Source organism: Amphibacillus sediminis NBRC 103570 (assembly GCF_001552275.1).
Classification (GTDB): domain Bacteria; phylum Bacillota; class Bacilli; order Bacillales; family Amphibacillaceae; genus Amphibacillus_B; species Amphibacillus_B sediminis.
In genome coordinates, this window is record NZ_BCQW01000008.1 from 1 (window position 1) to 115,343 (window position 115,343).

General features: G+C 38.6%; 95 protein-coding genes, 1 tRNA gene, 1 other RNA gene, 1 pseudogene and 2 other annotated features (1 of these 100 running past the window's edge). Of the genes and pseudogenes, 56 read left to right on the forward strand and 42 right to left on the reverse strand.

Translation table 11 applies throughout. From position 1 onward, the window contains the following. Positions 1-416: 416 nt before the first annotated feature. From ASE01S_RS06910 to tadA, 7 genes are all read right to left on the reverse strand, one after another. Positions 417-668 (reverse strand): pro-sigmaK processing inhibitor BofA family protein, encoded by a 252-nt coding sequence (locus tag ASE01S_RS06910; protein WP_067840327.1) that lies wholly within the window; start codon positions 666-668, stop codon positions 417-419. A 107-nt stretch (positions 669-775) separates the two neighbouring features. Further along, a complete protein-coding gene (locus ASE01S_RS06915; RefSeq protein ID WP_067840329.1) occupies positions 776-985 on the reverse strand; it encodes a YaaL family protein in 210 nt (69 codons plus the stop codon). Positions 986-998: 13 nt separating this feature from the next. After that, positions 999-1,595, reverse strand: coding sequence for a recombination mediator RecR (gene recR / locus ASE01S_RS06920; RefSeq protein ID WP_067840331.1), 597 nt, complete (start codon positions 1,593-1,595; stop codon positions 999-1,001). A gap of 11 nt (positions 1,596-1,606) precedes the next feature. Beyond that, positions 1,607-1,933 carry a YbaB/EbfC family nucleoid-associated protein gene (locus tag ASE01S_RS06925; RefSeq protein WP_067840333.1) on the reverse strand — a complete coding sequence of 109 codons (327 nt, stop codon included), beginning with the start codon at positions 1,931-1,933 and terminating at the stop codon, positions 1,607-1,609. Between the two features lie 33 nt (positions 1,934-1,966). Beyond that, on the reverse strand, positions 1,967-3,673 hold the full coding sequence (gene dnaX / locus ASE01S_RS06930; protein WP_067840335.1) for a DNA polymerase III subunit gamma/tau: 1,707 nt from the start codon (positions 3,671-3,673) through the stop codon (positions 1,967-1,969). 214 nt (positions 3,674-3,887) lie between these two features. Next, positions 3,888-4,153: signal recognition particle sRNA large type (gene ffs / locus ASE01S_RS06935), an RNA gene on the reverse strand. An 80-nt stretch (positions 4,154-4,233) separates the two neighbouring features. Further along, complete coding sequence (gene tadA, locus ASE01S_RS06940; protein WP_067840337.1) at positions 4,234-4,743, reverse strand: tRNA adenosine(34) deaminase TadA; 510 nt, start codon at positions 4,741-4,743, stop codon at positions 4,234-4,236. 255 nt (positions 4,744-4,998) lie between these two features. Here tadA and ASE01S_RS06945 point away from each other — a divergent pair, with 255 nt between their 5' ends. After that, positions 4,999-6,285, forward strand: a complete 1,287-nt coding sequence (locus tag ASE01S_RS06945) for a glycoside hydrolase family 18 protein (protein ID WP_067840339.1) — start codon at positions 4,999-5,001, stop codon at positions 6,283-6,285. A 76-nt stretch (positions 6,286-6,361) separates the two neighbouring features. Here the strand turns inward: ASE01S_RS06945 and ASE01S_RS06950 are convergent, their stop codons facing one another. After that, positions 6,362-6,877 carry a type 1 glutamine amidotransferase domain-containing protein gene (locus ASE01S_RS06950; protein ID WP_067840341.1) on the reverse strand — a complete coding sequence of 172 codons (516 nt, stop codon included), beginning with the start codon at positions 6,875-6,877 and terminating at the stop codon, positions 6,362-6,364. A 321-nt stretch (positions 6,878-7,198) separates the two neighbouring features. Between ASE01S_RS06950 and ASE01S_RS06955 the strand changes: the two genes are divergently transcribed. From ASE01S_RS06955 to ASE01S_RS06975, 5 genes are all read left to right on the forward strand, one after another. Beyond that, positions 7,199-8,689: a spore germination protein gene (locus ASE01S_RS06955; protein WP_067840344.1), complete on the forward strand. Its 1,491-nt coding sequence runs from the start codon at positions 7,199-7,201 to the stop codon at positions 8,687-8,689. 15 nt (positions 8,690-8,704) lie between these two features. After that, on the forward strand, positions 8,705-9,796 hold the full coding sequence (locus ASE01S_RS06960; protein WP_067840345.1) for a GerAB/ArcD/ProY family transporter: 1,092 nt from the start codon (positions 8,705-8,707) through the stop codon (positions 9,794-9,796). A 50-nt stretch (positions 9,797-9,846) separates the two neighbouring features. After that, positions 9,847-11,031 (forward strand): Ger(x)C family spore germination protein, encoded by a 1,185-nt coding sequence (locus tag ASE01S_RS06965; RefSeq protein ID WP_245630334.1) that lies wholly within the window; start codon positions 9,847-9,849, stop codon positions 11,029-11,031. Positions 11,032-11,648: 617 nt separating this feature from the next. Then, complete coding sequence (locus ASE01S_RS06970) at positions 11,649-12,284, forward strand: deoxynucleoside kinase (RefSeq protein ID WP_067840348.1); 636 nt, start codon at positions 11,649-11,651, stop codon at positions 12,282-12,284. Between the two features lie 3 nt (positions 12,285-12,287). Beyond that, positions 12,288-12,947 carry a deoxynucleoside kinase gene (locus ASE01S_RS06975; RefSeq protein WP_067840350.1) on the forward strand — a complete coding sequence of 220 codons (660 nt, stop codon included), beginning with the start codon at positions 12,288-12,290 and terminating at the stop codon, positions 12,945-12,947. Between the two features lie 266 nt (positions 12,948-13,213). On the opposite strand, the gene proC is transcribed toward ASE01S_RS06975, so the two are convergent. The 13 genes from proC to dnaA form a co-directional block, all read right to left on the reverse strand. Next, positions 13,214-14,023, reverse strand: a complete 810-nt coding sequence (proC, locus tag ASE01S_RS06980; RefSeq protein WP_067840353.1) for a pyrroline-5-carboxylate reductase — start codon at positions 14,021-14,023, stop codon at positions 13,214-13,216. A 335-nt stretch (positions 14,024-14,358) separates the two neighbouring features. Then, positions 14,359-14,451: transfer RNA gene (locus tag ASE01S_RS06985), tRNA-Ser, on the reverse strand. A gap of 66 nt (positions 14,452-14,517) precedes the next feature. Further along, entirely contained in the window at positions 14,518-15,792 is a 1,275-nt protein-coding gene (serS, locus tag ASE01S_RS06990; RefSeq protein WP_067840356.1) for a serine--tRNA ligase, read from the reverse strand. A gap of 322 nt (positions 15,793-16,114) precedes the next feature. Continuing rightward, positions 16,115-16,322, reverse strand: a binding site (T-box leader). 251 nt (positions 16,323-16,573) lie between these two features. Further along, entirely contained in the window at positions 16,574-17,905 is a 1,332-nt protein-coding gene (locus ASE01S_RS06995) for a D-alanyl-D-alanine carboxypeptidase family protein (protein ID WP_067840359.1), read from the reverse strand. 262 nt (positions 17,906-18,167) lie between these two features. Further along, positions 18,168-19,640 carry an IMP dehydrogenase gene (gene guaB / locus ASE01S_RS07000; protein WP_067840361.1) on the reverse strand — a complete coding sequence of 491 codons (1,473 nt, stop codon included), beginning with the start codon at positions 19,638-19,640 and terminating at the stop codon, positions 18,168-18,170. 497 nt (positions 19,641-20,137) lie between these two features. Then, a complete protein-coding gene (locus ASE01S_RS07005) occupies positions 20,138-21,232 on the reverse strand; it encodes an HD-GYP domain-containing protein (protein WP_067840364.1) in 1,095 nt (364 codons plus the stop codon). A 164-nt stretch (positions 21,233-21,396) separates the two neighbouring features. Continuing rightward, positions 21,397-23,886 (reverse strand): DNA gyrase subunit A, encoded by a 2,490-nt coding sequence (gene gyrA / locus ASE01S_RS07010; protein ID WP_067840367.1) that lies wholly within the window; start codon positions 23,884-23,886, stop codon positions 21,397-21,399. Positions 23,887-23,935: 49 nt separating this feature from the next. Further along, positions 23,936-25,843: a DNA topoisomerase (ATP-hydrolyzing) subunit B gene (gene gyrB, locus ASE01S_RS07015; RefSeq protein WP_373277939.1), complete on the reverse strand. Its 1,908-nt coding sequence runs from the start codon at positions 25,841-25,843 to the stop codon at positions 23,936-23,938. Positions 25,844-25,974: 131 nt separating this feature from the next. Further along, complete coding sequence (remB, locus tag ASE01S_RS07020) at positions 25,975-26,268, reverse strand: extracellular matrix regulator RemB (protein WP_067840371.1); 294 nt, start codon at positions 26,266-26,268, stop codon at positions 25,975-25,977. Positions 26,269-26,271: 3 nt separating this feature from the next. Continuing rightward, positions 26,272-27,396, reverse strand: coding sequence for a DNA replication/repair protein RecF (recF, locus tag ASE01S_RS07025; protein WP_067840373.1), 1,125 nt, complete (start codon positions 27,394-27,396; stop codon positions 26,272-26,274). Between the two features lie 27 nt (positions 27,397-27,423). Further along, on the reverse strand, positions 27,424-27,648 hold the full coding sequence (gene yaaA / locus ASE01S_RS07030; RefSeq protein ID WP_067840376.1) for a S4 domain-containing protein YaaA: 225 nt from the start codon (positions 27,646-27,648) through the stop codon (positions 27,424-27,426). Positions 27,649-28,034: 386 nt separating this feature from the next. Further along, the gene (gene dnaN / locus ASE01S_RS07035) at positions 28,035-29,174 is read right to left on the reverse strand and encodes a DNA polymerase III subunit beta (protein ID WP_067840378.1); all 1,140 of its coding nucleotides are present in this window, start codon (positions 29,172-29,174) and stop codon (positions 28,035-28,037) included. Between the two features lie 196 nt (positions 29,175-29,370). After that, positions 29,371-30,723 carry a chromosomal replication initiator protein DnaA gene (gene dnaA / locus ASE01S_RS07040; RefSeq protein WP_067840380.1) on the reverse strand — a complete coding sequence of 451 codons (1,353 nt, stop codon included), beginning with the start codon at positions 30,721-30,723 and terminating at the stop codon, positions 29,371-29,373. A gap of 819 nt (positions 30,724-31,542) precedes the next feature. Here dnaA and rpmH point away from each other — a divergent pair. The 11 genes from rpmH to ASE01S_RS07095 all read left to right on the forward strand — a co-directional run bounded on the left by rpmH (position 31,543) and on the right by ASE01S_RS07095 (position 42,267). Further along, positions 31,543-31,677 (forward strand): 50S ribosomal protein L34, encoded by a 135-nt coding sequence (rpmH, locus tag ASE01S_RS07045; protein WP_017471599.1) that lies wholly within the window; start codon positions 31,543-31,545, stop codon positions 31,675-31,677. A gap of 262 nt (positions 31,678-31,939) precedes the next feature. Further along, entirely contained in the window at positions 31,940-32,317 is a 378-nt protein-coding gene (gene rnpA / locus ASE01S_RS07050) for a ribonuclease P protein component (protein WP_067840382.1), read from the forward strand. Positions 32,318-32,450: 133 nt separating this feature from the next. After that, complete coding sequence (gene spoIIIJ / locus ASE01S_RS07055; protein WP_067840385.1) at positions 32,451-33,224, forward strand: YidC family membrane integrase SpoIIIJ; 774 nt, start codon at positions 32,451-32,453, stop codon at positions 33,222-33,224. A 2-nt stretch (positions 33,225-33,226) separates the two neighbouring features. After that, positions 33,227-33,847, forward strand: a complete 621-nt coding sequence (gene jag, locus ASE01S_RS07060; RefSeq protein ID WP_067840387.1) for an RNA-binding cell elongation regulator Jag/EloR — start codon at positions 33,227-33,229, stop codon at positions 33,845-33,847. A gap of 500 nt (positions 33,848-34,347) precedes the next feature. Continuing rightward, complete coding sequence (mnmE, locus tag ASE01S_RS07065) at positions 34,348-35,724, forward strand: tRNA uridine-5-carboxymethylaminomethyl(34) synthesis GTPase MnmE (RefSeq protein WP_067840389.1); 1,377 nt, start codon at positions 34,348-34,350, stop codon at positions 35,722-35,724. 22 nt (positions 35,725-35,746) lie between these two features. Next, complete coding sequence (gene mnmG / locus ASE01S_RS07070) at positions 35,747-37,639, forward strand: tRNA uridine-5-carboxymethylaminomethyl(34) synthesis enzyme MnmG (protein ID WP_067840391.1); 1,893 nt, start codon at positions 35,747-35,749, stop codon at positions 37,637-37,639. A gap of 33 nt (positions 37,640-37,672) precedes the next feature. Beyond that, positions 37,673-38,389, forward strand: a complete 717-nt coding sequence (gene rsmG, locus ASE01S_RS07075; RefSeq protein ID WP_067840393.1) for a 16S rRNA (guanine(527)-N(7))-methyltransferase RsmG — start codon at positions 37,673-37,675, stop codon at positions 38,387-38,389. Between the two features lie 177 nt (positions 38,390-38,566). Further along, positions 38,567-39,424, forward strand: coding sequence for a nucleoid occlusion protein (noc, locus tag ASE01S_RS07080; protein ID WP_067840395.1), 858 nt, complete (start codon positions 38,567-38,569; stop codon positions 39,422-39,424). A gap of 427 nt (positions 39,425-39,851) precedes the next feature. After that, on the forward strand, positions 39,852-40,625 hold the full coding sequence (locus ASE01S_RS07085) for a ParA family protein (protein ID WP_067840397.1): 774 nt from the start codon (positions 39,852-39,854) through the stop codon (positions 40,623-40,625). Continuing rightward, positions 40,606-41,451, forward strand: coding sequence for a ParB/RepB/Spo0J family partition protein (locus tag ASE01S_RS07090; RefSeq protein ID WP_067840400.1), 846 nt, complete (start codon positions 40,606-40,608; stop codon positions 41,449-41,451). Before ASE01S_RS07085 ends, ASE01S_RS07090 begins: the two co-directional genes overlap by 20 nt. Positions 41,452-41,559: 108 nt before the next feature. After that, complete coding sequence (locus ASE01S_RS07095) at positions 41,560-42,267, forward strand: DUF554 domain-containing protein (RefSeq protein WP_067840402.1); 708 nt, start codon at positions 41,560-41,562, stop codon at positions 42,265-42,267. Here the strand turns inward: ASE01S_RS07095 and yyaC are convergent. Then, positions 42,260-42,853, reverse strand: a complete 594-nt coding sequence (gene yyaC, locus ASE01S_RS07100; RefSeq protein ID WP_067840404.1) for a spore protease YyaC — start codon at positions 42,851-42,853, stop codon at positions 42,260-42,262. The two genes, ASE01S_RS07095 and yyaC, sit on opposite strands and share 8 nt — an antisense overlap. Before the next feature lie 81 nt (positions 42,854-42,934). Between yyaC and ASE01S_RS07105 the strand changes: the two genes are divergently transcribed. The 9 genes from ASE01S_RS07105 to serA all read left to right on the forward strand — a co-directional run bounded on the left by ASE01S_RS07105 (position 42,935) and on the right by serA (position 52,192). Continuing rightward, positions 42,935-43,954 carry a YkvI family membrane protein gene (locus tag ASE01S_RS07105; RefSeq protein WP_067840406.1) on the forward strand — a complete coding sequence of 340 codons (1,020 nt, stop codon included), beginning with the start codon at positions 42,935-42,937 and terminating at the stop codon, positions 43,952-43,954. 30 nt (positions 43,955-43,984) lie between these two features. Next, positions 43,985-44,176 carry a DUF951 domain-containing protein gene (locus ASE01S_RS07110; RefSeq protein WP_067840409.1) on the forward strand — a complete coding sequence of 64 codons (192 nt, stop codon included), beginning with the start codon at positions 43,985-43,987 and terminating at the stop codon, positions 44,174-44,176. A gap of 232 nt (positions 44,177-44,408) precedes the next feature. After that, entirely contained in the window at positions 44,409-45,509 is a 1,101-nt protein-coding gene (gene ychF / locus ASE01S_RS07115) for a redox-regulated ATPase YchF (RefSeq protein ID WP_067840412.1), read from the forward strand. A gap of 162 nt (positions 45,510-45,671) precedes the next feature. Further along, positions 45,672-45,962, forward strand: coding sequence for a 30S ribosomal protein S6 (gene rpsF, locus ASE01S_RS07120; protein ID WP_067840414.1), 291 nt, complete (start codon positions 45,672-45,674; stop codon positions 45,960-45,962). 12 nt (positions 45,963-45,974) lie between these two features. After that, the gene (gene ssb, locus ASE01S_RS07125; RefSeq protein ID WP_067840416.1) at positions 45,975-46,463 is read left to right on the forward strand and encodes a single-stranded DNA-binding protein; all 489 of its coding nucleotides are present in this window, start codon (positions 45,975-45,977) and stop codon (positions 46,461-46,463) included. Positions 46,464-46,480: 17 nt separating this feature from the next. Continuing rightward, on the forward strand, positions 46,481-46,717 hold the full coding sequence (gene rpsR, locus ASE01S_RS07130) for a 30S ribosomal protein S18 (protein ID WP_169793095.1): 237 nt from the start codon (positions 46,481-46,483) through the stop codon (positions 46,715-46,717). A gap of 610 nt (positions 46,718-47,327) precedes the next feature. Further along, positions 47,328-48,650 (forward strand): electron transport complex subunit RsxC, encoded by a 1,323-nt coding sequence (rsxC, locus tag ASE01S_RS07135; RefSeq protein ID WP_067840420.1) that lies wholly within the window; start codon positions 47,328-47,330, stop codon positions 48,648-48,650. 3 nt (positions 48,651-48,653) lie between these two features. Further along, positions 48,654-49,652 carry an RnfABCDGE type electron transport complex subunit D gene (locus ASE01S_RS07140; protein WP_067840422.1) on the forward strand — a complete coding sequence of 333 codons (999 nt, stop codon included), beginning with the start codon at positions 48,654-48,656 and terminating at the stop codon, positions 49,650-49,652. Between the two features lie 333 nt (positions 49,653-49,985). Further along, positions 49,986-50,214, forward strand: a binding site (T-box leader). Between the two features lie 391 nt (positions 50,215-50,605). After that, the gene (gene serA, locus ASE01S_RS07145; RefSeq protein WP_067840424.1) at positions 50,606-52,192 is read left to right on the forward strand and encodes a phosphoglycerate dehydrogenase; all 1,587 of its coding nucleotides are present in this window, start codon (positions 50,606-50,608) and stop codon (positions 52,190-52,192) included. Positions 52,193-52,367: 175 nt separating this feature from the next. Here serA and ASE01S_RS07150 read toward each other — a convergent pair whose 3' ends face one another. The 3 genes from ASE01S_RS07150 to ASE01S_RS07160 all read right to left on the reverse strand — a co-directional run bounded on the left by ASE01S_RS07150 (position 52,368) and on the right by ASE01S_RS07160 (position 55,406). Continuing rightward, positions 52,368-53,729 carry an MATE family efflux transporter gene (locus tag ASE01S_RS07150; RefSeq protein WP_067840426.1) on the reverse strand — a complete coding sequence of 454 codons (1,362 nt, stop codon included), beginning with the start codon at positions 53,727-53,729 and terminating at the stop codon, positions 52,368-52,370. A 13-nt stretch (positions 53,730-53,742) separates the two neighbouring features. Next, positions 53,743-54,330: a TetR/AcrR family transcriptional regulator gene (locus tag ASE01S_RS16325; protein WP_067840428.1), complete on the reverse strand. Its 588-nt coding sequence runs from the start codon at positions 54,328-54,330 to the stop codon at positions 53,743-53,745. A 305-nt stretch (positions 54,331-54,635) separates the two neighbouring features. Then, positions 54,636-55,406, reverse strand: coding sequence for an HAD family hydrolase (locus ASE01S_RS07160; RefSeq protein WP_067840430.1), 771 nt, complete (start codon positions 55,404-55,406; stop codon positions 54,636-54,638). Positions 55,407-55,645: 239 nt separating this feature from the next. Here ASE01S_RS07160 and ASE01S_RS07165 point away from each other — a divergent pair, with 239 nt between their 5' ends. From ASE01S_RS07165 to ASE01S_RS07185, 5 genes are all read left to right on the forward strand, one after another. Beyond that, the gene (locus ASE01S_RS07165; RefSeq protein WP_067840432.1) at positions 55,646-56,590 is read left to right on the forward strand and encodes a YybS family protein; all 945 of its coding nucleotides are present in this window, start codon (positions 55,646-55,648) and stop codon (positions 56,588-56,590) included. Positions 56,591-56,627: 37 nt separating this feature from the next. Beyond that, entirely contained in the window at positions 56,628-58,601 is a 1,974-nt protein-coding gene (locus tag ASE01S_RS07170) for a DHH family phosphoesterase (protein WP_067840435.1), read from the forward strand. Next, entirely contained in the window at positions 58,598-59,044 is a 447-nt protein-coding gene (gene rplI, locus ASE01S_RS07175; RefSeq protein ID WP_067840437.1) for a 50S ribosomal protein L9, read from the forward strand. The genes ASE01S_RS07170 and rplI overlap by 4 nt, the downstream gene beginning before the upstream one ends. Positions 59,045-59,456: 412 nt before the next feature. Next, positions 59,457-60,824 carry a replicative DNA helicase gene (dnaB, locus tag ASE01S_RS07180; RefSeq protein WP_067840439.1) on the forward strand — a complete coding sequence of 456 codons (1,368 nt, stop codon included), beginning with the start codon at positions 59,457-59,459 and terminating at the stop codon, positions 60,822-60,824. A gap of 506 nt (positions 60,825-61,330) precedes the next feature. After that, positions 61,331-62,623 carry an adenylosuccinate synthase gene (locus ASE01S_RS07185; RefSeq protein WP_067840441.1) on the forward strand — a complete coding sequence of 431 codons (1,293 nt, stop codon included), beginning with the start codon at positions 61,331-61,333 and terminating at the stop codon, positions 62,621-62,623. Between the two features lie 402 nt (positions 62,624-63,025). Here the strand turns inward: ASE01S_RS07185 and ASE01S_RS07190 are convergent, their stop codons facing one another. Then, positions 63,026-63,871 carry an MBL fold metallo-hydrolase gene (locus tag ASE01S_RS07190; protein WP_067840443.1) on the reverse strand — a complete coding sequence of 282 codons (846 nt, stop codon included), beginning with the start codon at positions 63,869-63,871 and terminating at the stop codon, positions 63,026-63,028. A gap of 397 nt (positions 63,872-64,268) precedes the next feature. Between ASE01S_RS07190 and ASE01S_RS07195 the strand changes: the two genes are divergently transcribed. The 8 genes from ASE01S_RS07195 (at position 64,269) to ASE01S_RS07230 (ending at position 73,821) form a co-directional block, all read left to right on the forward strand. Then, entirely contained in the window at positions 64,269-64,949 is a 681-nt protein-coding gene (locus ASE01S_RS07195) for a class I SAM-dependent methyltransferase (protein WP_245630336.1), read from the forward strand. Positions 64,950-65,304: 355 nt separating this feature from the next. Further along, positions 65,305-66,735: a LysM peptidoglycan-binding domain-containing M23 family metallopeptidase gene (locus tag ASE01S_RS07200; RefSeq protein ID WP_067840445.1), complete on the forward strand. Its 1,431-nt coding sequence runs from the start codon at positions 65,305-65,307 to the stop codon at positions 66,733-66,735. A gap of 160 nt (positions 66,736-66,895) precedes the next feature. Next, a complete protein-coding gene (gene yycF / locus ASE01S_RS07205; protein ID WP_067840448.1) occupies positions 66,896-67,597 on the forward strand; it encodes a response regulator YycF in 702 nt (233 codons plus the stop codon). Between the two features lie 4 nt (positions 67,598-67,601). Next, a complete protein-coding gene (gene walK / locus ASE01S_RS07210) occupies positions 67,602-69,428 on the forward strand; it encodes a cell wall metabolism sensor histidine kinase WalK (RefSeq protein WP_067840450.1) in 1,827 nt (608 codons plus the stop codon). A 3-nt stretch (positions 69,429-69,431) separates the two neighbouring features. Then, positions 69,432-70,802 carry a YycH family regulatory protein gene (locus ASE01S_RS07215; protein ID WP_067840452.1) on the forward strand — a complete coding sequence of 457 codons (1,371 nt, stop codon included), beginning with the start codon at positions 69,432-69,434 and terminating at the stop codon, positions 70,800-70,802. Next, positions 70,783-71,733 carry a two-component system regulatory protein YycI gene (locus ASE01S_RS07220; RefSeq protein ID WP_067840454.1) on the forward strand — a complete coding sequence of 317 codons (951 nt, stop codon included), beginning with the start codon at positions 70,783-70,785 and terminating at the stop codon, positions 71,731-71,733. Before ASE01S_RS07215 ends, ASE01S_RS07220 begins: the two co-directional genes overlap by 20 nt. Next, on the forward strand, positions 71,730-72,527 hold the full coding sequence (locus tag ASE01S_RS07225) for an MBL fold metallo-hydrolase (protein WP_067840457.1): 798 nt from the start codon (positions 71,730-71,732) through the stop codon (positions 72,525-72,527). The genes ASE01S_RS07220 and ASE01S_RS07225 overlap by 4 nt, the downstream gene beginning before the upstream one ends. 52 nt (positions 72,528-72,579) lie before the next feature. Beyond that, complete coding sequence (locus tag ASE01S_RS07230; RefSeq protein WP_067840459.1) at positions 72,580-73,821, forward strand: S1C family serine protease; 1,242 nt, start codon at positions 72,580-72,582, stop codon at positions 73,819-73,821. A gap of 466 nt (positions 73,822-74,287) precedes the next feature. Here the strand turns inward: ASE01S_RS07230 and ASE01S_RS07235 are convergent, their stop codons facing one another. The 4 genes from ASE01S_RS07235 to ASE01S_RS07250 all read right to left on the reverse strand — a co-directional run bounded on the left by ASE01S_RS07235 (position 74,288) and on the right by ASE01S_RS07250 (position 79,894). Continuing rightward, a complete protein-coding gene (locus tag ASE01S_RS07235; protein ID WP_067840461.1) occupies positions 74,288-74,647 on the reverse strand; it encodes a Lin0512 family protein in 360 nt (119 codons plus the stop codon). Positions 74,648-74,948: 301 nt separating this feature from the next. Beyond that, positions 74,949-76,745: an ABC transporter substrate-binding protein gene (locus ASE01S_RS07240; RefSeq protein ID WP_067840463.1), complete on the reverse strand. Its 1,797-nt coding sequence runs from the start codon at positions 76,743-76,745 to the stop codon at positions 74,949-74,951. A 225-nt stretch (positions 76,746-76,970) separates the two neighbouring features. After that, positions 76,971-78,467 carry an ABC transporter permease gene (locus ASE01S_RS07245; RefSeq protein WP_067840465.1) on the reverse strand — a complete coding sequence of 499 codons (1,497 nt, stop codon included), beginning with the start codon at positions 78,465-78,467 and terminating at the stop codon, positions 76,971-76,973. Between the two features lie 14 nt (positions 78,468-78,481). Then, positions 78,482-79,894, reverse strand: coding sequence for an ABC transporter permease (locus ASE01S_RS07250; RefSeq protein ID WP_245630335.1), 1,413 nt, complete (start codon positions 79,892-79,894; stop codon positions 78,482-78,484). Positions 79,895-80,015: 121 nt separating this feature from the next. On the opposite strand from ASE01S_RS07250, the gene ASE01S_RS07255 reads away from it, so the two are divergent. The 4 genes from ASE01S_RS07255 to ASE01S_RS07270 all read left to right on the forward strand — a co-directional run bounded on the left by ASE01S_RS07255 (position 80,016) and on the right by ASE01S_RS07270 (position 84,268). Further along, entirely contained in the window at positions 80,016-81,722 is a 1,707-nt protein-coding gene (locus tag ASE01S_RS07255) for an ABC transporter ATP-binding protein (RefSeq protein WP_067840469.1), read from the forward strand. Between the two features lie 303 nt (positions 81,723-82,025). Further along, entirely contained in the window at positions 82,026-82,367 is a 342-nt protein-coding gene (locus ASE01S_RS07260) for a PadR family transcriptional regulator (protein WP_067840471.1), read from the forward strand. Then, entirely contained in the window at positions 82,351-83,193 is an 843-nt protein-coding gene (locus ASE01S_RS07265) for a DUF1129 domain-containing protein (protein WP_067840474.1), read from the forward strand. The genes ASE01S_RS07260 and ASE01S_RS07265 overlap by 17 nt, the downstream gene beginning before the upstream one ends. A gap of 289 nt (positions 83,194-83,482) precedes the next feature. Next, entirely contained in the window at positions 83,483-84,268 is a 786-nt protein-coding gene (locus ASE01S_RS07270; RefSeq protein ID WP_067840476.1) for a GNAT family N-acetyltransferase, read from the forward strand. Positions 84,269-84,577: 309 nt separating this feature from the next. Here ASE01S_RS07270 and ASE01S_RS15745 read toward each other — a convergent pair whose 3' ends face one another. Then, on the reverse strand, positions 84,578-84,727 hold the full coding sequence (locus ASE01S_RS15745) for a hypothetical protein (protein ID WP_157065159.1): 150 nt from the start codon (positions 84,725-84,727) through the stop codon (positions 84,578-84,580). A gap of 221 nt (positions 84,728-84,948) precedes the next feature. On the opposite strand from ASE01S_RS15745, the gene ASE01S_RS07275 reads away from it, so the two are divergent. Then, entirely contained in the window at positions 84,949-86,184 is a 1,236-nt protein-coding gene (locus tag ASE01S_RS07275) for a M20 family metallo-hydrolase (RefSeq protein WP_067840479.1), read from the forward strand. 197 nt (positions 86,185-86,381) lie between these two features. Here the strand turns inward: ASE01S_RS07275 and ASE01S_RS07280 are convergent, their stop codons facing one another. Next, positions 86,382-88,082, reverse strand: a complete 1,701-nt coding sequence (locus tag ASE01S_RS07280; RefSeq protein ID WP_067840481.1) for a methyl-accepting chemotaxis protein — start codon at positions 88,080-88,082, stop codon at positions 86,382-86,384. 366 nt (positions 88,083-88,448) lie between these two features. Here ASE01S_RS07280 and ASE01S_RS07285 point away from each other — a divergent pair, with 366 nt between their 5' ends. From ASE01S_RS07285 to ileS, 9 genes are all read left to right on the forward strand, one after another. Beyond that, a complete protein-coding gene (locus ASE01S_RS07285; RefSeq protein ID WP_067840483.1) occupies positions 88,449-88,907 on the forward strand; it encodes a PTS sugar transporter subunit IIA in 459 nt (152 codons plus the stop codon). A 1-nt stretch (position 88,908) separates the two neighbouring features. Beyond that, positions 88,909-90,318: a PTS fructose transporter subunit IIC gene (locus tag ASE01S_RS07290; RefSeq protein ID WP_067840485.1), complete on the forward strand. Its 1,410-nt coding sequence runs from the start codon at positions 88,909-88,911 to the stop codon at positions 90,316-90,318. A gap of 1 nt (position 90,319) precedes the next feature. Continuing rightward, entirely contained in the window at positions 90,320-91,183 is an 864-nt protein-coding gene (locus ASE01S_RS07295) for a ketose-bisphosphate aldolase (protein ID WP_067840487.1), read from the forward strand. Positions 91,184-91,236: 53 nt separating this feature from the next. Beyond that, a complete protein-coding gene (locus ASE01S_RS07300) occupies positions 91,237-92,010 on the forward strand; it encodes a DeoR/GlpR family DNA-binding transcription regulator (RefSeq protein WP_067840489.1) in 774 nt (257 codons plus the stop codon). Between the two features lie 294 nt (positions 92,011-92,304). After that, a complete protein-coding gene (locus tag ASE01S_RS07305) occupies positions 92,305-94,182 on the forward strand; it encodes a beta-glucoside-specific PTS transporter subunit IIABC (RefSeq protein ID WP_067840491.1) in 1,878 nt (625 codons plus the stop codon). Between the two features lie 27 nt (positions 94,183-94,209). Further along, positions 94,210-95,622: a glycoside hydrolase family 1 protein gene (locus tag ASE01S_RS07310; protein ID WP_067840494.1), complete on the forward strand. Its 1,413-nt coding sequence runs from the start codon at positions 94,210-94,212 to the stop codon at positions 95,620-95,622. Between the two features lie 31 nt (positions 95,623-95,653). Next, the gene (locus ASE01S_RS07315; RefSeq protein ID WP_067840496.1) at positions 95,654-96,541 is read left to right on the forward strand and encodes a PRD domain-containing protein; all 888 of its coding nucleotides are present in this window, start codon (positions 95,654-95,656) and stop codon (positions 96,539-96,541) included. Continuing rightward, complete coding sequence (locus ASE01S_RS07320; RefSeq protein WP_217995645.1) at positions 96,538-97,737, forward strand: MFS transporter; 1,200 nt, start codon at positions 96,538-96,540, stop codon at positions 97,735-97,737. The genes ASE01S_RS07315 and ASE01S_RS07320 overlap by 4 nt, the downstream gene beginning before the upstream one ends. Positions 97,738-98,310: 573 nt before the next feature. Next, positions 98,311-101,391: an isoleucine--tRNA ligase gene (gene ileS, locus ASE01S_RS07325; protein WP_067840498.1), complete on the forward strand. Its 3,081-nt coding sequence runs from the start codon at positions 98,311-98,313 to the stop codon at positions 101,389-101,391. 523 nt (positions 101,392-101,914) lie between these two features. On the opposite strand, the gene ASE01S_RS07330 is transcribed toward ileS, so the two are convergent. Next, entirely contained in the window at positions 101,915-103,093 is a 1,179-nt protein-coding gene (locus tag ASE01S_RS07330; protein ID WP_067840500.1) for a glycosyltransferase family 4 protein, read from the reverse strand. Between the two features lie 772 nt (positions 103,094-103,865). Here ASE01S_RS07330 and ASE01S_RS07335 point away from each other — a divergent pair. Beyond that, complete coding sequence (locus ASE01S_RS07335; protein ID WP_067840502.1) at positions 103,866-104,309, forward strand: VOC family protein; 444 nt, start codon at positions 103,866-103,868, stop codon at positions 104,307-104,309. Between the two features lie 465 nt (positions 104,310-104,774). Here ASE01S_RS07335 and ASE01S_RS07340 read toward each other — a convergent pair whose 3' ends face one another. The 8 genes from ASE01S_RS07340 to ASE01S_RS07375 all read right to left on the reverse strand — a co-directional run bounded on the left by ASE01S_RS07340 (position 104,775) and on the right by ASE01S_RS07375 (position 113,104). Continuing rightward, positions 104,775-106,049: a glycoside hydrolase family 140 protein gene (locus ASE01S_RS07340; RefSeq protein WP_067840504.1), complete on the reverse strand. Its 1,275-nt coding sequence runs from the start codon at positions 106,047-106,049 to the stop codon at positions 104,775-104,777. Positions 106,050-106,123: 74 nt separating this feature from the next. After that, the gene (locus ASE01S_RS07345) at positions 106,124-107,395 is read right to left on the reverse strand and encodes a PTS sugar transporter subunit IIC (RefSeq protein ID WP_067840506.1); all 1,272 of its coding nucleotides are present in this window, start codon (positions 107,393-107,395) and stop codon (positions 106,124-106,126) included. A gap of 239 nt (positions 107,396-107,634) precedes the next feature. Next, entirely contained in the window at positions 107,635-107,931 is a 297-nt protein-coding gene (locus tag ASE01S_RS07350) for a PTS sugar transporter subunit IIB (RefSeq protein WP_067840509.1), read from the reverse strand. Between the two features lie 13 nt (positions 107,932-107,944). After that, positions 107,945-108,253, reverse strand: coding sequence for a PTS lactose/cellobiose transporter subunit IIA (locus tag ASE01S_RS07355; RefSeq protein WP_067840511.1), 309 nt, complete (start codon positions 108,251-108,253; stop codon positions 107,945-107,947). A gap of 233 nt (positions 108,254-108,486) precedes the next feature. Next, entirely contained in the window at positions 108,487-109,905 is a 1,419-nt protein-coding gene (locus ASE01S_RS07360; RefSeq protein ID WP_083512045.1) for an FGGY-family carbohydrate kinase, read from the reverse strand. 12 nt (positions 109,906-109,917) lie between these two features. Next, complete coding sequence (locus tag ASE01S_RS07365; protein WP_067840513.1) at positions 109,918-110,853, reverse strand: transketolase family protein; 936 nt, start codon at positions 110,851-110,853, stop codon at positions 109,918-109,920. Beyond that, entirely contained in the window at positions 110,846-111,670 is an 825-nt protein-coding gene (locus tag ASE01S_RS07370; protein ID WP_157065160.1) for a transketolase, read from the reverse strand. Before ASE01S_RS07370 ends, ASE01S_RS07365 begins: the two co-directional genes overlap by 8 nt. A gap of 21 nt (positions 111,671-111,691) precedes the next feature. Next, positions 111,692-113,104: an L-fucose/L-arabinose isomerase family protein gene (locus tag ASE01S_RS07375; protein WP_067840519.1), complete on the reverse strand. Its 1,413-nt coding sequence runs from the start codon at positions 113,102-113,104 to the stop codon at positions 111,692-111,694. Positions 113,105-113,384: 280 nt separating this feature from the next. Here ASE01S_RS07375 and ASE01S_RS07380 point away from each other — a divergent pair, with 280 nt between their 5' ends. Further along, positions 113,385-114,422 carry a LacI family DNA-binding transcriptional regulator gene (locus tag ASE01S_RS07380; RefSeq protein WP_067840521.1) on the forward strand — a complete coding sequence of 346 codons (1,038 nt, stop codon included), beginning with the start codon at positions 113,385-113,387 and terminating at the stop codon, positions 114,420-114,422. A gap of 306 nt (positions 114,423-114,728) precedes the next feature. On the opposite strand, the gene ASE01S_RS16390 is transcribed toward ASE01S_RS07380, so the two are convergent. Then, positions 114,729-114,872, reverse strand: a complete 144-nt coding sequence (locus ASE01S_RS16390) for an OsmC family protein (protein WP_306303214.1) — start codon at positions 114,870-114,872, stop codon at positions 114,729-114,731. Positions 114,873-115,255: 383 nt separating this feature from the next. Between ASE01S_RS16390 and ASE01S_RS07390 the strand changes: the two are divergent. Next, positions 115,256-115,343, forward strand: a pseudogene (locus ASE01S_RS07390) (MarR family winged helix-turn-helix transcriptional regulator); it runs 304 nt beyond the window's last position.

Below are 115,343 nucleotides of genomic sequence, written 5' to 3' on the forward strand. Positions count from 1 at the left end.
GCACTTACGTGCGCATCGATCAGAATCGATGATCTTTTTATTGCTCGGTTTCAAGCACTAGCTTTTCTTACTTTTTTGTACTGGTTGGTTGATTCAGTTTTCAAAGATCAATCAAGTTATCGAAATCGATAACCATTTAATTATACTAAAACACAATAGTAAAGTCAAGTTTTTTTAAATTCAACTTTGCTTTGCATATTTAGTTAAAAATGACGCCTAAATAATATAGCATGATAAATATTAAAAAACAAGTCTTTTTAAAAAAATATTATTATTTTACCCAATAGCTTACGATATAATCCTCCCTAGAGAAACTACAGAAGATATATAGTTTAGATTTTTTTGGGTGCTTTTTTTGCAAAAAAAAAAAGGGGTACTCCTTTTTGATCCTTTTGTTCTCATCTCTTTTTCAATAACTAAAGTATAAATAAGTGTAAAGAACTAAGGGCGATAACTCCTGGAATACCTAAAAATCCAGCCAGAGATGCTGTGAATAGATTAATGGGTACATGCAAGCCGAACGAGCCACTAAATAGATTTAAAAAGAAGATACATAATGCTCCAATCGTCACCTTTACTAATGTTTTAGACAGTAATTTAAACGTTTTCCTATGAAACAAGCTAATGAGAATGAGACAGATTATACCTATAATAACCATTGTCTGCATGTGATCACTCCTTATTGACTTTCTCTTTTCCTTCAATCTTCCCTAGTACACCTCTACCTTTAAGTTATGAGAGAAGGGCAAAAAAAAGAACGCCCATCATATTTTAGCTAATGACGGGCATTAATGTTTCGATAGCGAGCTTCTCTAAGTAAATAAAAATACTTAGCTTCAGCAATCATTAAATCAAATTGACCAATTTCGCTCGGTTCCACACTTCGTTCGATAATTCCTTTTAACTTAACCCATTCGGATTGTAAACGGAGTATCTCTTCAAGCAAAGCATCTTCTACTACTTTCCGTTTCTTTCTAAACCCCATTCAGCCACTTCCTTTATAGTTCACGTCTTCCTTCTAAAGCTTTTGATAGTGTGACTTCATCAGCGTATTCTAAATCTCCACCCATCGGCAAACCATGAGCAATTCGGGTTATTCGAATCCCTGTTGGCTTGACTAATCGAGATATATACATGGCTGTCGCCTCTCCTTCAATATTAGGATTTGTCGCTAAAATTAACTCTTTCACTTGTTCATCCTTGAGACGGTTTAATAAAGAAGGAACATTAATATCTTCCGGTCCTATTCCATCCATTGGTGATATAGCACCATTTAACACATGGTATTTCCCGTTGTATTCTCGCATTTTCTCCATTGCAATCACATCTTTAGGATCCTGAACAACACAAATGACAGATTCATCTCTTGATTGATCCTGACAAATAACACAAGGATCTTGGTCAGTTATATGACCACAAATATTGCAATGGGTTAGCTCTCTTTTTGCGTTAACTAGTGCTTTAGCAAAGTCTAATACATCGTCTTCCTTCATATTTAGTACAAAAAAAGCCAGTCGGACCGCTGTTTTCGGTCCAATGCCTGGCAGCTTAGTAAAGCTATCTACTAGCTTTGAAATTGGTTCTGGATAATACACAATTACCCCTCCTAGAACATTCCTCCGGGTAAATTCATCCCTTGGGTAAACTTGCCCATTGTTTCATTTGATTGATCATCTACTTTTGTAAGAACTTCATTAGTTGCGGCAATAATAAGATCTTGAAGCATCTCAACATCATCCGGATCAACAACCTCTTCTTTTATCTCTACTTCAAGAATTTCTTTCTTTCCGTTAGCTACAACTTTTACCATGCCACCGCCGGCTGTTGCTTCAAAGGTCATTGCTTGAAGTTCTTCTTGAGCCTTTAGCATATCTTTTTGCATTTTTTGCATTTGCTTCATCATTTTATTCATGTTTCCCATATTTCCTCGCATTTGGAAATTCCTCCTTAGGTTTATTAAATTTAATTACTCGTCATGTATTTCTAATAAATCATCGCCGACAAGCTTTCGAGCCTCAGTCACTAAAGGTTCATCTAAATCTGATCTTGACTCTTCTGTGTCTTTCTGCTCTGGTGATTGTTGGCGTTGTTTCTCAATAAATTCCTGACGTACCTCCAACCAATTGGCTTCAGGAATCGGTATAATGGTTGTTGACTGGCCCAATAAATCATACAATAAACCTTCTATTGTCTCTTGGTGATCAAGTGCAAGCGAGCAATGGATCTCATATTTAAATGCAATGATCACTGAATCCTCTGACGCAGCACTCGGCTTAGCATCTTGTAAAGTAGCATGAGCAGGGGCATTTTGCTGCTTTAGCATCTGCATAAAGCTTGCCCATTTGCTTTGGACACGTTTTAAGTAAGTTTTTTCTGCTTGCTCTAAAACTTGACGTACACGCTCCAAAGGAATTCTGTAACCATTTTTTGAAAAGGTTGGACTCTTTTTTGGCTTAGTATGCTGTTCTTCTATCTGCTTGAGTTGATTGCCTTTTTGCTTTAAACCTGTTAGTTCTTTTTCTAGTTTAGCAAGCTTTTCTGTTAACTGCAAAATTTGCTGATCATCTATTTGATGACCTTGGGATTCATTTTTTTGCTCAGTTACTTTCAGGATAGCAATTTCTAAAAAAACTTTAGGACTATTCGTCCACTTCATATTCTGTTGACACTGATTGAATTCATTAATGGCTTGTTGTATCCAATTAACAGTAATGGTTTCAGCAAGCTCCTTAAATGCATCGTCTACAATAGCCCTTTCCATGATATCTTCTAAATTAGGCGCACTCTTCGCTAATAGTAAATCACGCAAAAAATAGATTAAGTCATGAACAAGTCTACCCGTATCCTTACCATCTCGGATAAAGCTGTCGATGAGCTTTAATGCTTTTGGCGTATCATGGTGGTACAATCGTTGAATAAATTGAATTAGCTTATCTTGCGAAACAGACCCAGTTACAGCAAGCACGTCTTCTAATTCCACCTGCCCATCACTGTAAGAAATGGCTTGATCTAATATACTTAATGCATCTCGCATACCACCTTCGGCAGCAAGGGCCACAGCATGATAAGCAGGTTCAGTCACAGTCGTACCCTCACGACTCATTATGTCCTGCATTCTTCCAATGATATCATGGTTAGATATACGCTTAAAATCAAACCGTTGACAGCGTGAAATAATGGTTAGTGGGATCTTATGTGGCTCAGTTGTAGCTAAAATAAAAACGACATGTTTCGGTGGTTCCTCTAAAGTCTTTAATAGCGCATTAAAAGCCCCTATAGAAAGCATATGTACCTCATCAATAATATACACCTTATAGGTTACAGAACTTGGTGCGTATTTGACTTTATCTCTTATATCACGAATTTGCTCTACTCCATTGTTAGAGGCAGCATCGATTTCCATCACATCACTAATGGCTCCTGTCTGTATACCGATGCATGCATCACATTTACCGCATGGATCCTTTACAGGTGCTTCACGACAATTTATGGCTTTGGCAAAAATTTTGGCTGCGGTTGTTTTACCGGTACCACGAGGCCCTGAAAATAAATAGGCATGTGAAAACTTATCCTTAGCAATAGCATTTTGTAATGTTCGAGTAATATGGGATTGTCCAACAACATCAGCAAAGCTTTGTGGTCGCCATACGCGATAAAGGGCTTGGTAGCTCATTTTTTGCCTAATCCTCTCTAATTGGATTTCCTTTCTTATTATAACTGAAATTGAATGCGAATGTGAATAGTTATCCTAAACAACTGATAGCTCTTTTTATTCGTAACGATCACTCTCAGACACACAAATGGTTGCAAACGTCTTTATGTAGTTACTTTTATATAGACAAAAACCCTTACCACGAATGGCAAGGGATTGACTAACAATTATAACGCCGTGCACCCATCCTTGATAACAACACTCCAAGCGTTACACAAGTTCATGGCTCAGCCTAGGCTTCCCTGCGGCACACGAGAAAAAACCGCTTACTGCTGCTTCCTTCCGGACCTGACAGGATTCACGGGCTCCCGTTGCGCAGGACCCAAGCGTCAACACCAATTCGTTATGGCAGACCTTAAAATGTTGTACCTCAAATGGGAATTCAGTCTCGCTACAGCGGATTGCGAGTAAAGGGCACCGCTACCTCCCCACCTAGCACGGCAAGATTGCTAACAAAAATTAATATGCGTCTTTTCCGACGCATGTATTAGTATAAATCGTTTAGTACAAAAATGCAAATCTTAACCGTTGTTATTTTTTTCCTCATCAACTGTCATTGCAGCAGCTTTGGCTACTTGCTTTTGCTGACGTAGCTTTTTAAAAAAATCCGTTAATATTTGACTGCATGCCTCTTCAAGTACACCACCTTGTATTTCAACTTGGTGATTAAAGCGATCATCTTGTAATAGATTGACTATTGATCCTGCACAGCCAGCCTTCGGATCATATGCACCAAAAATGACGCGAGGAATTCTTGCTTGTAAGATCGTTCCAGCACACATTGGACAAGGCTCTAAAGTAACATATAATGTGCAATTTTCTAATCTCCAGCTTTTGGACCAATCATTTGCTTGGTTAATGACAAGCATTTCAGCATGAGAAGCTGTCGTTTGAAGTGATTCTCTTAAATTGAAGGCGCGAGCCACCACCTTTCCCTCATGTACAAGTACTGCTCCAATTGGTACCTCGCCTAATTGTTCAGCTTTAATAGCTTCGGCAATAGCCAATTGCATGTAATCCTCATCAGTCATGTTAAATATCCTTTCATCCATTTAGTTTTAAGGTTAGTCTGTGCCACAGAGCTAAGTTGAGATTGGAGCATGTGCCCCTTTCAACAGATATTTAGTAGAACACAAACTCACGATCAGATGCTTCGCCCTATCATTGTGAGTTTTTTGAACAAGCCTTTATGGCTTAGTTTAACAAATTTCATTTAAAAAAAGTACTTCAATGAGCGAATCACGCATAGGCTTAGAAAAGAATGAACGATGTGAGGAGGAAAGCGTGTGCAAATTTATTCTGTTGAGCAAGGGGATACGGTTTACAGTATTGCTAATCAATTTGGTTCAACTGTAGCAGCTATTGTTGACGCCAATGAATTGGAAGCCCCAAATCAGCTTGTTGTTGGTCAAGCATTAGTGATCCCTGTTGTTGGACAGTTTTATTTTGTCCAACCAGGTGATAGCTTGTTTAGTATTGGTCAACGATTTGGTATTAGTCCGACTGAGCTAGCCAATATTAATGCCATTGATCCTAATCAACCACTTCCGGTTGGCCTAAGATTATATATACCAGAACAAGTAAAACAATTAATTGAAACGAATGCCTATGTTGAACCAATTGGTGATACTGTCTCAGAAACATTGATTAATGCAACTAGAAAGCATGCCGAGCTACTCACCTACCTATCTCTCTTTAGTTACCAAGTTAACCGTGATGGAACTTTACGTCCACCACTTCTTGATAACTTTAGACAGATCGCTGAGGAGAACCAAGCTGCTTTATCACTCGTTGTAACGAATTTGGAAGAAGGGGCTTTTAGTGATGAGCTGGGAAGCTTAATTGTTAATGATAGAGCCATCCAAGAAACTTTACTGAATAACATTATTGAAACAGCAAGGGCCGGCGGCTATCGTGATGTCCATTTTGACTTAGAGTTTTTACCGCCTGCAGATCGTGAAGCCTATAATAATTTCTTGCGTTATGCTAAATCACGTTTAAGTGAGGAAGGTTTATTAATGTCAACCGCACTTGCACCAAAGGTAAGTGCGACTCAAGAAGGTCCTTGGTATGAAGCACATGATTACAGGGCACATGGAGAAATAGCGGACTTTGTCATTCTGATGACCTATGAATGGGGTTACAGTGGTGGTCCCCCAATGGCTGTTTCACCTATTGACCAAGTAGAGCGAGTTGTAGATTATGCCTTAACAGAGATGCCAGCCAATAAAATTATGTTAGGTCAAAATTTATACGGCTATGATTGGACATTACCTTATCAGCCAGGTGGAGAATACGCTCGAGCGATAAGTCCTCAGCAAGGCATTGCACTAGCTCGTGATCATAATCAAGCTATTTCATTTGATCCAGTTGCTCAAGCCCCTTATTTTCACTATGTCGACACAGAGGGAAATGAGCATGAGGTTTGGTTTGAAGACGCAAGATCGATTCAGGCTAAATTTGATTTAATCAGAGAAAAAGGTTTACGAGGGATTAGTTATTGGAAATTAGGTTTAGCTTTTCCCCAAAATTGGCTCTTGCTTGAAGACCAATTTAACATTAATAAATATTAACTAACCCCGCCTATCACTGATAAAGCGGGGTTGCTTTTTCAGAGGGAATGGAATGCCTAGTCAGTAAGGTCTGTGATTACGAATTAAGCAGTCGTAATGATTCACGGTTAAATGCTTCGAGGTCGTCAGGTGTACGACTGGTAACAAGTTGCTCTCGATCGACAACAACCTCTTGATCAAGGAAATCGGCCTTAGCATACTCCATATCAACTTTTATAGAGTTAAATCCCGTTGCTTTTCTTCCCTCAAGTGTCTTAGCAGTAATGAGCAACTGAGGGCCATGACAAATAGCAAAAACGGGCTTTTGAGCCTCCATAAATCCTTTGGCAAATTGTACAAATCGGTGATCTCCCCGTAATATATCAGGTGAGAATCCTCCCGGAATGAATAAGGCATCAAATTCCTCTATCTTAACCTGATCAATCCCCCGTTCTACCTTAAGTTGAACTTTTTGATTTTTTCCCGTTACAGTAACACCTTCTTCCTTACCAATCGTTACCACTTGATGTCCCGCCTCTTGAAATGACTCAACTGGTGAGGTGTATTCAATATCTTCAAATAAATCAGCAATAACAACAGCAATCTGCTTCATATTCGATCCGCTCCTTTATCTTGTGATCTATTTGTTTAAGGTATACCCATGTATAGATAGGTTAAAACTATCCAGACTAATTTTATAAAAAGTGAAACTTCATTCAGTGGGGGTTTCAACGCATAGGATGTGCTCGTGCAGACGTTGCGACACGACGTCGCGAACTTACCTCTCTCCTCCACTGAACGTTAGTTGAACCAATCGGGCCGTTACGGGCTGTTGGATCTCCCACATAGAAATGACGTGTTCCCTTATTTCTTGAACTCGGAGTCTTACAAAAGCCCCAGACAGTTACACGGCGATAAAAGGGGGTGAATCGGATTGCAAAATCGTAGAAAAAAGGCAAAAGGTAATGAATTTGGAGTAGAAAATAAACTGAGTTCAGACTTAGTGGCAAATATAGACTTGCTCAAGCATTGCTTTTCTTACGGTAAAAATAATGATTTTTCAATGAGAGTTTTCCAAGCAAAATATAATCAAAAGGATGTGTTGCTATGTTATTATGCCTCTCTAGTTAACAGCGACAAAATTGAGCAAACAATTATTCGGCCATTGTTAGAGCAGTCTGGATCATCACTCTATCATGTTATTATTCCCGAAAGTGTTAAAGTCACATCAAATTTAAATGAAATTCAAGATCATATGACTAGTGGAAAGGCCATAATGCTTATGGAAGATGACCCGATTGCTTATTCAATCGATGTCTCTAATTTCGAGCATAGAGGGATTAGTCAGTCAGAAAATGAAAGTGTTGTACGTGGTCCTAAGGAGGCTTTTACTGAATCACTTCGTGTCAATATTTCACTTGTACGTAAGCGAGTACGTAATCACAACTTGATGACCGAAGTGAAAAAAGTTGGTGACCGTTCAACGCAAGATGTTCAACTACTTTATATTGATAACTTGGTCAATGATAAATTACTTGAGGAGGTTAAGGAAAAGTTAGATGCGATTAAAGTCGGTAATGTTCAAAATTTAGAATTATTAGAGCAATATATTGAGGATCGTCCCTATTCCATATTTCCCAGTATTTATTATACAGAACGGCCAGATAATGCCGCTATTTACTTAGAGCGTGGGCATATTATTCTTTTAATGGAGAGTTCTGCTGCTTGCTTGATTGTACCCATTACATTTTGGTCTTTTATCCATAACCCCGAGGATCGCTATATGCGGGTTATTTTTGGTAATTTCACGAGAGGCGTTCGTTTTTTAGCCTTATTTTTGACGACAATGATCTCAGCCATCTATGTTGCCTTAGCTAATTTTCATAGTCAAATGATCCCGCCTGATCTATTACTTGCCATTACAGTAACTCGAGAGCGTGTTCCCTTTCCGCTTATTTTAGAAGTGCTGATTATGGAGGTCGCTTTTGAGCTGATTAGAGAAGCAGGTATACGCATTCCAAATCCATTGGGTCCCACGATCGGGATTGTTGGAGCGCTTATCTTAGGACAAGCTGCAGTAGAAGCCAATATTATTAGCCCAATTATTGTGATCGTTTCAGCCTTATCTGGGTTAACATCATTCGCCATCAGTGATCCGAGCTTTAATTATACGGTTCGAATCACGCGTTTTATTTTTATTTTATCAGCAGGCTTTTTCGGTATGTACAGCTTGGTTATGGCCTTTACAATTTGGTTTATGTACGCTGTCTCATTGAAATCCTTTGGTATCCCTTACTTTGCTCCCTTAGCACCGATCTATCTATCAAATCAAGATACTTATTTTAGAAAAGCCATGCGTAAAGAAAAATGGCGACCGGGTTATTTGTTGCCCAAAGATCTCCAGTCAGCTCGGAAAGATAAATAAAGGAAGAGGATGACAATGAAAGTAGATAAGAAATTAGCAGCTTTTGAAATGTTTTCTCTAACGATGATCTTAATTGCACTAAAGCTAACCGACACAACACCATCCTTATTCGCACAAAAAGCTCAAAATGCCTTTTGGTATATTCCGCTGCTTGCCTTTATTGTCATACTCCCAAGCCTTCTAATCCTGCTCTATTTACTAAAGCACTATCAAGCTAAGCACCTCATTAATTTATTGGAAATTTTGCTAGGCAATAAGTTAGGTAAAGCTATTGGCTTTATTTTTTTACTTTTGAACATAACATTTATATCCTTAGATAGTCGCAATTATGTTGAACAAATAAGAAATTTATACTTTTTGAACTCTTCGACCCTTATTATTTTTGTACTCTTTACGATAATTTGTATTTTCGGGGCGATTCGAGGTATTGAAGTGATCGGATATACGGCGAAGATCTTTTTTCCGTTTATCTTTATTAGCTTTTTTTTGTTGGCTTTTCTAATATATGAAGAATTGGTCTGGGACCGTATTTTTCCTATCTTCGGGTCAGGACTCCCATTAATTGTCGAAGAGAGTCTGTTAAAAGGATCGATATATAGTGATTTTATCCTTCTAACTATGGGCTATTCAGCCTTTCGAAAGTCACATGACTTCAATACCGGGGGCTTAGTTGGATTACTATTCGCTATTGGCGTTATTACTTTTTTCTTTTTGATCTATGCTGTTGTCTTTGACTATAATTCGATTGAAAAAATTTCATTTCCTTTTCATGAAATTACGCAATACGTTAATTTAGGGGATTTCTTTACAAATATTGAAACGTTTTTTATGGTTTTTTGGTTATTAGCTACTTTTATTCGATTTATTCTACTTCTTTACTTGCTGACATGGCTTTTTGGGGCGATCTTCAATATCAAGCACTTTGAGCTATTAATACTGCCAATGGGCTATTTAGTTATGGTGGTCGGTTTAGTCCCTGATAACTCTGTCGTGAACGAGCTCATTTACCGTAACCAATTATTAAATTTAATGACCCCGATTATAATGGGGTTTCCATTGGTATTACTGCTCATTCATTTATTTAAGCGAAAGAAGGTGGAAAATTGAAACTCTTATGGCTAGTTTTATTATCCTTTTTTATTATGGGATGCGAGGATATGATTGAGTTGGAAAAGCAATCCTATGTTATTGCTGTTGGTATTGATGAAACTGAACAAGAGGGAATCTTTTTATTTACCTTTCAAATTGCCAATCCTGAAGTTGGCTCTATCGCCTCATCAGTAGGATCAGAGCAAGAAGCAAGCGAAACGGTAACCATTAGAGGGACCGATATTATGACAGCAACAACAACAGCAAATGCTTTTGTCACCAAACAAATTGCGCTTGATCAAACACGTGTCATTATTGCCTCTGAATCATTAGCTCGATCTGATCAATTTATTCGCATTATTCAATCAGCGGGAAGGACACCACAAATTCGAAGAAGTGTACAACTGATTATTTCACAAGAAGATGCAGCCACCTTTATAAAAAATAATCAACCAACACTAGAGCAAAGACCACATAAATATTATCAATATATGTTGACTAGGGCAAAAGAAACGGGAATCATTCCAGATGCTGATCTCCATCGTTTTTTTCAAATTACTGAGGGAGATGCCGATTTATTCTTGGCTATGTATGCCACTACAAATACGGATCCCAAAATAGATCGTGGTAGTGAAGATAATTTTTATGCTGGCCAAATTCCTAAAAGTGGTGGTAACCCTACTCAGTTTATGGGCTCAGCTGTTTTTAAAGAAGGGATCATGATTGATCGCTTAACAGGTGAAGAAACGAGAATTGCCAATATCCTTGATAAAACAATGGAAATGTCTGAGTTACTCACCACCTATCCAGATCCATTAGCTCCAAAGTATCGTGTCGCAGCTGACTATATTCAAAGTCAAGAACCTATAATAGATATACAATATGATGCTGAAAGAAACCATGCAACCATTAATGTGCTAGTCCAGTTTGAAATAGAAATACTAGCTATCCCAAGCTTAGTCAACTACTCACAAAGTGAAGCAGATAAAGCGACCTTAGAAAAATCCATTGAAGACTATAACGAAGCAATCACAAAAGAGCTAATTAAAAAAACACAAGAAAGCTACAGGGCTCAGCCATTTTATTGGTCACTTTATGCAAGAAAGCATTTCAAGGATATTCCAGCCTTCGAACAAGCAGATTGGAATAAAAATATCTATCCCAACGCTGATATTCATGTGTCTTATCAGCTAAAAAAAATGCAGTTCGGTAATTTATTAGATGACACGAACCTAAATGAGGTACGAGATTAATGCAAAAACTTCTATTTGTGCTTGTTTGCCTATATTTGTCGTATTATTGCCTAACATTCAGTCGTAAGCTGTTACGTGAAGCAAACAGAATCGGTGGTATTGCGGTAATAGGCCTCAACTTACTGTTTATTATTGTCACATTCTTAATCCAAATTCTATAAGCAGAATCAAATGCGCCTTGGTGTATTTACGCCCAGATTTTATCGACTTCGCTTGATAAATTTCTGCTAAAAACCTGTGGGTCCCGCCGGAGGCTTTAACTTTATTCAGCAAGGGTTGATCTCCATTGTATTAAGCATTTCATCTTACCACTTATAAATGTGGGAGAATTCTGCTGAATGAAGTTAAATATCTGCGACTTTTGAGACTAGGTTAAAAGAGGCGCTTAACTTTATATGTTTTATCCCAGCCCTGGTAAGGGGAATCGATCGACCTTTCATAGTCCACTCCGATTCTCCTACTGAAAAAAATAAACCTGATCCGCTCCTCAAATATATAACACTAATTTTATTTTTTATATTGATATATTTATGAACTTTTACCGATTCGATTCTAAATATGATAGAATAGTTTTTGTCTTTATTATTGAAAGGTTGTAAGTTTAGGGAGGAAATAGTATGCAGCAGGTTCCTTTTATTGCAGTTGAAGGACCAATTGGTGTCGGCAAAACATCTTTATCTAGAAAAATAGCTAAACACTTTAATTTTCACCTTTTGAAAGAGATTGTTGAAGAAAATCCTTTCCTAGGTAAGTTTTATGACGATATTAAAGCATGGAGCTTTCAAACGGAAATGTTTTTCCTATGTAATCGCTATAAACAGATTGAGGATATTGATAAGCTTTATTTGAGTAAAAATAAGCCTGTGATAGCCGATTATCATATTATGAAAAATATGATCTTTGCGAAACGCACTTTATCAGGATACCAACTGGAGAAATACGAGAAAATCTATCATATTCTGATGGACGACATGCCTAAACCTAATGTGTTAATTTATTTGGATGCAAGTCTAGATACTTTATTACATCGTATCGATCAACGTGGAAGAACAATTGAAGAAAATATTCAACCGGCTTATCTAGAGCAATTAAAATATGATTACCAGTCATATATGGATAATTTTGAGCAGACCCATCCGAATATCCCTGTTATTCGTATTGACGGAGATAGCTTAGATTTTATCAAATATCAAGCTGACCTTGAAGCGATTTTTACTAAAGTTAAGCCACATATTGCTGAAGGAGTTTTATAAAAAATGAATTTAAGAGAAAAATATAATATCCCTCATGATAGTGTGATAACCATTGCTGGAACTGTCGGAGTAGGGAAATCTACCATGACCCATGCTTTAGCTAATGCATTAAACTTTCGTACTTCATTAGAAAAAGTTGATACAAATCCTTATCTAGATAAGTTTTATGCAGATTTTGAACGTTGGAGCTTCCATCTGCAAATCTATTTTCTAGCAGAACGTTTTAAAGAGCAGAAACGTATTTTTGAATATGGTGGTGGCTTTATTCAAGATCGCTCAATCTATGAAGACACCGGCATTTTTGCTAAAATGCACTATGAGAAAGGTACCATGAACCCAACTGATTATCAAACCTATCGTAATTTATTTGATGCCATGGTAATGACGCCATACTTCCCACATCCACACTTGCTTATTTACTTAGAAGGAACACTAGCAGAGATTCTTGAACGTATTAAAGAACGTGGACGACCAATGGAGCAGCAAACCCCTGTTTCATATTGGGAAGAAATGCATAAGCGTTATGAGGATTGGATTAATAGCTTTAATGCTTGTCCAATTTTACGGATAAATATTTCAGACTACGATTTAATGCACGATGAAACTTCAATTGAGCCAATTTTGGAAAAGATAGGACACTTTATTAATCAATCACGTTACTAATAATCTACCTTATAAAAACAGGTGTCATCAGTAGAATTCTGATGACACCTGTTTTTTAGAGGTTCAAACATTTATAAACTATTAGTTAATATAATGGAGTTTGTGAAACCAAATAAGCCTTTAACTTTATTCAGCAGGGGTTTGTACCCCCACTGAATGGAATACAAAGCTACCTTCACCTCACCACTTATAAAAGTAGAAGACTTCTGCTGAATGAAGTTAAAATGACCCTTTGAGCAAGCAGATAACGTATAGATTTGATTAGCTTAACGATTATTCCCTAATTCAATTGACCTTTGGTAAGCTGCTTGGATTGCTTTTTTTACAATTTGATCAGTCTGATCTGTTTCAAGGCTAGCGATACCAGCTTCTGTTGTACCGTTTGGGCTAGTTATTTTTTTGCGTAGCTCAGCAGGAGAAGCAGTTGATTGGTTAAGCATTTGGGCAGCACCTAAAAGTGTTTGATTAATCAGTGCTTTTGCGCTAGCTTCTGATAACCCTAATGCTATGGCCGCTTCTTCCATTGCCTCTACGATATAATAAAAGTAAGCTGGACCACTTCCAGCAATGGCAGTTGCGATGTGAATGTCTTCCTCTGAAACTTGTTCAACAATCCCAACTGTTTCAAACATTTGTCTGGCCATTTTTACATGCTCATCATTGGCAAAGGTTCCTTTTGCTATCGCTGTTGCACTTAACCCCACCATGGATGAGGTATTGGGCATTGCTCGGATGACAGCCATATCTCGATTTAAAAACTGTTCAATATATGTTGTGGGTATACCAGCCATAATTGAAATAATAAGCATCTCTTTATTTATAAATGATTTTATATGTTCTAAAGCAGTTTGGGCATCCTTTGGTTTAACCGCAAGCACAAGGATATCTGCTTCTGAAACAGCTTCGCTAAGCTTTTGTTCAACTTGAATATGATACTTATTATTTAATTCAGCTAGACGACGAGTGTTTGACTTATTGGTTACAACAATGGATTTGGGTGAAAATTCGGCTGTGACCATACCAGCAATTAAAGCTTCCGCCATGGATCCCGCACCAATAAACGTGATTTTATTCATTGATTAAAAACCTCCATATCTGATTGTATCCTACCAAAATATGATATTCCTGTACAGTTTAAAACCCTGAATATTCTAACTATTAGATCAAATACCTCTTATCAGATTAGCGCCCAGATTTTATCGAGCTCCGCTCAAAAATTGCTGTTAAAACTATGGCAGCTTTCGGAGGCTTTAACCTTATTCAGCCGCAGTTGTGCCCCCACTGAATCAATACAAATAGGCATTCATCTCACCACTTATAGAAATTAAGGACTTCTACTGAATATAGTTAAATAATTAAAAAGATCTTATCACCTAAATGATAAGATCTGATATCGTCCATAAGTATAATATGGCGGAGGAAGAGGGATTCGAACCCCCGCGGGCCGTGAAGCCCCTGTCGGTTTTCAAGACCGATCCCTTCAGCCGGACTTGGGTATTCCTCCGTGAACTGACGACAAGATTTATATTATCAGTTCTCATTATACCTGTCAATATTTTTCTAAATTTTTTTACTGAATAATTGTTTTCCCGCCCATATAAGGCTGTAAAACCGTTGGGACTGTCACACTGCCATCTTCATTTTGATAATTTTCTAAAATGGCAGCTACCGTCCGTCCAATGGCAAGTCCTGAGCCATTTAAAGTATGGACGAATTCAGGCTTTGCTTTATCAGCACGGCGAAAACGAATACCAGCACGACGAGCTTGAAAATCTTCAAAGTTGGAGCAAGACGAGATCTCTCGATAAGTATCATTGCTTGGCATCCAAACTTCAATGTCATACTTTTTAGCTGCTGTAAAACCTAAATCCGCTGTACACATACTCATGACTCGGTATGGTAATTCTAAAAGCTGTAACACTTTCTCGGCATGTCCTGTTAATTCCTCTAACGTTTGGTAGGAATCTTCAGGCTTAACAAAATGGACTAGCTCCACCTTATTAAACTGGTGCTGGCGAATAAGACCTCTTGTATCACGGCCAGCAGACCCAGCCTCTGAACGGAATGAAGCACTATAGGCTACAAATTTTTGTGGTAATTGTTCAATTGATAAAATATCATCACGATAAAAATTGGTAACAGGGACCTCTGCAGTTGGGACTAAAAAGTAGTCCCAATCTTGTATTTTAAACGCATCTTCCTCAAATTTAGGTAATTGGCCCGTTCCTGTTAAGCTTGTTCGGTTCACCATGTAAGGTGGTAGCATCTCACAATAACCATGCTGATCTGCATGTAAATCCATCATAAAGCTAATTAATGCACGCTCTAACCTTGCCCCTAAACCAGTATAAAAAACAAACCGACTACCCGTAACTTTTGCAGCCCGTTCAAAATCTAATAATCCTAGATCGGCTGCTATATCCCAATGCGGTTTTAATTCATAGTCTGTCGTCTTTACTTCTCCCCATTTACGTACTTCTACATTGTCTTCTTCAGAATTACCGACTGGTGTTGATTCGTGTGGGATATTTGGGATTGACAGTAATAATTGCTCAAACTTTGCTTCAACTTGATTTAACTCACGATCTATTTCTTTAATTTGGTCACTAACTGCACGCATTTCTTGAATTAAATGGTCGGCATTCTTCTTATCCTTTTTTAGGCTGGCAATTTCCTTACTAACATCATTTCGCTTTGCTTTTAATTCCTCTGTTTTGGCAATTAATTCTCGACGTGATTGATCAAGTATTGGAAATTGATTGAGATCTGTTAGGTCCTCACCTCGATGCTTTAACTTAGCTTGGACCTCTGCAAAATTTTGTCTTAATACTTTTACATCTAACATCATTCATTCCTCCAAATTAATTAAAGTTAACGCTAATCTTACTAAAATAAAGTGAAAGTGCGTGTTTCGACCGAGAGGATGTGCTCGTGCAGGCGTTGCGGCACGACGTCGCGAACCTAGTCAGCTTCCTCTCCCCCCCACTGAACGTGAGTTGAACCAATCGGGCCGTTATTGGCTGCTGGATCTCCCATTTAGACATGACGTGTTCCCTTATTTCTTGAACTGGGAGTCTTACAAAAACCCTTCGATGGGGTGAGTAATTGCAGCCCCAGCCAGTTACACTGCGATAAAAAACACAAAAAACTCCCATCCCTAATTAAATATTAGGGACGAGAGCTATTCCCGCGATGCCACCCTGATTGAAGACACTATGTCTTCCAACTTCATTTCAAGATAACGGTTTAAACCGGATATGTTTTTGACCACATATCACTCAAGGATGGATTCACCATATTTTCACACTAGTTCACACCAACCACTAGCTCTCTTAAGAAAAAAGATTGGTTACTAATTCCTATCAACGTATTATAAATTTCAATGATTTTAATATATCATAGCGAAAAGATCCTTAAGATGCAAGGCCTTTTATCGATTTATTTAAATGGTAGAGATATGACGTGTTCCCTTATTTCTTGAACTGGGAGTCTTACAAAAGACCTTCGATGGGGCGAGTAATCGTAGCCCTAGCCAGTTACACTGCGATAAAAATGTTTATTCATCTTAATTAAAGATCTGCCTTCATCATAGCTTAACCAGTATATTCCGCTATATTCAAAACCCACTAAAACCAGCCTTTGACCGTTTCAACGACTGTGGTAAAGATATTAGCAAAAAAGTCACCAATTGCATTCAGGGTTAGCATAAACCAATTGGCTTGTTCAACTTCAGTTACTGTAATTAAATCGACAGTTTGTCCATTACGATCAGATTTAATATTGCCATAATCTCCATTACCATCATAAACTAATCGTGCTTCTCCAACTTTCTCTCCACGTTCCAAAGGAGCGATTAACTGTCCATCTTCATTTAATTTATTTTCATCAATAATATACTCAATTGAATAGCCTTCTTCTTCACCGACACGAACCATTGATGAAAGACTATCAGCTAGTTCAATTTCAACTTCTTTTTCTTTACCTTTACTTACTTCCAACAATGATTGATTTTCTAGCTGATACCCTGCAGGATATAGCTCAGTATGATTAAATTCATTAAAGCCATAGTTTAAAAGCTTTTGTGTTTCCATAAAGCGTGAGCCATAGCTATCCGTCCGCATGACGACCGTAATTAAACGTTGTCCATCTCTTACTGCTGTTCCAGTAAAACAATAACCCGCCTCTGTGGTGTAACCTGTTTTTAAACCATCAACACCTTCATAGAAATATTGAGCAAAGTTTGTATTATTCCAAGGTAGCATCCAATTTAAATTTTCTAAAGGCTCACCATCTAACTCAGAATGGATCGTACTAGAAAAATCTAAAACCTCTGGATAATCATTCACAAGATGGTAAGCTAAAGTAGCAGCCGAACGTGCTGAAATTAGATTATCAGCATCTGGATCCGTACCTTCTGGATAATTATCACCTAGACTTGCGTTGGTTAGCCCGCTTGAATTGACAAATTCAAAGTCGGTTAAACCGAGCTCTGTTCCCTTTTGATTCATTAACTTGACAAATTCACCTTCACTACCTGCTACTAATTCAGCTAAAGCAATGGTAGCAGCATTGTCTGAAATGATAGCCATTGCTTCATATAATTCCCGCACCGTATAGTCCTTATTCTGTCTTAAACCTATGCCAGAAAAAGACGTATTGGCTGCAATACTATAGGCATAATCACTAATTTGAACGGTTGTCTCCCAGCTTATTTGATCTTGATTAATCGCTTCTAAGACTAAATATTCAGTCATCATCTTGGTCATACTTGCTGGAGGTAACTTAATATCTGCATTTTTAGCAAATAAGATATCACCTGTATTTGCATCTACTAAAATGGCAGACTCTGCTGCAATATCTAAAGCTTGTGCTTCTAAAGTTAAAGGTTTGCCGTTAAATAATATCATTGTACATATGATTAGAAAGCCTATTAAGGTCTTATTCAGTATTTTTTTCAACTTCATTTACCCCCAAAATAATTTGTTCCACAACCGTTATTCTACCATATTCCTTTTCTTTACGATATCTACTTTTGAACTGTATTTTTTTCCAGACTAAAGACGATCACATTTTTGCCTTTATCTAAGTTGAACGAGCAATGTTTAATGATATGAAAATCAGGAAAAAATACCCTAATCCTATTAAACCATCGTACTCATTGCGAGGTTGCTAGCAAAATAAAAAGGCTTATCCCAATGGGACTCGCCTTTTTAGTAATTCTTATTGAACAGAGTAGTTAGGAGCTTCTTTCGTTATTTGTACATCATGAGGGTGAGACTCTCGTAAGCCTGCACCAGACATTCGAATGAATTGAGCATCTTGTCTAAAGGCTTCAATGTCTTTAGCACCACAGTACCCCATACCGGCTCGTAAACCTCCAAGCAACTGATGTACGGTATCAGATAGAGGACCTTTATAGGCAACACGGCCTTCGATACCTTCAGGTACAAGTTTCTTAGCATCATTCGTATCTTGAAAATAACGGTCTTTCGAGCCTGACTTCATCGCTCCAACAGAACCCATACCTCGATATACTTTGTAGCGTCGACCTTGGTAAATTTCAGTCTCTCCAGGACTTTCACTTACTCCTGCAAATAGGCTTCCTAGCATAACTGCTTTCGCCCCTGCTGCAATTGCTTTGGCAATATCACCAGAATATTTAATCCCGCCATCAGCAATAACTGGAATACCGTATTTATCTGCCTCTGCAGCACAATCATTGATCGCTGTAATTTGTGGAACACCCACCCCTGCAACTACTCGGGTTGTACAAATTGATCCAGGTCCAATACCAACTTTAACGATCGAAGCACCTGCCTCAATCAATGCCTTCGTTGCTTCTGCTGTAGCCACATTTCCAGCAATGATATCTAAATGAGGGTATTTTTCTCTGACACGTTTTACTTGATCGATGACTCCTTTAGAATGGCCATGGGCTGTATCTATAACAATGACATCAACACCTGCTTCAACTAGCTTGTCTACACGTGTCATCGCATCAATGGTAATCCCAACGGCAGCACCGACAAGAAGCCGTCCCTGGCTATCTTTGGCTGAGTTCGGAAATTCAATAACTTTCTCTATATCTTTAATGGTTATTAAACCTTTTAAAACTCCATTATTATCAATAAGTGGTAACTTTTCAATCCGATGCTTTTGTAGTATTTTGCTTGCTTCTTCCAATGTAGTCCCTACAGGAGCAGTAACAAGATTTTCACTCGTCATGACTTCTGATATTTTTATTGAATAATCTTCAATAAAACGTAAATCACGATTGGTTAAAATACCTACAAGCACTTGATCTTCCTTATTATTGACAATTGGAACACCTGAAATTCTGAATTTACCCATTAAATGCTCAGCATCAAAAACTTGATTATCGGGCATTAAGAAAAATGGATTTGTAATAACACCACTCTCTGAGCGTTTAACACGATCAACGTGCTCGGCTTGGTCTTCAATAGACATATTCTTATGGATGATACCAATTCCGCCTTGGCGGGCCATCGAAATCGCCATTTCTGCTTCGGTAACAGTGTCCATACCAGCACTAATTAAAGGCATGTTCAACTTTAAGCCATCGCTCAATGTCGTTTTAATCGATACATCTCGAGGTAATACCTCTGACTGTGCAGGAATTAACAAAACATCATCAAACGTTAGGCCTTCTTTGGTAAACTTGTCCTCCCTCATTATTACTCCTCCTTTTAGTTTCTTTTTCTCTTTAATCTAGTCATGCTCTTTTTCTTATTGTTATTTACAATACGATAACCATTCAGCTTTTTCAACCTTTTTTCGCAACTGTTCAGTCTCATTAATTAAATTCAGTTTAATCAGAAAAGTCGAAAGATTGTAACATATTAAAATATTAACAGATTAGCTAATTTTATCTAACTGTAATAAAAAAGACTTGGAGCAGCCATACATAGTTTCGTCCGGGCATCACTTCAAGACATTTCGAGGTGATATAGCGTCCGTTCTTTAAATGAATGCTGCTCCAAGTTATCAAATTATTGTTATTCTCTATCTATTTGCCAACATCAGTGGCAAAGCTTAGACTTGGTTAGTTTTCTCCACTAACCAAGCTATCTAATCGGATACGTTGCACCGCCCAGACTCGCTTAGCTCAAAGATGAAAACTCGATAGGCAGCCTTTCGTATCAAGAAAATTAGTTAAACCAAAGGTCAATTCATTCATTAATAAAATGTTGAATCCTTAGATCATCCTTCGCTCCAATCGCGATAACTTCGTAAGTACGGTGGATTTGTAGTAATAATTCAGGGAGTGCATTAAACTCTAAGGCAACTAAAGTGGCTGTTCTCCCATCTGATAAATAAACGTTTCGTCCTAATAGAGCATCCTCTAGACATGTAAAAAAAACATTTAAGTAATGCTGGTCAAAATGCTGCTGAGCTAGTCCGTTCATTTCTTTCATAACAGCAAAGAAGGCACGCTGATTTTGATAAAAGCGGTTTGATGTCATGGCGTGAAAGGCATCTGCTATAGCAATTATTTTGGCATAGGGATGGATTTGACCTCCCTTAACTCCTAATGGGTAACCTTTCCCGTTGACCTTCTCATGATGCTGGAGAATCGCTAATTTAGCTTCCTTTGTTAAATTGGTGATTCTTTCAACTAAATGATAGGAAAAGGTAGGATGCTTTTCTAATTGTTCACGCTCTGCTGACGAAAGCCTGCCTCTTTTTTGATACAATCCTTCAGGAAGCTTAGCCATACCACTATCAGAAATAAAAGCAGCTAAGCTAATTTGAAGCCAATCTCGATCAAAGCCTGAGCGTTTTGCTGTGATGGCAGATAGTAAACTTACAGCTACATGATGGTGATAGAGATAGTCTTTTTCCGTTGATTGATTAGCTAATAAAAACACTTCTGCTTGATAAGCGTCAGCTTGGTTAAGCAAAGGCAGCAACAAATTTTGAATGGCCTGAATATCTAAAGCAGCACCACTTTGCCACTGGCTAAACATACGTTTGTATTGGTCAACAACACGATGATAATCAGCTAGAAAAGGAGACAAACTTGAATCTATCTTTGGTCCTTCCGTCTCTGTACTTCGCTTATCCTGCTGTGGAACAGGAGAAAAGGCATGTCCATTCGCAAGCTTTTCTGATACCTCTACCTTCGTAATCAAAAAGCGTTTTAATACGTCAATGTGCTGATCATCAAGTACGGTATCGCGTTTAACAATTGGATTACGTGTCTTACTATATACATCTGACTCGATAACACATTGCGGAATAAGCTGATCTGGATGTACCTCCACTAGTTCCACCTGCCTTTGCTATATCGTTCAAAAAAGTTATCAGCTTTTAGCATAGCTTTTTTGCTGCTTTTCTATAGCTGATCCTAATTTGCTAAAAACCGGTTAGCTCGACATACGATCATGGCTAACTATTTGAACACACGATCATACATTTTGCTTGAGGTTTAATTCTCTTCTGCTAAGGTTTGAGTTTCTGTTTCGTCTGTTTCATCTGCTTCATCTTCTTGTGGCTCTATTCGTGCCACAGTTGCAACCTTCTCATTATCTTGCAATCGGATTAAACGAACCCCTTGTGTGTTTCGACCTGTTTTGGAAATGCTGTTGACTGGCATACGAATTAAGACACCAGTTTCGGTAATAATCATCAGGTCTTCTTCACCATTAACTGCTTTAACCGCTACGACCTTACCTGTTTTTTCTGTAATGTTACAGGTCGCCACACCTTTACCACCACGATTAATCATTCGGTATTCCTCAATAGGCGTTTGCTTACCGTATCCATTCTCTGTCACATTAAGCACATAATAACCTGCTTCTACAATCTCCATTGAGACTACTTCATCATCATCACGTAATGAAATTCCCTTCACACCTGCTGCTGTCCGACCCATAGCTCGAATCTGTGTTTCTTCAAAACGAATCAAGGATCCATTTCGCGTCGCAATCATAATATCTTTCTTGCCATCTGTTAAGCGAACAGAAATCAGTTCATCTTCTTCACGGAGATTTAAAGCAATTAAGCCACCCTTACGAATATTAGCAAACTGACTTAATTGTGTCCGCTTGGATATTCCATGCTTAGTTGTAAAGAATAAATACCAATCATCCTCAAATTCATGGACGGTAATCACAGCATTAATCCATTCACCTTTATCTATTTCTAATAAATTGATAATCGGTAAACCTTTAGCCGTGCGGCCATACTCAGGTATTTCATAACCTTTTAGACGATATACTTTACCTTTGTTAGTAAAAAACAGCACTGTATCATGTGTAGAGGTAGAGACGAGGTGCTCTACAAAATCATCCTCATTAGTATCCATACCTTGGACACCTCTTCCACCTCGACGCTGAGTACGATAGGTCGATGACGGTAAACGTTTAATGTAGCCTTTATGTGTTAAGGTAATGACAATATTCTCTTCTGGGATTAAATCCTCATCTTCAAAGAAGTCAAAACCTCCGGCCGCAATTTCTGTACGACGCTGATCATTATAACGTGTTTTAATATCTTCTAGTTCTTCCCGAATAATCTCTAATACTCTTTCCTCATTTGCTAAAATTTCTTTTAGCTCACGAATTAATGATATTAATTCGCGATACTCTTCTTCAATTTTTTCTCGTTCCAAACCTGTTAAACGCTGCAGACGCATATCAAGAATAGCCTGTGCTTGTTTCTCACTTAAATTATAGTTGGTCATCAACGCCGTCCGCGCCTCATCTGCAGTTTTAGACTGACGAATCAAGGCAATAATAGCATCAATATGATCAAGTGCAATTCTAAGTCCTTCTAAAACATGGGCCCGAGCTTCTGCCTTTTTCAATTCGTACGCTGTACGTCGACGGATGATTTCCTTTTGGTGTTCTAGATAATGAGATAGGGCTTGTTTTAAATTTAGCACCTTTGGCTGTCCATCAACGAGTGCCAGCATGTTAATACCAAACGAAGTTTGTAAGGCTGTTTGCTTATATAAATTATTTAATAAAACATTAGGATTGGCATCACGGCGAAGCTCAATTACGATTCTCATTCCATTTCGGTCTGATTCATCGCGTAGATCAGTAATCCCTTCAATTTTTTTATCACGAGCTAACTCAGCAATCTTTTCTATAAGCTTGGCCTTATTTACTTGATAAGGTAATTCTGTCACTAAAATTCTTGCTTTACCGTTTGCTTGCTCTTCAATTTCGACTTTGGCCCGAACGGTAATTGATCCTTTTCCGGTTTGATAGGCTTTTCGAATCCCGGAACGCCCTAAAATAATACCACCGGTAGGAAAGTCAGGTCCATATAGATGGTTTTCTAACAATTCTTCAATCGTGATGTCAGGGTTTTCACTAATAGCTAATACGGCGTCAATAGTCTCTCCTAATTGATGTGGCGGAATATTGGTCGCCATCCCTACTGCAATACCAGAAGCTCCGTTAACTAATAAATTTGGGAAACGGGCAGGTAAAACTTTCGGTTCACGCTCTGAGCCATCATAGTTATCCATGTAATCAATGGTATCCTTGTTGATATCACGCATAATTTCCATCGATATCTTAGACATTCTTGCTTCGGTATATCGCATCGCTGCTGCTGGATCACCATCTACAGATCCAAAATTTCCATGTCCATCTACAAGCATATAACGATAGCTAAAATCTTGTGCCATTCTGACCATTGCTTCATACACCGATGAATCACCATGAGGGTGATACTTCCCGATCACGTCACCGACGATCCGAGCAGATTTCTTATAGGCCTTATCAGAATGCATACCTAAGTCATTCATCGCATATAAAATTCGACGATGCACAGGCTTTAATCCATCTCGAACATCTGGAAGGGCTCGAGAGACAATTACGCTCATGGCATAATCTAAGAAAGATGTACGCATTTCATTACCAATATTTACTTCTTGTACTTGAGGACGTTGATTATCCACCATCCAAAAACCTCCTATTCAACTAAGGAAACTCGTTCAACTGACTGTTTATTTAAATATCTAAATTTTTCACATAAACAGCATTATCTTGAATAAAGTTCCGTCGCGGTTCGACCTTATCTCCCATTAACATATCGAAGATCAGATCCGCTTCTATTGCATCTTCTAAATTCACTTGTAGCAGTGTTCGATTGTCAGGATCCATAGTCGTTTCCCAAAGTTGGGTGGAATTCATTTCTCCTAGACCTTTATAACGTTGTAACCCAGGCTTTGGTTGTTTAGGTAGCTCTCTAATGATTCGTTCCATTTCATTCTCATTATAAGCATAATAAATAGCTTTTCCTTGCTGTACCTTATACAAAGGTGGTTGAGCAATGTAAACATAACCGTGATCAATTAACGGGCGCATATAACGATAAAAGAATGTTAATAATAATGTCCGGATGTGTGCACCATCAACGTCAGCATCAGTCATAATGACAATTTTATGATAACGTGCTTTGGTAATATCAAAGTCTTCACCAATTCCGGTACCTAAAGCTGTGATAATTGAGCGAATCTCATTATTTGATAAAATTTTGTCCAAACGTGCTTTCTCAACATTGATAATTTTCCCACGTAATGGCAAAATAGCCTGAAAATGACGATCTCGACCTTGCTTAGCAGATCCACCTGCTGAATCTCCCTCAACAATATAAAGCTCACTTATGGTCGCATCACGTGAAGAGCAATCAGCTAGTTTACCCGGTAAATTAGATATTTCTAAGGCACCTTTTCGTCGGGTAAGCTCACGTGCCTTTTTGGCCGCTAGCCGGGCACGGGAAGCCATTAAACCTTTTTCTACAATGATTTTAGCTGTGTCTGGGTTCTCAAAGAGAAATTTAGAGAACAGCTCACTAAATGTCGCATCCGTAATCGTCCTAGTTTCGCTATTACCAAGCTTTGTCTTGGTCTGTCCTTCAAACTGTGGATCGGGGTGTTTAATCGAAATAATTGCTGTTAACCCCTCACGCACATCATCACCTGTTAAGTTAGGGTCTGCTTCCTTAAACAAGTTATTTTTACGGGCATAGTCATTAATCACACGTGTCAAGCCTGTTTTGAATCCTGATTCATGCATACCACCCTCATAGGTATGAATGTTGTTAGCAAAAGAGTAAATTTGACTAGCGAAGCCATCATTATATTGAATAGCTACCTCTACTGTAATCCCTTGCTCTTCTTTCTCTGCATAAAATGGCTCATGCAAAACTTCCTTCGATTGATTTAAATGTTCAACATAAGACTTAATTCCGCCCTCATAATAGAAATCTTCTCGCTTAACCTGTTCTTGGCGTTTATCTTCAATACTAATTCGCAAGCCTTTGTTTAAAAAAGCCAGTTCTCGTAATCGATAAGCGAGAGTATCATAGTTATATACAGTTGTTTCTTCAAATATTTCTGGATCTGGAGTGAAATGTGTACGTGTACCCGTAACATCCGTTTCTCCAATGACTTCAAGTTCATTTTTAGGTACACCTTTTTCAAAACCAAGAAAATAAATGTTATTATCACGGTGGACATAAACCTCTAAAGAAGTAGACAATGCATTAACAACCGATGCACCTACCCCGTGTAAACCACCAGACACTTTATACCCACCGCCACCGAACTTTCCTCCAGCATGTAAAACAGTCATGATAACTTCAACAGCTGGTCGGCCTGTCTTTTCGTGAATACCAACAGGGATTCCTCGCCCATTATCGGTAACGGTAATACTGTTATCTGCCTCGATTATCACTTGAATATGATCACAGTAGCCTGCTAAAGCTTCATCAATACTATTGTCAACAATCTCCCAGACAAGGTGATGTAAACCTTTTTCACTTGTTGAGCCAATATACATTCCTGGTCGCTTTCGTACTGCTTCAAGTCCTTCTAAAACCTGGATCTGATTCTCATCATATTGTTCTTCATTTATGTTGTTGTTTTCTTCAATCGTCACTTGAATTCACCTACACTTCTCATTTCGACTAAACAATAGTCGTCATTTTATCTATATAAAAAAATCAGAATCGATTTATTATTTTTCTAGCTTTCTGTTAGTCTTCCTTAATCGATCTCTAATGTTTCGCTGTCTGTATAATCATCTAAATGACTTAAAGTGGAAAGCATGCTCGCTCGTTTTTTTAATGTTGCAATCGAGAGTGGACTATAGTAAACACAATCTTTCGTAATAATAATCGACTTTGTGACTTCACTATCTAGCTCTTCAGCTTCTTCTTGCTCTTCATGATTTTCAATCAGTTCCTCATTAATGGTAGAGGAAGCGATATATTGTTGATCAATCATTGCAATAATATCGTCTGAGCGAATAACTTGGTCATCTCCGATATGAATAAACATTTGTCACCCTCTTTTCTGCTGAGTTATCGTACCATTCTCCACAAAAAATAATTCAGCCTGTTGGATTGTTTCATGCTGAATATCACTTATACTTGTTGTCGAAACAAATGTTTGCACTTTTCCTTGGATTGTGTGCAGTAAATGTGACTGTCTATATTGATCCAGCTCACTTAATACATCATCTAATAACAGGATTGGATATTCTCCTACCTCAGCCTTTATTAACTCGATTTCTGCTAACTTCAAAGCTAAAGCTGTAGTCCGTTGCTGACCTTGCGAGCCATAGGTTTGAACATCTCGTCCATTAACGTAAAAAATTAAGTCATCCCGATGAGGTCCGACTAATGTTGTCCCACGTTCAATTTCCTTTTCTCGGTTTTTTTGAAATAGATCTAAATAGGCTATCTTTATTTTTTCCTTATCATCGCTTTCTAATACCTCGACAGTCGCGTGATAACCGATTGTGAGCTCTTCCCTTTGCTGACTAATGCTATGGTGAATCGCTTCTGCCCATTCTCGCAATAGCTTTAAGAAGATAAATCGCTTTTCAATGATGATACTCGCATGCTCGATTAATTGCTCGGTTAATACTTCTAGCATCGTTAAATCTGGACTCTTCTCACGTTGTAATGATTTTAATAGATAATTGCGTTGTTTCAAGACTTTTTGATATTGCGTAAGATGATAGATATAAATTGGCTGTATTTGGCCTATTTCCATATCAATAAAACGTCTTCTAACTTGGGGGATACCCTTTACTAAATATAAATCTTCAGGTGCAAACATTACGACATTAAGGGCGCCAATATAGTCACTCAGTCGCTGTTGTTCGATATGGTTTAGTTTTGCTTTTTTCCCCTTTGTCGAAAATTGCATTTCTAACGGGAATTGCTGTTGTCTTTTAAATACGGTACCTTCTATTTTAGCATAGTTTTGATCCCATTGAATAAGTTCTTTATCTTTAGCAGCTCGATAGGATTTAGTAAAAGCCAAAACATAGATAGCTTCCATTAGATTTGTTTTGCCTTGTGCATTTTGCCCAATAATAACATTTACACGATCATCAAAGGTGACAGATAGATCTTGATAATTACGGTAATAGGTCAAGTTTAAATTGTTAATATACATGAGTTAGCCTACCTTTTGGTTAATAAATCAGGTAGCCCTGACAATACGAAAAACGCCGATATCTTCTATTTCAATTAAATCGTTAGGATAAAGCTTCCGACCTCTTCTTTGATCAGGCTGATTGTTAATAATGACTGGGTATTCAGCGAGAAAGATTTTAACCATACCACCTGATTCAACAATATTGGCTAGTTTTAAAAATTGCCCTAGCTGAATATATTCAGAATTTATAGTAATATCGTTTATTTCCATAAGTGTATCCCCCTATTATCATGTAAAGGTTATTCCGTACATCTCATCGCCTTCCTTTTATTTTACTAAAGTTTAAGCAAATAGCAAAGTACCTGAGTGATAATATCAAGTAATCTAAACCAGACGATCGAGGTCAGAGGACTTATGTCCATCCAATCGATTAGAATGATTTAACTGGAAACAATAGAAGACTACCACTGCTACAAGTGGCGAGAGGAATGCAAATATTGAAAAAAAAGTTAAAGTCTCCAGTGGATGACGCAAATGTGCCAAGGTGCATTCGATATAAATACTGACCACGCTTAAGCAAATCAGTCGCCAATTGATCGTTTTGGCTATGTGTAGCTAAAAGAAGATAGAGCGAAAAAATCGCTCTATCTTGTTGATTAATAAGTTCTAACAGGTAGTATTAACTGTAAAATTTGATCATTCTCATTTGGTTGAATAATAAATGGTCGCATCGCCCCAGTAAACTTGATCGTCACATACTCTTCTTGTATGATTTTAAGAGCATCCATCATATATTTAGCACTAAATGAAATCTTTAATTCATCTCCGGTAATTTCTTCTGTTGTTACTTCTTCTATAACCTGCCCAACTTCAGGTGTATTACTGCTAATCACTAATTGGTGATTGGCTCTGGTCTCTAGTTTAACCACATTATTACGATTTTCTTTAGCTAGCAAAGAGGCTCGATCAATGGCTTGGAGCAGTTCTTTTGTCTTAGTTAAGACTGTTGTTTTACTTTGATCTGGTATTAAGCGAGAAGTTTCAGGATAATTCCCATCTAATAGTCGAGATAGAAAATACAAATGCTTTGTTTGAAATAAGATTTGGTTCTCCGTTACACTTATCGTTATATTCTCTTCATTATCATCAATAATTTTACTTAGTTCTGCTAAACTTCTTCCCGGGATAACAATATTTTTAAAACTTAGATCGTGGTTCGTCGTTAATGGCAGTTCTCTTGAGGCAAGGCGGTGACTATCCGTTGCGACAAATTTTATTTGCCCATTATCTAAATTCATATTAACCCCTGTAAGAATAGGACGTGTTTCTACTGTGGATACTGCAAAGACTGTTTGTCTAATAACCTCTTTCAATAAATCATTTTTTAATTCAAAGCTATTATCCGTATGTAGAACAGGAAGCTGTGGATATTCTGCAGCATCTTGACCATTCAAATGAAATTCAGCCCCACCTGAAATAATATTGACTTGAAATTGATCATCTGTATTTATTTCTACGGTTTTCAATGGAAGCTTACGAATAATATCAGGAAAATATTTAGCTTGCACAACAATACTTCCAGCTTCTATTTCTTCAATGTTAACAATACCGTCTTCTTCTCTCGGAATAAAGGATTCAATCGAAATATCAGCGTCACTTCCTGTTAATTTTATCCCATCTTGATTGGCTTCAATCTTTATCCCTGACAAAATCGGAATCGTCACACGAGAAGAGATGGCTTTCATGACGTGTTGAATACTTTCAATTAATAAATCACGTTTAATTACAAATTTCATAAACAAAATCCTCCTAATGGAAGTATAGTATATATTAATTATTAATAAAAATATAGTAGTAATAGTAATAGGCGCTGTGAGTATGTGGATAACTTATGTTGACGTGAATAAATCATTGGTTATCCACTTGTGGATAAAGTGTGAATAGCAGTTAATTTTTTTCCACATCATTCACAGATAACCTAATAGACATTAACTATAGGCTTTTCAGTTGCTCTTTAATTTCTTCTATTTCACGATTAAGCAGTTGATCCTCACTTATTAATTTTGAGATTTTTTCATGGGCATGGATAACAGTTGTATGATCACGTCCGCCAAATTCTTCACCGATTTTAGGCAACGAGAAGTCAGTCAATTCTCTTGAAAGATACATAGCGATCTGACGTGGAAATGCAACGGACTTGGTTCTTTTCTTAGCTGCAAATTCTTCTAGTTTCAGATTATATTTTTCAGCAATTAGTTCTTGAATGGCAGCTATGGTAATTACTTTTGGTCGATTATTAGGAATAATATCTTTTAAGGCTTCAGCAGCAAGTGCTGCATCAATATCTTGATTAATTAATGAGGAGTATGCAACGACCCTAATTAATGCACCTTCAAGCTCACGTATATTTGTATCAATTTGATTGGCGATATAAAGCATAACCTCATTAGGGATTTCAAGTCCTTCAGCTTTGGCTTTTTTTCGCAAAATGGCAATCCGTGTTTCTAAATCAGGTGGCGTAATATCGGTAATAAGTCCCCATTCAAAACGTGATCTAAGCCGGTCCTCTAATGTAGGAATTTCTTTAGGTGGTCGATCACTAGAAATAATAATTTGCTTACTTTCTTCGTGTAAGGTATTAAAGGTATGGAAAAACTCCTCTTGTGTTTGTTCCTTGCCAGCTAAAAATTGAATATCATCAATGAGCAGGACATCAACATTGCGATACTTACTGCGGAAATTCTCAGCTTTATTATCCCGAATCGAGTTAATAAATTCATTGGTGAATTTTTCTGAAGATAAATAAACAACCTTAGCATTCGGGTTATGGTCCAATACGTAGTGACCAATAGCGTGCATTAAATGGGTTTTTCCTAGCCCCACGCCTCCATAGATAAATAAAGGATTATAGGCTTTTGCAGGGGCTTCCGCAACTGCAAGTGAAGCGGCATGCGCAAATCGATTCCCAGAACCGATAACAAATGTGTTAAATGTATATTTATCATTTAACATGGTCTTGGAATGATCTTGTTGATCTTGATCTTTAATCGTTGGAAGTTTCATTGCCTGCTGGGCGTTAGCCTCAATATTTTGCTCTGACTCCGGTATGATAAACTTTGTTTGAAGCTTTGCTCCTGTAACTTCAAAGATAGCATCAGAAATTAATTTGGTATAACGACTTTCTAACCAATCACGGGCAAATTCATTAGGAGCAGAGACGATTAATGTGTCTTCCGTAATACTATCGGCTTTCGTATTTTTTAGCCATGTATCAAAGCTAGGCTTACTGACCTTCTCTTTTATTGCCGACAGTGTGCTGTCCCATAGTTCTTCAATATTCTCCATTGCTGGCGAACTCCTTTCTCCTACACTTTAGGCCACAGATCTTAAGATAAGAAATAAAAAACCTCTCGCAATCTTATTTTTTGCAAACAAGATCGAAAGGTTACTATTCATCTATGTGGATAAATTATCTAATAGTTAACTAAGAACAAGTCAATTTATACAACTTATACACAAACCTGTGCATAAGTAAATAAACAAGTATGTTAATAAATGTCCACAGGTTATCCACTGGATGTGGATATTTTCTCCGAAGTCCCCACGAAATTTATGTATTAACCACAAATATGATACCAAAAAAAAGCTGAAAACGCAAGGCAACTCGACAGTTATCCACAAAAAACTTATGATGTTAACAAATTTCGTCCACAATATGTGAAACTGTTATTATTTTGTCGATAAATTGTGTGGATATTTATAAAAAATCTAGTACTATTCACAGTAGTTGTGGATGACTATTTGTCTTAATTAAAATGTAGCTTTTTCGTCATTGAATAGAAATAGGGAACTTTAGTCAGAAGTCTGTTGCCCAAAAGGTGCTAGAGTCGAGGGGGGAGTCTATTGAGAGTAGATAGTTTATTCCGATCAAACTAAGGAAAGTGATCATGTTGTTTCTGAGAACAAGATGCGAACGATTTTGTTTGGCGAAATCTTTTACTGGTTCAGTTGAGAGCCACATTCAAATTTGATAAGGTAGTTGAGGGAGAATTCAAAAAACGTTTCTTGGAATAGTGGTTGACAGATAAATGCTATATTACGTATAATGTATTGGACTGTCTAATTATAGTTGATTTTTAATTCCTCAGGGAGGTGTAATATATAATGAAACGCACATTTCAACCAAATAATCGTAAACGAAAAAAAGTTCATGGATTTCGTTCTCGTATGAGTACTAAAAACGGACGTAATGTTTTAGCTCGCCGTCGTAAAAAAGGAAGAAAAGTCTTATCAGCATAGGCCACTGAAAATATGTCAGTGGTCTTTTCTACTTATAAAGTGAAAATTCGTTCAGTGTTTTTTTCATCTCCCACTTAGAGATGACGTGTTCCCTTATTTCTTAAAGTGGGAGTCTTACAAAAGCACTTCGATGGGGCGAGTAATCACAGCCCCAGCCAGTTACACTGCGATAAAATGGTACTTTATCAGCTAATAAATTAAAATTGAGTAGCCATATTAGTTAATATCGTTAGCTATGAAAAATTGGGGGTAGCAAGAAAAGATGAAGAAAAGTTATCGATTAAAAACCAATGATGAGTTCCAGAAGGTTTTTAAGCAGGGCAAATCATTTGCTAATCGTCAGCTTGTCTTATATTATCTCCCTAAAGAGGCTCAACCACATTTTAGAGTTGGTTTATCCGTTTCTAAAAAAGTAGGCAATGCTGTAGTGAGAAATCGAATAAAGCGCTATCTAAGACAAGCCTTTTTAGAATTAGAATTGGATATTAAGCCAACTTATGATTTTGTTGTGATAGCTAGAGTACCAGCAAATAATTTGGACTTCCATCAAACGAAAAAAAGTTTAATTCATGTGTTATTTAAATCAAAACTATTGGTAAAAGATATACGTAAAGTGCGTGTTCAAAAGACACCGAATTAGAATCAAGCAGATCTTAACCTCTTATTAAAAAAATATATTTACTGATCGTTATAGTATTAACGCTAAGATAATGATAAAATAACACTTGAGTTTTACATATATATGCTATGAATGTATATGAAGGAGGAAAATCATGCGTAAGAAGGTCTTTTTTGTCACGGCCTTAATTGGTTTAGTACTACTCTTATCTGGATGTGGAGATGTTAACCAACCAATCACATCAGAGAGTACAGGATTTTGGGATTCCTATTTTGTCTACCCACTATCATGGTTAATTACTAATGTAGCTGACATATTCGGAGGAAGCTTTGGTTTGGCGATCGTTGTTGTTACGTTATTAATTCGATCCTTGCTTATTCCATTAAATGTTAAACAACTAAAAAGTTCAAAAGCTATGCAAGAGATTCAGCCAAAGCTTCAAGAGTTAAGAGAAAAGTATAGCTCTAAAGATGCGCAAACTCAACAAAAATTACAACAAGAAACGATGGAATTATTTCAAAAAAATAAGATAAACCCAATGGCGGGCTGTTTACCAATGGTTGTTCAAATGCCGATTTTAATTGGCTTGTATCAATCGATCATGCGTACACCTGGCTTACAGGACGGTAGTTTCCTTTGGTTTGAACTTTCACAACCAGATCCATTTTATATTTTACCGATTGTAGCAGCAGCAGCTACTTTCTTACAACAAAAATTAACAATGGCTGGTACGAACTCTACTCAAAATGCTGGTAGTCCGCAAATGACGATGATGCTGTATATGATGCCAATTATGATTGGTGCTATGTCAATGTTTTTCCCGGCAGCGCTCTCCCTATATTGGGTTGTTGGTAACGTCTTTATGGTATTACAAACTATTTTTATTCGTAAACCGTTTAAATTTCAGCAACAAGCGGGAGGAAAATAATAGTGAAACAAGTTACTGCTTCTGGACAAACAGTTAATGATGCGGTCCAATCAGCCTTGCAGCAACTTAACACCACAGAGGACCAAGTCCATATTGATATTATCGATGAAGGTAAAAAAGGGATGTTTGGTTTATTTGGCGCTAAACGAGCTATCGTAAAAGTAACAATTAAAGAAGATCCAATTGACCAGGCAAAAATCTACTTAAAACAAATTGCCCATAGTTTTTCTAATGATGTCGACGTTGATGTAAAACGTGATGGACAAAATATTCGTTTTGACTTATCAGGTGAGAAAATAGCTATGATTATAGGTAAACGTGGACAAACCCTTAATGCTATCCAACATCTTGTGCAAGTTATGTTGAATCGTCATACAAACGAGCACTTTAGAATTATTATTGATGCTGAAGGCTATCGGGAACGGCGGCAGGCTACTTTAGAGCAGTTAGCTCAGCGTTTGGCTGACAAAGCAATAAAAATAAAGAAGCATGTTGCACTTGAACCAATGCCTTCTTACGAGCGTAAAATTATTCATAGTATTTTACAGGATAATCATGAGGTTGAAACCTATTCAGATGGCAAAGAACCTAATCGGCATGTGGTTATCAAGCCATTATTGTAACAGAAAGTTTAGTATGCACGTAACATTACTAAATAAAATTTTCTAATAGTATGTGTTCAAGAAAGCTGAATGATCAACTCGGTGCTATTTTGAACAGCCTTAAATAACGGTCTTTTCTCGGATTCAAAACGAGGAAAGACCGTTAAATTTCACTCAAAAATGATTAAAATCGATAACAAACGATTTGAGAAAATTGTTCTAAAAGCTAGTTTAGCCGTTTTTAGTATCTATATTAGAGAAGCAAAGTCTATTTTTGAGCTTTTTCCATTAGAGTTCTGGTAAAATGTAATACAAGTAGAAAGACGGACGAAGAGTTATCCACAGTGGACAAACGGTAGGTTGAGTTGAAGGTGAGCTAATTTTATCCACAAGTGGATAAAATTATTTATTTTTTTTACTTGTGATTTATGTTATTCTATTAAGTTAGTGATGGTTAATATAAATTGACAGACATGTTTAATATATATTTAGGAAATAGTAAATTTAAGGAGGTGAGAGCGATGGAATTTGATACAATTGCGGCCATATCGACCCCGATTGGAGAAGGGGCGATTGCAATTGTCCGTTTAAGTGGAAAGCAAGCTATTACGATTGCTAATCGAATGGTTAGTGGACGGGATTTAAACCAAGTGGACTCACATACGATTCATTATGGGAAAATTGTTGACCCTGCAACGAATGAATTAGTGGAAGAGGTTATGGTTAGCGTGATGCGAGCACCCAAAACGTTTACGCGAGAAGATGTTGTTGAGCTTAATTGCCATGGGGGATTAGCATCAGTTAACCGCTTATTGGAGCTTACTCTACAGGAGGGAGCACGATTAGCTGAACCAGGTGAGTTTACTAAGCGTGCTTTTTTAAATGGGCGTATTGATTTGTCACAAGCTGAAGCTGTCATGGATTTAATCCGAGCTAAAACGGATAAAGCAATGGGGGTTGCCATGAAACAGCTTGATGGTAAGCTGTCTAAGCTAATTCAACGGCTACGACAGATGCTCATTGAGACCGTCGCCCACGTTGAGGTAAATATTGATTACCCTGAGTACGATGATGTTGAAGAGATGACGAAGCAGGTTATGTTTGACAAAATCGGTGAAGTCTATCAAGAAATTGAACGATTGCTCGCAATGGCAAAGCAAGGAAAGGTACTACGTGAAGGTATTTCTACTGCAATCATTGGCAGACCTAATGTAGGAAAATCCTCCTTAATGAATTCACTCGTTCAAGAAAATAAAGCGATTGTCACTGATATTCCAGGAACAACCCGTGATATTATCGAAGAGTATGTAAACGTTAGGGGTGTCCCGCTAAGACTAGTCGATACAGCTGGAATAAGAGACACTGATGATATTGTTGAAAAAATAGGGGTTGAACGCTCTCGACAAGTCTTGAAAGAGGCAGATTTAATCCTACTGGTCTTAAATAATAATGAACCTTTGACTGAACAAGATCGTCAGCTATTTAACTTGATAGCTGATCTACAAACAATTATCCTCATTAATAAAACCGATTTACCCCAAACGATTGATCGTGAAGAGGTGGAACGGTTAGCGAATGGAAACCCAATTGTGGCAACGTCATTAGTTAATGAGGAAGGGATAGACCAATTAGAAACAGCTATTGCAGACACATTTTTCACAGGAAATATTGAAACAACAGATTTAACTTATGTCTCAAACGTTCGACATATTCAGCTTTTGAAGCAAGCTTTGCGAGCATTAGATGATGCACGAGCAGGTTTAGATGCTGATATGCCAATTGATTTAATTCAAATTGACGTAACGAGAACTTGGGAATTGCTAGGTGAGATAGTTGGAGATACCGTTCAGGATAGTTTAATTGATCAATTATTTTCACAGTTTTGTTTAGGGAAATAGTATATTTTAAGGAGGGAGAAAGATGATATATGATGCAGGACATTACGACGTAATTGTCATTGGTGCTGGCCATGCAGGGGTAGAAGCTGCAAATGCAGCTGTAAAGCGTGGCGCAAAAACACTAATGTTGTCATTGAATTTAGATATGGTTGCCTTTATGCCATGTAATCCATCCATTGGTGGTCCCGCTAAAGGGGTCGTCGTCCGAGAGATTGATGCTTTAGGTGGACTAATGGGTAAAGTCATTGATAAAACCTATATTCAAATGCGAATGCTCAATACTGGGAAAGGTCCAGCTGTACGAGCATTACGAGCTCAAGCCGATAAACCATTGTATATTCAAGAAATGAAACATCAACTTGAGCAATTAGATCTTTTAACTATGCGTCAAGCCATGGTAGAACGACTAATCATAGAGGATGGCATTTGTAAAGGTGTGATAACCGAAACAAAAGCCGCCTATTATGCAAAATCTGTTATTATTACGACTGGAACATTTATGAGAGGAAGCGTCATTATTGGTGACCTGTCTTACCAAAGCGGACCTAATAATCAAAGACCATCAATTAAGCTTTCTGAACATCTAGAAGAGCTAGGTTTTGATCTAGTTCGCTTCAAAACAGGGACACCTCCTCGTGTAAATGCAAAGACCATCGATTATTCAAAAACAGAAATACAACCAGGTGATGAAGAGCCGAGCCATTTTTCTTATGAGACTAAAGAGGCGATTCTTGATCAAATTCCTTGCTGGTTGACTTATACAAATGAGCAAACCCATCAAATCATCAATGATAATTTAGGTTTATCTGCGATGTATTCTGGAATGATCAAAGGGACCGGCCCACGCTATTGTCCTTCAATTGAGGATAAAGTGGTTCGTTTTCATGATAAACCAAGACATCAAATTTTCCTTGAACCTGAAGGACGAAATACGGAAGAAGTCTATGTACAAGGCTTTTCAACTTCTTTGCCAGAATTTGTTCAACATGATATGTTACGAACAATAGCAGGTTTAGAAAATAGTGAAATTATGCGACCGGGTTATGCAATTGAATATGATGCAGTAGTACCAACACAACTTTGGCCAACTCTAGAAGTGAAAAATATCCCTGGTTTATTTACTGCAGGCCAAATTAACGGAACATCTGGTTATGAAGAGGCAGCAGGTCAAGGGCTGATGGCGGGTATTAATGCAGCTGCTCGCGCTTTGAACCTTGAACCACTTATTTTGGATCGATCTCAAGCCTATATCGGTGTATTAATCGATGACCTCGTGACTAAAGGAACAAATGAGCCTTATCGTTTGTTAACATCACGTGCAGAATATCGACTATTGCTACGCCATGATAATGCAGATATTAGATTGACGGAAATTGGTTATAATTTGGGGTTAATTAGTGAAGAGCGTTATCAAATGTTTGAACAAAAACTAGCAAGCATTGAACAAGAAAAACAAAGATTGGCAAAGGTAACAATTAAACCATCAGCAGAACTAGATCAACTGCTAATGGATGCAGGTGGAACAGGGCTAAAAGAACCAATTAAAGCTTTAGACTTATTAAAACGCCCTGAAGTAAGCTATGGATTGATTAATCAACTAGCCTCATCAGAACAAGACTTGCCAAATGATGTTCAAGAACAAGTTGAAATTCAAATTAAGTATCAAGGTTATATTGATAAAGCTAAACAACAGGTTGAACGCATGCAAAAAATGGAAAATAAATCCATCCCTGAAAATATTGATTATGACGCAATTAGTGGTTTAGCTACAGAAGCAAAACAAAAGCTAAAAAAAGTACGCCCATTATCAGTAGGGCAAGCATCCCGAATTTCTGGGGTCAACCCTGCAGATATTTCTATCTTGTTAGTTTATATTGAACAAGGTCAAATTGCGAAGCGGCCAAAAGAAGCTTAAAGCTATTTGGGCCAAAGGAAAGGGAAAAAATCAATGAATATAGATCAATTTGAGCAAGCATTAAGCCAAAATGGTATCACCTTATCAACTGAACAGAGGCAACAGTTTGAGATCTACTACCAAACCTTAATTGAATGGAATCAAAAAATGAATTTAACTGCGATAACTGAACAAGCTGAGGTTTATCTTAAGCATTTTTACGATTCCATTACAGCTGGCTTTTATGTAGATTTGACAAAGGATTTAACTGTTTGTGATGTCGGAGCTGGTGCAGGATTCCCAAGTATACCATTAAAAATTTGTTTTCCTCAATTGAAAGTCACGATCGTAGACTCTTTAAATAAACGTATTGCCTTTTTAAATCATCTTGCCAATCAATTAGGCTTAGAGGATGTTGCCTTTTATCATGATCGAGCAGAATTTTTTGGCCGCAATAAGCAGTTTAGACACCAATTTGACCTTGTCATTGCAAGGGCAGTAGCAAAAACATCGGTACTCAGTGAATTTTGCCTGCCCCTTGCTAAAACAGGTGGTCTTTTTATTGCGATGAAAGGACCGAATGCTGAGAGTGAACTAAAGGAAGCTGAAAATGCAATTGAATTACTGGGGGGACAAATTAATACCGTTTATACGTTTGATCTCCCTAAAAACCAAGGTGAACGCAATATTGTAGTCATTGACAAGAAACGTCAAACGCCTAAAGCTTATCCTAGAAAACCAGGTACACCAACGAAATCACCACTAGTTTGAATGAAACAGTTGCCTAATTTTAAATATTCCTTTACGATTTTGCAGGATATTGTGATAAAATAGTAGAAGTATAGGAATATATGTTGGTATTATATCAGGTTTATTTCATTTAAATGTTCCACGTGAAACATTTTTATTCTGGGATAATGAGAGAACGGAAGAGAAGGTGGTGTTGATATGTTGCCTCCGTTTAGTCGTATATTCGGAATGGGTGATAAAGAAGGGGCAATGGAAGAAGAAACATTGAATCAAGGGGAAGTTGTCCATCTTGCCATAAATCAAATTGTACCGAATCGATTTCAACCAAGGACAATTTTTAATCAAGAGAAAATAGAGGAACTTGCTCAAACGATTCGTACTCATGGTATGATTCAGCCAATCGTCGTAAGAGTCTTAGATGAGGATAGCCAGAATGAAAAGTATGAAATCATAGCAGGCGAACGTCGCTATCGTGCGGTATCCCTCTTAGAATGGGAGCATATCCCTGCGATCATTCGTGAAATGAATGACAAAGAAACAGCTTCGGTTGCCCTTATTGAAAATTTACAACGCGAAGAATTGACAGTAATAGAAGAAGCGAAAGCCTATGAGCGCTTACTTTCGATACATCAATTAACACAAGAAGCACTTGCCCAACGTTTAGGAAAAAGCCAATCTACTATCGCCAATAAAATGCGTTTGTTAAAGCTACCGGAATCTGTTCAAAATGCAATATTAAACAAAAAGATTACAGAAAGACATGCTAGAGCCTTGATCAGCTTAAAGGATCAAAATAAGCAAGAGCAATTATTAGAAGAGATTATTAATCATCATTTAAATGTAAAACAAACAGAACAACGCATTGAAAAGATGCTTAACGAACAGCCTAAAAAGAGAAAACCAAGATTAAAGGGTTTTAATAAAGATATGCGAATAGCTATGAACACAATACGGCAATCACTTAATATGGTATCAGATACTGGCGTTAAGTTAGAAACAGATGAGCAGGATTTAGATGAATACTATCAAATCACAATAAAGATACCAAAAAATTAACCTATCTCACCAGCTGAGGTAGGTTTTTTCTTATTTTATCGCAGTGTTACTGGCTGGGGCTGCGATTACTCGCCCCATCGAAGGGCTTTTGTAAGACTCCCATAACATGAAAAAAGGGAACACGCCATTTCTAAGTGGGAGAGCACAAACCTCAAGCGAAAATGACTTCATTGTTCTGATTGATCAAAGGATATTATTCTACTAGCAATTGAACTAAAGATGTATTGTCTATCAACTGCAAAAATCGTGTTCTTTATAAATAAAGTGTTTAGAAATGCAAGCAGAATAGGTCTATTAATTTAATTTTTATAGGTAAAATAGATTGATTTTTAAATTTAACATAATTATCTATTTAAATTGCGATGTTTATTTTTAAAAAAAATGATAGAATAGATATGATAGAGTTTTAGACTAGGTAGGTGACACGATGGGAAAAGTAATCGCCGTAGCAAATCAAAAAGGCGGCGTAGGCAAAACAACATCAGCCGTAAACTTAAGTGCATGCTTAGCACATTTAGGTCATAAAACGTTACTTGTTGATATTGATCCACAAGGAAATGCAACAAGTGGGGTAGGTATAAATAAAGCAGATATTGATCAATGCATTTATAATGTACTTGTAGAAGATTTAAGTGCTGTTGATGTCTGTGTTTCTACAGCGATTGATAATCTAGATGTGATACCTGCCACGATTCAATTGGCAGGAGCAGAAATAGAGTTAGTTCCAACCATTTCAAGAGAAGTACGATTAAAAAAAGCATTAGAATCATCAATAAATCAATATGATTACATCATTATTGATTGCCCACCATCTTTAGGTCTGTTAACCTTAAACTCGTTAACTGCGGCCCATAGTGTCTTAATCCCTGTTCAATGTGAATACTACGCATTAGAGGGGTTAAGTCAATTACTAAATACTGTGAGGTTAGTACAAAAGCACCTTAATAAAGGATTAATGATTGAAGGTGTGTTGTTAACGATGTTAGATGCACGAACAAATCTAGGATTGCAGGTCATCGAAGAAGTAAAGAAATACTTCCAAGATAAAGTGTATCGCTCAGTTATTCCTCGGAATGTTCGTTTGGGTGAAGCACCAAGTTATGGTCAGCCCATTATTACTTATGATCCAAAATCTAGAGGAGCCGAAGTTTATTTGGATTTAGCAAAGGAAGTGATTGCGAATGGCGAGAGGGTTAGGTAAGGGGATTAATGCTTTTTTTCCAGAGCTTGAACAAGAAAATCTAGATCAAGAAAACGTTATTCAAGTAGAAATTACAAAGTGTCGCCCTAATCCATATCAACCTCGAAAGACTTTTCAAGTAGAAGGACTTGAGGAGTTAACGGCGTCAATTTTGGAATATGGCATTATTCAACCATTGCTTGTAAGAAAATCGATCAAAGGCTATGAGATCATTGCTGGTGAACGACGCTATCGAGCAGCGAAAGAAGCTGGACTTGATCGAATTCCGGTCATCGTTAAAGAGATGGATGACCAAAAAATGATGGAACTTGCTTTACTAGAAAACTTACAACGTGAAAACCTGACACCTATTGAGGAAGCTCAAGCCTATGTGAATTTGATGAAAACCTATGATTTGACTCAGGACGATTTAGCAAAAAAACTAGGAAAGAGTAGACCACATATTGCGAACCTGGTGAGATTATTACAGCTTCCTGCTCCAGTTACAGCAATGATTAATAACGGTGAGCTATCAATGGGACATGGTCGGGCACTTCTAGGATTAAAAGATAAGACGAAACTAACCGTATTAATAAAAAAGATTACCTCAGAGAAACTTAATGTTCGTCAAGTAGAGGGACTTGTGCAACAGCTAAATCAAAAAGCTCCTAAAGAAAAGGCAACCAAAGTTAAGAAAAATATCTTTATTCTCGAACGTGAAAATACATTGCGAGATCGATTAGGGACAAATGTTAAAATACATCAAGGCAAGAAAAAAGGCAAAATTGAGATCGACTTTTATAATAACGATGACCTTGATCGAATTATTGAATTGTTACAAGATTAATAAAGAAAAAACTGATCTGGTTTAGTATCTTACTAAACCAGATTTTACTACATGTGTTGAGAATTTATTCAGAATGTTTCACGTGAAACATTTTAGGCAGGTGCAGCAATGATATTAACAGGAACATTTATCAATGGAGGAGCAATCCTTCTTGGTACTTTTTTTGGGCTTTTTATTAGAAAAATTCCGGATAGATTTAAGGATACAGCTACGGCTGGTGTGGCATTAGCCATTTTATTAATTGGATTACAAATGGCTTTTCAGGTCAATAATATGATTTTAATTCTTCTTAGTCTAATGCTTGGAGGCGTGATAGGAGAATGGCTTAACCTCGAGAGTGCATTTAATAAAATTGGTACAAAAGTTGCGTATTACGTTAATAGAAATCAGCAAGATTCAAGGATTGCCCAAGGGTTTATTACAGCAAGTATGATCTTTGTTGTTGGGGCAATGGCTATAATCGGTGCATTAAATAGCGGGTTAAATAATGATCATACGGTACTGATAACAAAGTCAATGTTAGATGGATTTACTGCTCTTGTGTTAAGTGCGACCTTGGGAATTGGTGTCGGTTTGTCTGCGATACCGGTTGTATTATATCAAGGAAGTTTAGCGATACTTGCTCAACTGATTCAGAGTTCTATTCCTCATGCATTATTAGATAGACTTATCAATGAAACAACTGCTATAGGAGGGTTGTTAATTGTAGCAATAGGATTGAATATGCTAGGTCTAACCAAAATCAGGATAGCAAATTTAATTCCAGCCATCATGATTGTCGGATTGCTTGTAACGGCTGACTACCTCATTAATTGATTATTTTGCTGTGATTCGAGTGGGTGAGATAGGTACGGTGAAGATAATGAAGTGATCTTGCGATGACTTCTGCTTGTTCCATTACTAAATGGAGCCTCGTGTTTTGTAAGGATAAATAATCAACAGGTGTGGTCGCATTAACAATACCGGTTATGTGTAAGTCACCCACTTCAGGTAGCTTCTTTTTTAGCGCCAAACCTGGCTTTAAAGCACCAATACTTGCTGTTATTTTACCAACAGATGTAGCTTTCCCTAAACAGGCATCAACGGCAATTATAAAAGCATGTGGATGGTTAAGATTAATTTGGTTTAATTGTTCTGTCAAATTTAGTGCATGGATTGGCTGTGCTAAAGTACCGTAAACGGTAAAAAAGGCGGGCTTCCATCTTGTTAATAGTGAGCCAGTTATAGGACCTAAAGCATCTCCTGTAGATCGATCTGAACCAATACAAATAATAACGATTTCCTGAGTATAGTTAGGTAACCAAGAAAAAATAAACTTCGCTATATCCTGATAAACCATTAGTTGGTTATAATCTAAGCTCAATTTCTCCGGGCGTTGATCATGCTGTTTAGATAAGCTCATAGTTTCAATACCTCCATCATATTTTTATTAGTATACGATGTTTTGTTCACATCTATACGTGAAATAATGGAGGCAATCATAATGGGGAAAAGCTATCATTGGATATTTTTAATCATTGGCACAATGATTGGAGCTGGGTTTGCATCAGGAAGAGAGCTTTGGCAATTTTTTGGCCCGAAAAGTGGACTAGCTATTTTTTTATTTGTTATTTTAATGGCAATAAGCTGCTATAGTACTTTGCAGATTAGTTATCAGGAAAAAACCCATGACTATCGCCCGATCTTAGCAAAAATAGTAGGAAAAAGAATGAGCTTTTTCTATGATACTATGATTATCATTTACTTATTTTCAACAAATGTGATTATGGTCGCTGGAAGTGGAGCCACGTTTGAAGCATTAAATTTTCCTAAGTGGGTCGGTATTTTATTTATTGTTAACTTGATCTTATGGGTGTTTAATAAAGGTGTTGATGGAATTTTAAAATTAAATAGTCTAGTCCTTCCTGTTCTTCTTATCGTCCTGTTCGGATTATTAACTTTATTTTTAGTAAAGGTTGATTTAATGCCAGAGATAGCTACAAATCAACTTAAGTGGAAGTCGGCTTTTCCCTTTACAGCATTAAACATATTGCCACTAATCTCAGTGCTTGGAGCTATAGGTGGCAGAATTAGCAGTAAAAGAGAAATTATTATAGCGAGTGTTGTAAGTGCAAGTATTCTTGGCGGGCTATCCTTTATTTATAATTATTGCCTTGTCTTAATTTCATCAGAAATTAGTCGATATGAAATGCCGCTATTTGGTATATTAGTGCATTTTCCATATACAGTGATGATCGTCGTTACTGTTATTCTATGGTTAGCCATTTTTACAACAGCTATTGCAGGGATGATGGGCTTGACCGTTCGCTTAAAGTCATTGTGCCCTTGGAGCCTAACTAAGCTAACCCTTATCCTACTATTATTTATTACGCCACTTGCCTTTATCGGTTTTCAAGTGTTAATACAGTATCTTTATCCCTTATATGGTATGATCAATCTCTATCTTTTATTTTGCTTACTGGTCTATCCATTAAAAGTGTGGTACAAGCAGGATAAGAAATGATAAAATGATTGTACAAAGGAGGAATACACGGTGAATAAGCAATATCAATTAAATGATATCGTCGAGATGAAAAAGTCACACCCTTGTGGAGAAAATAGATGGAAAATCATTAGAATGGGCATGGATATACGGATTAAATGCCAAGGCTGTGGCCACAGTGTTTTAATTCCTAGAAAAAAGTTTGAAACAAAACTCAAACGAGTACTTGAATCAGCAGAGTAATATCTAATTGTTTCACGTGAAACATTAATTTTAACTTCATTTAAAGGGGCGTTTGATTTTTTATCTAAAAATCAATCGATAAAAAGAAGGATTTGTTAATTTTTTTAGAAAAATAAGACCAAGCATGGTCTAGTTATCGTTTTTTATAAACTTGTTTTTTCTAGGATCGATTACTATAATGATTAAGGGAATAACGTTCAGATGAGCGGCTTATTTAAGGAGTGGAAGTTTAATGGCATTAACAGCAGGGATTGTCGGCTTACCGAATGTAGGGAAATCGACATTATTTAACGCAATTACACAAGCAGGGGCAGAGTCGGCAAACTACCCTTTCTGTACAATTGATCCAAACGTTGGCATCGTTGAAGTACCTGATCAACGTTTAAATCGATTAACAGAGCTTGTTAAACCAAAAAAAACCGTACCAACAGCATTTGAGTTTACTGATATTGCTGGTATTGTCAAAGGCGCTAGTAAGGGTGAAGGATTGGGAAACCAATTCTTATCACATATTAGACAAGTGGACGCTATTTGTCATGTTGTACGTTGCTTTCAAGATGATAATATTACACATGTAGCTGGAACGGTTGATCCAATATCTGATATTGAAACGATAAATTTAGAATTGATTTTAGCAGATTTAGAAACTGTTACAAAACGGCTACCAAGAGTGGAAAAATTAGCTCGTCAGAAGGATAAAGAAGCGCTGATTGAATTTGAAATTCTAACAAAATTAAAAGAGGCGTTTGAGCAGGAGAAGCCAGCAAGGTCTATCTCATTTACAGATGAACAATTCAAAATTGTAAAAGGGCTACATCTATTAACACAGAAACCTGTGCTATATGTAGCAAATGTTGGAGAAGATGAATTACTAGATGCAGATCAAAATCCTTATATAAATAAGGTGCGTGAATTTGCAAGTAATGAGCAAGCAGAAGTGATTGTAATTAGTGCTAAGGTAGAATCTGAAATTGCTGAGCTTGATGGGGAAGAAAAGACCATGTTTCTAGAGGAGTTAGGTATCCCCGAATCTGGTTTAGACCAATTAATTAAAGCTACTTATCAATTATTAGGCTTAGCGACTTACTTTACAGCCGGGGAACAAGAAGTGCGTGCTTGGACATTTCGTAAAGGCATTAAGGCACCCCAGGCAGCAGGTATCATTCATACCGATTTTGAACGGGGCTTTATTCGTGCGGAGACCGTTTCTTATGTGGATTTAGTGGAAGCAGGTTCAATGTCTGTAGCGAGAGAGCGTGGTAAGGTTCGTTTAGAAGGTAAAGATTATGTCGTGAAGGATGGCGATGTTATTCATTTCCGCTTCAATGTCTAGCATAGTTTTAATGTTAGAGATAGGCAGAAGTGAAATGTGATTATAGCTTGCTAATTGATACTATGTTTGGTATAATAACTGATTGTGAGTAATGATATATTTATTACTCCTTGCTCTTTGTAATCACAAAGGGCCGCTAAGACCAAAAGGAGGTGCAAACGAATGAGAAATTACGAAATTATGTATATCATTCGCCCGAATATTGAGGATGAGGCCAAAACAGCTGTTATTGAGCGTTTTAATTCAATCCTTACTGAGAATGGAGCGGAGGATATTAAAGTTGATGAGAAAGGCAAGAAACGCCTTGCTTATGAAATTAATGATTTCCGTGATGGTTACTATGTCGTACTTAACTTTAAAGGCGATGAAAAAGCTATCAATGAATTTGACCGCTTAGCCAAGTTTTCTGATGATATTATTCGTCACATCGCTATTCGTGAAGACGATCAATAAGGAGGGGTTCTCATGTTAAATCGTGTCGTACTCGTCGGCAGATTAACGAAGGATCCAGACTTGCGGTATACTGCAAGCGGAGTAGCAGTAGCTAATTTCACACTTGCTGTAAATAGACCTTTTTCTAATCAACAAGGTGATCGTGAAGCTGATTTTATCAATTGTGTAGTATGGAGAAAACCAGCGGAAAACCTAGCCAATTATATGAGTAAGGGTAGTTTAGTTGGTGTTGATGGTCGAATCCAAACAAGATCATTTGATGGACAAGACGGGAAACGTGTCTACATTACAGAGGTTGTAGCTGACAGTGTTCAGTTTTTAGAAACAAAGGGCAGTCAGTCTGCAGCTAGAAGTGGCGAACAGGGGTCTGGAGCTTATCAGTCCGAGCAATACCAGAACCAACAACAAGCGCCAAGTCAAAATTATTCCAATCAACAGTCAGGTTCTAGTCACGAAAATTTAGAGCCGATTGATATATCAGATGATGACTTACCATTCTAATAAGTAAAGGAGTTGTTATAATGGCACCTCGTCGTGGTGGACGTTCAAAGCGCCGTAAAGTTTGTTATTTCACAGCAAACGGCATTACACATATCGACTATAAAGATGTTGATTTACTAAGAAGATTCGTTTCAGAACGTGGGAAAATTCTTCCTCGTCGTGTAACAGGAACTTCAGCAAAATATCAACGTAAATTAACAAAAGCGATTAAACGAGCACGTCAAATGGCATTGTTACCATTTGTTAGTGAATAATCTATTTTAAAAAAACCTATTTAACGTAATAGACTACTCTAGTCAAATTACCGTTAAATAGGTTTTTTAATGTTCAAGTTATTAGAGGCAAAATTTATTGGTTAGGGGAGGTCCAGCACAAAGACGCTAGCTGTAAAGGTATATCATTTTCATTCTTACCTTACTCACTAAGACAAAAAAGTGACAAAGTAGCTGTAATTGGAAAATGAAGAACCTGCTAGATATCACAAGAGGATTAGGGTCAAAGCTGAAGTTTCTTATAACTCCAAGGTCTTGTAGTAACCTAGGCTCCACTTCCAACGTGTTTTGGATAAAGGCTTTTATTGTAATTTTCTTGCTGTTGCTAAATTCAACGGTTAAGTTCGTTGTATGATTTATAGTTTCGTTTTAACATGACACCTCGATTTACTTGCACCTCTTTCGGTTAATTTTGATCACATCCTTACATCTAGATAAACTGACAAACTATTTTTTCTAGTCAAAACGTTTAGCTTGCTAGAGAAAAAAGATATAGAGTATCATAGAGACGTATAGAAAGGAGCGATGCTTTTGGTTATGTCATTACATAGAATTTAATACTAAGCCAATCTAAATCGAAAGGAAGGATAAGATGAAAAAATTATTTCATTTAATGCGAAAGAGGCAAGGGGCCTACACAGAGGACCGTAAAGAGAGGACCGAACACCGCCCCGTCGAAGAAGCACCCGTACCTGAATACCTCATATTCCCACTATCAATGCACATTGGTGCACCAACAAAACCAATTGTTTCTATTGGTGATCATGTCAAAGTAGGCACTTTATTGGCTGAAAAAGATGGTATGATCTCTGCAAATATTTATTCATCTGTTTCAGGAGAAGTTGTTGATATAACGAATCATCCAACTCTTAATGGGGATTCGCCTTGTATTATTGTCAAAAATGACTATAAAGATGAAAGCGCAGAACCTTTATTTGACCCCTCAATAGAATTAGATCCGACAAAGAAGCTTCAGTTAATTGAACAAGCAGGAATAGTTGGAATGGGAGGTGCAACGTTTCCTACATCCGTAAAGCTTTCACCACCACCTAATAAGACGATTGATACTTTAATTATAAACGGTGCAGAATGTGAATCCTATTCGACTGCTGATCATCGCTTAATGGTAGAGTACGCAGAGGAACTTGTAGAAGGTGTTCGCATTCTAATGGAGGTATTGTCTGTTAATAAGGCGTATATAGCATTGGAAACAAACGTGCACGAAAGTGTGGCGATTATGCAAGCAGCCATTCAAGATCACGATACTATTGAGATAAAAGAATTGGAAACGATTTATCCACAGGGATCAGAAAAAAATTTAATTCAAAAGTTAACTGGAAGAGAAGTCCCACCAGGTGGATTGCCAGCTGATGTGCATACGGTTGTAACGAATGTTGCCACAACCTATGCGGTTTATGAAGCTGTTAAATTAGGACGTCCGTTAACTAAACGTATTACTACTGTTTCAGGCGAACCTATTAAAGAGCCGAAAAACTTTTGGGTTCGGATTGGAACACCGATTAATACGTTAATTGAGGCCTGTGACGGATTTCGATCCAGTCCAGGTAAAATGATTCATGGTGGTCCGATGATGGGGAAGCCATTAACCTCAGGTCGTGTTCCAATCACAAAAGGATCCTCTGTCATTACCTTCCTAGCTAAGGAGGAGGCTAGCCGTTCTGAAAGAACTCCTTGTATTAAATGTGCTGAGTGTCTCCATGTTTGTCCAGTTAGCTTACAACCGATTCTCATCAGTAATGCTTATGAAGATGGAGATTTAGACCAAGCTGAACAGCTTGGTGCATTAGATTGTATTGATTGTGGTAACTGTTCCTATATATGTCCAGCCAAAATTCCATTATTGGATAATATTCGAGCAGCAAAACAGGCAATCAAAGCACAGAAGGAGGACTAACCCATGAATGGAACGATTTCTTTAAATGAAGGCCGCTTAAATAAAACCCCATCACCTCATTTGTATTCTAGACGAAGCTCTGGGTGGATTATGCAACAAGTTATCATTGCCTTACTCTTCCCAACCATTGCAGCTACTTATTTTTTTGGTTGGCGTGTGTTATTAATGGTAGCAGTTGGGATGATTAGTTCAATTGGCTTTGAGTTCCTTTATCAAAAATGGCGTGGGTTGGATATTACGATTCACGATTATAGTGCAGCGGTAACAGGCATGTTAATTGGTTTAAGCTTACCGGTAACTGCCCCAATGTGGAGCATTGTTTTAGGTAGTGCTTTTGCCATTCTTCTAGTCAAGCAGCTTCCAGGTGGTATTGGCCGTAACGCCTTTAATCCAGCCGTTGCAGCAAGAGTCATGCTGAAGATATTTTTCTCACCATGGATTACGAATTGGGTAACACCTGAACCAGATGTTGTGGCGACTGCTACTCCACTTGAGTATATTGGAAACTTTTCACGTTCGGTCCCTGCTGAAGTTCCAGGGCTATGGGATTTATTTCTTGGAGTAGGTCTTGGGGGGAATGTTGGTGAAACATCCAAATTAGCGATCTTAATCGGATTTGTTTACTTAGTTGTAAGAGGGATTATTGACTATAAAGTTCCGATCATCTTTGTTTTAACAACCGCTACTCTCGCTTCTTTATATGGTGACTTTAGTTTTACCTATTATATGACCCATGTTTTAAGCGGTACATTACTTTTTGGTGCTGTTTACATGGTAACAGATTATAGCTCAGGAGCCCTTACTCCTGATGGGAAAATTGTTTTTGCTATTGGGTGTGGTGTACTAACCATGCTACTTAGGATTGTATTTGATTTCCCTGGAGGAATTGGAATTGCTATCTTAATCATGAATGGACTTGCACCATTGATTGATAAATACCTTGCTCCACGAATATATGGGCATAAGAAAAGACCGACTAGAGAGAATGTGAAGATAAGTTAGCATTATAAAAATCAATCGAGGATATTAACTTCTCCCAATTCTATAGGTGGTGAGATGAATGCCTCTTTGTCTTCCATTCAGTTACGAGGTTCAACCCCTGGCTGTATCGAGTTAAAGATAATAAAAGATAAGGAAGCGGTGTTGTTGCCTGTTCTCAGAACTAACACCGCTTCCTTTACTAGTTATCATAATATATTCGATCGATAAGATATTTTGTGTTGTAAAATGATCGTCTGATGATGTGTGAACAGCCACCTTAAATGAATGAAAAAGATAGTTGACTTTTGCCAAAATCATGCTATGATAAATAAAAATTCAAAATTTTTAGTCATATTAAAAACGATGAAGAAGATAGGTTTATTGTTTTTTGGAGCTTTAGAGAGCTGGTGGTTGGTGTAAACCAGTGCTTCAGTCAATAAATAGCACTTCTGAGTATTCGAATTGAACATCAAGTAGGTTCGAACGGTGATGTACGTTACACATAACCAATGAAGGCTATTCATGATATGAATAGTAAAATCAGGGTGGTACCGCGGAGGTTTTTAGACTTTTCGCCCCTTACAGTTATTGTAGTGGGCGGAAAGTTTTTTTTATTTCTGTCTAGGAAATGATAAATTTTTCGGAAGTGGATAACATGTAGGCAACCTGTTTAGCGACGTCCAGTTTCGAGTGCCAAAAACTAGGCGACTTCACGAATCGTCCTACGATAAGTCATCATCGGTTCGCAAGCTCACCGTGATTCCTTTATCTCAGTTGATTCGCTCCAGTCGCTACGTTTTTAAGCGGGCGCTCTGCGCTTTTGTTCTTTCGAGTTAGGTTATTTAGTTTTCAGATTTTAAAAAACCTAAGACTAAGGAAATAGAAGGCTGGCGAAAAGACAATAAGGCTTAAATCAAAACATATCTGAATTCGGCTATGTTGGTGTAAAAAAATAAAACAGGAGGAATGAACTTATGACGTATCGTGTATTAATTAGTGATCCATTGAGTGAGGATGGTATTTTTCCATTAAGGGAAGCAAAACAGATCGAGGTTGAGATGATTACAGACTTATCACCAGAACAGTTAGTTGAAAAGATCGCTGATTATGATGCATTACTTGTTAGGAGTCAGACCAAGGTCACACGTGAAATTATTGCAGCAGGACGTAAGCTTAAAATTATAGGACGTGCAGGTGTAGGTGTTGATAATATTGATTTAGAGGCAGCAACAGAGCATGGGGTAATTGTTGTAAATGCCCCTGATGGTAACACTAACTCAGCAGCTGAGCACACGATCGCAATGCTAATGGCATTAGCTAGAAAAATTCCCCAGGCTTATTATGCATTAAAGCAACAAAAATGGGATCGAAAAAGCCATGTTGGGGTTGAACTAAAGGGGAAAACATTAGGAGTTGTGGGATTAGGCCGAATTGGTCGAGAGGTTGCATTACGAGCCAAAGGACAACGGATGAAGGTGATCGCTTTTGATCCATTTTTAACGACTGAAAAGGCAGATCAGCTCGGTATCATTAAAGGATCTATCGATCAGGTTATCGAAGTGGCTGATTTTCTAACTCTCCATACTCCGTTATTAAAAGAAACTAAACATTTAATTGATGCCACTGCGATCGCCAAAATGAAGCCAGGTGTTCAAATTATCAATTGTGCCCGTGGTGGAATCATTGATGAAGAAGCATTGTACCAAGCAATAAAATTAGGGAAAGTAGCTGGTGCTGCTCTAGATGTATTTGAACAGGAACCAGCGACCAACCATAAGCTCTTGGAGCTCCCAGAGGTGATCGCAACGCCTCATTTAGGCGCAAGTACAGTAGAGGCCCAAGAGAGTGTGGCCATTGATGTCAGTCATGATGTTGTTCGTCTCTTAACGGGAGATTTAGTTAGAAATCCTGTCAACTTACCGTCTGTTCCGAAAGATGTTATGAAAAAAATAGAGCCATACTTTTACTTGGCAGAAAAGATTGGTATGATACTCTCACATTTAACAACAGAGGTCATTGAAGAAATTAACCTTTCCTATTCAGGTGAATTACATGATGTTGAAGTCGGCCCACTGACTCGAAATGCGATAAAGGGGCTACTAAAGTGTCACTTTGGTGATCATATCAATGATGTGAATGCAGCCTATTTAGCTGAGCAACAAGGACTCGTTATTAACGAGCTTATTACCAGTCATGCAGAAGGTTTTGTGAATTTAATTAAAGCAGAAATTAAAACTAAATCAGGGTCAAAGGTAGTGGCGGGAACGCTACTAAGGGGTATTGGACCACGTATCGTTCAAGTTGAAAGCTATAATGTAGACCTAGTACCAGAAGGTCATATTATCTTTATTCGTCACACTGACCAGCCCGGAGTTATTGGTAAGGTCGGTAGCATGTTAGCAGAGAATCATATTAATATTGCCACGATGCAAGTAGGTAGATCTAATATTGGTGGGGCAGCAATTATGCTAATAACGGTTGATGTGGCAGTTACGGATCAAGACTTAACGGGTTTGACCGATGTCGAAGAGATTTTAGAAGTAGTGGCCCTTGAACTTTAGCATAGGTAGCAAGACCATAAGAAGAGTGAACGCTAGGATCGAAAGGTAGGAGCAAAAGATCAGGGTCTGACCCTTAGGAGTCTCACAGTCTAAAAAACGTCGATATGGTGATAAACCACTTCGACGTTTTTTGATCAATAAATCCATCTTATTATCCTATGGGTAAAGAGCTTCTTTATGCCTGTAAACGTCTGTACTGTTGACGATAAATAAAGCGAAGTCGAATCAAAAAGCCTATCGCTGCACCGGTAAGACCGATTGATATTCCGATCCATAAGCCAAACGGTCCAAGTTCGGTAAATGCAGCTAGTAAATAGCCGATCGGCATGCCAAGCATCCAATAAGCTATAAAAGCAATAAAAAAAGGAATTTTTACATCTTTATAACCTCGCAATACTCCTTGTAATCCTGCCTGAGCACCATCAGATAGTTGATATAAAATAGCAACTAGAAATAATTGACCTGCAAACGTAATAACCTCAGGGTCATTCGAGTATAATCCCGCGATTTGTTCTCGGAGGAAAAACATAAAAATAGCAGCAACTCCTAGAGCGCCTATTCCACTTAACACACCAAGCAAACTATAATGTTTAGCAGCTGTTAGTCGTTCACCACCTACAGAAAAACCAACTACAATAGTTAAAGCCATAGACAGGCTTAATGGGATCATAAAGATTAACGATGAGAAGCTAATGACAACTTGATTAGCTGCTACGGTAATGGTTGAGAACATCACACCAATAAGTAATGTTACAATTGAAAAAATACTGGATTCAAAAAAGATGGATAAGCCAATTGGAATACCGATAGTCAACTGCTCTTTCCATGCCTTTATCGAGGGCTTAAGCCAATCAAGACAAATACGATATCCTCTTACTGCATCAATTTTAAACAGCATAAAGATACTGGCAAACAGAATAATCCAGTACGTAAAGGCTGTAGCATAACCTGCGCCAACTCCACCGAGTTGAGGGAGGCCAAATTTACCAAAGATTAAGCTGAAGTTCAGTAATACATTAAAAGGTACAGCTAGAACAGTGATAAACATAGAAATACGTGTTAATCCTTGTCCATCAAAGAAATTACGAATAACATTGGAAACAAATAGTGGTATGATACCAAAAGACAAGCCAATTAAGTAATGCATAGCTATATCGTGAACCTGCTCATCGAGTTTCATAGAGGATAATATAGGCGAAAGTGCCACACTCCCTATGAGAATAATCGTTAAGCCAATCATAACAGCTAAGTAGATAGCTTGTGTTACTGTATAATGAATCTTATTTTGTTGCTTACGTCCTAAGTAATGCGCGATAATAGGCGTTACCGCAAGCGTAATTCCATTCATACCTGTAAATACAGGTGACCAGAGACTTGAGCCAATAGCAACCCCGGCTAAGTCGGTCGTTCCAACCCGTCCAGACATTATCGTATCTACTAAATTCATCATCGATAGACTAATTTGTGTAATCATAATCGGCCATAATATTTTAAGAAAGAGTAATAACTTTTCTCGGAATGTTGTCGCATGATACATAGTATGACTCCTCCTATGTTGTCAAAGTTGAATTGAGGCCATGCCAGTAAATTGCCCAGCTAGCAGCCAGTTTTTCCTTTGCCCGTTCTTGATCTCCATAAATAAGCTCCATGCCAACAGAATCAAGCAAAGCGGAGAAAGCTAAGTTAGCTTTATTGGCATCTTGTATATTGATTTCTTGATGGTCGACTGCCGCTTTAAACCGCTCAAGGTAGAGAGACTCAACATTTAAAATATAATTATTTAACATTAGATTCACCTGATCATATAATTTAGTTGGAGGTAAGAAGGTTACCCGTAACCAAAATTTCAAACGATAATCATGATGAAAGCGCGATAAAAAGCTCGCCAACGAATCTTCCAAGAAGGAGTGGAGTGGTGCATTAAAATGATTTTTCAGGAAGGTTTGCTCACGAGCTAATTCTACAGCAAAGGTTTCCTTTAGCAGGCTTAGGAATAAATCATCTTTTCCTTGAAAATGAGCATAGATCGATTGTTTTTTGATCCCGACCACCTCGGCAATAGAGGCCAACGATGTTCCGTCATATCCATGTTCGGCAAATAGTTTTAGCGCTGCCGATTTAATATATTCAGCACTCAATTAAATTCCCTCCTTTACCTGACGAACGTTCGTTAGAACATCTTACCAAATTGTGACGAGAAAAGCAATTTGTATTTTCAGGTTTCAGGATCTAATCAAGTTAGTTAGATTAGGCGGAAATCATTTGAGAAAAGAACCGAATCGTATAGTAGAACGATTCGGTGGTGGTGATCATTAATCGATAAGAGAATGGAAAATAACTTGCCAACAATGGCTAAAGATAGGGTGCAATCCCAAATTGCTTCTAATTAAGAGGTATATGTTCCAATCGATTCCAAGTTAGACATAGACGTTTGAGCGGGCTTTTATCTATTTATAATCGTGAGAGCCTCTGTTAATGATTTGACTTGATAAGTAGGTGTTACGTCTTCCGCGTTTTGATTGTGGTGATTAATCCAAATATTTTTAATACCTGTTCGATGAGCACCAAGTATATCTGTCATTAAGTTGTCGCCAATCATGATAACTTCATGAGGTTGAGTGTTAGCTTGTTTGAGGGCATGTTCAAAAATGGCTGGATCCGGTTTCCCACGACCAAACTCGCCAGAAATAACAATATGGTCAAAATAGTGCTCAATTTCAGGTGTGATCATTAACTTTGTCCGCTGTAATGAAGGGGAGCCGTTTGTTAATAATAAAAGCTGATATTTGCCTTTAAGCTGCTCAAGAACAGAAAAAGTATCTGAATAAACATAAGGGTGCTTTTTTCTTTCCTCAATAAAACGATTCGCTAAATGCGTTGCTAAAGAAAGGTCAGTTATACCACAGGCCTTTAATCCATTAGACCAGGCCTTTACGCGATATTCTGGCATAAGCTGATACATCATTTTGAAATCGTCGCCAGGATCATCGAACGTTCCCCACAGTGCCTCAAAAGGATTGATACCGATCATTTGAGTAAATGAATAGGTTGGATAGCTTTGATAAAGCTCGCGAGCAGCCTTTCGTACAGCTTGTTCTAATTGATGTTCATCACAGCCAGGGACAGATTGACATGCTTGCTCAAATGCTGCTTTGATACTCTTTTTGTCCCATAGTAGGGTATCGTCTAAGTCGAAAAAAAGCGTAGAGACCATAGTTTAGCTCCTTTATAAATGTGATATGCTTATTATAACAAGGAATAATAGAAAAAGAGTAATTTTTCAGAATTTATCCGTCAAATGATTAACGGTTTTGGTTTGTCATTTTGTTCAGTTATCGCTATAATTATGGATAAACTTTATATTTTAAAAAGAAATTGAGCTTAGTATGTAAGCACAGCACTATAGCTGTGCTTTTTCTAAGTAGCTCAATAACCATTGAGGTGTCAAATACTATGCAAGAACAGAACGCGAAAATAAAAGATGGACTTATCCTAGGGGTGATCTTCGTTGCAATCCTTCTTGTGACGATATATTTACCTGCAGTAGAATTGATCACCATGTTCGTCCTACCCATTCCAATTATTATTTACACGACACGTCATGGCTGGAAAGCTGCAGCCGTTTTAGGAATCATAACGATTCTTACAACGTTACTTTTTACCATCTATGTCTTAATTGCATCATTACCATTGACATTAATTGCAGTGTTAGCAGGTATACTAATTGGTCAGGCGATAAGATCTCACCGTCATCCATATGAAGTTTGGCTTCAAGGAACGATTGGATTTACGGTAGGTTTTCTCATATTATTTGTGTTAATAGAAAGATTGGCAGGGATTAGCTTTGCTGCTGAATACCAATTATTAATAAGTGAATCCTTAGATTCAAGTAGAGCTATGTTAGAATCGATGGGAGTACCCGTTAGTACGGAGGATTTAAATTTAATCGAGCATCAAATGATGATTTTACTTGATATTATTCCATCCATCCTGACTATTATGGCAGCTGTGATGGCATTTGTCACACAGTGGTTAAGTTATAAATTCCTGAGCAGATGGCAGGATCGTCAATATCGTTTTCCGGCATTTCGTTTATTCATGCTGCCCAAACAAATGATCTGGCTCTATTTTATCGTTATGATCTTAAGCTGGATAGACCTCAGTTCACAGCCTACTATAGCTGCAATTATTTTAAATCTGTCGATTATAATGAGTATAATTTTTGCATTGCAAGGTCTGTCGTTTGTTTTTTATTACATGCATAAAAAGAGACAACCCATTTTTGTAGCTATCCTTATCACGATATTTAGTTTAATATTTCTTCCAATTGGGCTGTATCTGTTACCGATCTTAGGTATAATTGATATAGGTTTTCAAATGAGGAAAAGACTGAAGTAAAACATGATAGGTGTCAATGCAGTAGGAGATGACCGTAATGCATGCTTTTTTTAAAAAGAAATATATGAGTTACCATATTGTCTATATTTATATTTTATCCTTTTTGTTACTAGGGTTTATCTGGTTTTTACATTGGATCTTAGGTGTCGTGATGACTTTTTTAATTGCTATATCGCTTTACTATACGATACGATCTGAGCAACAATTAATGAATGAACGTGAAGCTTATATCTCAACATTATCTCACCGGGTAAAAAAAGTCGGTGAGGAAGCTCTGCTGGAGATGCCCATCGGCATTGCCCTGTACAATGAACACTTTCAAATTGACTGGGCAAACCCGTATTTAAATCAATTTGCCGAAGGGGAAAAATTTGTTGGGCAATCCTTGGATGTTATTTCGGACTATTTAGTAGCAGCCATAAAAGAAGATAAGGATGAGGTAAACTTTCGTTTAGATACGCATGACTTTAATGTCAAAATTAAAAAGGAAGAACGGTTACTTTATTTCTTTGATCGCACAAAACAAACTAACATTCAAAATTTATATTATAATGAACAGACGGTATTAGGGATTATTTTTTTAGATAATTATGAAGAAATTACCCAGGCAATGGCCGATACAGACAAAAGTCAAGTCAACTCTCGTGTCACAACGATTTTAGACGAATGGTCACAGGAGTATGGAATCTATTTAAAGCGTACATCTCAAGATCGTTTTTTAGCGATTATGAATCAACAAATACTATCTAAGCTTGAGAAAAACAAATTTGAGATACTAGATGAAGTAAGAGAGCTGATTTCCGATAATAAAAATATTCCGCTTACCCTTAGTGTAGGAATAGGTCTCGGCGATGTTTCCTTACCGACCTTAGGTGATTTTGCGCAATCGAGCTTAGATCTTGCCCTTGGTCGTGGTGGTGATCAAGTGGTAATTAAAGATGAAACAGGTAAGGTTCGCTTTTATGGAGGAAAAACTAACCCAATGGAAAAGCGAACGAGAGTCCGTGCCCGCGTGATATCTCATGCCCTAAAAGAGCTCGTTCAAGAGAGCGATCAAGTATTTATTATGGGACATAAATCGCCTGATATGGATTCAATTGGGTCAGCAATAGGTGTGCTAAAATTAGCTTTAGCCAATGAAGTAGATGCTTTTATTGTCCTTGATGACAATGATATGGAGACAGGTGTAGAAAGGTTAATGAGTGAAATTAAGCAAAATGAATTATGGCAATTCTTCATTTCACCAGAAGAGGCAATTGAAGCGGTAACAAAATCGACCCTAATCGTCGTGGTCGATACCCACAAGCCTTCACTTGTAACCGAGGAAAAGCTTTTAAACAAGACCGATCATGTGGTTGTTATTGACCATCACCGACGGGCTGAGGAGTTTATTGAGCATCCTACGCTTGTTTATATGGAACCTTATGCCTCGTCGACGGCGGAGCTTGTGACTGAACTTTTGGAGTATCAGCCACGCTCACAGCGGTTAAGTGTGCTGGAGGCAACAGCTTTATTGGCAGGTATGATTGTCGATACCAAAAACTTCACATTACGTACAGGCTCACGGACTTTTGATGCAGCGTCGTTTTTGCGCTCTAAAGGAGCTGATACAATACTTGTCCAAAGCTTTTTGGAAGAAGACTTGGACATGTACGTTAAACGTAGTCATTTAATTGAAAATGCCGTTATTCATCATGGTAGTATTGCCATCGTACGTGCAAAACCAGACGAGGTTTATCATGCGGCCATTATTGCTCAAGCTGCAGATACATTATTAATGATGAGTGGAATTTCTGCGTCATTTGTAATCTCAAAGCGTACCGATGGACGAATAGGCATCAGTGCAAGATCTCTTGGTGAGGTTAACGTTCAATTAATTATGGAGCAAATGAATGGTGGTGGACATTTAACAAATGCCGCTACACAGCTTGATGATACAACCGTAGAAGAAGCATATCAACAATTAGTGATGATTATAGATGAATTGATTGAAGGAGGAGAAGACGAATGAAAGTAATTTTTCAACAGGATGTTAAGGGGAAAGGTAAGAAAGGCGAGGTAAAAAATGTTTCAGAGGGCTATGCTCGCAATTACTTATTGAAAAATAACTTAGCAGTTGAAGCGACTCCTGGGAACCTAAAGGCTCTTGAGGCACAAAAAAATAAACAGCAGCGGCAAGAACAAGAAATTGTCGAAGAAGCTAAGCAGTTAAAGGAACGACTCGCTAAATTAGAAGTGACATTGAAAACAAAAGCAGGCGATGCAGGCCGCTTATTTGGTTCAATTACAAGTAAACAAATAGCAGATGAATTAGCAAAGCGTCACAATATTAAAATTGATAAACGTAAAATAGAGTTAGATCAACCGATTCGTTCGCTAGGCTATACACATGTTCCCGTTAAGCTCCATCCAGATGTAATCGGTGAAATAAAGGTACATGTTACCGAAGCTTAATGGTTTTGGAGGGGAGCGCTCCCCCTTCTTTTTTTGCACTTTAAGCAAGGATAACTTTTCTTCGGGCTATAGTATAAAAAAACGAAAGCTTCGCCTTTAGACTTGACGATAAGCCGAGTTTTTCTAATTAGCTAAGATTTAAGTGCGTATCATAATTAGCTAGATTAGCAGTAAGTACGGGTTGAGAACAAGGCCTGCCTATACATGGGAACAGGTGAGCATGGAGAACAAGTTAATATCTGATAAACGGCTTATTATTTGAGATTTGATCAACCTCGATAAATATAGCAGCTACTTGAGCGCTTAAGTTATAATTTAACGCTGTCTAGCTTGATCAAATAAGGATAACTTAGTTTGGATGCTTTAACATGACTTGAATGGACAACCGTTAAAATTAAGGAGGACCACGGTTATGAGCGAAACATGGGTAGAACAACGGATCCCCCCTCATAATATTGAAGCTGAGCAGGCAGTGATCGGTGCAATTTTTCTAGAGCCTGATGTAATGTCTACCGTATCGGAACGATTGATGCCCTCTGATTTTTATCGAGCAGCCCATCAACGTATTTTTCAGGTTATGACTCAGTTAACCGATCGTAGTGAACCAATTGATTTGGTCACTGTTACCACAGCTCTTTCTAATGCTAAGCTACTTGAGGAAATCGGTGGAGTTTCATATTTAACAGACCTTGCAAACTCGGTTCCTACAGCAGCAAATGTTAGCTATTATACAATGATAGTTGAAGAAAAATCAGTCTTACGTCGGTTAATACGAACAGCAACAGATATTGTTACGGATAGCTTTAGTAAAGAAGATGAGGTAGAAGAAGTACTTAGTGATGCAGAGAAAAAAATTCTAGAGGTATCGAATCGCCAAAATGCAGGTGCTTTTAAAAACATTAAGGATGTCCTCATTGATGTCTATGACAATATTGAGAGACTTCATCAGCAGGCAGGTGATGTAACGGGGATTCCAACAGGCTTTCGTGATTTAGACAAAATTACGTCAGGCTTCCAACGTAATGATCTCATTATCGTCGCTGCTCGACCTTCAGTAGGGAAAACCGCTTTTGCCTTAAATATTGCCCAAAATGTAGCGACTAAAACGGATGAGAATGTGGCGATTTTTAGTCTCGAGATGGGAGCCGATCAGTTAGTCAATCGTATGCTTTGTGCGGAAGGCAATATCGATGCCCAAAGGCTACGAACAGGGCATTTAGAGGCTGATGATTGGGGAAAACTAACTATGGCGATGGGAAGCTTATCTAACGCTGGGATCTTCATTGACGACTCTCCTGGCATTCGTGTTAATGAAATTCGTTCCAAGTGTCGCCGTTTAAAGCAGGAACATGGCTTAGGTATGATTCTAATTGATTACTTACAACTGATTCAAGGAAGTAGTGCATCAGCTAAGGAAAATCGTCAACAAGAGGTCTCGGAAATATCGCGTTCACTGAAAGGGCTTGCCCGTGAATTAAACGTGCCTGTTATCGCCCTTTCACAATTATCACGTGGCGTGGAGTCTCGTCAGGATAAACGCCCAATGATGTCCGATTTGCGTGAATCGGGAAGTATTGAACAGGATGCCGATATTGTTGGCTTCCTATATCGCGATGACTATTATGATAAAGAGTCTGAAAAGCAAAATATTATCGAAATCATTATTTCTAAGCAACGTAATGGTCCCGTTGGCACCGTAGAGCTTGCTTTTGTTAAAGAGTACAATAAATTTGTCGATCTCGATCATCGCTATCAGGACACAGATATTCCGCCAGCTTAGCATTTATTTATTACAGTGTAAGACTCCCACTTCTAGAAATAAGGGAACACGTCATGTCTAAGTGGGAGATCCAACAGCCAGTAACGGCCCGATGGGTTTAACTAACGTTCAGTGGGGGATGGATGTACTTGTCTCATTCTGTGAGGTATAAACCCCGTCTGAATAACGTTAAAGCCTCCGGCGCACGCGACAGATTCTCACATCGAGCTTCACACGATGAAATCTGGTCGCCATACGCCAAGATGGATTTGATATTTTCAATTGAGTAATCGTTAGCAGACAATGGTAATGATTACTCTCTTTTTTTGGGTTAATCGATCAACTTAGGCGATAATAGGCTTTTTTTACAACATCATGTAATATCGATGAAAGTCGAACGAAAAACCAAACCACATGTTTGAATGTTCGTTTTGTTAATTGACAATGTCTCTCTGGATTGGTAAACTAGCATTGGTTCAAATGAAAATATTATATAAAAATGAATGATTGGCGGAGGTGCCGAATACATGTCTTCAGTTGTCGTTGTTGGAACACAGTGGGGCGATGAAGGTAAAGGTAAAATTACGGATTATCTATCACAGAATGCAGAAGTCGTCGCACGTTATCAAGGTGGAAATAATGCGGGTCATACCATTAAATTTGATGGTGTCACGTACAAGCTTCATTTAATACCCTCTGGAATATTCTTTGAAGAGAAAACAAGTGTATTAGGGAACGGGATGGTTATTGATCCGAAAGCATTAGTAGAAGAGCTTGCTTATTTACATGAAAAAGGAATCAAAACAAATAACCTTAAAATAAGTAATCGTGCTCATGTGATCCTTCCCTATCATATTAAATTAGATTTATTGCAAGAAGAGGAAAAAGGAATCAACAAAATAGGTACAACAAAAAAAGGAATCGGTCCGGCTTATATGGATAAAGCTGCTCGAATGGGTATTCGTATAGCTGACTTGCTCGATAAAGAAAGCTTCCGAGAAAAGCTAGAGCAAAACCTAACTGAAAAGAACCGTTTATTTAAAAAAGTATACGAAGTAGATGAGATAGAAGTAGAAGATATATTAGAAGAGTATTATCAATATGGGCAACAGATCGCCCAATATGTTGTAGATACATCCGTTATATTAAATGATGCACTGGATCAAGGGCGCCGTGTTTTATTTGAAGGGGCACAGGGTGTCATGCTTGATATTGACCAAGGAACTTATCCTTTCGTAACCTCATCTAATCCAATTGCTGGTGGTGTAACCATAGGCTCAGGGGTTGGCCCATCAAAGATTAACCATGTCGTTGGTGTATCTAAAGCCTATACCTCCCGAGTAGGTGATGGACCTTTTCCAACCGAATTACATGATCAGATTGGTGAAAGAATACGTGAGGTTGGAAATGAATATGGGACAACAACTGGCCGTCCGCGCAGAGTTGGTTGGTTTGATAGTGTTGTGGTTTCACATGCTCGCCGCGTTAGTGGTATTACTGATCTGTCCTTAAATTCAATTGATGTGTTAACAGGCATAGATGTGTTAAAGATTTGTGTGGCTTACCGTTATAAAGGAGAAATAATTAAAGAATTTCCTGCTAGCTTAAAGGTTCTGTCCGAATGTGAGCCAGTATACGAAGAGCTACCAGGCTGGAATGAAGATATAACAGGAGCTAAAAGTCTAGATGATCTACCGGTTAATGCCCGTCATTATATTGAACGGATATCACAATTAACTCAAATTCCATTATCGATCTTTTCTGTTGGACCAGATCGCAGTCAGACAAATGAAGTTCGAAATGTCTATCGACTAGTTTAATTTCATTTAGCAGAAGTCACCCACTTCTATAAGTGGTGAGCTGAATGCCTATTTGTCTTCCATTCAGTGGGGGAGAGAGGAAGCTTACTAAGCGCGATATCGTGCCGCGACGTCTGCATGAGCACATCCTATGCGTCGAACCCCCCACTGAACGAAGTTTCACTTTATAGCCATGAGGTTATCTCTTAAAAAGATCACGAAATGTGTCTTTATCGAGATAACCTCATTTTTTGATTGCTAAGGGTGACAAGATAAACTTAGGGCCAAATATGTCGGTCTACTTAGTGATTTCCCAATCCGACAAACCTCAATTCACTATTTGACAGCGATTAAGCAAGCTCGGGATTAGGTAAAGGGAGAAAAATTTTAATTTCTTCAAAATTCTAGATCGAAGTGATATCGCTAATTTACATATTTCCCGTAGTCGGGCTTAGCTATTTCATCAAAGTTTTCCACTAATTTTGTTAAACTTTCTGATAGTAATGCTCCAGTCATAGGTAATCCATGACCAGTTACAGCGGTAGTGGGTTTTAGCTTCCATAATGTATTAACCGATTCCTGTGCAGCCTGCCAATCTATAGTTAGATATCTAGGTGGACCGCTGATTTCTTGCTCCTGTGTTATAACCTTGTAGAGGTATTCCTGCTTAACCGTAACAAATGCATCTCCTACTATCAATGCTCTATCCTTTTCTCTAAAAAATGAAACATGCCCAGGTGAATGACCTGGTGTATGAATCCACTTGAACTCTGGCAAATTAGGGACAGACCCATCAGAAGGCAGTGGTTTTACATTGTTCCCTAAGTTTACAGGTTCATTTGGAAACATTGGCGAGATTTTTGCTATCATCCCACCTTCTACGGTTGAATCGGGTTCTGGATAGCTTGTTTTTCCTGTTAAAAAGGGTAACTCTAACTCATGGGCGTAAACAGGAACATTCCATCTGTTCACTAATTCAATGATTGCCCCCACATGATCAAAATGTCCATGAGTTAAAATAATCGCCTTAGGATGACTGTTTGCTCCAAATCGCTCTTCAACAACTGAGATAATTTCAGCTGCGGAATTAGGCATACCAGCATCGACTAAAACAAATTCGTTTGTTGTCGGATCACCAATTAAGTGAATATTTACTATCTGTATTGTGTAACTATAAAGATCTGGTAAAACCTCTATCCCCAACCCACTTCCAATCGAGGTTGCTGGGATATATTTATAATCACTTCCGTAATTCATATGCTTGTCCATAAGCATACTCCTCCTAAATTCAGATTTGTTTTTTAGTGTTCCCTATATTTTTTTATTTATCGCAGGGTAACTGGCTGGGGCTGCGATTACTCGCCCCATATCGAAGGGATTTTATAAGCCTCCCGCTTCAAGAAATAAGGGACACGTCATGTCTAAGTGGGAGATCCAACAGCCAGTAACGGCCCGATTGGTTCAATTCACGTTCAGTGGGGAAAAAACCACTGAACGAAGTTTCACTTTATTGGTTATTATTAGTTTGGATCAGCTTTTAAATCAGCACCTAATATTCTGAAGTGGTACACTAATTAAGAAAGGTGGAAACCGATAAGTGAATCAAAATGAGTATGAACGTTTTTAAAAACAAGTTGGGAGAGCAAACGGTTGGGATTTTAGTAAACTGCAAGTCATTTCAGAAGGAGTTAAATGGGACTTTTACGAAGAAGTCATCAATAAGTGTAGTGATCAAGATATCCTTTTAGACATGGGTACTGGCGGTGGAGAAGGTATCTTAAAGATAGCCCCATCATTACTTCTACTAATCGGAATTGATTTATCTAGTGAAATGATTAAAACAGCAAAATCAAATGTTAAAAAATCAGGTGCGTCAAACGTCAGGTTTTTTCAAATGTCTTCTGAAAAATTGCAATTTCCTAATGAATTTTTCGATGTTATTTCATGTCGACATGCTCCTTTTTCTTCAAGGGAAGTTTTTAAAGTCTTAAAAAGTGGTGGTTATTTTCTGACGCAGCAAGTAAGTGAAGCAGATAAATGGAGTTTAAAGCAATCCTTTGGTCGTGGACAAGCATTTACTAAAGCGGATGGAACCTTAAAAGAACAATATATTCGTGAACTAAGTGACACGGGATTTTCTGAGATTAAATCATACGAATACAATGCTGCGGACTACTATCAAAGACCAGAGGATCTGATATTCTTATTAAAACACACGCCAATTGTTCCTTATTTTGGTCAAAATAACAATGATTTTGAAATATTGAAGGGCTTTATTGAAAGAAATATAACGGATAAAGGAATAAGAACAAATTCTAAAAGGTTTCTTATCATAGCTAAAAAGTAAGCTGAACACACCACTTAGGCACATTTGATTGATATGACGGAAAATGTAAATCGATTAGATTCGTATGGTTAAATCCTAGGCCCCAGTCATGTTCAAAAAACTAGTCATAGAGTTTTAAACAACGGAGCATAAGCCTTTAATCCGTAAGTAGTAGAGCAACTAGCAAACGAGATGCGCTTATAGTTTGGTGATCTTCCTGTAATTCTATAAATTGAAACTAGTAAACCCATATATAGGAATCTATGATACAGTTTGATTACATTATGATGAAAAAGGTTTAAATACAATCTTTTCGTATGTTACTCTACAATAGGTTCGTATAAAAAGGTTTCAATATATTCAGGAGGATCTTACTATGACGAAGGCGAATGACTTACAAGTAAGCCTTAAGCTAGTTTTAACTAGTCTACTATTAATCATCGGTTATGGGCTGATTAACCCGTTGGTTGTTCATGCGACTGATGATAGTGAATTGGCTACAATTTATCATGTCTATTTAGACTATGAATATATCGGAGCAGCGAATAATGACCAGGTCATTTACGATTACATAGATGAGCAAGTTGAAGCCAAAGCATTGGAACATGATCACTTTCGATACGGTGTTGCACAAGAGCTAACCCTAGTTCCAGAACGTGTATTTCATCAAAGTGGATCGGATGAAGAAGTCGTTAATAAACTTGCTGAGAAACTGATGATTCAAGTGGAGGCAACGGCGCTTGAACTTGGTGGAAATGCTGTTGGTTTTTTTGCGTCCGAGCACGATGCCGAGCAAGCTTTATTTGAATATAAAACAATTTTTGTAGATGAAGATGTATTAAATCAATTAGCTGAATTAGATTCAACCGATCAAGGGGTTGAAATAGAAGATGATGCTGTTATTTTAAATGTTGAGCTTTCAGAAGAAGTGAGATTGTCTGAAGCTTTTGCTGACGAATCAGAGATTTTAACTGTTGAACAAGGCGTTAAGCTTTTAGAACAAGGTACATTGGAAGACAAGATTCATAAGGTAGAATCTGGTGATACACTTTCGACGATGGCTAGTCACTATGATTTAACGTTAGATCAATTGCTTGAGCTTAATCCTGAATTGTCAGATGATACCGTCTTACAGCTTGAACAAGAAATAAATGTAACGGATTATACGCCATTTGCGGATGTTATCGTTTATCAAGAGGAACAAGTTGAAGAGGTCATTAAATATGAAAAAATAGTTGAGCAATCAGATGATTTATATCTAGGCGAATCTAAACAGAAACAGCAAGGTGTGGATGGAAAGAAAGCCGTCCGCTATGCGTTCACAGTCATTAATGGACAGGAGACTAACCGTGATATTCTAGAGGAAGACGTGATCAAGGAAGCGGTTGATCAGATTGTCATAGAAGGAACAAAAGAAATCCCATCACGTGGGACAGGTGATTTTAATTGGCCTGCTGTTGGGGGTTATATCTCAAGTGGATATGGTCAAAGGTGGGGCTCTATGCATAAAGGTATTGATATTGCAAGACCATCAAACCGCGATATTCTAGCTACTGATAATGGTACAGTGGAAAAAGTCAGCTATGAGTCCAATGGCTATGGTCATTATATTGTGATAAACCATAACAATGGCTATAAAACGCTATATGCTCACCTTGAAAGTGTAGCTGTGAGCACGGGTGAAACTGTCCCTCAAGGGACCAAAATTGGAGTGATGGGATCGACCGGTAGATCGACTGGTGTCCATTTGCATTTTGAAGTATTAAAGAACGGTTCTAACCTCAACCCGACGGATGTTTTAAATTAAGATGGAAATATTAATAGTGGCCTCTGCTATAATGATAGCAGAGGTCTTTGTATAATAGATAATCGGCTTAATCACAGTTAAAATGATTCCAGAAAAGACATTTAGCGTAAAGTGCGATAAAATATAATTAAACCAATTCACTCTTTAAGGAGGATATTGAATGAGTCAGAAAATATTAGTTGTAGATGATGAAAAACCAATTGCAGATATATTAAAATTCAATTTAGAAAAAGAGGGGTATGAAGTGATTTGTGCCTATGATGGTGACCAGGCAATAGAATTAACCCTTCAGGAGGATCCTGATTTATTGCTTCTCGATATTATGCTACCGAAGCGTGACGGCAATGAAGTTTGTCGAGAAGTACGTAAGACCCATAATATGCCGATCATTATGCTGACAGCGAAGGATTCGGAAATTGATAAAGTATTAGGGTTAGAGTTAGGGGCAGATGATTATGTTACAAAGCCGTTTAGCAACCGAGAAGTCATTGCCCGTGTTAAGGCAAACTTACGCCGTCAACAACAGCCGGTAGATCAAACGTCAACGACAAAGGATATCCAAATTAGCTCGCTCGTTATTCACCCAGATGCATACGCCGTTACGAAAGAGGGTAAGCAAGTCGAGTTAACCCATCGAGAATTTGAGTTGCTTCATTATTTAGCCCGTCACTTGGGTCAAGTGATGACGCGTGAACATTTATTAGAGACCGTATGGGGCTACGATTACTATGGTGATGTACGTACAGTAGACGTAACGGTCAGACGGTTAAGAGAGAAGATTGAGGATAGCCCAAGTAACCCATTATGGATTATTACACGAAGAGGTGTGGGGTATTATTTGAGAAATCCTGAACAGGAGTAATGACATGAAGAAAGTCAGTTTTTTTCAGTCTATTCGCTGGAAAATTATAATTATTATGATATTATTGCTACTTCTAGCTATCCAGGTAATCGGGGCTTATTTCGTGCAGCGCTTAGAACAAGATTTGAAAGATAGCTTTGAAGAAAATCTTGATGAGCGTTTGGAAGTGCTCAGCTATAATATTAAAGAAGCATTATTAGCTGATCGTCCAGAAGACGGCACAGGTTTACCACTTGAGGATGAGGTCGCCGAGATATTATCGTTGTACGGTCAAAGTGATGTCTATTCAAGATTACAGGTTGTCGATCGACAATTTCGTATTATAGGGACAAACACTCAGCCAGATGATATTGGTAAGCTTGTTACCGGTGAAAGCAGTGTAAGGCCAGCGATAGTCTCCGGTACACCGTTTCGATCGATTCAACGTGATACGCATAGCGGTGAGCGTCACTTAATTAAGATTTATCCGATGGCTAACCCAGATGATGAGCCGCTTGGTGCTATTTATTTAGAAGCCTCAATGGAAGAGGTTTATGAGCAGCTTTCAAGTATTAATAATATATTTTTAAATGGTACGATTATAGCAATCTTTGTTTCAGCATTAGTCGGAATTCTAGTAGCTAGAGCGATAACCAAACCGATAACAGAAATGCGAAAGCAGGCACAGGTTATGGCAGAAGGTGACTTTTCACAAAAAGTTAATGTCTATGGACTAGATGAAATTGGTCAATTGGCAGATACATTTAATGAAATGAATGAAAAGATTAAAGTGGCTAACCATTCGACAGAAGAAGAGCGACGCAAGTTAAGCTCAATTTTATCAAATATGTCAGATGGTGTGATTGCGACTAATGAGTCTGGTCAAATAACACTAATGAATGATCCAGCTACGATCTTAATTGGTCAACCATTTGAAGAGGTTCAAGGACGATCTGTTTTTGAAGTCCTACAACTAGATGACAAAATGGTTGACTTTGTAGAGATGCAGGAATCGGGTTCTATTACAATCGATTTTAGTGATGATGATCATTTTCTGCTCTTAAAAGCAAATTTTACCGTTGTCCAAGATGAGAATAATCAATTTGCCGGACTCATCATTGTTTTAAGTGATGTTACAGAACAAGAGAAGGTAGAACGGGAACGTAGAGAATTCGTTTCAAATGTATCACATGAATTGCGCACACCACTTACGACCATTCGAAGTTACCTCGAAGCGTTAAGTGAAGGGGCGTGGCAAAATGAAGAGATCGCTCCACAGTTTTTAGAGGTTACACAAAACGAGACTGAGCGGATGATTCGACTAGTCAATGATCTTTTACAACTATCTAAGATGGATCATAAAGAGCAAGAAATGATTAAGCAGAGGGTAAATGTCATTCCTTTCTTCCATCATGTCTTGGATCGCTTTGAAATGAATAAAGAAGAGGCCATTAAGATCGAGCGTTATATTCCTAGAGAAAGCATCTTTTTGTGGATGGACAAAGACAAGATTATTCAGGTCGTCGATAATATTATCTCAAATGCACTAAAATACTCACCAGCGGGCGGTGTAATACGTTTTCGACTAACGCGGGAAAGAAATCGCATTAAAATTATGATCGCTGATCAAGGACCGGGTATTCCTAGGGCAAAACTTGATAAAATATTTGAACGTTTTTATCGTGCGGATACAGCTCGCTCCCGAAAGTTAGGTGGTACAGGACTAGGACTTGCAATAGCTAAAGAAATCATTAACAGTCACCATGGACAGATTTGGGCGGAGAGCACAGAGGGGAAAGGAACAAAAGTTTACTTTACCTTACCTTTAATCGCACGAAAGAGGGAGGGTTAGCCTATGAGTGTGGAAAATTTAAAATCAATATTACTTATATCACTCATTGCATCTAGCTTACTTTTAACCCTAGCACTATGGAATCATCAGCCTAATTCCATCGTCACTTCAGATGACGAGGAGGTTATTGATCCAAAAATAGAAGATGGTCAACATTTAACTAAACGTGAGGTTCTTATGCCAACACAGATTGTGTTGCATGGTGACCAGGATAACCCGAGTGGTTTAAAGGATAGAAGCGCGGAAATACAATTATATGAGAATATATTGTCCATGTCATTGTACAACTTTAAGACCGTCAATTTTACAGAGGAGCAGTGGCATCAAGATAATCTACATCGTTTAGAGTTAGTTTTCCCTACTGAGATTCCTTCCGAAAGTATTTATGACTTATTTATGGTTGATCCAGAGGTTGATATTCCTTCACAAACCTTTAATCGGATTGAACTGCTGCTTGATTATGATCGGCAAGACTACCAGCTTGTTTTTCGAAATGATCGGGAGGGGGAGAACACAAGCGTAATTGGAGCAAATTTACAAAATTATAATCAAGCCATTGAACTCATTGAACGGCGCTTTGATCAAGAGGATAATATTGAGTTTACAACCTTTGAAAGCAGTAGAGGGGCAGCCATTTACCTACCAAATCAGTTTAAAGAATCGATATTGCTCTTTTCCTATAAAGAGCTGTCGATTGATCCATTCAAGAACCTACTGTTTAACAACCCTTCGATTGTTCGTGGGGCATCAGATATGGGAGGACATACCACTTTTATTGATGGGACACGGGAATTAGCTACAAGGTCTGATCATATCGCATTTACAAATTATACAAATGAGCAAAATCAAACGGAAGAGGAGATCCCCCTTTATCAGCTTTTGGATCAAGTCCAAAGTTTTATTAATAACCATAACGGCTTTACTTTTGAAGAACCTTTTAGCTATTTCCTTTCAGATTTAAGTAGGAATAGCTCAAATAGAGCAGCCGTAGTTAAGTATACCTTAGCTTATCAAGGCATACCTATTTTTCAACTAGATAAAATCTCATCCATTTCGGTGGTTTGGAACAATCAAGATGTTTATGAGTATAGTCATCCACTCATTGTCTTATCGGAACAGCGAAGTGCGGATCGAATGCCGACTAGTCTTATGACGCCTGAGGAAGTTATCGAAGTGTTAAAAAGCGAGTTATATCGTAACAGTGCGATTTATGATGTCGTACTGGGTTATCAAATGAGGCAAGGTATGGGAGGTCAGAGTCAGGTCTATGAACTGACGCCGACCTGGTTTGTTAAAGGTATTCACGGTTGGCAGACGCTTGCTATGCCGACAGAAGAAATGGGAGGAGATAATAATGCAATGGGGTCAAATTAAATCGCTTTTTATTATCTGCTTCCTTATTTTAAATGTCTTTCTTGTTAAACAATTGTATGATCGCCAGGATGAGAACTTTTCATTTATCCCTGAGGCATCTAAAGAGGAAGAGTTGGAGCTTAATATTAGTGGTTTGGACAGTCTCTCTGACGAGAGCTTCAGTGCACCATTGATCTATGCTCAGAATTTTAACTACAATAAGGAGGCGGCTGATCAACTTGAAAGCTTAGCTAATCAGGAGATTGTTGTAGTAGATGATTACCTCTTATATTCGCGTTTTACTGAGCCGATGGAACTCAACTTTGAAGACCCTGAGCTCTATCCTGAAATGTTTAATCAAATGGTGTTTAATGGCGGCTCATATTCTTATTGGGGGAAAATTGAACGAGCGAATATGCTTGTCTTTTTTCAGCAAATGGAGCACCCTATCTTTTACAACCCTAATGCACTGCTATTAATCCAGTTGAATGCCGATGGAGAAATGGTTCACTATATTCAAACGAGACTAAAGATTGTTGAGGAAGAGGAGGAGTCTCAGTCACTTATAACGCAATATGATGCCGTTTACCGTTTATATCATAATTCTAATGCTCTGCAAGCAGGTGATAGCATAAGCCATGTGACGCTTGGTTATCACAATCTCGTCTCATTACCGAATGGTGAGCAAGTGCTAAACCCCACTTGGAGTATAGAGGTTAACGAAACCGACTATCGTTTTATTAATGCTGTTGAGGGACATAGCTACCCAAGTAATCGAACCTTTATAGAAGATAGCATTGGGCAATGGATAAGTAAAGTCGATATGGCATCATCATCTGATAGAGTTGTTAATTATCGTATTAATCAAGAGGATGAGAATGACCTTGTTGAGGCTTTGTTACAAACATTAAGAGCTATTCGTCAAAACATGACTGAGGTGGAATCAGAATGACATTAAGTTTTACAGTACTGGCTTCTGGTAGTTCAGGCAATGCCTTTTATATCGGAACAGAAAAGGAACGAATATTAGTTGATGCAGGGTTAAGTGGTAAGCAGCTTGAACGGCTGTTTGAACAAGCTAATCTTAATCCAAAAGATTTATCACGTATTTTGGTCACACATGAGCATAGTGATCATATTAAAGGACTTGGTATTATAGCACGCAAGTATAATTTACCAATTTACGCCAATGAAAAAACGTGGAAGGCAATGGAAGGGTCGATTGGTAAAATTTCATTAGATCAAAAATTTATTTTTAATATGGAAGAGGTCCAGACCTTTCATGACATTGATGTCGAGTCATTTGGTGTTTCACATGACGCTGCTGAACCCATGTTTTATACGTTTCATCATCACGGTAAGAAAGTAGCCTTAGTGACAGATTTAGGCTATGTTTCCGAAAAAATAAAAAAAACAGTTGAAAATGCCGACGCATTAATCTTTGAAGCAAACCATGATGTTTCAATGCTTCAGATGGGACGCTACCCATGGAATGTTAAACGCCGAATTTTAGGGGACTATGGCCATGTCTCAAATGATGACTGTGCCGTAGCTTTAGCCGATATTATTGGTGAAAGAACCAAGCGTATTTACTTAGCCCATTTAAGCAAGGATAATAATATGAAAGAGCTTGCCAGAATGTCTGTTGAAAATCACTTAAAGGAAGCAGATTTCCCCATTCATTTTGGTTTAGATATTCATGATACGGACCCAGTCACACCTACACCGCTTTATCAAGTTGTTTAAGATTGATAAAAATGTGGAAAGCTAAAGATAACATGGATAAGGAGGGATTTACATGGTGTATTTTGATGATGGCTCTTCTAAGCGTAGAAAAGGTTTATATCGAAAGAATCGTCCATATTGGCTCTTATACTTAGCCATTGGAGCAGCAGTTGGTGCTTTTTTGTTTGCGGTGGCACTACCTAAAATTGTTGAGTACAATATACTCCCTTATCAGATTTATCTTGTATCCGAAGAGCAAGTTGATCAAAATAGCCATGTGAAGCAAGGTGATCGTAGTCAGCTCCTTGACCTTATTTCACCTGTTCATGTTGATATATCCACACAGGTTACATCGATTGTAGAACAGGTTATGCCGGCTGTGGTTGGGGTAGAGAATATTCAAAAACAAGGTTTTAATTTTTGGGATCAAGCTACATATGATGGAGGTACTGGATCCGGTGTCATTTACCGTGTGGACGGGGAACATGCTCATGTAGTTACCAATCATCACGTTATTGAAGGGGCTGACCAAATTGAGGTCATCCTTGAGGATGGAACACGAGTAATGGCTGAACTAATTGGTTCTGACTTGTTTACCGATTTAGCAGTATTACAAATAGACAGTTCTAACATAAACGTCGCGATTGATATCGGTAATTCTGAATTAGCTAAAGTTGGGGAACCCGTCATTGCTATTGGGAATCCACTTGGATTTGATTTAGCCGGCTCGGTTACCCAAGGGATAATAAGTGGGAAGCAGCGCTCCATCCCCTTAGACTATAGTGGAGATGGCCGGGCGGATTGGCAAGTAGAGGTCATTCAAACGGATGCTGCTATTAATCCAGGAAATAGCGGAGGAGCACTAATTAATATGTCTGGTCAGTTAATTGGAATCAATTCAATGAAAATTTCCCAGTCTTATGTGGAAGGGATTGGATTTGCGATTCCGATCGATGAAGCCTTACCTGTTATAAATGAGCTTGAACATAATGGGGAAATGACACGAGCATTTCTTGGAGTTGAAGCCTATTCGCTAGTTGAGGTTCCTAAAGTAGAATGGTCAAGGAGCCTGAATTTACCCTCTTCCGTTGAAGGTGGTATTTATGTTCAGAGTGTAGAACCCCTTTCCCCTGCTGAATTAGCAGGCATCGAGCCTTATGATGTTATTGTAGCCTTAGATGGTGAGCCCGTCTATACAATTGTCGATTTGAGAAAACACTTGTATCAGGAAAAGGCGCCTGGGGAAGACATGGTTATTACCTTTTATCGTGAAAATGAACGCCGAGAGGTAACGGTTGAGTTATCCACACAATAACATAAAAGAAAATCAGCTTAACTAGGGTTGTTCAAAGATCACCAAATGATAAGCGCATCGCGTTGTTGGCTTGGTTTTGTGCTACGCACATATCTAAAAGGATATGCTCGGTTGCTCACCCCTTCGCCGCCTTGCTCGCTTTTTATTTGGCTCCTTTGAACACATGCTAGGGGATAAGCTGATTTTTTTGTGTATAAGTCAAAAAGTTATTCACAGCCTGTGCATAATATTGTGTGTAACTTTCTAGATCTAGTAGAGAACACCTATTCGAATACTATATAGATAAATAAAATATTAAATATGTGTATATTTTTGTGGGAAAGTTGTGTTTAACTTGTTGAAAAAGCGTTAATAATTAATAAATCACTAGTTTGTGAATAACTGTGTGGATAACTTATCGTCGTTTCTACTATTTATAAAACAATTTTATCTTCCGTCTTTGCTTCAAAAATTATTATGACATTTTTCAATAACCGACTTGCACAGCCGCGTTAACAATATACATAAGGTCATTCTTGTCTGCTTGCTCTTCAAGCATAATCCCACTTGTTGTGGCCATCCCACCCTCAACCACTTCAACGGTGACCTCTCCGTATGGAATCTCGGCTTTAATTCGATCAAGATCGACTAAGTCCTTATCTGCAGGCACTGCAAGCTTAACGTGGACCTTCATGTTGTGTAAAGATTGACCAGGCAGGAAATCCTTAAGTCCAGGCATTGAATTGTAATGAATCGCATTTTCAACTGCACGAATGGAGGCTTTTGTGACATCTTGACCATGTGTGTCAATCCCTACCCCTGTTTCAATAAAAATAATTTTCTCCATCATTTCTTCCTCCTTTATTAATTGAACAGTAATATCCTATTAGGAGTATGTCTGTTTTAGCTTACCTTTATATTAGCATAAAACGGTCAGCTTCTTTTAACCCGTTATTAAGTGAAAGATAATAACTTGTTAACCCGCTAAACCAAAAACAAGATAATAGCTCAGCTACCTTCTTAACATTCACCTACCTTAGCTTCTAGCAGTTTAATCGAGGAATGCTAACTCCTCATTTTGTTTATTTCAAAAAAATAGCACAAACTAAATCGTTTTAGTCTGTGCTAAGATTAATCATGTTATTTCATTACTCACTTGCTTCATTTAATAATTGTTGTACGATCTCTTCATCAGCCTCTAAGGACAAGCCTGTATCCACAAGTGGACTAACTGTTGAAACGGCAGGCATTTTGTTACCTTGGTAGAATGAAATAAATTCATCTTGGTTGATTGAATATAAAATAGCCTGACGCAATGCTAAATTCGTTGTGACTTCACGATCATTCATGTTAAAGGCTAGATAAGTAACCCCATTACTTTCATTTTGCTGAAGGGTAAGAGATTCATCATCATGGACTGTATCATAACGATTTTCTGCAACGCCATTTAGAATATGGATTTCATTATTTCTTAGCGCAGATAGAGCACTTTCAGAGTCTTGGATAAATTTAACAATAACCTCGCTAATATTCGGTTCGTATTCCGTTCCAGGCATATAAGCAGGGTTTTTAACAAAACGGGCTTCGTAATCATTTTTTGAGACTAAGATGTAAGGACCGCTTGCATAGAGTGTATTTTCATGCTCACCGCCTTCGGTAACGGTACGTTGATCACCATAAGCAATGTCAGTATTGACATCATATTGATCAATATCGTAGGTATTAATACTCTCTACTTGCTTTTGTGAGACAATGCCTGCTGATTGGTGAGCAAGGTAGTTAAGCACCTGTGGGAATGGATCATGTGTGGTAATCTTAACGACTTGATAAATACCGGCATCATTATCCACTTCATCTTTATTTGTAGTTAAGGTATCGATACTGTTTTCTAAACCTGTTTCGAGCGCTTCTCTTACAGATGTCCCCTCAATGCTTTGTGTTTGCTCTAATTCTGCTAGATCATCAACGATTTCAATCGTATCCATACTTTCATGAAGACTATACGTACGGTGATCTGGAACAGAATGACGATCCTTAGCTCGGTCTAGTGAGAATTTGACATCTTCAGCACCAACACGTTCCTCGGTATCAATAGCCTCGTCTTCGTCGACAGCAGCAAAATGAATATCGTCACGTAGAACAAAATAGTAATCTTGATTTCCATCAGCAATAACGTGATTTAAAGATAATGAACCATCAGAAACAACTCGATCATCATCGGTTAAATTAACCAAACGAACATAAATATTGGTATTCAGTGTATTGATCGATCCATCGTTTCCTTTAATTGGATCAAGAGAGGTCAAAGAACTGATTGCTTGATGAACAAGCAATGGTTGACTGTCACGTAAGGTCGTGTCGTTGAAGTCAACAGCTTCCCAGACAGCTGCGCGTGATTTAGGCAGGCGAACCGTTTCTTCGTTAATGATATCATGATTGACACCCTGTGCCTTGTATGAAATGTATAATGGTGCAATATATGCTTGATCAAAAACAACCCGCTGCTCTAATTCGGCATAGGTGTCTTGGTATTGATCCGGTAGCTGAGTACTTGCAAGTTCTACTAACTCGTCTGCTTGCTCATCCGCAAATAAGCTATTGTCACCCTCAGAAGTAAACAAAGAGCGTACGGCATAGTCAGGATTTCCAGTTACGGTGGTCCAGCTATTTAAAGCTAAATCATAGTTACCAGCATCTTTTTGAGCTGAGAAACTACCATAATCGGGCTGAATGTTTAACTCAACATTAAAGCCATTACGTGTTAATTGATCACGTAAAATATTTAAATCATCTTCTGATGTGCTCATACCAAGAATTTCGATGGTATAGCTTTCTGTATTTGGATCATTGGCTGATTGTCCGTCTTCAATATCGGATTCAGTACTTACACACCCCGTAATCAAAAGGGCTATAAGTGTGAGTAAAACAAACTTCAATCTCTTCATTACATTTCCCCCTAATAAAAATAGTTTATAAAATAAATAGATTGTGATTCCATATTGGAGCCACGATCTAGAATAACTAGGTGACAGTGTGTTCAACTAGGTGTTTCCCACTTTATCGCAGTGTAACTGAGTGGTTCAACTAACGTTCAGTGGGGGGAGAGACGTCGTGTCGCAACGTCTGCACAAGACATCCGATGCGTCGAAGCCCCACTGCGAAGTTTCACTTTATTTTAACTTTGGATCAAGTGCATCCCTTAAACCATCGCCTAAGAAGTTGAATGATAAGACGAGTAAGATGATCGCTAAACCTGGGAAAATAGCTAAATAAGGTTCAGTTTCTAAATAAGCACTTCCGATTTTAAGAATATTCCCCCATTCCGGGATATGTGGTTCGACTCCTAGGCCTAGAAAGCTTAGGCTGCTTGTTGCAATAACGGCACTCCCAATCGTAAGGGTAGCTCTGACAATCATAGGAGCAAAGGCATTAGGAATTGCGTGCTTAAATAAGATGATCCAGTCAGAGTCACCTAATGCTTTAGCGGCTTCAATATAATCTAGATTTCTAACCATTAATATGTTAGCCCGCATCGTCCGTGCATAGGTTGGGATTGCTCCAATACTTAAGGCAATAATAAGGTTAATCGTATTTGAACCAAATGCCGCTATAATCGCAATAGCCAGTAAAACACCCGGAATGGCATATAGTACATCTAATATACGCATGATTACTTGGTCAATGGCGTCCTGAAAGTAGCCAGATATAGCCCCTAGTAAACCGCCAATGACCATTGGAATAAGGGTGGTTAAGAGTCCGACTATTAATGAAATTCGTGCACCATAAATGATTCGAGAAAAAACATCACGACCAAAATTATCAGTACCGAATGGATGGATTAAACTCGGATCTGTAAGCATCGCTCCATAATTATTAGCAGTAGCAAAGCTAGAAACAAACGTCCCAACACTTGTTATGGAAAGTGAGAGAATAATTGTGATAAATAATAGACCGATCATTGCGGTAAAGCTTCTTGTGAGCCTTTGCCAAAAGAACTGCCAGTTATCAACTGTTGCTTGATCTTGTCGAGCGACTTGTAGCCAAAGGCTGTAAGCTAAAATAAGTCTAAAAAGATTACCTGTCAAACTCGTCATAACTAAAAAGAAGACAAGCCATTGATAACGTTTTTTATGATTACCTAAATGACAGCCCTGTTTAGCAATCAGTATAATCACGATCAAATCAGTAATGAGTAAACCTAGTAATATCCCGATTGAGACGATAAAAGAATTAGAGACATAGGGCTTAAATAAATTAAATGCGGTAATCCCGATGACGAGTAAATCCGTCATAAACAAATAATAAGCAAACGTATAATTAATCGTAGGTTGTTTTTTAATGAGACTGAATGCAAAGCTGGCGGTAAAAACATTTCCGACCAAAATCGTTGGTAGCTGAATGTAAGCTAACAAAAGGGTTCGTCTTTGTAGCTTTCCAGTTGTCAAAATATCCTGTCGCAAGCAGATCATAATCATCAGTTGAATCAACGTTGTCAATCCATACAAAACTGTAAGACCCAATACACCAGTACGCCAACTTTGCTCGCTCATATTGTAGCTACTAAGCAGTAAGATAACGCTCAAAGCAAGCGAAAGGGTTAAAGCAAAGTAACCATGTTTATATGGATCAGATTGTTTAAGCTCAAATAGATTGCGATGATTTGTCAAATGCCTTTACCTCCTTAATTCCCCTTCATTTGTGAACGAATACGTGGGTTTAATAGGGCATAAAATAGGTCAACCACTAAGTTCACAACTGAGATCGCAATGGCAATGTAGACAACACCAGCCAAAATAGCAGGAATATCAGGGATGAATTGCTTATCAACAATGTAGCTCCCAAGTCCACTAATATTAAAGACCTTCTCGGTTACGGATGCGCCGCCAAGCATCACTCCAAACTGTAGTCCGATAACTGTAATAATTGGAACCCAAGCATTTCGTAAGCCATGATAAAGGAAGATCTGACGAGACGATAACCCCTTGGCTTTAGCCGTAATCATATAATCCTCATGCATGACCTCTAATACTGACGATCTCGTCATTCGTGCAATGGCAGCTGCTAGACCTGTTCCGAGCACAATAACCGGCATAACTAATGATAGATAATCCTGAGGGGAATATGCTGAAGGTAATATGCCCCACCTAATGGAAAAGGTTAGAATAAAAATTAAGCCTTGCCAAAAGCTAGGTATAGATAACCCAATGAGTGCAATAAACATAAAGCTATAATCCCAAAAAGAATTTGTTTTAGCAGCTGATACAATACCGATAGGAATAGCAATAATAATGGCGAACACGAGTGAAGAAATGGCTAAAGTCAATGTAACAGGAAATCGATTGGTAATACTCGTCATAATCACTTCGTTTCCGGTAAAGGAATGGCCAAGATCAAAGCTTAGAATCCCTTTTATCGCTTGCCACAATTGAACAAGATAAGGCTGATCAAGTCCATATTGACGATTAAAGGCCATGCGCTGGTCCATGGTTGCTGATTCTCCTAGAATATTTGCTGCCGCATCTGAAGGTGAAATATAGAGTATCGTAAAAACAATAACAATAACAGCAATAATGACAAAGAAAGTCATCATAATACGCTCAAAAATGAAGCGGGAAAATGCATTTTGATAGATTAGTAATAAACTATACAAAAGTAAACCAGGTATGAATGTGGATAACACAAATACTTGTGAGCGCAGTAATGATTGGAATACATCCTGATAACGAACAGCTCTAATTGATCGATCAGCAAGTTGTTGCTCAGCGACCTTCATTAAACGTTGATCAATCTGTTGATTTACGACACGCTCTCGTTCTTGTTCATCGAGTGGTCGTTTAAAGTATTGTTGCTTTTGCTCGTACTGACTTACATATTCCTGACGTAATTGCTGATTCAATGCAGAATGCTTGAGTTCGGCTAACTCTTGCCGTAATATAGCTTGATAATCGAGCGCTCGTTTCTGCTTGAGATAGAAAATGGACGCAATAGCATGAACAGGCAGACCTACTAACCCAATAACCCACTTTAGGATAGGATGACTTTTAGTCATTCGATACCCATTTACTAAAGCTTGAGAACGGATCCGGTTAGGCAATATCAATCACCTTCTTTAATCTTGATTATTCCTAGTTGTTTAGTGTAATATAACTTACAAAGAGTATAGGTAGTTTTTTAATAAAAGTCAATATAAATAACTTATAAATGGAGACATGATCATGGCGAAACTTTTACATGTGAATCAATTGGCTGTTTCTTTTGCTACCAAGCAGCAAAAGGTTGCAGCGGTAAAGGATGTTTCTTTCTATATTAATAAAGGTGAAACGTTAGGTATTGTAGGTGAGTCTGGCTCAGGTAAAAGTGTAACAGCTCGAGCAATTATGAAGTTATTGCCAACTCCCCCTGCCCGAATCACAAATGGGACCATCACTTACGATAACCAACTCATTTCTGACTATACAGAAAAAGAGATGGAGGCCATTCGAGGTCAGGAAATAAGTATGATTTTTCAAGACCCGATGAGCTCATTTAATCCAATCATGAAAATAGGCAAGCAAATTGACGAAATGGCGATCAAGCATCGTAAGCTGTCGGCTAATGAGGCTAGAAAAGAAACAATCAACATGCTCGAACTTGTTGGGATTAATCATGCATCTGATCGTTACCACCAATACCCACATGAGTTTTCAGGTGGGATGCTCCAGAGAGCAATGATCGCAATGGCTCTTATTTGCCGCCCGAAGCTACTTATTGCTGATGAGCCAACAACTGCGTTGGATGTAAGGATACAAGCACAAATTCTACAGCTTATGAAAAAAATGCAAGGAAAATTTGGTATGGCTATTATTCTGATCACACACGACTTCGGTGTCGTAGCGGGGATGTGTGATCGCGTTGCTGTGATGCGTCATGGTGAGATTGTTGAGCAAAATGATACGATTGCAATTTTTAACAAACCACAGCATCCTTATACGAAACGATTATTAGCTGCATTGCCTCGAATCGATCAAACTAAAAAGGATCGCCAGCTTGGATTAGATCAAAAGAAACCGTTGGTTCAAGTTAGACAGCTACAAAAGAATTTTGATTTAAAATATGGTGGAACGGTTCGAGCTGTTGACCAAATTGATTTTATTATTCGCCCTGGTGAAACTCTAGGTTTAGTTGGTGAATCTGGCTCTGGGAAGTCGACTACCGGTCGGCTAATCTTACAGCTTCTGCAGGCTACTGACGGTGAAGTCATTTATAACGGGATGGGGATCCATCAGTTTAATCGAAAAGAACTTAAACAATTACGACGTGACATCCAAATTATTTTTCAGGATCCGCAAGCATCACTCAATCCACGAATGAAGGTGCTTGATATTATTGGTCAGCCCCTTGATATTCATAAGCTTTACCGCAGTAAAAAGGAACGACAAGAACGGGTTGAAGAACTATTAGAATTGGTGGGTTTAGAAAAGGAGCATGCTAACCGTTATCCCCATCAATTCTCAGGCGGCCAACAACAAAGAATAGGCATTGCACGAGCTTTAGCTGTTAACCCAAGGTTTATTGTTTGTGATGAACCTTTATCAGCCCTTGATGTGTCGATTCAGGCTCAAGTAGTAGAGTTACTACAGGATTTGCAACAAAAGCTTGGCTTAACCTATTTATTTATTGCCCATGACCTAGCTATGGTGAAGCATATTTGTGATCGGGTAGCTGTCATGTATGGTGGTAAAATTATTGAAGTAGCAGAAAGTGAAGAACTCTATCAGCACCCACTTCATCCCTATACAAAAGCCTTATTAGAGGCCGTTCCAGTGCCGGATCCTGTAATTGAAGCTAAAAAGCTTCGTGAGCACCAGATTACCATTCAGACATACCACTTTAAACAGAATGTTTTAGAAGAGCAGCGACCTGATCATTGGGTATTGGTCTAAGCTGGTTTCTCATCATGATTTTTTAATTTACCTTATCCTATGTAACGCTGAATCTCACGTATACCCCAAAACAGAAACAGCCACCACCTTAAAGGGATGGCTGTTTTACATTTTACTTTCTTATTAATGCCTCCTTGTCAACAAATGCGTATAAACCCTTCATTCTCCATATATTCCTGTTGTTTTTTATTTATTTAATTGTAAACAACATTACTATTATGTTTTACATAGTAGATGAACTCTGTTAAGATAAAAAAGACAGCTATTATGTAAAACAATATAGCTAGAAAAGGGTTGATGATTTTGAAAAAAACACAACTATTAAAAGGTGTATTAGAGGGCTGTGTCTTATTGATCGTCACAGACGAAGAAATATATGGATACGAGATGGTGTACCGATTACGGCAAGCAGGCTTTACTGATATTGTTGCAGGCACGGTCTATCCCCTTTTGCAAAAATTGGAAAAGCAAGGCTATTTGACGAGTGTGATCAAGCCTTCCCAAGAAGGACCAAATCGTAAATATTACCAAATTACTGATCAGGGTAGACAATATTGTGAGGATTTTATTATTCAATGGCTAGAAATCACAAGCCATGTTGATACTTTAATTAACAAGGAGCGTGTTAATGATGATAGGTCATAAACGGTCTGTAGCGCACATGATCGATCAAAACAATCAATTACGTACCCAACTCACGAAAGAGAATAAAAAATATTATGAGGATTTACTTATTTATATTCGAACAGCAGGGTTATTTTATAGAGATGAGGAAATTGAGCCACTGTTACTTGAAATTTTACAGGATATTTTACTAGCCCAATCAGACGGACAATCAGCCCAAGATTATTATGGACAAGATCCTAAGGCAAGGGCAGATGAGTTAATTCAAACGTTAGGAAAAATGGATTTTTATCAAGGAATGAAACTGTTTGGATTGATTTTTGCGATTAGTTCATTCTTTTCAATCTTTAATGGACTTATAGCTCCTAACACAAGTCTTAACCTATTGGTGTTACTATTTAATGCAGGCTTGAGTGCTATTTATGTTAAGCTTATTTTCGTCATGCTACACCGTAGTATCTATAGAAAGTCCTTTGGTAGAATATTAATGTGGTTAATCCTTTCAGCTATAATGGCTAGCTTTGTATTCGTATCGATCCTTACCCCGCCAGTATGGGTGATCGTCCTTTCTGACCGTATCGTAATATCGATTATCGTCCTTCTGATGCTAGTTGCAACAACGGTTATTCTTAGCCTGAAATCAGGCAACAGGAATATTTGGTTACCTACGCTGTTTATCGTTTGGATGTTTGGCCTAATTGGTATCCTATTTCACTTACCGGCAACAGCTACTTGGATGACGAGCTCGCAAGGAAGTATCGTCATGGTTCTAGCCATCGCTTTTATTTACCTTTTCTTTACATTCTTGTCCCTGCGATCACTGAAAAGGGAGAACAATCAACAATAAGATGACGATGTGGTCTTTTTCAATCGATGAATTGAGCGAGGAGAGATCACCTTAGATCCGGAGTGGGCATATCGATTAGGCTTTATTGCTAGGGAAACTTGCAAATTAGAATGTTTATTCAATTTGGCTGCTCGGTTGATCTTGCCTTGTTTTGTCGAAATTAATGAATAAATGGTAAATCATTGTCTTATTTCCCGGGAAATGAGATATAAACTATTGCTTGAAACTTTCCATTTCAATCAGTTAATGGTATGATATCGGCTAATCGTTAGTGAAGGGAGAAGAGGTTATGATTCGAAAATTGACAACAGCAGATGACCACGCTGTAAAAGCTCTGATTATGCAGAAACCAGCAGAGAATTTATTCATTATTGGAGATGTTGAAGCCTTTGGCTACGAGCAGTCATTTCAAGAATTATGGGGAGATTTTGACCAGGCTGGACAGCTACGGGCAGTTTTATTACGCTATGAAGAAAACTATATTCCATTCAGCTTAACAGAATTCGATGCCCAAGGATTTGCTGAAATTATAAATCAGTCTAAAGCGAAGCCTACTTTGTCAGGTTTAAAGGAAATTACCGAACAGGTCATCCCTTACTTGGCAATAGAAGATAGTAAGCCACGTCAGCTTTATTATGCGAAATGTACCAACTTAGATGCTATCCCACAAGTAAATACAGATTGTGTGCAGCCTCTTACTATAGCAGATATAGACAAATGGGTTGATTTTCTAACTGATGTTCCTGAGTTTGCTGATTCGGCAATAAGTGCTGAGGCGAAAAAGCGTGATCTCGAGCAAGGTGTCGGTCGCGTTTATTATATCGAAGCTGATCAAAAAGTGATTTCAACCGTTTCAACTGCAGCCGAAAACAGTAAATCAGCAATGGTTGTGGCTGTTGCAACAGCTCAAGCCTATAAAGGTCAAGGACTTGCGACACTCTGTTTAACAAGGCTAATCAAAGATTTAATAGCAGAAGGTAAAGAGCTCTGTCTTTTTTACGATAACCCTGTTGCTGGTAAACTCTATAAAAAGTTAGGCTTTAAGGATATTGGCTATTGGATGCTGTATCGATAAAAAGTAGTTAAGTGATGATGGCATCAGAGATTGCTTGACCTATTCATATTTTGCTAGGATTCTTTATGGTCCAACTAACGTTCGGTGGGAGAGAGAGGAAGCTGACTAGCATCGCGACGTCGTGTCGCGATGCCTGCACGAGCACATTCTATCCGTCGAACCCCCACTGAACGAAGGTTCACTTTATTTTTGGTTCTACCTTAATATCTTACAAGCAAACAGGAACCCTCTTAGAATGGGGCTTCCTGTTTTAATATTTGCTGACTTGGGTAATCATTTAGTATTTGCTCAGTATTAAAGTGACACATTTTAGATTAGATGTCGTATCGTTTGTTGTTGCATGGTTTGGTTATAGTATATTCGATTTAACTCTTGCTTTGATCTGTCAATATGATGATCATAACCGACCCTAGCCCGCTCTCTTTTATCCTTTTTGATAATAGGAATGAGTATCTTCATTGCTCCCACCCTTTGCTTCATTTGTTAAGATAATCATAAAATGAACCCAGAGAATTAAAAACGACCTAACGAAGGATTTCCATTCATTTTTTAGGTGGATACTAATTTCAAACTTAAGACGGATTAATATTGATAACGATTGATGAAGACCTTCCTCACTGGCATAGCCCGTTATTTCATTATATAATTAGCTTTTAAAGAACGGATTAGGATGGTGTGATATGAAGATAAATCAGAACCGTTTATGGGAAAGGATACATCAGCTTGGCAAGATTGGACAAAATGCTCAGGGGGGAGTGACTCGGCTAGCCTTTACCGAAGAGGAACGTCAGGCTAAAGATTTAATTAAACAGCATATGAAGTCAGCTAACTTAGAAATTCGAGAAGATCAGCTAGGGAATTTATTTGGCAAACGCCGTGGTACAAACCCAAATGCCAAAACGATTTTAATTGGTTCACATATCGATACGGTCTATAATGGGGGTAAATTTGATGGTGCTGCAGGGGTATTGGCAGGTGTTGAAGTGCTTCAAACCTTAAGTGAGCAAGGGGTTGAATTAGATCATTCGGTTGAAGTTGTCGCTTTTACAGATGAGGAAGGTGCTCGTTTTTCGTCCGGTATGACAGGGAGTCAAGCCTTTATAGGCCAGCTAACGATTGATGCATTACAGAATCATATCGATCAAGCCGGTCATTCGATAGCAGATGCAATGAAACGACAAGGCTATCAACCGACACAACTTGCAACGGTAAAGGCAGATCCAGATCAAATAAAATGCTATTTAGAGTTACATATTGAGCAAGGCAAGGTTTTAGAAGCCAATGATATAGCAGTAGGATTAGTGACAGGCATCGTCGGTTTAAGGTGGCTGAAAGTTAAGTTAGTGGGTGAAGCGGGGCACGCTGGCACAACGCCAATGTCGCTAAGAAAGGATCCATTAGTCTGTGCATCCAAGCTGATTCAATACATTACAGAGCTTGCGCAAAAGCAGAAACAAACTGTTGCCACGGTAGGACAAATGACGGTCAAACCTGGGGGAATTAATGTTATCCCAAATGAGGTTACGTTTACGGTTGACTTACGTGATCTTTCCGACCAGCTTTTAGATCAGCTTGTTGACCAAATTCAAGCTCAGATAATGAAAGTGACAACAGAGCAGAATATTGATGCAGTGGTAGAGGTTTTAGATCGATCACCAGCTGTTCAAACGTCGGAAAATGTGAATCGGGCCATCTCAGCTGCGATCGAACAATCTGGATTAGAGCTTATTAAGCTACCAAGTGGAGCAGGCCATGATGCAATGGTTGTGGCTGAATTGACAGATATTGGGATGGTGTTTGTCCGAACCCGTCATGGTCTTAGCCACCATCCAGATGAGTGGGCGGAGCCTGAGGATCTTGCCGTTGGGGCGCAGGTATTATTGGATACGGTGATTTACTTAGCTGGTTCAAATTAATCTAAGGTTCCACATAAAAGGATGTCGACGAGGTCAATCATAACCGCGTCGACGTCAGCTCACTATTCTGATACTAGCATGTGCACCAATACTTCACTTTATTACGTATCGCAAGGCACCTGATCCATTGCAATAAGCATCACCGCCTAATCTGGTCAATTCTTGATTCAATTCATTTTGAACGTCTACTTAAATGGTTATTGTGTTTGAAATTGACTGATCAGCGTCTGTAGATCAATAGCGAGCTTTGCTAAATCATCTGAGGATGCGGTCACCTCTTCCATTGCTGCAAATTGTTCCTCGGTCAACTCAGCAACCTGCTGTGAATGTGAGGATGACTGCTGTACGGACTGTGTCATCGAATTAAAGGATGTTTTGACATGTTGAGTATGTTCAGTCATGCGTTGGGTTGCCTGTGATAATTGTTCAATTCCAGTACCAATCGCTTCAATCGATTCTGTAATAAGTTGAAAAGTCTGTTCTGTTTTCTGGATAAATGCTACGCCAGCCTGTGCCTCAGCTTGTACGTGTTGAATGGCTGAATCGGAATGCTCCATTTCCTTCTGTATTTCTAGAATAAGATCAGAGATCATACTTGCCGATTGCTGTGACTGTTCAGCTAGCTGTCTTACTTCATTTGCGACAACAGCAAAGCCTTTGCCTTGTTCGCCAGCACGTGCCGCCTCGATGGCTGCATTTAATGCTAATAGATTTGTTTGATCAGCAATCGTGGTGATCGCTTGTGAAATATGGTCAATTTCCTGTGAACGGGTATTTAAAGCTTGGATGGCTTTCCCGTTTTCCTCAACTGAACCAGTGATCTGCTGCATTTGTTTTTGTAAATCCCCAATTTGCTCCACGCCAGATTTGGCTCTATCTTTAGCTTGGCGACTTTGTTCAGTCATTTTATGTGCATTATTCGCAATGCTCGAGATATCGGTGGAAACGTTTTGCATCGTTTTATCATTGGCAACCATTTGCTCGGTTTGGTGGTTAGCGGCGTGTGCCATTTCTTGAGCCGAAACGGTAATTTTTTCGGAGGCTGTGCTCGTTTCCTCCGCACTTGTGGCTAGCTGCTCAGATGAAGTAGCTAAAAGCTCTGAGCTTTCACGAATGTGAGTGAGTGTTTGGCTCAGTTTTTGGCGCATTTTATTGTAATGACTTGCCAACAGAGCGATTTCATCATAGCGATTATCCTCTACATCAACGGTTAAATTCCCTTGCCCCGCTTGATTTAGAGCAGAGGCAATGGTTCCCATCCGCTTAGTAATGCTCCGCGTAAAAAGTAAGATCGCCCCGATAGCCAAACCTAATCCAATTATGAGGACAATGATAAACTGAGTAAAGAAACTCTCTAGTAACTGATTAATAATACTTTGATCTGCTCCCGTATAAAAAATGCCAATAATAGCACCTTCTTGATCTATAATAGGCATATAGGCCGTTTGATAATGTCGTCCTGCAACATTCGCCTTACCATAAAAATACTCACCTTGATTCAGTACAGCCTCTTCAACCTCTGCTGATACCTCCGTTCCGGTTGCACGTTCCCCATCAACCATAACATTGGTTGCAATTCGGGTTGGGCCTTGAAATAGTGTGACGGTATTCCCGGTAAACTCTGCAATTCGATCAATGAGTTCATGATTATCGTTCATTAATATGTCGCCTTTGTATAGCTTTCCTTCTCTTATTTCCCAAGCACCATCAATGGCTTGATCAATATAATCAAAGCCAAGCATCAAATCTCCTTTTGCTTTATTGGTGGCCATTTCTTCAATATTACGAATCGATATATTGCTAACGACAATACTGACAACTGCGGCAAATAACAATAAGACAGCTACAAATAACAGAATAATTTTTGTACCTAGTTTTAAACGCAATTTTCCTTGCACTGCACTCTCTCCCTCTGTGATCAGAATGTTTATACCCCTCTACTCCATCTATCGGTTAAAGCCAATCAACAATGAAATCAAAATCATCAGAAGATAAATTAGCTTGAAAAATAATGAAGTCTGTTAAAAATTTCTTTGTTAATTAAGCACAAACTCAATAATCATTCTGGAAACATTAGGATAATGGAATGTATAAATCGGGTGAACAGCAACTTATTTGAACGAATTCGTTCATTTAAGTGCATTATTTGATACTAAAATAGTCATGATGTCAACTTTCATTCATTTCATTGAACTAAACAGTTCACAGTGTTAAGATAACAGTGTAAAGGTAAGCGCTTACCAAAATGAGATAGGAGGGTTGATATGGATATATCATCGATGCTAGACAAACGAAATATGGTATTTGATTTAGCCATTCAAACAAAGGAAGATCTGTTTGCTTGTTTAGCACAAACCCTTGAAAATAATGGTTATATTACGAATAAAAGACGGTTTATCAAAGATTTAAAAAGGCGAGAAAAAGAATCTTCTACGGGTATTGAGGATGGTTTTGGTATCCCACACGCGAAGTCTAAAGCTGTTATTAAGCCGACGATCGCTTTCGCTCATGTGGATGAGCTAAAGGATTATCCTGCGCTCGACGGGTCACATGTACAGTGCGTTTTCATGTTAGCTGTCCCTGATCACGCGAATGATACCCATCTTCATATGTTAAGTTTTTTGGCTAGGCAATTAATGAATGATCAACTTAAAGCAAGCCTTAAAGCGGCTAATGATCCAGAGGAAGTGTTAGCGATTTTAACCAAACTAGGAGGCGAATAAGATGAGAATAGTTGGTGTTACGGCTTGTCCGACAGGAATAGCTCATACCTATATGGCTGCTGAAAAGCTACAATCGACGGCAGAGGAAAAGGGCTATCAGGTTAAATTTGAAACACAAGGTGCCAAAACGGAAAATATTTTGTCTGAACAGGATATCAAAGCGGCTGATGTGGTTATTTTGGCGGTTGATAAAGACATCGATCTAAGTCGATTTGCTGGCAAAAAGGTTAAAAAAGTCTCAACATCAAGAGCGATTAAAGATTCGGCTAAAGTATTAGAAGAAGCCATAAATGGGAATGGCACGTTTGTTCCTGCTCAGGATGATTCAAGTCAGGCTTCAGCTTCAAGTGGTAAGAAGAGCTTGTATAACCACTTTATGAATGGTGTCAATTATATGCTTCCATTTGTTATTGCGGGTGGGATATTAATTGCGATTAGCTTCGCCTTCGGTATCGAAGCATCTAATCCTGATAGTGACAAGTACAATATCATCGCAGGAGCACTATCCAAAATTGGTGGTGATACGGCCTTTGCTCTTATGGTACCGGCCTTAGCTGCTGGCATTGCCTCATCTGTTGCTGGTCGAGCAGGCTTTGCACCCGGTCTAGTAGCAGGAACATTAGCCGCTGCTGGAGGTTCAGGTTTCTTAGGCGGTATGGTTGGCGGTATTTTAGCAGGTTATGTCACTGATTTTGTTGCAAATAAAATTCAAGTCAAAAAATCAATTTCGGCTATTTTTCAATTAATTGTTGTTCCCTTGATTGCCATTACTGTTGTAGGGTTGGCGATGGTTTTCCTAATTGATGCACCTATATCATGGATTCTAAATGGACTAACTGAATTTTTAAATGGATTAGGAGAAACATCAGGTCTTATGTTCGGATTACTCATTGGTGTAATGATGGCGGCGGATATGGGAGGTCCGATTAATAAATCCATTTCCACTTTTTCAATCGGGCTTATGTCAGCTGGAGTTAACGCCCCGATTGCTGCTTGTATGATGGCTGGTATGACTCCACCTTTAGGTTTAGCGTTAGCAACCGTATTGTTTAAAAATAAATTCACCGTTGAAGAAAGAACATCGGGTAAATCATGCTGGATATTGGGCGCTTCTTATATTACTGAAGGAGCTATTCCATTTGCAGTCGCTGATCCAATCCGGGTTATCCCAAGCTTAATGGCAGGATCTGCTGTAGCTGCCTCTATTTCTATGGCAGCTGGCGTCACATCAATGGCTCCTCATGGTGGGGTTTGGGTCATGTTTATTCCAAATGTCATCAATAATTTGCCAATGTACATTTTGGCCCTAATTGCCGGTACGATTGTAACAGCTATTATGGTAGGTTTACTCAAGAAACCCGTTCAAAAAGAAAAATTAACAAATTCTTTAATAGAAGAAGGGATTGTTTAAATTGTTATATACAATGAAGGCATTACTCAAGGTAGCCAAAGCGAATAAATTTGCCGTACCCGCATTTAATATATGTAGCTTCGATATGTTGAAAGCGATTATGGAAGAGGTGGAGGCACAGCGCGCTCCTGTGATTCTCGAAATTCATCCCGATGAAATCGATTATTTGGGTGATCCATTCGTGGCAACAGTGAAAGAATATGCACTCCGAAGCAATGTGCCAGTTGTCATTCACATGGATCATGGTGGAACCATTGCAGATGTGATGCGCGCTATACGTAATGGTTACACATCGGTAATGATTGATGCTTCGCTTGCAGATTATGAAGACAATGTTGCTCTAACTAGCCAAGTAGTCGAGTTGGCGCATCAGGTTGGAGTTTCCGTCGAGGCTGAGTTAGGGACGATTGGAAATAATGGCGGATCATATGAGGGCGGATCTGATACAATTATTTATACAGACCCTGACCAAGCTGTTGATTTTGTTAACCGGACTGGGATTGATACACTAGCCATTGCGATTGGAACAGCGCATGGACTTTATCCAAAAGACGTTAAGCCAGAGTTGAATCTTCCGTTATTAAAAGAGCTGAATAAACGCATTGATATTCCATTCGTTTTACACGGAGGATCAGGAAATCCTGATGCCGAGGTCAGTGAAGCTGTTAAATATGGCGTTGGTAAGGTTAACCTGTCATCTGATCTAAAGAGTGTTTTTTTCAATGAGATACGTCGTGTTTTAAATGAGAACCCTGATATGTATGAACCGAATCAAGTTTATCCAACACCAAATGAAAAGGTAAAAGAAGTCGTACGACATAAACTTCATATTTTAAATACTATTGGTAAAGCAGATTTATATTAAAATCCTAAGGCGTGGACAGAGTCCATGCCTTTGATCCATTGGAGGTAGCAAAGATGGCAACAGCAATTCAAAAAGAAAGACAAGAAAAAATCGTTAATCATTTAAAAGCCGAAAGCTTTATGAAAACGACCGATTTAGTAGAATTACTTAATTATAGCGAAGCTACCATTAAGCGGGATTTAATCGAGCTTGAGAATAAAGGGCTGATTCGGAGAACTCGTGGCGGAGCTGTCATCATTGATCGTCAAAAGATCGATATTCCTTATTTGATGAAGGTTGATCGGTTTAATGATGAGAAGGAAAAGGAGCAGATGGCGAAGGTTGCAGCAACCTTGATTGAAAACGATATGAGCATGTTTATTGATTCGAGTAGTACTGCGTTACACTTAGTCCATCATTTGAATCACTTTAAAGGGCTTAAAGTGATCACCAATGGCGTGATTACGGCGAGCTTATTATCGGAATATACCTCTGCTGACGTTAATATCCTTGGTGGTTCAATTGTGCCGAAGCGCTTTACGGTCAATGGTTCGAAAGCTTTTTATGATGCTTTAACCTACAACGTTGATTTGGCCTTTGTGTCCTGTCGTGGATTTGATTTTTCTCTTGGTGCTACTGAAATTACGGAGGGAGAAGCACTCATTAAGCAGTCTTTTCGTAAGCGCTCTAAGGAAGTCGTTCTAATGGTGACCCATGACAAATTTAATCAAAAATATTTGAACCAAAGCCTAGATTGTACCGACATTGACTATATGATTGTCGATCGTCCATTAACGGAGTCTGGGCTTGATCAGCTTCAGCAACATAAGATACAGGTTCTCTATTAAATAGTAAATAGGGCGCTTTATTAATCTAGCAGTCTTTTAATCATTTTTTGAAACCCCTTAATCAAAAAAGAAAGGGTATTGCATAATCACGTAAACCGTGATAATATATTCTTAATTCAATAGAGTAAGACGACGTGTTACTGGTAATGCAGGCAAGATCGGATTGAAATGTTTTTACAGGGGAGGTTTGTCCTTCTGTAAAAAGCAACGTTTCAATTGGGTCTTTTTTTGTGCGCATTTTTCTAACTGGCCATTAGTGAAAGCGTAACTCAAGAATAGAAAGGATACAGACGTATGGATTATCAAAAAATAGCTCAAGATATTTTAGATAATGTAGGAGGAGCAGGAAACGTTAGAGGATTAACGCACTGCTTTACAAGATTGCGCTTTGTTCTGAAAGATAAGAAAAAAGCTAAAAAAGAGGTGCTCGAGCATCTGGAAGGTGTCATTTCCGTTGTTGAAAGTGGTGGTCAGCTTCAGGTGGTCTTAGGTGCTAAAGTAACCAAAGTTTTTGAAGCGCTCGCGCCCATGGTAAATATAGAGCAAGGAGCCGATCAAGGTGAGCAACAGGAAAAGGGGAATATTTGGAACCGGATACTGATTGCTATTTCAACCATGTTTACCCCGATGGTACCTGCCATCGCGGCTTCAGGGCTAATGAAAGGTATCTTAACGATTGCTAGAATTGTTGCTGCTGACCGAGGAGTCGACATTACAGATGATCAAACTTATGTCATTTTACTCGGTGCGACCGATGCGCTCTTCTATTTTATGCCTTTGATTCTAGCTTATACAAGTGCTAAGGTATTTAAAGCAAATGAATTTATTGCGATGGCGCTTGGGGGAACCATGTGCTACCCAGCTATTGTTGCCTTAATGTCTGGCGAAGAGGCTGTGCAAATGTTTGGTATTAATTTGACACAGGCGAACTATACTTCATCTGTTATTCCGATTATCATCGGTGTCTTTATTCTGTCTTATGTTCAAAAGTTCCTTGAAAAGGTTATTCCTGAAGTCTTAAAAATCATATTAGTTCCAGGGATTTCACTGTTTGTCATGGTTCCAGCTACATTTATGGTGTTTGGTCCAATTGGGATTTATATTGGTAATGCGATTAGTTTTCTATATACAGGTATGATGGATATTAGTCCAATTCTATGTGGAGCATTTATTGGTGGTATGTGGTGTGTATTTGTTGTATTTGGTGCACACAGAGCGCTACTACCGATTGGAATTAATGATGTTGCCCTTTATGGTCAACAAAATTTATTGGCGTTCGCTGGAGCAGCAAACTTTTCGCAGGGTGGAGCTGCGTTAGGAGTTATGCTTAGAACGCGCGACAAAAATTTGAAAACGGTAGCTGCATCTTCAATGATTTCAGCTGCAGTTTGTGGAATTACAGAGCCAGCTATCTATGGCTGTAACTTAAGACTGAAAAAGCCTATGTACTATGCCATTATCTGTGGTGCCATCGGTGGTGCAATCATGGGTGCAGGTGGTGTTTATGGTGATTCATTCGCCAATAATGGTGTTCTTACCTTAGCAACCTATGCTGCTTTTGGCTTTACTAAGTTTCTATTCTATCTTGCTGGTATCGGTGTGGCTTTCTTTGGAGCAGCTATTTTAACTTACCTACTCGGTTTTGATGATTTCTCTGTTAATGAGACAGCTGATTCAAAGGCGGAAAATAAAGCTAAAGTTCCTTTTACAGGAGATCCAGACTTCGCCATCACTTCTCCAATCGAAGGTGAGACTCTACCGTTAGCGAATGTCAATGACGAGGTGTTTGCATCAGAGGCGTTAGGAAAGGGTATTGCGGTCATTCCAGAAAAAGGTGAGGTTATTGCACCGGCTGATTGTACGGTTCAAATGGTCTATCCAACACTACATGCTATTGGTCTTCGGTTAGACAGTGGTGTAGAATTAATTATCCATGTCGGAATAGATACAGTTAATTTAGAGGGACGATTTTTTGAAAAGCATGTTGACGAAGGGACGCATGTAACAAAAGGTACGAAGTTATTGTCGTTTGATATTAAAGCCATTAATGAAGCGGGGTTTGATACCGTTACACCGATAATTGTCAGCAACAGTACTGACTATTCAGAAGTGGATGGTATCCCTGCCGCTCATGCCAATATCGACAATGATGTTATCCTAATTAAAGCTTAATAAAAAATTTTGAAAAGGGGTAGTAATATGGCTAAATTTCCAGAAAACTTTTTATGGGGAGCCTCTTCATCTGCATTTCAAATAGAGGGTGCATGGGATGAAGATGGGAAAGGAAAAACTGTAGCAGACTATAATTCTTTTAAACGTTCTCACCTTCAGGCTGATAGTAAGGTAGCGAGTGATTTCTATCATCGTTATCAAGAGGATATTAAATTGATGAAAGAATTAGGATTAAAAATTTATCGATTCTCAATTTCCTGGGCAAGAATTATCCCTGATGGAGATGGCGAGATTAATCAAAAAGGTATTGATTTCTATAATAAGGTGATTGATTGCTTAATTGAGCATGGAATTATGCCAGTGGTAACGCTGTACCATTTTGATCTTCCATATGCTTTGGTGGAAAAATACAACGGCTGGGAAGCGAGGGACTGTGTTTACGCGTTTGAACGCTATGCAAAGGTCTGTTTTCAAGCCTTTGGTGATCGCGTCAAGTACTGGCAAGTGCATAATGAACAAAATCTGATGATCCGTGTCGACGAAAGAATGAATATTAATGAGTCAGATCCATGGAAGGCTGATAAGATTCGAGCACAAATGGATTATCATATGTTTGTAGCCCATGCTTTAGCAGTGAATGCTTGTCATGAATTGGTCCAGGATGGAAAGGTTGGTCCAGCCGTATCCTCGACTTGTACCTATCCATCAACGAATAAGCCAGAGGATGTTTGGGCAGCTAAAATGAATGACTGGTTCAAAACGAATTATTGCCTTGATATGCACTATACCGGCGAGTATCCTGGTTATTATATGCGCTATTTAGAAGAACGAAATATTGTCCCAATTATGGAAGAAGGGGATAAGGCCTTGCTCAAAAGTGCCAAAATGGATTACATCGCCTTAAATTATTACCGAACTTTATCAGTAAGCTATTTACCTGTTGATGAACAGAATCCAATTGGAAGTCGTGTTTTTCCGACAAACCAAGTTGATTTTGATCAATATGGTTACTTTAAACATGATAAAAATCCACATTTAGAAGCAAGTGAGTATGGTGCACAAATTGACCCAATGGGGCTTAGAATGGTTCTAAATGAATATTATCAACGTTATCGATTGCCGTTGATCGTAACAGAGAACGGCCTTGGTACAGCAGATGTCCTGACTGAAGATAAAAAGGTACACGATGATTATCGGATTGACTATTTAAGAGATCATATTCAGGCGTGTGCGCTTGCGATTGAAGACGGTGTTGAACTGTTTGGCTACTCACCATGGGCGGTGATGGATATTTTAAGCTCACATCAAGGCTTCAAAAAACGCTATGGCTTTATTTATATTGATCGAGATGATCATGATTTAAAAAACTTGGAGAGAATAAAGAAGGATAGCTATGATTGGTATAAGCATGTCATAGAAACAAATGGAGGGGCTTTATAGGTCGAAAGTACAGAAAGCAGAGGGTGTTAGGATGCGTGTTATTAAGGTACTAAATAATTCACTAATACTTGCACTGGATGATAATGGTCATGAAATGATCCTAATGGGTAAAGGAATAGGCTTTAATAAAGCGATAGGCTATCGTCTTAGAAAAGACGAAGTCCAAAAGGTATTTGTTATGAAGGATAGGGCGATTGCCAGAAACATTATCAAGCTAGCTTCTGAAATTGACAGCACTTTTTTTGAACTGGCCAAAACAATTATCGATTATGCGATCGAAAACTATCAGATGGAGTTAATGGAACATATATATTTGTCATTAACCGATCATTTGTCATTTGTCGTTAAGCGAATGGAACAAGGGATAATTATTGAGAATTTCTATCTGTCTGAGATGAAAAAATTCAGCCCAAATGAGTATCAGGTAGGTCTCTTTGCTCTCGATTTAGTAGAGGAGAAATTAGCTTTAAAGCTCCCTGTCGATGAGGCAGGAAATATTGCTTTTCACTTTATAAACGCCCAGCAGAATAACCCTTATAATGTTAATAATCGTATTATTACTGAAACCTTGAAGGATATCCTTGATATTGTGAAATATAATTTTGGCTTAACTTATGATGAGGAGAGCATTTCTTACTCACGATTCACAACACATCTCAGATTATTTGCTCAAAGGCTTTTAACCGATCGGCAAAAATTGGAGCAAGACAATGATTTTCTTTACGATCAGATTATCAGTAATTGCCCGGATGAGTATGCCTGTGTCAAAAAACTTGAGAAATATATTAAAGAGAAATTTGATACCGGGTTGACCATGACAGAAGAATTGTATTTAACTATCCATATTCATAGGGTGTTGGAGGAAAGTAAACAGAGGGAAATGTCCAATAACACAGAGACAGATGGTAAACGCTCATGAAGAACATGAAAAAATCTCAAGAAATCATCTTCCTTGCGATGGTTACATTATTTTGGTTTGCCCAATATGTCTACATTCCTTATCAGACGACCTTCCTAACATTGAATGGGGTAACGAGTAGCTTTGCTGGAATTATTGTTGGAGCTTATGGGATAACACAGCTGCTCTTACGCTTCCCTGTCGGATTGATGGCAGATTCGATTGGAATACACAAGCCTTTCATTCTAATCGGTGGTCTTGCTTCCGGACTCGCCTCATTACTTCGTATTTTCCCATCAGGAGGAATAGGTTTTTTATTAGCTAATCTTTTTTCAGGATTAGCTTCCTCCATGTGGATATCTTTTATGGTTTTTTATACCCATCATCAAGCTAAGGATCAACAGCAATCTGCAACAAGTCGGATCATTCTTTTCAACAATGCAGGTATGTTGCTAGGGTTTATCGTAAGTACGCTATTTTATGATCGTTTAGGTATGACCGTTATTTGTTTCTTTAGCCTAGTCGCAGGTATAGCAGCGTTTGGCTTAGGCTTCTTTTTGGAGGAAGCCCCTAGTCACCATGATCGACAGACCATTAAGCAGCTAATGGTTGTTATTACCGGTAAAAGAATTTGGATGTTTTCAATTATTGCCCTTATACAACAAGGTATTCAGCTTACGACCACGATGTCCTTTACGTCACAGATCTTAAAAGATATCGGTGCGACTAGTGCTGTGGTAGGGTTGGCTTCCACGGTTTATATGATTTCAGCTGTTTTGTTTTCCGCATTTGCTTCTTCTAAAAAGGGTGGCAAGAAAGATCCGAAGTTTTGGATCCCTGTTGTATTGATTATAGTAGCGATCTACTGTTTTCTTGTGCCAAGAGTTGATTCGATTATAGCCATTTTCTTTTTGCAAATTCTACCCGGTATGTCAACAGGCATCCTCTTTTCTTATGCAACCTCTGAGGCGATGAAGGAGATACCTGAGGATAAAAAATCAACAGCTATGGGATTTTATCAGGCATTTTATGCATTGGGTATGACATTGTTCCCGATGGTTACCGGTCAGGCTGTGTCTAGATTTAATATGGAGACAGGTTACGCTATTCTTGCGATGATTGCCATTATAGGCTGTCTGCTCGTAACAACCTTTTATCTGCGCAATCATTACACGTCAAAGAGGGTCAATGCACATTCAAAGGTTAGTGGTGAATAGAAGCTTACTGAAAAAGGACATAGACTAGTAGCTTTACTAATCTAAGTTTGAAAGCTTTTGCTAAATTGACATCGGGCTTAATGATCACCTCATTTTTAATCAACTAGGGGAAGCTTAGTTTATCGGGGCTGCGATTACTCGCCCCATCGAAGCACTTTTGTAAGACTCCCGCTTCAAAACATAACGGCACACGTCATGTCTAAAAATGGTTGTTGACTTTTGTCAGTGTATTCGTTAATATTATCCATAATTCAATAGCAAATTTGATGACGAGAACGAGTAATTATGCAGATCTTATCTACAGAGAGTTGGCATCTTGCTGAAAGCCAATGTTAAGACCATAATGAAAATCCTCTCCGAGAAGCAAAGTTGAAATAAGTATAAACTTTGACGGCATCCTACCGATAACCGGGACGCGTATGATGGTACGTAGTGTAAGCATGTTAAATAACAACTACTAATGGTTTGGTATGAATGCTAATTAAACCCGATTCTGCGCAAATGAATCGGGTTTTTTGATTTGGTTGAACAGAGGCTGTCAAAAAGGTAATTAAAAAAATGAGGTGATTACAGGTGAAGGAGCAAGCTCTTGAGCGCGAATTACGAATCAGAAAAAAATGGCAAAAGGAACAAACCTTTCAACAATCGATTGAAAATCGGCAGGGTAGCCCGACCTTTGTCTTCTATGAAGGTCCACCTACAGCGAATGGCTTACCACATGCTGGGCATGCGCTTGGACGCACGATTAAAGACTTTGTTGCACGCTACAAAACGATGTCAGGCTATCAGGTGATAAGAAAAGCTGGTTGGGACACCCATGGTTTACCTGTTGAACTTGAGGTTGAGAAGCAATTAAAGATTAGAGGTAAGGATGAAATTGAGGCTTATGGCGACGAACGCTTTATTGAACAATGTAAAAAAAGTGTTTTTACCTATGAGCAGCAATGGAAGCAATTTACCGAGGCACTTGGTTATTGGGTCGATATGGATCACCCTTACGTAACCTTGACCAATAAGTATATTGAATCAGTCTGGCATATTTTAGCTTCTATTCATGGAAAAGGCTATCTTTATCGTGGACACCGAGTTGTTCCCTATTGTCCACATTGTGAAACATCGTTAAGTTCACACGAGGTGGCGCAGGGCTATAAAGACGTGATCGACTTGTCGGTGACGGCTAAATTTAAGCTCGAAGGAACAAATAACACCTATTTGCTTGGTTGGACCACAACCCCGTGGACTTTACCGGGTAATGTGGCGGTTGCTGTTCATCCAGATATGACTTACGTAAAGGTTGAACAGGGCAACCAATTCTATATCATTGCTGAATCTAGAGTTTCTGCTGTTATGAATGGAGAGTACAGGATTGATCAACGGTTGAAAGGTACAGACTTGATCGGTTTATCCTATCAGGCGCCATTTGATTATTTCGACATTAAACATGGTCATCAAGTGGTAGGAGCAGATTTTGTTACAGATACAAGCGGGACCGGACTTGTTCACATTGCTCCAGCTCATGGAGATGATGATTATCAGGTGGCAATGAACCATCAATTTGATTTTATTAATGCTGTTGATCGAAAAGGGTGTTATAAGCCTGAGGTGACACCCTTAGCCGGACAGTTTGTCAAAAATTGTGATGTTGAGATCATCAAAATGCTGGCAGAGCGTGGGCGGCTTTTTGATAAAGAAAAATATCAGCACAGCTATCCACATTGCTGGCGTTGCGATACTCCGTTACTTTACTATGCCATGGGTGGGTGGTTTATTAAAACGACAGCCATTAAAGATCAAATCCAAGCGAACAATCAGCAGGTGGAATGGTTTCCAGACCATATTAAAGAAGGTCGATTCGGCAACTTTTTAGAAAATATGGTGGATTGGAACATTGGCCGGAACCGCTATTGGGGCACACCATTGAATGTATGGATATGTCAGCAATGTGGTCAAGAAAAAGCTCCGAATTCCATTCAACAGATGCGAGAATGGGCCACGCATGAGGTGTCTGAACAGATCGAGCTACACAAGCCTTACGTTGATCAGGTTGAGCTATCCTGTCGCTGTGGTGGAACGATGCGACGAACAAGTGAAGTGATTGATGTTTGGTTTGATAGTGGCTCAATGCCTTTTGCCCAATACCATTACCCATTTGAAAATCAAGAACGTTTTCAGCAGCAATTTCCAGCCGATGTCGTCATTGAGGGAATTGATCAGACTAGAGGGTGGTTTTATAGCCTGTTAGCCGTGTCCACTTTATTTACGGGGGAGAAGCCCTATAAGCGAGTTCTTTCCTTAGGTCATATCCTTGATGAACATGGACAGAAAATGTCGAAAAGTAAAGGAAATGCATTAAGCCCAACTGAATTAATTGAGGAGTTTGGCGCAGATGCCCTTCGATGGGCACTCTTGTCTGATAGCTCACCATGGCATAATAAGCGTTTTTCGAAAAAAACAGTCAGCCATGCTCAATCCAAGCTGATTGACACCTTAGTCAATGTCTATCAATTTTATGCCATGTACGCTAAAATTGATCAATTTGATCCGAGCACAGATTTAGGAGGAACACGATCTAGGCTTGATGATTGGGTGCTATCCCGATTAAATACAGTGAATCAACAGGTCGTAGATAGCCTCGAGCATTATGACTTAACAAAAGGCGCACGTGTTATGGCAACATTTCTCGATCAATTAAGCAATTGGTATGTTAGACGTTCACGTCAGCGCTTTTGGAGCAGTGGTATGTCAGAGGATAAACGTGCTGCGTTTACCACCCTTTATCAGGTATTGATTAAGCTTAATCAGTTAATGGCACCATATATTCCTTTTGTAACAGAGGATATCTTCAGTCAATTAACAGGTACTAGTGTTCACTTATCTGATTATCCCAAACCAGATGTAACCTTGATTAATCAGGAGTTAGAACAAGAGATGGACACTGTTCTACAGCTCATTGAATTAGCCCGTTCAGCTCGAAATGCAGCCAGTATCAAAACAAAACAACCACTAGCAGAACTGACCGTAGTTCCTAAAGCATCGATCGATCCGATCGTGATAGAAAAATTCCATACGATTATTAAGGAAGAAATAAATGTTAAGTCAGTAATCTTTAAAGAAGATGCAGAGTCATTTATTCAGTTTGACATTAGCCTTAACTTCCCTGTGGCAGGTCCAAAGCTTGGTAAAGCTATTGGAGAGGTGAAACAACGGCTAACTGAACTCAATCAAGCAGAACAGCAGCAGCTGGTAGCTAATCAGCAACTCGAGCTTAAGCTTAAGTCTGGCCATTTAGTAACCCTTATGTCAGAGGACGTGCAGATAACCAAGCAGGCGTGTCCAGGTTATCAGTTGGCTGAGAACAATGACCTGATTGTCTTACTTAATATCGAGTTAACTACAGAATTAAAGCAGGAAGGACTCGTACGGGAATTTATTAGAGTGGTACAAACACAGCGGAAAAAACTAGCACTACCTGTGGAGCTTAAAGTAGATCTTTATGTCCATGCAGAACCAGAGTTTCAAGATATTCTTCAAACATTTAAAGCCCTACTTGAACAGAACCTTGTACTTAATACGATTTATTTTGTCGAGGCGTCAGCTGAGCAGGAGCAGATTAAAATTGAACCCTACCAAGTCGGCCTTTTTATCGCAGTGTAACTGGCTGGGACTGCGATTGCTCGCCCCATCGAAGGACTTTTGTAAGACTCCCACTTCAAGAAATAAGGGAACACGTTATCTCCGAGTGGGAGATCGAACAGCCAGTAACAGCCTGATTGGTTCGACTAACGTTCAGTGGGGGATGGAGGAAGCTAGTTAAGTTCGCGACGTCGTGTCGCAACGTCTGACTCACAGATCCTATGCGTCGAAACCCCCACTGAACGAAGTTTCACTTTATTCAAGCTCAACCGGTCAAGGCTGGCAGGGGGAAATAAAATAGACATAGACGATGGAGCAAGCTTAAGCTTGCTCTATCATACGTTCCAATCGAACAAGATGATATGTTTTCTAGCAGATCGTTTCTGGGGAATCTAACCTATTGATCTTTATAAATTTGATAAATAGAAAATGAAAACCCACCTTCAAGCTTTAGCTTTATTAGGTGAGTATAAAGAATGAAGAGCGTTGAAACGGTTATTAAACCAACACAACTTAACATCGATATTTTGTATTTTCTCTTTAACTAAATGATCATTTGTTTATAATGAGGTACTGAGATACATTTCGAGTAGACGTTCTCTACATTTCTAGCATAATGATTAACTGAAAATTTTTCGACTGACTGGATAGCGCCTAAGGATAATTTCTTTTTTTGTTGTTCATTATATAAAATAATATCTAAAGCTTGTAAAAAATCTATTTTATTATGAAAATTATAACCGTTAAGCTCGTTTTGTACGACTCCTTTTAAACAAGGATCTGACTTAGCTAAGACAGGAAGGCCTGATGCTAAAGCCTCGATATATGTGATACCTTGTGTTTCACTTTGAGACGCACTAACAAACACATCGCCTATTTGATAATAATCACTAATAGATTCCCAAGGTTTCTCTCCTGCAAAGATCACTTGATTTTCAATACATAGCTGATTTGCTAAGGCCATTAACTCATTCTTGGCTGGCCCATCACCAATAAGTACAAACTTTAAATCTTCTTTTTTATGCAAATATAAGTGCAGATTCATGAGTAATTCTTCAATATTTTTTTCTTTCGATAATCTTCCAATATAGAGAATCACTTTATCATTCTCTTCGACTCCTAAAGATGAGCGCAGTGCTTTGGTCTGTTTTGAGCTATAATTGAAGTTTGAAAATTTATCGAGTTTTATTCCAGTTGGAATAACGGATATATCACGTTCTACTCCATAAGATAAGAGCAAATCTTTGACCTTTTGGGTTGGAACGATCAATCTATTGGCTGAACCACAAAAACTACTACTCATTTTTCTAGCGGCTCGCTTAGCAAGTGGATCTAGTTTAGACAATTTGATAATATAATGTGTATAATCCTCATAAATAGTATGATAGGTGTGTATTAAAGGAATATTTAACTTTTTAGCCATGCTTCTTCCGAATATACCCAAGGAAAATTCGGTATGGGTGTGGATAATATCAAGATTTAGCCCTTTGATTAACTTTGCCAAATGTGGTTGATAAAACATAGCTAATCGTCTTTCTGATAAAACAGGTATACTTGGTACGCGAAATACATTCCCCTCGTCTTTTTTGACTAACTTATCACTTGTTGTAAAAACATAAACTTCATGCCCTAACCTCTCTAAACTATCTTTTAACATAAAAGTAGAGGTTGCTACTCCGTTCACTTGTGGATAATAGGTGTCTGTAAATATCCCTACTCTCATTTCTAATCCCTTCTCCTTCTGTTTATGTCTTTTTCTCCTTTTATTTTAATGCAATAAGAGAATATACTCAATGCACCATTGATGTATCTTGGTATAAGACTTCAGACCGATAAAAGCTCCGTCCATTGAATGCCTTGGGGGAGATCCCTGTTCAAGCCGTCCATTTATTAAAGAAATTTTAATCATTAAACGACTCTTGTGATTAACTGTCAGTTTCCTTATACAAGATATTAGTAGGGTAGTGTTAACCAAATGGGAAGGGGCTGCAATGCGAAAAAAGAAACGCTTTTTTGCCCGCCTATCCTCATTTTACGATACGTTATGATCCTTTAACAAGTCTGAGTTTTTTTGTTTGTTTGCTGCTATTGCTTTGGGTTATTCATATTTGGATCTGTATTGCAAGAAAAAAGTGTGAGATTTGATTCGCTTGAAGTGCTGATGAAGGCTTTTAATTAAGGAACGATTTCACTTCATTCAAAAGAAGTCACCCACTTTTAAAGGGGTGAGATGAATGCCTTCCGTTCAATGGAGGTTCAAACCACGGCTGAATAAAGTTAGAGCCTCTGTCGGATACCACAGATTTTTAGCGGAATTTTATCGAGCCAAACTCGATAAATCTGGGCGTAAATACACCAAGGCGTAATTAATATACAGTTTCTTATTTTGTTGAAACGAGCTGGTTTGTAAAGTAAGGAGGAAAAGCAATTGAGCAATAGATAAGAATTTCTTAGGAGTCAATTGCGGCAAACTGAGGGATATGGAGGATGATATTATGAAAATTCATAAAATTGATCATGTGGGTATAGTCGTCAACGATCTTCCTGCTGCGAAAGCCTTCTTTCTCGACCTTGGTCTTGAAATGCTTGGCGAAGGGGAAGTGGAAGGCGAATGGGTGGAGCGGATTATAGGGCTTCAAGACGTTAAAGAGGAAGTTGCCATGTTTCGAACGCCAGACGGCGAAGCGAATATAGAACTAGTAAAATTTCACAAACCATCAGATGGGGAGGGTCAACAGCTTCCATTAGCAAATACTCTCGGTATTCGCCATATTGCCTTTGCCGTTGAAGATATTGAGGCCATTGTTGCCAAACTGAAAAAGAAGGGCGCAGAACTTATTGGTGACATTCAAATTTACGAAAACACTTATAAATTATGCTACATTCGTGGGCCGGAAGGAATTATTTTAGAGCTTGCCGAGAAAATTAGGGTAATATAGAGGGCTTTGAATAAATTTCATCTCTAATTTCAAGCGTTGATGCCGTTATTCCAGGAGGCAAGCGCAAAGAACGCATCTGTGAAAATGTCCAGGTAATTGATATTACTTTGCCTAAGCAAGAACTAAAAACTATTCGTGACATTTTAACTGTTTAGCTGATAACACAAAAAAGGCACTATCCGTTTTCTAATCAAAAAGACTTGGTCAAATGGGTAAAAAAATACCGAATGATAGAATCAAATTATCATTCGGTATTTTGTCTGTAAAGATGAACTAATCCTCACGATCGAGTATGATATGTTGATCAATTTTTTCAAGGCCCTTGACCAAAAAAACACTTTTCCCAGTCACCATATGATATTCGTTGGAATCACCAGTCTCTATGCCTATACCAAATGCTGTTTCAGCTTAATTGTTTATTTGAATTTCTTACCAAATATTAAGTATTTTTTTATTAAAATCGGTTTACGATTGAATAACCATTAAGCAATCACCGGTAAAATAATGCATAGGGATCAATGTTTGATCATTGTTATACTGCATCGGTAATTCTGCGGTACGACCACTCTCTAACTCGATCACCTTAGTGATGCCGCTTCCCCACTTGCCTTTTAAGGTAATTTCTATACTGAACGGTACATAGATCAGTAGCATATCCTCTTGTTTGGCGGCACGGATTTCCGTTGTCTTATTTAAAACGATATTTTGAGGCTCGAGTGCGTACAAATGGTGTTCAGTAATAAAACGCTTGATAAAGCTATAATCCCATGCCCCATCAAACTCCAAGGCAATTCGCCACGGATAAGGAGTAACAAAGCCCTCTCCTGTTGAGGAACCGAAACGACTATTGAGCTCATGCCAGCTCCAAATGCCGTGAGCACCGTAAGTTATCCCAGCTCCAGCTCCAGATAAAATACTTTGCCAGGCTGCCTTTCTGACATCAAACCGTGTAAATCGACCATAGACTTGACGACTATAACCCATTAATTCATAGCAGGGCTCTGAATTAATAATCGGGCGTTGCGGTGATTTTTGGTAAAATTGTTCAGCTACCGTATAGGCCGTTTCCTGATAAGACGAATTGTGACCAGATTGATAAAGATAAAAATCTAGATTCGTATTTTGTTGTAGCTGTTCAGGAAGTGTAGCTAATCGACCTTTAATGTGTAAGGTGGTTAGACATTGCGGCGCTAACTCCTTTAGCTTGTTTAAAGCTATTTGATAGTATTCAATCGCTTCCTCTGTTTCAAAATCGGTATCGCCACTAATAAAATAAATGGGATGATACTTCGAGAAATAATCATTAACTTTTTCAACATAAGGTATGATGGCATCTTTAGGCATAAGCATTGTATCGAATATTTGCGAAGCCCACGTCTTTGGCACATAATTACACCATAAGACAACGAGAGCAGGGGTAAAGCCTTTGGCTACAGCCATTTTAACCATTGTCTCAGCATGCTCAAAGTAACGTTCGTTAAATTGGTTGAAATCGTAGCCATCATCGGTTTGTTCAAACGGATGAAGATGGTCTTGTCCGCGGCTCCGATCCCATTGGGGTAAAATATTGATTTGAAGAACGTTAAATCCTTGCTGAGCACGTTTATCTAAATAATAAGCCCAATCGGTTAAGCTAATATTCGTGAATGCACTCCAAACGGTATCAGCTAAATAGAAGAAGTCCTCACCCTCACTTGTTTGGAAGTGTCTATTATCTTCGTGAATTTTTAAACGGAACACTTTAATCCCTCCATAAATAGATTAAGAAGAATAGATCCTATCATCTATTTTCCTAATGCATTGAAAGAAATAGCCTAGTTAACAGCTACGGCCTCTTCCTCCTCTTGATTTTTTTCGTTTTTTAATCCTTGTTTATCTAGAACCTTAAAGAATGGATAGTAAATTAACATACATATTGGGATAAGAATTAATTGAAACAGAGCAATTCTTATACTTCCTAAAATTAAACCACTTGCAAAAATCGGTGTACCAAATGCAGGGTAAACCCCATTTGGAGGAGGAAGTATTCCCGCTGTAGTACAGATATAGGCAATAATAACACAGATTATTGGTGTAAAAATATATGGAATGGCCAAAACAGGGTTAAGCACTAATGGAATTCCGAAGACAATGGGTTCATGAATACCAAAGAATGCACCAGGTAGACCTAGCTTACCAATTTGACGATATTGCTTGGTTTTTGCTCGGAAGGCCAATAACAGGATTAATCCTAGCATTGGAGCAAAGTTAGCTGAGTAAGACCAGAATCCCATACCAATAATATTTGGAAGCTCAGCGCCTGCCTCGAAGGCCTCCAAGTTTTGTAGGTCTAAGCTAATCCATATGGGCTGCATAACGGCCATTACTACGATTGCACCATGAATACCAAATAGCCAGAGTGTTTGCATAACAAATAAGGCAATGATTAATCCACCTAAGGAACCACCTAGACCTTGTAAAGGTATCTGCAAATAGGAATAGATAAAAGCATGGATCGTTTCAAAAGATGTTAATTGAAATAGAGCCGAGATAATTAATGCCGCAATAACGACTATAATCGCCGGAATTAAACCGACAAATGTTTTAGCTACCGTTGGTGGTACTCCTGCAGGCATTTTAATGGTCCAATTCCGATCAACAATCCATACGTAAAATCGACTAGCCAATAGACCAACAATGATCGATACAAACAAGCCCTGCGCCCCCAACCATTGTAATGGAAGGGCAGACACACCATCAAATTTGGCGAGTGGCGTTAAAACTAAAAACGACGCCAATGAAATTAAACCAGGGGTAACAGGATCTTTTTCAAAGCTCTCTGCCAGCCTATATCCAATTAAGAAGACCGCATAGACTGCAATTATATTGGTAGTGAAGGTTGTGACTATTCCTAACAGATCTTTCACAGGTGCAATAAAATTTTGATAGGGCTCCCATGCTATTGATGAAAAAAGGGTAGCGAAAGCACCAATAATTAAAAAGGGTAAAGATGACATTAATCCATTTGAAACTGAACGTAAATAACGGTTTGCCTGCAGTTTTCCGGCATATTTTTGTAATGTAGTTGTCCAACTATTTAAAGACATAATTTAACCTCCATATAGGATATTTTCTACCTTATGTGTTTAAAAGGCGTAAATTTGATTAGCAACGCCGTGCTATAAATTAAATTGCTCAATGGCAACCTGGCTGATTAAGCTCGAAATTATAATTCGAACGCAGATCAAACGCTTTCATTCCGCTGCTGACTATTTTTGCTTAAGCCCATTTTTGGTCTTACAGCACGGCGGGTAGATCTTTGTTCGATCCCTACTCTCTTCGATGATTAAGCAATAGCTTCTAAGAGAACCTTTTCCCCATTCATCATGCCATAATCAACGGAATTAATCACATTGACCTTAATCCCTTTTGGCTCATATTGGGATTTAAATTCATCGAACATATAGCTTATTTGTGGGCCAAGTAAGAGAATGTCTGTCTGATCAGCATATTTTTTAAACTCGCTATTGGCAATGGCCCTAATTTCCACCTCAATGCCTTTTTGGTTAGCTGCTTGCTTCATTCTTTCCACCAACATGGATGTTGACATGCCAGCGGCACAAATTAATGTGATTTGTTTCATTTTAATTCTCCTCCTATTTATTTTGGTTTTTATATAGATCCACAAATTCTCTAGCTAAATCTTGGACAGTTATCGATGTCATTAAATGATCTTGAGCATGAATCATTAATAAAGAAATCGGATAACTCTCACCACGAGCCTCACTTTGAATTAAGGAGGTCTGGACTTTATGAGCCTCTGACATTTGTTCACTAGCCTCTTCTAAGCAAGCGTTAGCTGCTGCAAAATCATTGACTTTTGCATGTTTAATCGCTTCCATTGCTTTGCTCTTTGCATTCCCTGCATTCACAATTAAACCAATAATAACCTCTTGAAAATCCATCAATATTCTCCCCCGCATGTGATAAAATGGTTAACTTAAATGTAATCGATTTTTTGAAGTACATGACCTTGAATTATTTTGGCAATGGGCATTGCTAAGATGTGATCTCAAACGTGCTACTGTCGTGGTTTATTTAAGCGTATCTAAGCTTATTGCGCGCACTCAAAATCAATTGGCTCCTCGCCGTTGCCGTTTTACTTGTTCTGCAACCTTGCTGGACTCGTTCGATTATACTAAATCACTTTATTTACGGCATCTTTCCAGCCTTGATACAGTCTAATTCGTTCTGTTTCAGGTAAGCAAGGTAGGTATTGCTTATTGGCCTTCCACTCAAAATTGATGATATCACCAGTTAATCTAGCTGCCCCCATTGCTGACAGCTCCTCTATTTCGGTTGTGGCAACAGGCAGGTTTAAGATATCCGCTAAAAACTGCATCACCTGTGCATTCTTGGACACCCCTCCATCGACTTTTAACATCGAAGGGTTTGAATAGGCCTCCAGCATGACGGTAATATCCTTGACCTGGTAGGCGATACTTTCAAAGCCTGCCCGAAGGACATGACTTCTAGATGTATTTCTATTTAACCCAGAAATGCTTGCTCGTGCTTCTGTATCCCAATAGGGTGAACCGAGCCCTAAAAAGGCAGGGACTAAATAAACCCCTTCATTACTCGCTAACGCAAACGCTGAATCGGTCGCCTCCTGATAATCTGAAAAGAGCTGAAGCTGATCCTTTAGCCAGTTTAAGGTATCACCACTTGAACGAATGGTGCCTTCAAGTGTATAGCTAATCTCTTGACCGATTTTCCAGCCAATCGAGGTCATTAATGCCTCATTCATAGGTGGCTGCCTATTTCCGGCTTGCATCAAAACCGAACAGCCTGTACCAAACGTAGCTTTTACTGCCCCTACTTCGTGACAATCGTGTCCATACAAGGCAGCCTGAGAATCTCCGATTACACTTTTAATGGGAATACCACGATACGAGCCATAATCATCGTGAGAATCCTTCACCTCAGGTAATAGCTGGTGAGGGATTTGAAACAGCTCTAAAAGCTCTTGGTCCCATTCTAACGTATCAATGTTAAACAACATCGTTCGAGAAGCATTGCTCACATCGGTAGCATGGACCTTTCCATTGGTCAAATTCCAAACAATCCAGCTATCGATTGTCCCGAAACGCGTCTGCTCATTTCGTTTAATGCCACTATCTTTGATAATCCATTCAAGCTTAGTAGCTGAAAAGTATGGATTAATTTTTAAGCCTGTCTTATTTTTGATTAGCTCAGAGTACCCCTGTTTGATTAAAGATAAGCATCTTTCCGTTGTCCGATTACATTGCCAAACAAGGGCTGGACAAAGTGACTTTCCTGTCACTTTATCCCAAACGACAATCGTTTCCCTTTGATTGGTTATGCCGATACTTAGAATCTCGTCAGTTGTTAATTGATTTTTTAGCAGTAGCTGATCAAAAAGCTGATCAATATTATCGATAATTTCCTCCGGGTCATGCTCAACCCAGCCCTGCTTCGGATAATATTGGCGATGCTTTTTGTAAAGCTTGTCTACGACCTTCGCTTGCTGGTTCATTAATAGTAGCTTTGTTCCAGCGGTGCTCTGATCTATTATGATAAGATACCTTGCCCTCATACCGCACCTGCTTTACAATAAATGTTCTGTTACAATTTGTTTAATATTTTCAGTTGATAGACCGTAATGGTCAAAGATTTCTTTTGTTTTTCCAGTGACCGCTGGTTCATCAGCGATACCAAGAATTTTGACAGCTGCTCCGTCGCGATTGGCGCTGACCACTTCTGCTACAGCTGCCCCTAAGCCACTGTAAATGCTATGCTCCTCTAATGTTATGATCAGCTTCGTCTCGGTGGCCGCTTTGACAATCGCTTTCTGATCGAGCGGTTTTATCGTATGCATGTTTAATACTCGAACAGACAGCCCTTGCGCTTCGAGGTCGGTTGCTGCGTCTAGAGCGACACGGACCGTTTCACCAGTAGCAATCAGGGTAACATCATTCCCGTTACGCATGGTGACCGCCTTACCTACTTCAAAATCTGTGAGCTCGGCTTGATAACAATCCTCTACCGGATTTCTACCTAAGCGCACATAAGCGGGCTGATCAGATTGGGCTAAATAACGAAAAACAGCCTTTGTTTCAAAACGATCTGCCGGGATAATGACTTGTAAATTAGGGATCGCTCGGGTTACCGCAATGTCCTGTAATGAATGATGACTCATGCCTAAGGCACCATAGCTTACACCACCGCTAATCCCAATTAGCTTAACGTTTGTGTTGGAATAGGCGACATCAACCTTGATTTGCTCAATGCTCCGCATACTCAAAAAGCAAGCAGGTGAAGCAACAAATGGGCGTTTACCGCTATGAGCCAAACCGGCTGCGATACTGACAATATTTTGTTCGGCAATTCCTACCTCGATCATTTGTTTAGGCTGACTTTCGGCAAAGGCGACTAATGAAGCTGATCCTCTAGAATCACTGGTTAGAACGACAATATCTTGGTTTTGCTTAGCTTCGTCTATTAATGTTTCACACATCACTTGTCGGTTTGCTATTTTATTCATTGGCCAACGCCTCCAATTGCATGTCTAGTTCAGCGATTGCTTGATCGTATTCCTCTTGATTAGGGACACGGTGATGCCAGCCAGCGGCATTTTCCGCCATACTAATGCCCTTCCCTTTTACTGTATGAGCGATTATACAGGTAGGCTTGCCGTCGACCGGCTGTTTGTGCAGCTCTTCTGAAAGAGCGTGAATATCATTGCCATCAACCTCGATTACCTCCCAGCCAAAAGCTCGCCACTTATTAGCTAAAGGCTCTACTTTCATCACATCTTCACTTGCACCAGTGATCTGCAGGCCATTGCGGTCAATGATAGCGGTAAGGTTATCCAATTGATAATGAGCGGCAGCCATAGCCCCTTCCCAGACAGACCCTTCAGCAAGCTCACCATCACCGAGTAAAGTAAAGGTATGATAAGATTTGTTATCCATTTTGGCAGCTAAGGCGATTCCCGTTGCGATCGAAAGGCCGTGTCCTAAAGAGCCGGTATTCATCTCGACCCCGTCTACCTTATTATTCGGGTGACCAATCAAGCGGGAGCCGAAAGCGGAAAAAGTCTTAAGCTCTTCTTTTTCAATAAAGCCTTTGTCCGCTAGTACAGCCCAGTAAACCTCAGCGGCATGCCCTTTACTCTGGATATAACGATCACGATCAGGGTCATCCGGGTTTCTTGGGTCAATATTCATGACATCATAATACAGTGCAACAAGAATATCGGTACAAGATAAGTCAGAGCCTGTATGCCCTGTTTTGGCATGGAAAATCATCTCAATAACATCTTTTCTAATCTCTAGCGCTTTCTTTTTCAAATTGACCAAAATAATTGCCCCCTTTGGTATTTAGTCCCCACGAAGATAAGCTTTTACATCCTCTTCAATCGGATCATAGAAATCTGGTTGTATCCCTAAATATTTACACGCCTCATACAAAATAGGTACAACATTACCATGAATAGCCGAGCAATGGTGAATATAAGGACCGTAAACCAGTTTGCTTTCAAGCCGGTTTAGATTTTCTACCTCAATCCAGACATAGCTGCCTTGATTATATGGCCCTTCAATTCCTTTGGCATTCCCGAGTAAGAGGGAGTACTCACCATTGTCACCATCGAAACGACAAAGTGTCATCTCTCCTTTTTTTGCTTCCATCCCTACAGAGCCTGGATAGTCAAAGACAAAGTGGGTAGGAATTAAAGTAGGTTTCTCCTCTGCTGTTGATAGTGGAAAAACGCCTAAATGCTGTAATAGCTCGCCATTTTCATTATCGGGATGTCTTACGGTATAATCGGCAAACATGGATTTGTATTCATTTCTAGTTGCCGCATCAACCATTAAGGTGGTGATCGCACCATGAACATCTGTCTCGCATAGTACTGGGAAGCCTTCATCCTGTAGCATCGCCTCGACAGCATAAGGGGTAATACCAAGCTCATCCTGGAAATCAGTCCAGCACTGGATCACACCAGCTGTGCATTGATATTTTTCGCCTAAATGCTTAATCGCTACCTTTAAGGCAGCTATTTTCGCTAATGCTTGATCACTAATTTCAACATGGGTATGGCTACGGCAAAAATCAATGACCTCCTGCACCTTTTGTTCTTCTTCAGCCTGGACTCGGTCAATTTCTTTATATAACTCGCCTAATGGAACCGGTGAAAGCTGAATATTGAATTTTTCTAACAGCTCACCTTCATTACACATAATCGACCAAAAATCGAATGGACGTGGTCCAATTTGTAAGATCCGAATCGACTTGAACGTCTTGATCACATTACATACCTTTAAGAAGTCCTGAACGCCCCGTTCAAATTCAGGGTCATCTAGGCGACAATTTTTCATATAAGTGAACGGCACTTGAAAACGTCTTAACACTTTACCTGTTGCAAATAATCCGCACTGTGAATCACGCAAGCGACTTCCATCAGCTTCAGGGCGCTCATCACGTGGTCCCCATAATAAAACAGGAACATTTAATTTTTTTGCTAACCGAGCGCACGCGTATTCTGTACCAAAATTACAATGAGGTAAAAACAAGCCATCTATCTTCTCGGCTGCAAACTTTTCAGCTATCTTTTCGACGCCTTCGTCATCATAAAGCAAGCCATCCTCATTGATATCGGTAATATCAACATACTCAACATTTAGCTCATCTAGCTTGTTACGGGTTAGGTTTGCATACTTGATTGCATCTGGTGCACTAAAAAGGTTACGTCTCGTTGGAGCGAAGCCTAATTTAACACGATCTAAAGCCATCCCATCTACCTCCATCAATTATAAGATTTAGATCACACTTCCACTAAACTAAAATATTTAGTTTAGTATTATTTTTGATAAAGTAAGTGTTTTCTTTAGTTAAAATTAACACTAAACTAAATCTTAGTCAACCGTATTTTGAAAAATAAATTTAGCTTTATAGTAATGGTAGAAAAGGGGTTTTTGGTTGTTGCTTACTAAAATCAACATTTCTTTGCGTTTATCAACTGAAAATGCTATACTAAAATAAGAACTAAACTAACAGAATGGGGATTTTGAGTTGAAGATAGAAGATATTGCGAGAATAGCCAATGTGTCAAAATCGGCGGTATCACTTGCGTTGAATGGCAAACCAGGCGTTAGCGAAGCAACACGCTCACATATATTAAAGGTCGTTGAAGAGTATAATTATAAGCCGTTAAGAAGCACACGTAAAAAAAGTCAGGTCGATAAAAAGATCATTCGTTTTGTTGCATGTAAAAATAGTGAGATCATAACCGAGCATTATCAAAATCTTCCTTTTTTTAGTGAGCTGATGAGCTATGTTTCAGAAGGGGCCAAAAGCTCGGCCTATTCGCTATTGATCTCGTCGATCGACGCTGAGCATATTACAGAAGAGCTTAAACAGCTCGAAGCTGAACACCCTTCAGCAGGAATATTATTATTAGGTACCAACCTTACTAGCGAACAGATTAAATTAGTAAAAGAAATCCAGCCTCAGTTGGTCGTTGTTGATACATGGGTCAATAATTTACCAGTAAATGCTGTATCGATCAACAACTACTTAGGAGGCTACCAAGCAGCGAAGTATTTATTGGAGAATGGCCATCGCCAGATCGGTTATGGAGAAGGTGTCCCTCGAATTGAGAACTTTGAGCTGAGGAAGAAGGGTTTTTTTGATACATTACGAGAAGCGGGTGTTTCAATTGAAGAGCACAATGTTTTTCGCTTGCCGGCGATGGAGATCAACGAACAGGAAGCGGTTTTGCAAGCGTTAAAAAATCATGACCAGCTACCTACGGCTATTTTTTGCGAAAATGATTATATGGCCATAAGTATGATTAAAACGCTACATTCGCTCAATATTCGTGTTCCGGAGGATATTTCAATTATCGGATTTGATAATATCTTGGAAAGCAACATCATCCTACCAGAACTAACCACCATTCATGTCAAAAAAGATATGCTGACAAAGCAAGCGTTAAAGCTTTTAATGGATAATATAGAAAGTGGCAATACCAACGATACAATCCAGGTGCAGGTTGATACAGGCTTAATCGTAAGAAATAGTGTGAAAAAGATTAACTTCAAGCAATAGAAGTCGACCACTTCTAAAAGTGACCAGAAGAATGCTGAGTTGTCATCCATTTAGTGGGGGTTCAACCCGGCTGAATCAAGTTAAAGCTTTCGACGGATGTGACAGATTCAGTGGAAAGTGTCGGACGTAGCACGATAACATCTGGGTGCAAATACGAAAGGTGAAATGGATTTTGTATATGGTAGAAAAAGCTCTGAATTATTAACACTGCACGACAACGGAGAGCGGAGCGGGTAATTCCCTGACAAGTTACTAACTTGTGGGGGTGGTATCTGCTCTAACCAATGACGTGCAGTTTTTGTTTGCCTATTTAACGACGGCCGTTTTCTTCACTTTTACATTTCCTTCGATCGTTCGAGAATATGGACATGCCTGATCTGCTTGCTCAACAAGCTCCTCTGCTCCTGCCTGAGAAACGCCCACAATTTCAGCCTTTAATTTAACACTCAAGCCAAAACCTTTTAGTTGCTTTTCAATACTGACATCAGCAGTCGCTTGAGAGGTGATTTTTGCTTTGCTTTACCAGCCACCATTTGAAGCGCACTAGCAAAGCAAGCCGGATAACCAGCTGAGAAGAGCTGTTCAGGGTTTGTTTTACCTTCTTTTCCTTTGCCCCTAACCCTTTCGACAACGATAAAGCTAAATCTACCGTACCATGGACGATCTTACGAGTTCCTTGACGACCACCAGAAGCTGTTGATGAGGCGGTATATCATGCTAATCCCATTTTATCCAATTAATATGCAGACAACTTAATTACGTGATATCAAGATATAAAACTGTTCTGTTATAATAAGCTTAGGAGTAATCAGGCTTGACAAATATAATTTAAAATTAGATGCTTCCTGCTCTATGCCGTAACAAGAGCGATGACCAAGCGCTATCGCCCGTTACTAAATGCTAAACGTCACCTACCCGCAA

Coding starts and splice junctions, on each gene's coding strand:
- dnaN (WP_067840378.1), bottom strand. CDS start 29,174: ATGAAATTTGTAATTAAACGTGATTTATTAATTGAAAGTATTCAACAC.
- ASE01S_RS07160 (WP_067840430.1), bottom strand. CDS start 55,406: ATGGTCTCTACGCTTTTTTTCGACTTAGACGATACCCTACTATGGGAC.
- ASE01S_RS07345 (WP_067840506.1), bottom strand. CDS start 107,395: ATGTCTTTAAATAGTTGGACAACTACATTACAAAAATATGCCGGAAAA.
- serS (WP_067840356.1), bottom strand. CDS start 15,792: ATGTTAGATGTAAAAGTATTAAGACAAAATTTTGCAGAGGTCCAAGCT.
- ASE01S_RS07150 (WP_067840426.1), bottom strand. CDS start 53,729: ATGTATCATGCGACAACATTCCGAGAAAAGTTATTACTCTTTCTTAAA.
- rsxC (WP_067840420.1), top strand. CDS start 47,328: ATGAAAAAATTATTTCATTTAATGCGAAAGAGGCAAGGGGCCTACACA.
- rpsF (WP_067840414.1), top strand. CDS start 45,672: ATGAGAAATTACGAAATTATGTATATCATTCGCCCGAATATTGAGGAT.
- ASE01S_RS07305 (WP_067840491.1), top strand. CDS start 92,305: ATGGATTATCAAAAAATAGCTCAAGATATTTTAGATAATGTAGGAGGA.
- remB (WP_067840371.1), bottom strand. CDS start 26,268: ATGTTTATTCATATCGGAGATGACCAAGTTATTCGCTCAGACGATATT.
- ASE01S_RS07265 (WP_067840474.1), top strand. CDS start 82,351: ATGATGATAGGTCATAAACGGTCTGTAGCGCACATGATCGATCAAAAC.
- ASE01S_RS07350 (WP_067840509.1), bottom strand. CDS start 107,931: ATGAAACAAATCACATTAATTTGTGCCGCTGGCATGTCAACATCCATG.
- ASE01S_RS07285 (WP_067840483.1), top strand. CDS start 88,449: ATGGATATATCATCGATGCTAGACAAACGAAATATGGTATTTGATTTA.
- ASE01S_RS07165 (WP_067840432.1), top strand. CDS start 55,646: ATGCAAGAACAGAACGCGAAAATAAAAGATGGACTTATCCTAGGGGTG.
- rnpA (WP_067840382.1), top strand. CDS start 31,940: ATGAAGAAAAGTTATCGATTAAAAACCAATGATGAGTTCCAGAAGGTT.
- ASE01S_RS06975 (WP_067840350.1), top strand. CDS start 12,288: ATGAATTTAAGAGAAAAATATAATATCCCTCATGATAGTGTGATAACC.
- recF (WP_067840373.1), bottom strand. CDS start 27,396: ATGTATATTAACAATTTAAACTTGACCTATTACCGTAATTATCAAGAT.
- ASE01S_RS07315 (WP_067840496.1), top strand. CDS start 95,654: ATGCGTGTTATTAAGGTACTAAATAATTCACTAATACTTGCACTGGAT.
- ASE01S_RS07335 (WP_067840502.1), top strand. CDS start 103,866: ATGAAAATTCATAAAATTGATCATGTGGGTATAGTCGTCAACGATCTT.
- ASE01S_RS07190 (WP_067840443.1), bottom strand. CDS start 63,871: ATGGACAAGCATATGAATTACGGAAGTGATTATAAATATATCCCAGCA.
- ASE01S_RS06950 (WP_067840341.1), bottom strand. CDS start 6,877: ATGAAGCAGATTGCTGTTGTTATTGCTGATTTATTTGAAGATATTGAA.
- ASE01S_RS07085 (WP_067840397.1), top strand. CDS start 39,852: ATGGGAAAAGTAATCGCCGTAGCAAATCAAAAAGGCGGCGTAGGCAAA.
- ASE01S_RS07375 (WP_067840519.1), bottom strand. CDS start 113,104: ATGGCTTTAGATCGTGTTAAATTAGGCTTCGCTCCAACGAGACGTAAC.
- ASE01S_RS07330 (WP_067840500.1), bottom strand. CDS start 103,093: ATGAGAGTAGGGATATTTACAGACACCTATTATCCACAAGTGAACGGA.
- ASE01S_RS07300 (WP_067840489.1), top strand. CDS start 91,237: ATGGCAACAGCAATTCAAAAAGAAAGACAAGAAAAAATCGTTAATCAT.
- ASE01S_RS07090 (WP_067840400.1), top strand. CDS start 40,606: ATGGCGAGAGGGTTAGGTAAGGGGATTAATGCTTTTTTTCCAGAGCTT.
- ASE01S_RS07220 (WP_067840454.1), top strand. CDS start 70,783: ATGCAATGGGGTCAAATTAAATCGCTTTTTATTATCTGCTTCCTTATT.
- ASE01S_RS06960 (WP_067840345.1), top strand. CDS start 8,705: ATGAAAGTAGATAAGAAATTAGCAGCTTTTGAAATGTTTTCTCTAACG.
- dnaA (WP_067840380.1), bottom strand. CDS start 30,723: ATGGAGAATATTGAAGAACTATGGGACAGCACACTGTCGGCAATAAAA.
- ASE01S_RS07185 (WP_067840441.1), top strand. CDS start 61,331: ATGTCTTCAGTTGTCGTTGTTGGAACACAGTGGGGCGATGAAGGTAAA.
- walK (WP_067840450.1), top strand. CDS start 67,602: ATGAAGAAAGTCAGTTTTTTTCAGTCTATTCGCTGGAAAATTATAATT.
- ASE01S_RS07105 (WP_067840406.1), top strand. CDS start 42,935: ATGGGGAAAAGCTATCATTGGATATTTTTAATCATTGGCACAATGATT.
- ASE01S_RS07365 (WP_067840513.1), bottom strand. CDS start 110,853: ATGAATAAAATAGCAAACCGACAAGTGATGTGTGAAACATTAATAGAC.
- noc (WP_067840395.1), top strand. CDS start 38,567: ATGTTGCCTCCGTTTAGTCGTATATTCGGAATGGGTGATAAAGAAGGG.
- ASE01S_RS07240 (WP_067840463.1), bottom strand. CDS start 76,745: ATGAAGAGATTGAAGTTTGTTTTACTCACACTTATAGCCCTTTTGATT.
- ASE01S_RS07360 (WP_083512045.1), bottom strand. CDS start 109,905: ATGAGGGCAAGGTATCTTATCATAATAGATCAGAGCACCGCTGGAACA.
- rsmG (WP_067840393.1), top strand. CDS start 37,673: ATGAATATAGATCAATTTGAGCAAGCATTAAGCCAAAATGGTATCACC.
- ychF (WP_067840412.1), top strand. CDS start 44,409: ATGGCATTAACAGCAGGGATTGTCGGCTTACCGAATGTAGGGAAATCG.
- ASE01S_RS07095 (WP_067840402.1), top strand. CDS start 41,560: ATGATATTAACAGGAACATTTATCAATGGAGGAGCAATCCTTCTTGGT.
- tadA (WP_067840337.1), bottom strand. CDS start 4,743: ATGACTGATGAGGATTACATGCAATTGGCTATTGCCGAAGCTATTAAA.
- ssb (WP_067840416.1), top strand. CDS start 45,975: ATGTTAAATCGTGTCGTACTCGTCGGCAGATTAACGAAGGATCCAGAC.
- mnmG (WP_067840391.1), top strand. CDS start 35,747: ATGATATATGATGCAGGACATTACGACGTAATTGTCATTGGTGCTGGC.
- ASE01S_RS07320 (WP_217995645.1), top strand. CDS start 96,538: ATGAAGAACATGAAAAAATCTCAAGAAATCATCTTCCTTGCGATGGTT.
- ASE01S_RS07215 (WP_067840452.1), top strand. CDS start 69,432: ATGAGTGTGGAAAATTTAAAATCAATATTACTTATATCACTCATTGCA.
- ASE01S_RS06965 (WP_245630334.1), top strand. CDS start 9,847: ATGATTGAGTTGGAAAAGCAATCCTATGTTATTGCTGTTGGTATTGAT.
- ASE01S_RS07290 (WP_067840485.1), top strand. CDS start 88,909: ATGAGAATAGTTGGTGTTACGGCTTGTCCGACAGGAATAGCTCATACC.
- ASE01S_RS07355 (WP_067840511.1), bottom strand. CDS start 108,253: ATGGATTTTCAAGAGGTTATTATTGGTTTAATTGTGAATGCAGGGAAT.
- serA (WP_067840424.1), top strand. CDS start 50,606: ATGACGTATCGTGTATTAATTAGTGATCCATTGAGTGAGGATGGTATT.
- ASE01S_RS07170 (WP_067840435.1), top strand. CDS start 56,628: ATGCATGCTTTTTTTAAAAAGAAATATATGAGTTACCATATTGTCTAT.
- ASE01S_RS07275 (WP_067840479.1), top strand. CDS start 84,949: ATGAAGATAAATCAGAACCGTTTATGGGAAAGGATACATCAGCTTGGC.
- spoIIIJ (WP_067840385.1), top strand. CDS start 32,451: ATGCGTAAGAAGGTCTTTTTTGTCACGGCCTTAATTGGTTTAGTACTA.
- guaB (WP_067840361.1), bottom strand. CDS start 19,640: ATGAGGGAGGACAAGTTTACCAAAGAAGGCCTAACGTTTGATGATGTT.
- yycF (WP_067840448.1), top strand. CDS start 66,896: ATGAGTCAGAAAATATTAGTTGTAGATGATGAAAAACCAATTGCAGAT.
- ASE01S_RS06970 (WP_067840348.1), top strand. CDS start 11,649: ATGCAGCAGGTTCCTTTTATTGCAGTTGAAGGACCAATTGGTGTCGGC.
- ASE01S_RS06910 (WP_067840327.1), bottom strand. CDS start 668: ATGCAGACAATGGTTATTATAGGTATAATCTGTCTCATTCTCATTAGC.
- ASE01S_RS07140 (WP_067840422.1), top strand. CDS start 48,654: ATGAATGGAACGATTTCTTTAAATGAAGGCCGCTTAAATAAAACCCCA.
- yaaA (WP_067840376.1), bottom strand. CDS start 27,648: ATGGAAATAAACGATATTACTATAAATTCTGAATATATTCAGCTAGGG.
- rplI (WP_067840437.1), top strand. CDS start 58,598: ATGAAAGTAATTTTTCAACAGGATGTTAAGGGGAAAGGTAAGAAAGGC.
- mnmE (WP_067840389.1), top strand. CDS start 34,348: ATGGAATTTGATACAATTGCGGCCATATCGACCCCGATTGGAGAAGGG.
- proC (WP_067840353.1), bottom strand. CDS start 14,023: ATGAATAAAATCACGTTTATTGGTGCGGGATCCATGGCGGAAGCTTTA.
- ASE01S_RS07310 (WP_067840494.1), top strand. CDS start 94,210: ATGGCTAAATTTCCAGAAAACTTTTTATGGGGAGCCTCTTCATCTGCA.
- rpmH (WP_017471599.1), top strand. CDS start 31,543: ATGAAACGCACATTTCAACCAAATAATCGTAAACGAAAAAAAGTTCAT.
- dnaX (WP_067840335.1), bottom strand. CDS start 3,673: ATGAGCTACCAAGCCCTTTATCGCGTATGGCGACCACAAAGCTTTGCT.
- gyrA (WP_067840367.1), bottom strand. CDS start 23,886: ATGGTGGATAATCAACGTCCTCAAGTACAAGAAGTAAATATTGGTAAT.
- ASE01S_RS07235 (WP_067840461.1), bottom strand. CDS start 74,647: ATGGAGAAAATTATTTTTATTGAAACAGGGGTAGGGATTGACACACAT.
- ASE01S_RS07270 (WP_067840476.1), top strand. CDS start 83,483: ATGATTCGAAAATTGACAACAGCAGATGACCACGCTGTAAAAGCTCTG.
- ASE01S_RS15745 (WP_157065159.1), bottom strand. CDS start 84,727: ATGAAGATACTCATTCCTATTATCAAAAAGGATAAAAGAGAGCGGGCT.
- ASE01S_RS07255 (WP_067840469.1), top strand. CDS start 80,016: ATGGCGAAACTTTTACATGTGAATCAATTGGCTGTTTCTTTTGCTACC.
- ASE01S_RS07230 (WP_067840459.1), top strand. CDS start 72,580: ATGGTGTATTTTGATGATGGCTCTTCTAAGCGTAGAAAAGGTTTATAT.
- ASE01S_RS07200 (WP_067840445.1), top strand. CDS start 65,305: ATGACGAAGGCGAATGACTTACAAGTAAGCCTTAAGCTAGTTTTAACT.
- dnaB (WP_067840439.1), top strand. CDS start 59,457: ATGAGCGAAACATGGGTAGAACAACGGATCCCCCCTCATAATATTGAA.
- ASE01S_RS06915 (WP_067840329.1), bottom strand. CDS start 985: ATGGGGTTTAGAAAGAAACGGAAAGTAGTAGAAGATGCTTTGCTTGAA.
- ASE01S_RS06925 (WP_067840333.1), bottom strand. CDS start 1,933: ATGCGAGGAAATATGGGAAACATGAATAAAATGATGAAGCAAATGCAA.
- yyaC (WP_067840404.1), bottom strand. CDS start 42,853: ATGAGCTTATCTAAACAGCATGATCAACGCCCGGAGAAATTGAGCTTA.
- ASE01S_RS07225 (WP_067840457.1), top strand. CDS start 71,730: ATGACATTAAGTTTTACAGTACTGGCTTCTGGTAGTTCAGGCAATGCC.